The 112,812-nt window shown below is 70.3% G+C and carries 107 protein-coding genes, 1 tRNA gene and 1 pseudogene (1 of these 109 only partly in view); 68 read left to right on the forward strand and 41 right to left on the reverse strand.

Annotated elements, in window-relative coordinates; translation table 11 throughout:
* Positions 1-275: 275 nt before the first annotated feature.
* The 3 genes from ACTMTJ_RS39260 (at position 276) to ACTMTJ_RS39270 (ending at position 2,756) form a co-directional block, all read left to right on the forward strand.
* Positions 276-953 carry a dihydrofolate reductase family protein gene (locus ACTMTJ_RS39260; RefSeq protein WP_441223826.1) on the forward strand — a complete coding sequence of 226 codons (678 nt, stop codon included), beginning with the start codon at positions 276-278 and terminating at the stop codon, positions 951-953.
* Between the two features lie 315 nt (positions 954-1,268).
* Positions 1,269-2,063, forward strand: coding sequence for a maleylpyruvate isomerase N-terminal domain-containing protein (locus ACTMTJ_RS39265; RefSeq protein ID WP_441223827.1), 795 nt, complete (start codon positions 1,269-1,271; stop codon positions 2,061-2,063).
* A gap of 216 nt (positions 2,064-2,279) precedes the next feature.
* Complete coding sequence (locus tag ACTMTJ_RS39270) at positions 2,280-2,756, forward strand: hypothetical protein (RefSeq protein ID WP_441223828.1); 477 nt, start codon at positions 2,280-2,282, stop codon at positions 2,754-2,756.
* Positions 2,757-3,240: 484 nt separating this feature from the next.
* Here the strand turns inward: ACTMTJ_RS39270 and ACTMTJ_RS39275 are convergent, their stop codons facing one another.
* Positions 3,241-3,429 (reverse strand): hypothetical protein, encoded by a 189-nt coding sequence (locus ACTMTJ_RS39275; protein ID WP_441223829.1) that lies wholly within the window; start codon positions 3,427-3,429, stop codon positions 3,241-3,243.
* Between the two features lie 567 nt (positions 3,430-3,996).
* On the opposite strand from ACTMTJ_RS39275, the gene ACTMTJ_RS39280 reads away from it, so the two are divergent.
* From ACTMTJ_RS39280 to ACTMTJ_RS39290, 3 genes are all read left to right on the forward strand, one after another.
* Positions 3,997-5,097, forward strand: a complete 1,101-nt coding sequence (locus tag ACTMTJ_RS39280) for a recombinase zinc beta ribbon domain-containing protein (RefSeq protein ID WP_441223830.1) — start codon at positions 3,997-3,999, stop codon at positions 5,095-5,097.
* Between the two features lie 770 nt (positions 5,098-5,867).
* On the forward strand, positions 5,868-6,638 hold the full coding sequence (locus ACTMTJ_RS39285) for a hypothetical protein (RefSeq protein WP_441223831.1): 771 nt from the start codon (positions 5,868-5,870) through the stop codon (positions 6,636-6,638).
* Between the two features lie 1,291 nt (positions 6,639-7,929).
* Positions 7,930-9,123 (forward strand): DUF4062 domain-containing protein, encoded by a 1,194-nt coding sequence (locus ACTMTJ_RS39290; protein WP_441223832.1) that lies wholly within the window; start codon positions 7,930-7,932, stop codon positions 9,121-9,123.
* A 22-nt stretch (positions 9,124-9,145) separates the two neighbouring features.
* Here ACTMTJ_RS39290 and ACTMTJ_RS39295 read toward each other — a convergent pair whose 3' ends face one another.
* Together ACTMTJ_RS39295 and ACTMTJ_RS39300 are read right to left on the reverse strand one after the other, a co-directional pair.
* Positions 9,146-9,859 carry a creatininase family protein gene (locus tag ACTMTJ_RS39295; protein ID WP_441223941.1) on the reverse strand — a complete coding sequence of 238 codons (714 nt, stop codon included), beginning with the start codon at positions 9,857-9,859 and terminating at the stop codon, positions 9,146-9,148.
* Positions 9,860-9,882: 23 nt separating this feature from the next.
* Positions 9,883-10,983, reverse strand: a complete 1,101-nt coding sequence (locus ACTMTJ_RS39300) for a hypothetical protein (protein WP_441223833.1) — start codon at positions 10,981-10,983, stop codon at positions 9,883-9,885.
* 295 nt (positions 10,984-11,278) lie between these two features.
* On the opposite strand from ACTMTJ_RS39300, the gene ACTMTJ_RS39305 reads away from it, so the two are divergent.
* The 16 genes from ACTMTJ_RS39305 (at position 11,279) to ACTMTJ_RS39380 (ending at position 21,984) form a co-directional block, all read left to right on the forward strand.
* Entirely contained in the window at positions 11,279-11,596 is a 318-nt protein-coding gene (locus ACTMTJ_RS39305) for a hypothetical protein (protein WP_441223834.1), read from the forward strand.
* A gap of 295 nt (positions 11,597-11,891) precedes the next feature.
* Positions 11,892-12,788 carry a hypothetical protein gene (locus tag ACTMTJ_RS39310; RefSeq protein ID WP_441223835.1) on the forward strand — a complete coding sequence of 299 codons (897 nt, stop codon included), beginning with the start codon at positions 11,892-11,894 and terminating at the stop codon, positions 12,786-12,788.
* A gap of 113 nt (positions 12,789-12,901) precedes the next feature.
* Positions 12,902-13,771 carry an FtsK/SpoIIIE domain-containing protein gene (locus ACTMTJ_RS39315; protein WP_441223836.1) on the forward strand — a complete coding sequence of 290 codons (870 nt, stop codon included), beginning with the start codon at positions 12,902-12,904 and terminating at the stop codon, positions 13,769-13,771.
* A 101-nt stretch (positions 13,772-13,872) separates the two neighbouring features.
* The gene (locus ACTMTJ_RS39320; RefSeq protein WP_441223942.1) at positions 13,873-14,382 is read left to right on the forward strand and encodes a DUF6197 family protein; all 510 of its coding nucleotides are present in this window, start codon (positions 13,873-13,875) and stop codon (positions 14,380-14,382) included.
* Entirely contained in the window at positions 14,379-14,681 is a 303-nt protein-coding gene (locus ACTMTJ_RS39325) for a hypothetical protein (RefSeq protein WP_441223837.1), read from the forward strand. Before ACTMTJ_RS39320 ends, ACTMTJ_RS39325 begins: the two co-directional genes overlap by 4 nt.
* On the forward strand, positions 14,678-14,902 hold the full coding sequence (locus ACTMTJ_RS39330; RefSeq protein WP_441223838.1) for a hypothetical protein: 225 nt from the start codon (positions 14,678-14,680) through the stop codon (positions 14,900-14,902). The genes ACTMTJ_RS39325 and ACTMTJ_RS39330 overlap by 4 nt, the downstream gene beginning before the upstream one ends.
* Positions 14,903-14,922: 20 nt before the next feature.
* Positions 14,923-15,324, forward strand: a complete 402-nt coding sequence (locus ACTMTJ_RS39335) for an RRQRL motif-containing zinc-binding protein (RefSeq protein ID WP_441223943.1) — start codon at positions 14,923-14,925, stop codon at positions 15,322-15,324.
* Positions 15,324-15,557: a hypothetical protein gene (locus tag ACTMTJ_RS39340; RefSeq protein WP_441223839.1), complete on the forward strand. Its 234-nt coding sequence runs from the start codon at positions 15,324-15,326 to the stop codon at positions 15,555-15,557. Before ACTMTJ_RS39335 ends, ACTMTJ_RS39340 begins: the two co-directional genes overlap by 1 nt.
* Positions 15,544-15,861: a hypothetical protein gene (locus ACTMTJ_RS39345; RefSeq protein WP_441223840.1), complete on the forward strand. Its 318-nt coding sequence runs from the start codon at positions 15,544-15,546 to the stop codon at positions 15,859-15,861. Before ACTMTJ_RS39340 ends, ACTMTJ_RS39345 begins: the two co-directional genes overlap by 14 nt.
* Positions 15,842-16,609 carry a hypothetical protein gene (locus tag ACTMTJ_RS39350; RefSeq protein ID WP_441223841.1) on the forward strand — a complete coding sequence of 256 codons (768 nt, stop codon included), beginning with the start codon at positions 15,842-15,844 and terminating at the stop codon, positions 16,607-16,609. The genes ACTMTJ_RS39345 and ACTMTJ_RS39350 overlap by 20 nt, the downstream gene beginning before the upstream one ends.
* A gap of 79 nt (positions 16,610-16,688) precedes the next feature.
* On the forward strand, positions 16,689-17,375 hold the full coding sequence (locus tag ACTMTJ_RS39355) for an NUDIX domain-containing protein (RefSeq protein WP_441223842.1): 687 nt from the start codon (positions 16,689-16,691) through the stop codon (positions 17,373-17,375).
* Positions 17,375-18,475, forward strand: a complete 1,101-nt coding sequence (locus ACTMTJ_RS39360; protein WP_441223843.1) for a DUF5131 family protein — start codon at positions 17,375-17,377, stop codon at positions 18,473-18,475. Before ACTMTJ_RS39355 ends, ACTMTJ_RS39360 begins: the two co-directional genes overlap by 1 nt.
* Entirely contained in the window at positions 18,472-18,738 is a 267-nt protein-coding gene (locus ACTMTJ_RS39365; RefSeq protein ID WP_441223844.1) for a hypothetical protein, read from the forward strand. Before ACTMTJ_RS39360 ends, ACTMTJ_RS39365 begins: the two co-directional genes overlap by 4 nt.
* Entirely contained in the window at positions 18,735-20,528 is a 1,794-nt protein-coding gene (locus tag ACTMTJ_RS39370) for a replication initiator (RefSeq protein ID WP_441223845.1), read from the forward strand. The genes ACTMTJ_RS39365 and ACTMTJ_RS39370 overlap by 4 nt, the downstream gene beginning before the upstream one ends.
* 29 nt (positions 20,529-20,557) lie before the next feature.
* The gene (locus ACTMTJ_RS39375) at positions 20,558-20,764 is read left to right on the forward strand and encodes an excisionase family DNA-binding protein (protein ID WP_441223846.1); all 207 of its coding nucleotides are present in this window, start codon (positions 20,558-20,560) and stop codon (positions 20,762-20,764) included.
* Positions 20,764-21,984, forward strand: coding sequence for a site-specific integrase (locus ACTMTJ_RS39380; protein WP_441223847.1), 1,221 nt, complete (start codon positions 20,764-20,766; stop codon positions 21,982-21,984). Before ACTMTJ_RS39375 ends, ACTMTJ_RS39380 begins: the two co-directional genes overlap by 1 nt.
* Before the next feature lie 89 nt (positions 21,985-22,073).
* Here the strand turns inward: ACTMTJ_RS39380 and ACTMTJ_RS39385 are convergent.
* Positions 22,074-22,145, reverse strand: a tRNA-Val gene (locus ACTMTJ_RS39385).
* A gap of 72 nt (positions 22,146-22,217) precedes the next feature.
* Positions 22,218-22,631 carry a TIGR02611 family protein gene (locus tag ACTMTJ_RS39390; RefSeq protein ID WP_441223944.1) on the reverse strand — a complete coding sequence of 138 codons (414 nt, stop codon included), beginning with the start codon at positions 22,629-22,631 and terminating at the stop codon, positions 22,218-22,220.
* A gap of 409 nt (positions 22,632-23,040) precedes the next feature.
* Between ACTMTJ_RS39390 and ACTMTJ_RS39395 the strand changes: the two genes are divergently transcribed.
* From ACTMTJ_RS39395 to ACTMTJ_RS39410, 4 genes are all read left to right on the forward strand, one after another.
* Positions 23,041-23,472, forward strand: a complete 432-nt coding sequence (locus ACTMTJ_RS39395; protein ID WP_173054647.1) for an SsgA family sporulation/cell division regulator — start codon at positions 23,041-23,043, stop codon at positions 23,470-23,472.
* Positions 23,473-23,676: 204 nt separating this feature from the next.
* Positions 23,677-25,182, forward strand: a complete 1,506-nt coding sequence (locus tag ACTMTJ_RS39400) for a S15 peptidase family protein (protein WP_441223848.1) — start codon at positions 23,677-23,679, stop codon at positions 25,180-25,182.
* A gap of 62 nt (positions 25,183-25,244) precedes the next feature.
* Positions 25,245-26,105: a helix-turn-helix domain-containing protein gene (locus ACTMTJ_RS39405; RefSeq protein ID WP_441223849.1), complete on the forward strand. Its 861-nt coding sequence runs from the start codon at positions 25,245-25,247 to the stop codon at positions 26,103-26,105.
* A 7-nt stretch (positions 26,106-26,112) separates the two neighbouring features.
* Positions 26,113-26,568: an RrF2 family transcriptional regulator gene (locus tag ACTMTJ_RS39410; RefSeq protein ID WP_441223850.1), complete on the forward strand. Its 456-nt coding sequence runs from the start codon at positions 26,113-26,115 to the stop codon at positions 26,566-26,568.
* Positions 26,569-26,575: 7 nt separating this feature from the next.
* Here ACTMTJ_RS39410 and ACTMTJ_RS39415 read toward each other — a convergent pair whose 3' ends face one another.
* Positions 26,576-27,394 carry a DUF6082 family protein gene (locus ACTMTJ_RS39415; RefSeq protein ID WP_441223945.1) on the reverse strand — a complete coding sequence of 273 codons (819 nt, stop codon included), beginning with the start codon at positions 27,392-27,394 and terminating at the stop codon, positions 26,576-26,578.
* 156 nt (positions 27,395-27,550) lie between these two features.
* On the opposite strand from ACTMTJ_RS39415, the gene ACTMTJ_RS39420 reads away from it, so the two are divergent.
* A complete protein-coding gene (locus ACTMTJ_RS39420; RefSeq protein WP_441223851.1) occupies positions 27,551-27,775 on the forward strand; it encodes a DUF397 domain-containing protein in 225 nt (74 codons plus the stop codon).
* Here ACTMTJ_RS39420 and ACTMTJ_RS39425 read toward each other — a convergent pair.
* Both ACTMTJ_RS39425 and ACTMTJ_RS39430 read right to left on the reverse strand, forming a co-directional pair.
* Complete coding sequence (locus ACTMTJ_RS39425; RefSeq protein WP_441223852.1) at positions 27,772-28,641, reverse strand: hypothetical protein; 870 nt, start codon at positions 28,639-28,641, stop codon at positions 27,772-27,774. The genes ACTMTJ_RS39420 and ACTMTJ_RS39425 overlap by 4 nt on opposite strands.
* A gap of 9 nt (positions 28,642-28,650) precedes the next feature.
* Positions 28,651-29,172, reverse strand: coding sequence for a VOC family protein (locus ACTMTJ_RS39430; RefSeq protein ID WP_441223853.1), 522 nt, complete (start codon positions 29,170-29,172; stop codon positions 28,651-28,653).
* A gap of 56 nt (positions 29,173-29,228) precedes the next feature.
* Between ACTMTJ_RS39430 and ACTMTJ_RS39435 the strand changes: the two genes are divergently transcribed.
* Together ACTMTJ_RS39435 and ACTMTJ_RS39440 are read left to right on the forward strand one after the other, a co-directional pair.
* The gene (locus ACTMTJ_RS39435; protein ID WP_441223854.1) at positions 29,229-29,693 is read left to right on the forward strand and encodes a MarR family winged helix-turn-helix transcriptional regulator; all 465 of its coding nucleotides are present in this window, start codon (positions 29,229-29,231) and stop codon (positions 29,691-29,693) included.
* A 28-nt stretch (positions 29,694-29,721) separates the two neighbouring features.
* Complete coding sequence (locus ACTMTJ_RS39440) at positions 29,722-31,137, forward strand: tetratricopeptide repeat protein (RefSeq protein ID WP_441223855.1); 1,416 nt, start codon at positions 29,722-29,724, stop codon at positions 31,135-31,137.
* Positions 31,138-31,167: 30 nt separating this feature from the next.
* Here the strand turns inward: ACTMTJ_RS39440 and ACTMTJ_RS39445 are convergent, their stop codons facing one another.
* Entirely contained in the window at positions 31,168-32,175 is a 1,008-nt protein-coding gene (locus tag ACTMTJ_RS39445) for an ArsR/SmtB family transcription factor (protein WP_441223856.1), read from the reverse strand.
* A 179-nt stretch (positions 32,176-32,354) separates the two neighbouring features.
* Here ACTMTJ_RS39445 and ACTMTJ_RS39450 point away from each other — a divergent pair, with 179 nt between their 5' ends.
* From ACTMTJ_RS39450 to ACTMTJ_RS39460, 3 genes are read left to right on the forward strand one after another with little or no spacing between them, the layout of a single operon-like run.
* Positions 32,355-32,609 carry a hypothetical protein gene (locus tag ACTMTJ_RS39450; RefSeq protein WP_441223857.1) on the forward strand — a complete coding sequence of 85 codons (255 nt, stop codon included), beginning with the start codon at positions 32,355-32,357 and terminating at the stop codon, positions 32,607-32,609.
* Positions 32,610-32,633: 24 nt separating this feature from the next.
* Positions 32,634-33,113, forward strand: coding sequence for a peptidase inhibitor family I36 protein (locus ACTMTJ_RS39455; protein ID WP_441223858.1), 480 nt, complete (start codon positions 32,634-32,636; stop codon positions 33,111-33,113).
* Positions 33,113-34,618, forward strand: coding sequence for a S1 family peptidase (locus ACTMTJ_RS39460; RefSeq protein ID WP_441223859.1), 1,506 nt, complete (start codon positions 33,113-33,115; stop codon positions 34,616-34,618). The genes ACTMTJ_RS39455 and ACTMTJ_RS39460 overlap by 1 nt, the downstream gene beginning before the upstream one ends.
* Positions 34,619-34,715: 97 nt before the next feature.
* Here ACTMTJ_RS39460 and ACTMTJ_RS39465 read toward each other — a convergent pair whose 3' ends face one another.
* Together ACTMTJ_RS39465 and ACTMTJ_RS39470 are read right to left on the reverse strand one after the other, a co-directional pair.
* Positions 34,716-36,032, reverse strand: a complete 1,317-nt coding sequence (locus ACTMTJ_RS39465) for a sensor histidine kinase (protein WP_441223946.1) — start codon at positions 36,030-36,032, stop codon at positions 34,716-34,718.
* 41 nt (positions 36,033-36,073) lie between these two features.
* Entirely contained in the window at positions 36,074-36,730 is a 657-nt protein-coding gene (locus ACTMTJ_RS39470; RefSeq protein WP_441223860.1) for a response regulator transcription factor, read from the reverse strand.
* A gap of 97 nt (positions 36,731-36,827) precedes the next feature.
* Here ACTMTJ_RS39470 and ACTMTJ_RS39475 point away from each other — a divergent pair, with 97 nt between their 5' ends.
* Genes ACTMTJ_RS39475 through ACTMTJ_RS39485 form a run of 3 tightly spaced genes read left to right on the forward strand, consistent with a single transcriptional unit; the run spans position 36,828 to position 39,710 of the window.
* Positions 36,828-37,928, forward strand: a complete 1,101-nt coding sequence (locus ACTMTJ_RS39475) for a LolA family protein (protein WP_441223861.1) — start codon at positions 36,828-36,830, stop codon at positions 37,926-37,928.
* Entirely contained in the window at positions 37,925-38,857 is a 933-nt protein-coding gene (locus ACTMTJ_RS39480; RefSeq protein WP_441223862.1) for an ABC transporter ATP-binding protein, read from the forward strand. Before ACTMTJ_RS39475 ends, ACTMTJ_RS39480 begins: the two co-directional genes overlap by 4 nt.
* Positions 38,844-39,710, forward strand: coding sequence for an ABC transporter permease (locus ACTMTJ_RS39485; RefSeq protein ID WP_441223863.1), 867 nt, complete (start codon positions 38,844-38,846; stop codon positions 39,708-39,710). The genes ACTMTJ_RS39480 and ACTMTJ_RS39485 overlap by 14 nt, the downstream gene beginning before the upstream one ends.
* A 49-nt stretch (positions 39,711-39,759) precedes the next feature.
* Here ACTMTJ_RS39485 and ACTMTJ_RS39490 read toward each other — a convergent pair whose 3' ends face one another.
* Entirely contained in the window at positions 39,760-41,730 is a 1,971-nt protein-coding gene (locus tag ACTMTJ_RS39490; protein WP_441223864.1) for an endo-1,4-beta-xylanase, read from the reverse strand.
* 177 nt (positions 41,731-41,907) lie between these two features.
* Here ACTMTJ_RS39490 and ACTMTJ_RS39495 point away from each other — a divergent pair, with 177 nt between their 5' ends.
* Complete coding sequence (locus ACTMTJ_RS39495) at positions 41,908-42,822, forward strand: diacylglycerol/lipid kinase family protein (RefSeq protein WP_441223865.1); 915 nt, start codon at positions 41,908-41,910, stop codon at positions 42,820-42,822.
* Between the two features lie 163 nt (positions 42,823-42,985).
* Complete coding sequence (locus ACTMTJ_RS39500; protein WP_441223866.1) at positions 42,986-43,189, forward strand: hypothetical protein; 204 nt, start codon at positions 42,986-42,988, stop codon at positions 43,187-43,189.
* Positions 43,190-43,225: 36 nt separating this feature from the next.
* On the opposite strand, the gene ACTMTJ_RS39505 is transcribed toward ACTMTJ_RS39500, so the two are convergent.
* The gene (locus ACTMTJ_RS39505; RefSeq protein WP_441223867.1) at positions 43,226-44,182 is read right to left on the reverse strand and encodes a TIGR03557 family F420-dependent LLM class oxidoreductase; all 957 of its coding nucleotides are present in this window, start codon (positions 44,180-44,182) and stop codon (positions 43,226-43,228) included.
* A gap of 28 nt (positions 44,183-44,210) precedes the next feature.
* Positions 44,211-44,474: a hypothetical protein gene (locus ACTMTJ_RS39510; RefSeq protein WP_441223868.1), complete on the reverse strand. Its 264-nt coding sequence runs from the start codon at positions 44,472-44,474 to the stop codon at positions 44,211-44,213.
* A gap of 336 nt (positions 44,475-44,810) precedes the next feature.
* Here ACTMTJ_RS39510 and ACTMTJ_RS39515 point away from each other — a divergent pair, with 336 nt between their 5' ends.
* The 4 genes from ACTMTJ_RS39515 to ACTMTJ_RS39530 all read left to right on the forward strand — a co-directional run bounded on the left by ACTMTJ_RS39515 (position 44,811) and on the right by ACTMTJ_RS39530 (position 47,926).
* Entirely contained in the window at positions 44,811-45,794 is a 984-nt protein-coding gene (locus ACTMTJ_RS39515) for a glycoside hydrolase family 5 protein (protein WP_441223869.1), read from the forward strand.
* A 158-nt stretch (positions 45,795-45,952) separates the two neighbouring features.
* Positions 45,953-46,195, forward strand: coding sequence for a hypothetical protein (locus tag ACTMTJ_RS39520; RefSeq protein WP_441223870.1), 243 nt, complete (start codon positions 45,953-45,955; stop codon positions 46,193-46,195).
* A gap of 40 nt (positions 46,196-46,235) precedes the next feature.
* The gene (locus tag ACTMTJ_RS39525; protein WP_441223871.1) at positions 46,236-47,600 is read left to right on the forward strand and encodes a DUF4331 domain-containing protein; all 1,365 of its coding nucleotides are present in this window, start codon (positions 46,236-46,238) and stop codon (positions 47,598-47,600) included.
* Positions 47,597-47,926 carry a phospholipase gene (locus ACTMTJ_RS39530; protein ID WP_441223872.1) on the forward strand — a complete coding sequence of 110 codons (330 nt, stop codon included), beginning with the start codon at positions 47,597-47,599 and terminating at the stop codon, positions 47,924-47,926. Before ACTMTJ_RS39525 ends, ACTMTJ_RS39530 begins: the two co-directional genes overlap by 4 nt.
* Before the next feature lie 68 nt (positions 47,927-47,994).
* Here the strand turns inward: ACTMTJ_RS39530 and ACTMTJ_RS39535 are convergent, their stop codons facing one another.
* On the reverse strand, positions 47,995-48,213 hold the full coding sequence (locus ACTMTJ_RS39535; protein ID WP_441223873.1) for a DUF397 domain-containing protein: 219 nt from the start codon (positions 48,211-48,213) through the stop codon (positions 47,995-47,997).
* Positions 48,210-49,082 carry a helix-turn-helix domain-containing protein gene (locus ACTMTJ_RS39540; protein WP_441223874.1) on the reverse strand — a complete coding sequence of 291 codons (873 nt, stop codon included), beginning with the start codon at positions 49,080-49,082 and terminating at the stop codon, positions 48,210-48,212. The genes ACTMTJ_RS39535 and ACTMTJ_RS39540 overlap by 4 nt, the downstream gene beginning before the upstream one ends.
* Before the next feature lie 570 nt (positions 49,083-49,652).
* Between ACTMTJ_RS39540 and ACTMTJ_RS39545 the strand changes: the two genes are divergently transcribed.
* Both ACTMTJ_RS39545 and ACTMTJ_RS39550 read left to right on the forward strand, forming a co-directional pair.
* A complete protein-coding gene (locus ACTMTJ_RS39545; RefSeq protein WP_441223875.1) occupies positions 49,653-50,663 on the forward strand; it encodes an ABC transporter substrate-binding protein in 1,011 nt (336 codons plus the stop codon).
* Positions 50,660-51,403 carry a methyltransferase domain-containing protein gene (locus tag ACTMTJ_RS39550; protein WP_441223876.1) on the forward strand — a complete coding sequence of 248 codons (744 nt, stop codon included), beginning with the start codon at positions 50,660-50,662 and terminating at the stop codon, positions 51,401-51,403. The genes ACTMTJ_RS39545 and ACTMTJ_RS39550 overlap by 4 nt, the downstream gene beginning before the upstream one ends.
* Before the next feature lie 3 nt (positions 51,404-51,406).
* On the opposite strand, the gene ACTMTJ_RS39555 is transcribed toward ACTMTJ_RS39550, so the two are convergent.
* Positions 51,407-52,258 carry a nucleoside hydrolase gene (locus tag ACTMTJ_RS39555; protein ID WP_441223877.1) on the reverse strand — a complete coding sequence of 284 codons (852 nt, stop codon included), beginning with the start codon at positions 52,256-52,258 and terminating at the stop codon, positions 51,407-51,409.
* A 201-nt stretch (positions 52,259-52,459) separates the two neighbouring features.
* Between ACTMTJ_RS39555 and srmL the strand changes: the two genes are divergently transcribed.
* The 5 genes from srmL to ACTMTJ_RS39580 all read left to right on the forward strand — a co-directional run bounded on the left by srmL (position 52,460) and on the right by ACTMTJ_RS39580 (position 55,730).
* Positions 52,460-53,524 carry a PheS-related mystery ligase SrmL gene (srmL, locus tag ACTMTJ_RS39560; RefSeq protein WP_441223878.1) on the forward strand — a complete coding sequence of 355 codons (1,065 nt, stop codon included), beginning with the start codon at positions 52,460-52,462 and terminating at the stop codon, positions 53,522-53,524.
* A gap of 74 nt (positions 53,525-53,598) precedes the next feature.
* On the forward strand, positions 53,599-53,865 hold the full coding sequence (locus tag ACTMTJ_RS39565) for a type II toxin-antitoxin system Phd/YefM family antitoxin (RefSeq protein WP_441223879.1): 267 nt from the start codon (positions 53,599-53,601) through the stop codon (positions 53,863-53,865).
* A complete protein-coding gene (locus ACTMTJ_RS39570; protein ID WP_441223880.1) occupies positions 53,855-54,292 on the forward strand; it encodes a type II toxin-antitoxin system VapC family toxin in 438 nt (145 codons plus the stop codon). Before ACTMTJ_RS39565 ends, ACTMTJ_RS39570 begins: the two co-directional genes overlap by 11 nt.
* Before the next feature lie 71 nt (positions 54,293-54,363).
* Positions 54,364-55,134, forward strand: a complete 771-nt coding sequence (locus ACTMTJ_RS39575; RefSeq protein ID WP_441223881.1) for an MBL fold metallo-hydrolase — start codon at positions 54,364-54,366, stop codon at positions 55,132-55,134.
* A complete protein-coding gene (locus ACTMTJ_RS39580) occupies positions 55,131-55,730 on the forward strand; it encodes a DedA family protein (RefSeq protein ID WP_441223882.1) in 600 nt (199 codons plus the stop codon). The genes ACTMTJ_RS39575 and ACTMTJ_RS39580 overlap by 4 nt, the downstream gene beginning before the upstream one ends.
* Here the strand turns inward: ACTMTJ_RS39580 and ACTMTJ_RS39585 are convergent.
* Both ACTMTJ_RS39585 and ACTMTJ_RS39590 read right to left on the reverse strand, forming a co-directional pair.
* Positions 55,705-57,891, reverse strand: coding sequence for an alkaline phosphatase family protein (locus ACTMTJ_RS39585; RefSeq protein WP_441223883.1), 2,187 nt, complete (start codon positions 57,889-57,891; stop codon positions 55,705-55,707). The two genes, ACTMTJ_RS39580 and ACTMTJ_RS39585, sit on opposite strands and share 26 nt — an antisense overlap.
* A 77-nt stretch (positions 57,892-57,968) precedes the next feature.
* Positions 57,969-58,787, reverse strand: coding sequence for an AraC family ligand binding domain-containing protein (locus tag ACTMTJ_RS39590; RefSeq protein ID WP_441223884.1), 819 nt, complete (start codon positions 58,785-58,787; stop codon positions 57,969-57,971).
* Between the two features lie 66 nt (positions 58,788-58,853).
* On the opposite strand from ACTMTJ_RS39590, the gene ACTMTJ_RS39595 reads away from it, so the two are divergent.
* Genes ACTMTJ_RS39595 through ACTMTJ_RS39610 form a run of 4 tightly spaced genes read left to right on the forward strand, consistent with a single transcriptional unit; the run spans position 58,854 to position 61,270 of the window.
* Entirely contained in the window at positions 58,854-59,261 is a 408-nt protein-coding gene (locus tag ACTMTJ_RS39595; protein WP_441223885.1) for a DUF2000 family protein, read from the forward strand.
* Positions 59,262-59,284: 23 nt separating this feature from the next.
* Positions 59,285-60,052, forward strand: a complete 768-nt coding sequence (locus ACTMTJ_RS39600; protein WP_441223886.1) for an exodeoxyribonuclease III — start codon at positions 59,285-59,287, stop codon at positions 60,050-60,052.
* Between the two features lie 10 nt (positions 60,053-60,062).
* The gene (locus ACTMTJ_RS39605) at positions 60,063-60,998 is read left to right on the forward strand and encodes a hydroxymethylglutaryl-CoA lyase (RefSeq protein ID WP_441223887.1); all 936 of its coding nucleotides are present in this window, start codon (positions 60,063-60,065) and stop codon (positions 60,996-60,998) included.
* Positions 60,999-61,054: 56 nt separating this feature from the next.
* The gene (locus tag ACTMTJ_RS39610; RefSeq protein ID WP_441223888.1) at positions 61,055-61,270 is read left to right on the forward strand and encodes a hypothetical protein; all 216 of its coding nucleotides are present in this window, start codon (positions 61,055-61,057) and stop codon (positions 61,268-61,270) included.
* Here ACTMTJ_RS39610 and ACTMTJ_RS39615 read toward each other — a convergent pair.
* The 3 genes from ACTMTJ_RS39615 to ACTMTJ_RS39625 form a co-directional block, all read right to left on the reverse strand.
* Positions 61,267-64,065, reverse strand: a complete 2,799-nt coding sequence (locus ACTMTJ_RS39615) for an ATP-binding protein (protein ID WP_441223889.1) — start codon at positions 64,063-64,065, stop codon at positions 61,267-61,269. The two genes, ACTMTJ_RS39610 and ACTMTJ_RS39615, sit on opposite strands and share 4 nt — an antisense overlap.
* Before the next feature lie 157 nt (positions 64,066-64,222).
* Entirely contained in the window at positions 64,223-64,474 is a 252-nt protein-coding gene (locus tag ACTMTJ_RS39620) for a hypothetical protein (protein WP_441223890.1), read from the reverse strand.
* A 107-nt stretch (positions 64,475-64,581) separates the two neighbouring features.
* Positions 64,582-64,923: a winged helix-turn-helix transcriptional regulator gene (locus tag ACTMTJ_RS39625; RefSeq protein WP_441223891.1), complete on the reverse strand. Its 342-nt coding sequence runs from the start codon at positions 64,921-64,923 to the stop codon at positions 64,582-64,584.
* 63 nt (positions 64,924-64,986) lie between these two features.
* Here ACTMTJ_RS39625 and ACTMTJ_RS39630 point away from each other — a divergent pair, with 63 nt between their 5' ends.
* Positions 64,987-65,448 carry a group II truncated hemoglobin gene (locus ACTMTJ_RS39630; RefSeq protein WP_441223892.1) on the forward strand — a complete coding sequence of 154 codons (462 nt, stop codon included), beginning with the start codon at positions 64,987-64,989 and terminating at the stop codon, positions 65,446-65,448.
* A gap of 9 nt (positions 65,449-65,457) precedes the next feature.
* Here ACTMTJ_RS39630 and ACTMTJ_RS39635 read toward each other — a convergent pair whose 3' ends face one another.
* From ACTMTJ_RS39635 to ACTMTJ_RS39655, 5 genes are all read right to left on the reverse strand, one after another.
* The gene (locus ACTMTJ_RS39635; RefSeq protein WP_441223893.1) at positions 65,458-66,300 is read right to left on the reverse strand and encodes a carbohydrate ABC transporter permease; all 843 of its coding nucleotides are present in this window, start codon (positions 66,298-66,300) and stop codon (positions 65,458-65,460) included.
* Complete coding sequence (locus ACTMTJ_RS39640; RefSeq protein ID WP_441223894.1) at positions 66,300-67,280, reverse strand: carbohydrate ABC transporter permease; 981 nt, start codon at positions 67,278-67,280, stop codon at positions 66,300-66,302. The genes ACTMTJ_RS39635 and ACTMTJ_RS39640 overlap by 1 nt, the downstream gene beginning before the upstream one ends.
* Positions 67,281-67,402: 122 nt before the next feature.
* Positions 67,403-68,707 carry an extracellular solute-binding protein gene (locus ACTMTJ_RS39645; protein WP_441223895.1) on the reverse strand — a complete coding sequence of 435 codons (1,305 nt, stop codon included), beginning with the start codon at positions 68,705-68,707 and terminating at the stop codon, positions 67,403-67,405.
* A 29-nt stretch (positions 68,708-68,736) separates the two neighbouring features.
* Positions 68,737-69,660, reverse strand: coding sequence for a MurR/RpiR family transcriptional regulator (locus tag ACTMTJ_RS39650; RefSeq protein WP_441223896.1), 924 nt, complete (start codon positions 69,658-69,660; stop codon positions 68,737-68,739).
* A 357-nt stretch (positions 69,661-70,017) separates the two neighbouring features.
* The gene (locus ACTMTJ_RS39655) at positions 70,018-71,133 is read right to left on the reverse strand and encodes a geranylgeranyl reductase family protein (RefSeq protein WP_441223897.1); all 1,116 of its coding nucleotides are present in this window, start codon (positions 71,131-71,133) and stop codon (positions 70,018-70,020) included.
* A gap of 19 nt (positions 71,134-71,152) precedes the next feature.
* Between ACTMTJ_RS39655 and ACTMTJ_RS39660 the strand changes: the two genes are divergently transcribed.
* On the forward strand, positions 71,153-72,112 hold the full coding sequence (locus ACTMTJ_RS39660) for a nucleoside hydrolase (RefSeq protein WP_441223898.1): 960 nt from the start codon (positions 71,153-71,155) through the stop codon (positions 72,110-72,112).
* Here ACTMTJ_RS39660 and ACTMTJ_RS39665 read toward each other — a convergent pair.
* Entirely contained in the window at positions 72,069-74,369 is a 2,301-nt protein-coding gene (locus ACTMTJ_RS39665) for a HelD family protein (RefSeq protein WP_441223899.1), read from the reverse strand. The genes ACTMTJ_RS39660 and ACTMTJ_RS39665 overlap by 44 nt on opposite strands.
* Before the next feature lie 923 nt (positions 74,370-75,292).
* The gene (locus tag ACTMTJ_RS39670; RefSeq protein ID WP_441223900.1) at positions 75,293-77,569 is read right to left on the reverse strand and encodes a WD40/YVTN/BNR-like repeat-containing protein; all 2,277 of its coding nucleotides are present in this window, start codon (positions 77,567-77,569) and stop codon (positions 75,293-75,295) included.
* A 246-nt stretch (positions 77,570-77,815) separates the two neighbouring features.
* Between ACTMTJ_RS39670 and ACTMTJ_RS39675 the strand changes: the two genes are divergently transcribed.
* The 5 genes from ACTMTJ_RS39675 to ACTMTJ_RS39695 all read left to right on the forward strand — a co-directional run bounded on the left by ACTMTJ_RS39675 (position 77,816) and on the right by ACTMTJ_RS39695 (position 80,331).
* Positions 77,816-77,986 (forward strand): hypothetical protein, encoded by a 171-nt coding sequence (locus tag ACTMTJ_RS39675; RefSeq protein ID WP_441223901.1) that lies wholly within the window; start codon positions 77,816-77,818, stop codon positions 77,984-77,986.
* A gap of 106 nt (positions 77,987-78,092) precedes the next feature.
* Entirely contained in the window at positions 78,093-78,728 is a 636-nt protein-coding gene (locus ACTMTJ_RS39680; protein WP_441223902.1) for a hypothetical protein, read from the forward strand.
* A gap of 33 nt (positions 78,729-78,761) precedes the next feature.
* Entirely contained in the window at positions 78,762-79,817 is a 1,056-nt protein-coding gene (locus ACTMTJ_RS39685) for a LacI family DNA-binding transcriptional regulator (RefSeq protein WP_441223903.1), read from the forward strand.
* Positions 79,817-80,020, forward strand: coding sequence for a hypothetical protein (locus ACTMTJ_RS39690; protein WP_441223904.1), 204 nt, complete (start codon positions 79,817-79,819; stop codon positions 80,018-80,020). Before ACTMTJ_RS39685 ends, ACTMTJ_RS39690 begins: the two co-directional genes overlap by 1 nt.
* A 98-nt stretch (positions 80,021-80,118) precedes the next feature.
* Positions 80,119-80,331 (forward strand): hypothetical protein, encoded by a 213-nt coding sequence (locus ACTMTJ_RS39695; RefSeq protein WP_441223905.1) that lies wholly within the window; start codon positions 80,119-80,121, stop codon positions 80,329-80,331.
* A 179-nt stretch (positions 80,332-80,510) separates the two neighbouring features.
* Here the strand turns inward: ACTMTJ_RS39695 and ACTMTJ_RS39700 are convergent, their stop codons facing one another.
* The 4 genes and pseudogenes from ACTMTJ_RS39700 to ACTMTJ_RS39715 form a co-directional block, all read right to left on the reverse strand.
* Complete coding sequence (locus ACTMTJ_RS39700) at positions 80,511-83,333, reverse strand: ATP-binding protein (protein WP_441223906.1); 2,823 nt, start codon at positions 83,331-83,333, stop codon at positions 80,511-80,513.
* 343 nt (positions 83,334-83,676) lie between these two features.
* Positions 83,677-83,799: a hypothetical protein gene (locus ACTMTJ_RS39705; protein ID WP_441223907.1), complete on the reverse strand. Its 123-nt coding sequence runs from the start codon at positions 83,797-83,799 to the stop codon at positions 83,677-83,679.
* A gap of 414 nt (positions 83,800-84,213) precedes the next feature.
* Entirely contained in the window at positions 84,214-87,207 is a 2,994-nt protein-coding gene (locus ACTMTJ_RS39710) for a BTAD domain-containing putative transcriptional regulator (RefSeq protein ID WP_441223908.1), read from the reverse strand.
* A gap of 249 nt (positions 87,208-87,456) precedes the next feature.
* Positions 87,457-89,523, reverse strand: a pseudogene (locus tag ACTMTJ_RS39715) (glycoside hydrolase family 3 protein); the annotation flags it as partial.
* Positions 89,524-89,922: 399 nt separating this feature from the next.
* Here ACTMTJ_RS39715 and ACTMTJ_RS39720 point away from each other — a divergent pair.
* The 4 genes from ACTMTJ_RS39720 to ACTMTJ_RS39735 are packed head-to-tail and all read left to right on the forward strand — an operon-like array spanning position 89,923 to position 94,054.
* The gene (locus ACTMTJ_RS39720; protein WP_441223909.1) at positions 89,923-91,758 is read left to right on the forward strand and encodes a hypothetical protein; all 1,836 of its coding nucleotides are present in this window, start codon (positions 89,923-89,925) and stop codon (positions 91,756-91,758) included.
* A 46-nt stretch (positions 91,759-91,804) separates the two neighbouring features.
* Positions 91,805-92,593 carry a methyltransferase domain-containing protein gene (locus ACTMTJ_RS39725; RefSeq protein ID WP_441223910.1) on the forward strand — a complete coding sequence of 263 codons (789 nt, stop codon included), beginning with the start codon at positions 91,805-91,807 and terminating at the stop codon, positions 92,591-92,593.
* A complete protein-coding gene (locus ACTMTJ_RS39730; RefSeq protein ID WP_441223911.1) occupies positions 92,590-93,060 on the forward strand; it encodes an anthrone oxygenase family protein in 471 nt (156 codons plus the stop codon). The genes ACTMTJ_RS39725 and ACTMTJ_RS39730 overlap by 4 nt, the downstream gene beginning before the upstream one ends.
* 34 nt (positions 93,061-93,094) lie before the next feature.
* On the forward strand, positions 93,095-94,054 hold the full coding sequence (locus ACTMTJ_RS39735) for a zinc-binding dehydrogenase (protein WP_441223912.1): 960 nt from the start codon (positions 93,095-93,097) through the stop codon (positions 94,052-94,054).
* A 732-nt stretch (positions 94,055-94,786) separates the two neighbouring features.
* On the opposite strand, the gene dinB (ACTMTJ_RS39740) is transcribed toward ACTMTJ_RS39735, so the two are convergent.
* Genes dinB (ACTMTJ_RS39740) through leuS form a run of 3 tightly spaced genes read right to left on the reverse strand, consistent with a single transcriptional unit; the run spans position 94,787 to position 99,074 of the window.
* A complete protein-coding gene (dinB, locus tag ACTMTJ_RS39740) occupies positions 94,787-95,971 on the reverse strand; it encodes a DNA polymerase IV (RefSeq protein WP_441223913.1) in 1,185 nt (394 codons plus the stop codon).
* 44 nt (positions 95,972-96,015) lie between these two features.
* Positions 96,016-96,222: a heavy-metal-associated domain-containing protein gene (locus ACTMTJ_RS39745; protein ID WP_441223914.1), complete on the reverse strand. Its 207-nt coding sequence runs from the start codon at positions 96,220-96,222 to the stop codon at positions 96,016-96,018.
* Positions 96,223-96,260: 38 nt separating this feature from the next.
* Positions 96,261-99,074 carry a leucine--tRNA ligase gene (leuS, locus tag ACTMTJ_RS39750; RefSeq protein WP_441223915.1) on the reverse strand — a complete coding sequence of 938 codons (2,814 nt, stop codon included), beginning with the start codon at positions 99,072-99,074 and terminating at the stop codon, positions 96,261-96,263.
* A gap of 293 nt (positions 99,075-99,367) precedes the next feature.
* On the opposite strand from leuS, the gene ACTMTJ_RS39755 reads away from it, so the two are divergent.
* Genes ACTMTJ_RS39755 through ACTMTJ_RS39765 form a run of 3 tightly spaced genes read left to right on the forward strand, consistent with a single transcriptional unit; the run spans position 99,368 to position 104,285 of the window.
* Positions 99,368-100,423, forward strand: coding sequence for an AAA family ATPase (locus ACTMTJ_RS39755; protein ID WP_441223916.1), 1,056 nt, complete (start codon positions 99,368-99,370; stop codon positions 100,421-100,423).
* 48 nt (positions 100,424-100,471) lie between these two features.
* On the forward strand, positions 100,472-101,782 hold the full coding sequence (locus ACTMTJ_RS39760; protein WP_441223917.1) for a DUF58 domain-containing protein: 1,311 nt from the start codon (positions 100,472-100,474) through the stop codon (positions 101,780-101,782).
* Between the two features lie 43 nt (positions 101,783-101,825).
* A complete protein-coding gene (locus ACTMTJ_RS39765; RefSeq protein WP_441223918.1) occupies positions 101,826-104,285 on the forward strand; it encodes a transglutaminase TgpA family protein in 2,460 nt (819 codons plus the stop codon).
* 982 nt (positions 104,286-105,267) lie between these two features.
* On the opposite strand, the gene ACTMTJ_RS39770 is transcribed toward ACTMTJ_RS39765, so the two are convergent.
* The 5 genes from ACTMTJ_RS39770 to ACTMTJ_RS39790 form a co-directional block, all read right to left on the reverse strand.
* Complete coding sequence (locus ACTMTJ_RS39770; protein ID WP_441223919.1) at positions 105,268-105,651, reverse strand: DUF3040 domain-containing protein; 384 nt, start codon at positions 105,649-105,651, stop codon at positions 105,268-105,270.
* Between the two features lie 208 nt (positions 105,652-105,859).
* Entirely contained in the window at positions 105,860-107,146 is a 1,287-nt protein-coding gene (dinB, locus tag ACTMTJ_RS39775; protein WP_441223920.1) for a DNA polymerase IV, read from the reverse strand.
* A 9-nt stretch (positions 107,147-107,155) separates the two neighbouring features.
* Positions 107,156-108,304 (reverse strand): alkaline phosphatase family protein, encoded by a 1,149-nt coding sequence (locus ACTMTJ_RS39780; RefSeq protein WP_441223921.1) that lies wholly within the window; start codon positions 108,302-108,304, stop codon positions 107,156-107,158.
* Entirely contained in the window at positions 108,301-109,041 is a 741-nt protein-coding gene (locus ACTMTJ_RS39785; RefSeq protein WP_441223922.1) for a methyltransferase domain-containing protein, read from the reverse strand. The genes ACTMTJ_RS39780 and ACTMTJ_RS39785 overlap by 4 nt, the downstream gene beginning before the upstream one ends.
* Before the next feature lie 209 nt (positions 109,042-109,250).
* Positions 109,251-110,432, reverse strand: coding sequence for a hypothetical protein (locus ACTMTJ_RS39790; RefSeq protein WP_441223923.1), 1,182 nt, complete (start codon positions 110,430-110,432; stop codon positions 109,251-109,253).
* A 41-nt stretch (positions 110,433-110,473) separates the two neighbouring features.
* On the opposite strand from ACTMTJ_RS39790, the gene ACTMTJ_RS39795 reads away from it, so the two are divergent.
* Complete coding sequence (locus ACTMTJ_RS39795) at positions 110,474-110,896, forward strand: hypothetical protein (protein ID WP_441223924.1); 423 nt, start codon at positions 110,474-110,476, stop codon at positions 110,894-110,896.
* Between the two features lie 142 nt (positions 110,897-111,038).
* On the forward strand, positions 111,039-112,812 hold the 5' portion of the coding sequence (locus tag ACTMTJ_RS39800; RefSeq protein ID WP_441223925.1) for an MMPL family transporter. It continues 338 nt past the right edge of the window; 1,774 of the gene's 2,112 nt are visible here — the first part of the coding sequence; it begins with the start codon at positions 111,039-111,041; its stop codon lies off the right edge, out of view.

Raw genomic sequence — 112,812 nt, forward strand, 5'->3', positions numbered from 1 at the left:
CCTACTACGCTCAACACCAGCCTCGCGCGGTGGCTGGAGTCAACCACTGAAGTCTCCACAGAACCCGGGGCGGTTCATTACGGATGAGGTCCGCCGGGCTGGGCGCTTACTCAACTGCCGCAGACAAGGCGCGTCCCACCTTCAGGCGCGTCACCGTGCGTTACCGGTGCGCTAGCCTACGACGGTGCACCCCGGGCCCAGCGACGGGTGGTGCCCAAACTAGCGAACATCGAGCTCGGTGAGATCTCGCTGGTGCCGAAACTCAGCGACACCTGGTGCCGGAACTCACGAACAAAGCCACCGCCAACAAGCTTGACCCTGTTAGGACGGGCAAGACCACATCGCCCGAGGAGGAGGACGAGTTGTCGTCATCAGTGCTTGCCATGTCAATGTCGGTCGACGGATACATCGCCGCCCCCAACGACAACCCGAGCAACCCGGGCGGCGACGGTTTCAGCCGCCTGCACGAGTGGGGCTTCGACCCAGACAGGCAGACCTTCCGGACGTCCGGACCGGGCGGGGCGGTGATGGCCGAGATTCTCGCCACTGGCGCGGTCGTGTCCGGACGGCGTACCGCCGAGCAAGCCGACCATTGGGGCGGCGACCACCACGGCGACGGGAAGACCCCCGCCTTCGTGCTCAGCCACCGCCCACCGGACCCGTCGGTCGCGAACTACCCGCTGGTGAAGTACGTCACCGACGGCATCGAAAGCGCGATGGCCCAAGCCAAGGCGGCCGCCGGCGACCGCAACGTGCACGTGATCGGCGCGTACACCGCGCAGCGCGCGATCGAGGCCGGCGTGCTGGACGAAGTGCTGATCCACCAGATCCCGGTGCTACTCGGCGGCGGCCGGCGTCTGTTCGAGGTGCTGCCGTCGCGCGTCGAGCTGGAAATCATCCGGGTGATCGACACCCCGGAGGCCACCCACATCCGCTACCGCATCCTCCGCTGACTCAGCCGCCGGCTCCTGCGCGCGGTCAGGCAGCCTAGCGGGGCGCAGGGTCATCGTGCAGCTTGGGCATCCCCGCTAGTTCTGCCTCTGCTGGGAATCTGGAAGCTCCTGGGCTCCCGAGGCGAACCGGCGCACAGCAAACCTCGACACCCACCTCGCCGAATTTCGTGAACTGATCAGCCAACACGCAGCCTTTTTCATCGTGACGGTGCAGGTCACGGCAGGTGGAACCCTGGCGCGCCAGCGCCGCGGCGCCCGCCGCGTCGGCTGTGAAAATCGCTGTCCGGTTGTCGGAGCACAGTGATAGAAAGCCGGGTGCACAGATTTCTCACGTTCTCTGATCATCTGCGGCTGATTGACGAAGGGTCGACCGCCTTCCGCGCCGCGGTCGCTGCGGCGCCCAGCCTCGACATGCAGGTTCCGACCCATCCCGAGTGGACGCTGTTCGATCTCGTGCAACACGTGGGCATGGCCCGCCGCAAAGCAGCTGCCATCGTGGCCGCAGGGCCTGCAGACGCTCCCCCGGAGAAGTTTGCTTGGGAGGACGGCACGGGTGCGCTTCGGGAACGCGAGGCTCTGTTGGCCTGGTGGACCGAGTCCGTGGAGCGACTGACGAGCGCGCTGCGTGAGGCCGGCCCGGACCGCGGTTGTTGGACGTGGTGGGGTGACTCGCAGTCACCGCAAACCTCCGGTGCATGGGCACGGCGCCAGGTTCCTGAGATCGCGGTGCACACCTACGATGTCCAGCTCACCGTGGGTGCCCCGCAGCCGCTGCCGGAGGAGGTCGCCCTCGACGGTTTCGACGACTGCCAGTTCACCCTCTGCTCGACGGATGTCGCCTGGCCGCATGAACCCGCCGTCGTGGATTACTACGCCACCGAGGGCCGCTCTTGGCGCCTTCGGCTGTCCCGCGACGGCGCATGGGCCGCCCGCCTCGGCGCGCCGGCTGCCAGCGAGGACCCGGACACGGCCGACGCCTCCGCCCGGGGCATGGCCAGTGACCTGGTCCTGTTCTTTTACGGCCGCATACCGCCGGATTCGCTGAAGCTGGAGCTGGACGGCGACCGTCGCATCTTCGACCAGCTCATCGCCTGGGACCCGTCCGTGTAACAACGGCTGACCCGCACTACCCGAGACGAGAAGGCATTCGGACGGTTGGAATATCTGACGTCGCCAGCAAAGCAGTGCGCGGTGCGGGCGTGATACTCACCGTGCCGTGGGTGGTATGCGGCGTGGTTAGGATGCTGTCGTGCCTCGATTGGTGGTGATCTTTGGAGGGGTGGCATGGCGAGGCCGCGGTGGACGTCGATCGTAATCAGTGTCGCGGTGATCGCCGCGGTCAGCGTCTGTGGATGGTTCGTCGTTGTGCGAAACAACGTGCTGGCGCCTCTGGTGTGTTTCACCACCGGCGATCAGGGGGCGATGATCGAGATGTTTGAGGATGATCCGCTCTATTCAGCGACGCCCGAGGGCGGCCACCTCAGCGAGGCGAAGGCAACAACCTATGACTGTGACAACGGGCACGGCGGCTCTCCGACGAACCCGCAGTTCGCCCAGGTGACTCGGTTGTACACGGTGCCCACTGTGTACAACTTGGCGCAGCTACGGGAGCGGTTCACTCCACCTGCCACGGCCGCCGGTTGGCTGACCAACGGGGAAAAGGACGACGGCGACGACCCGGCCTCCTTTGCTCCGTGCGATACTGCAAGCTATTCGGTGAGCGAGTTGCCGATGCTTGGATTTCGTCTCACCACGGTCCGCTGGGGCCGGAGCTTGAGGTCACGTTGGACGCTCGTCGGGTAGAAGGCTCGCTCTGTAGCTAGCGTGATCTGAACCGCCGCTGATCTTGACCTTGCTGGTGCATCCCGACCACCACCGAATTTGCCGGTCAACGGATCTGCGACCGGCGCCGGTCAGCGGCGAACCCGTCCTGCTGGAACGGATGCTCGACAACCTGGTCGACAACGCAGTCCGCTACAACCGGTTGGAGCAACGCCTCGAGACAGCCGGCATCGTCCCCACAGACCCGCATCGTAGATCCGTGGTGGGCCAGCTGATTCTTGAACGATACGTGAGCCTTGATCACGTGTGCTCTTCTGTGCAGACAAGGCGCGTCCCACCTTCAGGCGCGTCACCGTGCGTTACCGGTGCGCTAGCCTACGACGGTGCACCCCGTGCCCAGCGACGGGTGGTGCCCAAACTAGCGAACATCGAGCTCGGTGAGATCTCGCTGGTGCCGAAACTCAGCGACACCTGGTGCCGGAACTCACGAACAAAGCCAATTGCCCTACCCTGAGCCGTCGACCGGCATCCAGTTAGCGGGAGGCGGGTCCAGGTCGTATTGCCGATACGGCTCGTCGCCGCATGGCACACCGGCGAACCGGCTGCGGTCCTTCGCGGCGCGGAAGGTGTTGCGGCGGGCGACGGTGAAACATGCATCTTGCAGCTCCCGAATCTCGGCCCACCGGTCGAGCATCTCGGCGGGTGTGCTGCACCACGTCGTCGGTCTCGAGCCGGCCGGACGGCACTCGGTAATACATCAGCTTCCCGGCGGCGTACGCCCGCAGCCGATCGGTGCGGGCGACCACGAATACGTCCGCAGCGGCGGCGGCCGGCCCATTTCGCTGTGGACGTGACGGCGGACGCCGGATCGGTCAGCGGGCATCGGACCCACCCCTGCCCCACCGGGTCCAGGGTGCGTACGTGCCAGCTCGCGCCATCCGCACCTGTGCCGCCGACCTCGCTGCCGGCAGGCAGTCCCGCGAGGACGTGGGCGGCGTTGGCGTAGTCACCGCCTCCGCCGACCGGACACCCGGCCGTAACGGGTCACGAAGCCGGGGAAAGCGATCCGGGCGAGGGCAACGCCCAACCCTGCAGCCGGTACTCAGAACTCGACGGCCATACGCGCGCCGACGGGCATGGCCATCCCGGCGACGTTCGTGAGCGCCTTGATGACCCGGCTCTGGTGCGGGTGCCCGATGATTCGCTTCCTCGGCAATCTCGCCGAGCGCCGCTCAGGCTTCCCGGCTCGGTGTCGCCGAACTTGGCCGAGCTGTGGCCGCAGCATGGGCCACGAGTTCGCGCAGCCGCCGGATCGTGGTCGACAGTCACATGCCTGCGTGTTGCGGTCTCGATACCGGATCCGCCGCTGATCGATCCGATGTGGTTGTTTTACGTCGTTGCCGCTGGACGTATCAAGGCGTGGTCCGCCCACACCGTCGAACTGATCGTCACCAACCGCACCTACCTGGGCGAGAAGAGCTTCCGTGACATCGTCGTCGCCGACGCCCACGAGGCCATCATCACCGAGAAGCAGTTCGACCTCGCCCAGCGCATCCTCGGCAAACGGTCGACCGAAGTCGGCAGCCGCGCCGCCAACCCTTCCGACTACGCCCTGACCGGCAAGATCCGCTGCCCGCAATGCGGACGCGGCTACATCGGCACCGCCGCCAAAGGCCGGTACAAGACCTACCGCTACTACACCTGCTGGAGCCGCGCCCGCTACGGCACCAAGGCCGGCTGCGACGTCCACCGCTTCAACGCCGACGAGATCGAAGAAGCCATCACCACGGCACTGCTCGACTTCTACACCACTCGCGACGACCTCATCAGCCAAGCCCTCACCACCTTCCAGGAGCGCCACACCGCCGCGACCGGCGACCTACGCGCCCAGCTCGCCAGCGTCGAGCGCGAACTACACGAGGCAGCCGCAGCCACCGACCGTTACCTGATCGCGTTCGAACGCGGCGCACTCGACGATGACGACACTCAGATCCGTCACCGGCTCGCCCGACTCGAGGACCAGGCCCGGCAGCTACGCGGCCGCAAGGCCGAACTCCAACTCCAACTCGACCAACCACCACAGGCACTCAGCCCAGCCGATCTAGCCGCGATCAGCAACGCAATCCGAGAAATCCTCACAAGCCAGGAACCCCCGAACCCGCAAAGCCCTCTTCGAGTCCCTCGTCCACGAGATCACCGTCATCGGCGACGACGCGGTCAGACCAGTCTTCCGAGTCCCCCTCGCCGGAACGACGAAAGGCCGACCCTCGACGGGCCAGCCCTCGACGGAAACCAGGTGGTTCGCGCACTTACAACTATGGTGGGCGATACTGGGATCGAACCAGTGACCTCTTCGGTGTGAACTGCTGGCGGCATGGTCGCCTGAGGTTGCTCACGAGATCAGACCGTCTGCACGGATCTCGTCCAGCCTCGTTCGGTTGCTGGCGTTGCTGTACTTCGCTGCTGTACTGGCCGTCTCGACGAATCTCGATGGCTGCGCCCTGCCCAAGTGGCGCACACTTCTCGATGGGGAGGAGTCCATGGCATCTGAACGACGTCAACGGCGCCGGGAGCGGCGAGCGCTGGGCCGTCCTGCCGCCGTGTCACAACCGGCCCTCCCAGCCGCGGGGGTCATCCCGGTGTCCGAGACCGCCGCAACACCCAAGCGCAAGCAGGAACCGTGCGAACGATGTGGAGCTGGCTGTAGGTCTGAGAAGTATCCATACGGCTGGGTGTGCAAGGTCTGCGCCGACGAGCTCGACCGGTACTACCTCATCATGTTGGGCATGGTCGGTGGGACTCATGAAAGCGCCTACCTTGCCGACAAGCGGAAGGGCACCGTGCCGGATCTCAGTGCGCCAGCGAGGCGGGATCGTCGAGCGCGATCGGCGTAGCCAAGGCAGTATCCGGCGTACAGGCCGACTCGTCCGTCGTGTCCCTGGTCGCGTTCGACGGCAGGCCGTTGACCTGCTGCTTCTCTTGGCATCGATGGTCGTTGCTGGTCAACGTTGGTCGGCGTCTGCCGGCCCGGCAACGGCCCATACGGCCCCACGACGGCCCAACAAGGCCGACCGTGGGCAGCGCAAAGTGGATGGACTCCGGCCGCGAAGCCTCCGTACCGTATGCGAGGCCATGAGCAGCGAGATACCGACAGTCAGCGCCGCCAGGGACGTGGGACCCGGCGGAACGATTCGTTTCGCCATCGGCACGCTGACGGGCCTGAGATCCAGCACCTGGCGCATCTGGACGCCGAAGCACACGACTGACGTGTATCTCGCGCCTCGAGGCATCGCGGGGGTTCAGAAGATCAGCCTCCACGCCAGCGGGAACTGGTCCTACTCCTTCGTCTCTGACACGAAGGCCGCGCCCTTCGTTCCCGAGGGAGCTAGCCGTCATATCGACCTTTGGGAGCAAGCACCACCGTTCGATGCGGGATGGCGCCGGGGCTATTCGATCATAGTGCCCTGGACTGACTTGCGTAGATGGCCGGAGGTCGAGCGAGGCGACGTTGTCTTTGCGCCACATCCAGGCGATGGCTACTGGGTGTACGTGGAGATCGTGTTCGTGGCCGCCGGCACCCAAACCCGGCTGGTGCTCGACGAGATGTATGCCTTGGGGAACATGCGGCTGGTCGACGGTGGAGAAGTAAAGATCATCGCTCGGCGCGTGCGACCTTCCTGGGAAGAAGCGGGCAGGCTGGCCGCTGCGCGAGAGCAAGCACTTCAGGACGCATGGGCGAAGGTAGGGCCGACATTGTATTCCGCGTCAATGCCGCGCATTACCATCCACGGCAACCAGAGCGACGGGACGAGGTTTAGCGCTGATCTTGCGGTTCGCCCGTTGCCTCCCGGACAGATGGTGATCTGTACCCGAGAGCTTGAGATCTCACGGATGGTTCCTTGACCCCCAGGCAACGATCATGGATCGCGAGACCTGCACCGGCCGTAGCCTGACCTGGGCCGATGAGTCCATCGACGTCCACGGGCGTCCGGTCATGCGCTCTCCCGTTGTCACCCAGTTAGTCACTCAAGACGACTCGATCGACCGACGCGTATTGGCGGAACCTTGCCATAATGCCAGAGTGGAATTCACGGAGACCTTCGCTGCTACTGCGGCACAGATTCTTCCTGTACTAGCGTTCGCCGCAGCCGTTGAACTCAATACTCACACGCGGGTTATTGGCCGGATTCGCACTCAATTGGCAAACAATAGGCTACATGAACGGGAACGAAAGCGACTTCCACGCAGGCTCTTCTTGGAGTTTGTGATGGGCTTTGTCTACTTCATTGTAATGGGCCTTGCCGTGTGGGCGGAACTCGCATGCCTGGATGTACTGACACATAATAACGATCCCTTGTTTGGTGTGAAGTTCGTAACTCTCGTTGTAGGACTTTCATTCGGGCTTCTCGCCTTCATACCTATTGTTACGTTAATCGTATATATGTACACGATCAATTGGCGCACCCCGAGCCTCTGGTCTCGCACAAAAACCGATCCAGACATCCCGTCTGCCGTCGACCCGCCCGAAGAGGGGAGCGGGCCGCCGCCCGGGGCGCCACGTCAAGCGGACCTTGACAGTCGGACGGCGGCTGGCGCCCCGGGCGGCGGTCTGCTCGGCTTGCCCGGGTCGATGGCAGACGGGACGGCCGAGCGCCCACCCACGGACCGCGACCCGCCCGCGGTCCTCCGGCATCCCGGAGCCGGAGCGCCCCCGCCGGAGGCGCAGTAAGCCCAACCACCCCACGGCGCGTAACCTCGCCGACGACGCCCGCGCGGCGACCACGCCGCGCGCCAGCTCGCCGGCCGGCTGCCGGCCCAGCAACATCACGAACCCTCGGCTCAGTCTGTCGATCTTCGGCTGTCCCGAGGGGCGTTCTCCTCGCGCCAGCCGACGGGCGTTAGGCGTGACCGTGGCGACCGGCCGAGGGAGCCGCGGGCACGCGCCCAGTCGGCGGCGCGGGCGGCCCGTTTCGGGCCGCCTTGAAGACGTACAGAAAGTTCTCACAGGGCACAGCCGGCAGTCGTGCCCGGCATCGCCTGCCCGGCATCGCCCGGCATCGCTGGCGACCGGCAGCTGGCTGGACATGCTGGCAGTCCGCGGCCGGACAGGCAGCCCCGTCGGGGTCATGGCTGATGGTTGACACTCGCATCGCCGGCATGACATTCCGACCGTTGGACGCCTACCCTTCCCGGCATGACCGTGGAGAGGCGCGAGCAGGTGTTCGTCAGCAGCACGTTCAAGGACCTGGTTGAGGAGCGTGCGGCGGTGATTCAGACCCTTCTCGAAGCTGACTGCATCCCGGCAGGCATGGAGATGTTCCCGGCTTCCGACAGCGACAAGTTTGACCTCATAAAGCGGGTCATCGACCTCTGCGACTATTACGTGGTGATCATTGGTGGCCGGTACGGCAGCGTTGACGCCGAAGCAAACCTGTCGTACACCGAGATGGAGTACGACTACGCCGTGGAGGCCGGGAAGCCGGTCATGGCGTTCCTACACGGTGATCCCGGCAAGCTGATCGGCGAGAAGCTGGACCTTGAGAGCGACCTGCGCAATAAACTGGACGCCTTCCGCCAGAAGACCGAGCGGCGGATGGTGAAGTTCTGGAACGAGTTGGGCGACCTGAAGGGACAGGTTGCGTTGGCGATGATTCAGATCCGCAAGTCGCACCCCGCCGAAGGATGGATCAGGGCGAGCGAAGCCATGACACCCGAGGTGAAGGCTGAGCTTGCCGAGCTGCGGGCCAAAGTCAGAGAACTGTCGGCGGACCTGAAGGACGAGCAGCGCCAGCATGCGTCAGCGATAAACACGTCGGATTTGGTGCAAGGCGAGGAGACCGCTCACATTGAGTGCATCCTGGAGTTTCATTGGCAGCGCGTGATCGACGCAGGCAAGGCCTATCGGAGTAGCCGTGCCCAGGGTCGATGGACCGTTACCCCAACGTGGAACCGGGTTTTCAGGCATCTCGGTCCCGAACTGATGGACGAGGCCTCCGAGGAACACTTAATGGAACGCTTGTCCGCACTGTGTCTCGAAATGTCACGCGATGAACTGCTGACGCAGAAGTCGAGCGATAGCGAGGCCGATGACTCCGACAATGGGGGTGACAAGAAGACCGACCAAGAAGGCGAAGACTCGGGCACGAACGATGACGGCGAGGTCGGCCAGGTCTATGAGGCCGAGGTGACCATAGAGAGTTTCAACGATGTGAAGGTGCAGCTTACGGCACTCGGGTTAATCGTCGGAGGGACCAAGCGTCGACCCCCCAGTGACACGCACACCTACTGGCGCTTGACCGAACGAGGGAACAATCAACTGCTGCGGCTGCGCGCGATCCGAAGGCCGACTCTTGTTGAAACCGAGGCTACCGACGACCCTCAGCGTTGAAGCGTCACGGGTGGATGTCGAACTACTGCGGACTGATCAACTCAAGGTGTGCAGCGAAGGATGTGGTCAAGCTATGGAGCGCTGCCTTACCCTTCTCGGCTGTTCCGAGTGACGGCCTGCCGATGACACCGCTCGTGGTGTACGCGCCCATCCCAAGCGTCAGCAGGTGCGGCCTGTCGTTGGCAATCCAGTCGGCAGCTTCGTTGCCAGGGCGAATTAGCTCAGGAGCTACGTGTAGCAGGAGCGAAGTCTCTAGCTCACCAGCGTGCATGTCTTCGTGGCTGTCGGTCACCATCTCCGATTCAGCCCGCGCTCGGTCCCAGTCCCGACCCATCGGGAACAACGTCATCGTAGGGCCGTGCGTGGCCGTGTATTCCTGCACGACGTTGGATAAGACGTAGTTGCCGCCATGGCCGTTGACGAGGACCACGCGTTCAACGCCTGAACGCCGCAGTGATCCTGCGATGTCTTCAATCATCAGGTGCAAGGTGCGGGCGCTGATGCTGACCGTGCCGGGCCAAGAGGCGTGTTCTTGAGAGCACGAAACGGTGAGAGGAGGTAGCAACAACAGGGGATAGGCCTCGGCGAGCTGACGAGCGATCGCACAGGCGACCACGGTGTCGGTCACCAGCGGTAGGAAGGCGCCGTGCTGCTCGAAGCTACCTACTGGCAGGACGGCTACGGCCGCGTCGCGCCGACGCTCATCTTCGGCCGTTGCGGTCGTGATGAGGTTGATCAACGGTCATGCACTTCCTTCAGCTACCCTTGCGCGAGCTTCTTGATCTCGTGGCTCAGGCTCGATACTTCCTCATCCCGACGCCATGGCACCAGTCGTTCCCGGAGCTCCCGCAGGTCTCGCAGCGCACGAGCTGAGGTAGCGGTGCGGACGGTCCTGACTGCATGGGCACCGATCCTGCACGCGCTCTCCTTGTCTCCCCGTGCAGCGTGAGCTGATGCCAGCCGTGTCAAGCAGATGCCCTGATCGCGTCGCTGGAAGGTCGGCCACGTCGTCAGTGCCTGCTCGAAGACGGGAATCGCTCGGTCGGGCACGTTCAACGCTGCCCAGCAGGTCGCCGACTGCATCTGCATGTACTCCGGTGTGCAGTACTTCGCGACGCTGTCTGCCTCAGCGTCTGGGCGAGTTACCTCCCGCATCGCAGCGTCCAGGGATCGCGCACACGCGTCAGCCTCGCCACGAAGAGCGAACGCGCGTGCCTGCTGTCCGAGGATCGCGGCCCGGATACGCGGCGCGATACGTCCGGCCTCGCGAAGACCGGCGGAGGCCAAGCCAAGTGCTCTGTCCGGACTGCCAAGGTCGCATGCGATGTTCGATTTTCGCATCAACAGGTAAGCCGTTTCAGTTGGATCGTTGATGGCCATGACGTAATCCATCGCGCGATCCGAGTACAGCATCGCATTCGCGGCATCGCCGGCATCCTGGTAGAGCCAGCCTGTCAATTCGTTGTACCGACAGGCGAGCAGAAGCAGATCGGCGCGAACCTCGTTCTTCGCTCTTGGCAGGACGTCATCAAGCAGCGTCGCTTGTGCGCGAACAACGTCGACTAAATGATGCGGGCCCATTAGGTTGTCAGCGCGAACATGCTGGTCGAAGACGCTCCGGAAGTAGTCAACGGTTTCACCGTCCAATGTGGGCGCCACTTGCGGAGACCCGCCGCGGTGCTCGTCGGCAAAACCCAGCTCTTCTTCGTCGCGTCCGTAGATGGTGCAGAAGAGGCGACGGTAGACGGCGTCCACTTGCCCGCCGTGATTCTCCCATCGTGACACCATCGTCTTCAGGCTGGCGGGCGTAGCGATGGTCATCTGATGCCGGCGTGCATGTGCCAGCAGTTCGGCGATCACGCGTGACTGTTTCCACCCCAGCTCCAAGCGTGCTCGCTGGAGCGGCGTCGCGGCGTCCGTAACAGTCTTGGGCGGCATGCTCTCCTCGCTCGAATCGGGTAACAGGCTCGCTCCAAGCAGTATGGCTGATACGGCCGACAAATCGAGGCCTGTTAACAGGTAACTCTCGGTTCCTGTTAACCGTCTGATCTGGCTGCACCCTGCCGTCAGGCGCTGTCATTGGATTCACGAGCGACGTAGCTCGACCCCGAGCAGTCGTCCAGAGGGGACGCGCTCAAGATCTGGGAGGTACATCGTGAAGTTGTACGTGGACGCCAAGGGCAAGCAGGTGACGGTGTCGAAGGACCCCGAGCCGAAGAACGACCAGAACGGCAATCAGCGGTCGGAGAAGGGTACGGGCCGGCTCATGTGGTCGACTCAGGTCTTCGTGCTGGACGAGACCGGTGGCGAGGTGCTCACCGTTACGACGGCTGGTGAGAAGCCGGGCGTGACGGTTGGGCAGCTTGTTCACCCGATCCAGTGGGAGGCGATTCCGTGGGCGACCAACGGGCGTTCGGGCATCGCGTACCGCGCGACGGAGCTGAAGCCGGCGGCTGGCGCTTCGGCGAAGTAGATCCTTTGTACGTCGTGCTGTGTTCGCCATCGGTGTCCGTGGCTGCACCGCACCGTTTAGCGGCCTGACGGTCCGCTAACCCATCAAACCCAGACAGGCCCGGGAACGGACTTCTTCCGACGTTTCCGGTCCGCCGATCACACCAGTGGTGATCGCGAAGTAATCCGTCAGACGTGGCGAGGGGCCGGCACTGGCTCGCAACCTGCCGACCCCCGCCCATCCATCCCGCGTAGAGGGAGGACAACTCGTGTCCAAGTCTAACCCTGGTCGCCTGTTCGGCGGCAGAGGCTCAACGGTGACGGTTATCGAAGACCGGGTGCACCGTTCCTCGATCCGCAAAGCCAAGCTGGCGTTCATCGTCACCGCCGTCGTTGTCGGCATTCTCGCCGCGACGGTCGCCTCGTCGTACCTGCACCCGATCCTCGGCATCCTGCTGGGCACGGTCATCGGCGCCACCGTCGCCGTGCTGGTGGGTGCGTTCGTGCTGATCTGGCCGGTGCTGCGGGTGCTGTGGTGGTGGGCCACCGAAATCATCGCCGCGACCGTGCTGGTCTACGGCTGGACCGCTCTGGCCACGCACACCAACCTGGTCGTGCACCTGATCGTGGTCACCGTCCTGGCCGGTGTGCCGGCGTGCGTCGGACCGGTCCGACGCCGACTGAAGGCGTTCGCCTGGTGCGTCATCGTCCGGCACCGGCTGCGGGTGTGCTTCAACCAGTTCATCATCGCCAACCGATCCGGCTCCCTCCCGCTGATCCTGTGGGCACGTCCCACCCCGGTCGGGGAACGCGTCTGGATCTACCTACGCCCCGGGCTGTCCCTTCGGGACCTGGAGACCCGGCTCGACAAGATCGCCGTCGCCTGCTGGGCGGCCTCGATCACGGTCGAGCGCGCATCCAACCGCAACGCCGCCTACCTGCGGGTTGACATCAAACGCCGCGAGGTGCTGACCGGCACGGTCCGCTCTGGACTGGTCGACGAGGTCCCGGACATGGACGACCTCGGCATCCCGAAGACCCGCACGCCCGCGGCTACCGCCAACCTCGGCGGTCTGGACCTGCCCGACGTGCCAGCCGACGAACCCGACACCGCTTCGCCGTCCCGGCCGTCACCTAGGCCGCAACCCCAACCGGCTCCGGCCGCCTCGACAGCCAACGGCGCCGACGGTGAGGACGTCTCCGACTGGATCTGAGACAGGTCCGTCTACCTCATCTGTCCACACTCGACCGGGCGCGGGAAACCCTGACACGGGTTGGGGTTTCTCGCACCCCCGGCTCGCCTCAACCGAGGGAGCAACCACACATCATGACCATCACCGATCCCCTTGGTAGGGACCGGGTACCGGTCGGGCCGTCGCTGTCCATGTTCGACCCCATGTTCGCGGGCATCGACGAATTCGGCGAACCGGTCTACCTCGACATCGTCTACCACAACCTGCTCGCCGGCGGAGAATCCGGCGGCGGCAAGTCCGGCCTGCTCAACAACGTGGCCTGCCACGCCACCCTGGCCGCTAACACCCGGCTGGTGCTGTTCGACGGCAAGCTCGTCGAGCTCGGCGCCTACCGCAACCTCGCCGACGCGTTCGTCGGCTACGACATCGACCAAGCGCTGTCAGTCCTACGGCGACTGCTGAAGGTCGCCATCAACCGCTACTACTGGCTGCTGGCCCAGCGGCGCCGCAAGGTGCTACCCACCGATGACCTGTCCGTCATCGTCACCATCATCGACGAACTCGCCGTCTATGTGACGCTACTGGGCACCAAGGCCCAGCAAGAGGAGTTCGCCACCCTGATCCGGGGTCTGGTCTTCCTCGGCCGTGCCTGCGGCATGCCCGTCGTGGCCGCCACCCAACGCCCGTCCTGGGACATGATCCCGGCCAGCCTGCGGGACCAGTTCGGCTACCGCGCCGCGTTCCGCTGCACTAGCCGCAACTCCTCCGACATCGTGCTCGGGCAGGACTGGGCCGACCGCGGCTATAACGCCGTCGACATCCCACCCACCAATCCCGGCGCCGTCCTGCTGCTGGCCGAGCGAGGCGTTCCTCGCCTGGTCAAGACGGCCTACCTGACCGACGAGCAGATTTACAACATCGTCGACTACGCCGAATGGATCCGCCGCCCCACCAATCCGGCCGGCCTCAACGGCCACCGCCGCGAGTGGGAAATGGCCGCCTAACTGGCGCCCCCAACGTTCTCGGCCGACAGCACCGGAACACGCCTCGCAAGCAAGCCGGCGCTGTCGACCTCCTGACCACCTTCCGAAAGGACGTGGCTGCCATGAAGCCTACGCAAAAACCGTCCACCAACGTCAACGGACCTCGACCGCCTCGTCTGGCCGGTCTGCTCGGCATCACCGACCTCGGCGAGGTGACGCCGGCCGAAATCCTGCGCGGCGCCGCCTGCTACCTCCAGCTGCACGGCTGGCACCAGGGCTCCCTCTACGCCGACGAAAACCCCACCAATTTGACCCCGGCCGCCTGCGCTCAGGGCGGCATGGGCATGGCCGCTTTCGGCAAGCGCATCCCGGACACCGGCCACAACGTCGAGATGCGCGACTTCCGCCGCGCGAGCGCCTTCTTCAACGACTACCTCAACCTGGTCGGCGCCAAGCCGGCACCCACCGAGGACCAAGAGGAATGGGAAGGCCCCTCGGTCGGCGACTGGAACGACGACCCCGACCGCACCTTTACCCAGGTTCACGCGGCGCTGTTGGCCGCCGCAGACGAATGGGAACGCACGCACGCGCCGCTGCCGGTGCTGAATCTGCCGGGCGGTGATAACGCATGAACACCGTCAAGCCGGTATTGACAGCTAAGGCCTCCCGGCCGCGTCGCCGGATGGTCGTGGAGAACGACGAGTTCGCCGCGTTCGCCCGCCGGATCCTTCGCGCCCACGGCAAGCGGGTCGCTACCGGCGATGTCGAGGCACTCATCGACCTGGTGGCCCTGTCCACTGTGCTCGACATCGTCATCGCTGAGGCCGTGAACGGCCTACGCCGGCACGGCTACTCCTGGGCCGAGATCGGCACCCGACTCGGTATCAGCCGCCAGGCCGCGCAACAGCGGTGGGGCGGTGACGAGTCATGACCCGTACCGGTCACGCCGCCGTGTACGACGCGGTGTTCGAGCAAGCGTGTCGCTACGCCGACCTCGTCGGCAGGATCCGGGGCTGGGTTGACGCCACCATGCCCGATCCCAACTTCCCCGACTTCGTACCCCTCACCGCCGAAGAGGCAATGACCGAAATCCGGCGTCTGTTCGACAAGTACGACGCCGAACAGGCCACACCCGGCGGTGATCGCCGATGACCACCGCTACGGCCGACATGATGCTGCGAAACCGGGACCTGGATTTCCTGGTCGACCATCGCGGCTTCTTCCTGGAGTTCTACGACCCGGACGGCAAACGGTTCGGGTTCCCCACCTTCCCCTACCACTGCGCCCCCGACGGCCTGGTAACCCGTCGCCAACTCCGCGCAGCTGGCCTACGCCCGGCCGGTCAACCCGTCGTCGCGCAAATTCTGTGGCGGCACCGCAAACACCGCCGGATCGCCTACCTCTACCGCCGCGACCTGGCCAAGCCCAAGCGCGAGCCGACTGACGCACAGCTCATCGCGGTGTCCAAGGCGCTGCTGGCCCGGCGGACCTGTCCGACCTGCGAGCAGGTCAAGGACTACTACATCCCCCGCCGTACCGGCGAATGCCTCGACTGCAACCCGGAGGTCAACTAATGACCACCATCCCGGACCCTCCGTCCACAACGGACGAGTTCTGCATGTGCAGCGCTGACGTCTATGTCGAGTGGCCTGACCTCGACCAACCCGGCATCACCGTCCATGCCGTCACCTGCTCCGGCTGTGGCCACCGCGACCTGTCCTACAACGAGGGCGGCTTCTACGAGCCTCCCACCGACGCCATCTACCACACCGACCCCGGATGGGAGGTCCCTGATGACCACGCCTGACCCCATCGATGTCACCCCGGACGTTCCCGGCTGCCACTGGTGCTTTGAGGGCAACACCCCCAACGGCATCCACCCGATGTTGGGGCCGGTGTTCATTCCCTGCCCGTACTGCTTCGCCCGCTGCGACGGCTGCCGTGGCTATGGCCTGTTCTCGGCCGACTTTCAGTGTTTGGGCTGCCTGGTCGAAGACCTCATCGGACAGGGCCTGGCCCCGGTCTTCTGCCCCACCTGCACCGGCGTGGTCGACCTCATCAAGATGCACACCCCACAGGAGGCGACATTCCATGTCCTCCACCACCACTAAACCCACTCCGACCCGCCCGGCTCGGGGGGTCCGGCTTGAGGGTGGCGTCCTGGTCCTCATCGTCCTGGTCGTCGGCGTCTTTGCCGGCGCGGCCTCGTTCACCCACGTCAAGGACTGGACCCTCGACAACTCCCCACCTGGCACCGGCACCTGGTTCGGCTGGGCCAACGCCGTCATCTCCGAACTCGTCCCGATCGCCAGCCTGCTAACCATCCGCCGCCGCAAACGACACGGCGGCCCGATCGGCTACCCGATGGCGCTGCTCATCGCCGCCGCCTGCCTATCACTGGCCGCACAGCTCGCGGTCGCCAAACCCGGCCTGTCCGGCTGGCTGCTGTCGGCCGTGCCAGCACTGGCATTCATGGCCCTAGTCAAACTCGTCCTGGCCCCGGTCAAAACCTCCACACAGGACAAGACCGTCGATGTGCCTGCCGAGTCCAACCAGGACAGTCGGCCTGACGCCACATCGGCCACTGAACCGGAAATGGTGACGGTACCGGCGGCTACCGCGCCGCCAACCTTTGTGCCGGACGTTCCGGTGCATCTGCTGCCGACCGCCCGCTACGCGGTGGTCAACCACCGGCAGACCACCGGCCAGCCCATCACCGCCGCCCAGCTCGCCGGCCGGCTGTCCATCAGCCCGGACATCGCCGGGCAGCTCCTGGCCGAACTGGGCGAACCCGCCAACCCGCACACGCCGGCACTACCGGCCCGGGTCAACGGCACCCACCTACCTGTCAACCACTGACCGCGCGGGTGGGAAGCCGCTCAGGTTTCCCACCCCCCGGGCAACCGCCCTGTCTCACTCCAAGAAGGAGCAACACCCCATGGCTGACATCACCTACACCCACCCCGACGTGCTGACCATCGGCGTGCGGGACGGCTGGGCCGACCCCGAAACCGACCCCACCCGGATCGACTGGCCAACCCGCCAAGCCACCGCCGCCATCCCCTTCCACGTCGTCGACGGCCGCCCGGTCAACCCCTGCGAGAAGACCGCTGTCCGCTACGGCCGCAACCGGCTCGGCCACTGGGGCGAACACCTCGCCGCCGACGCCCTCGTCTTCGCCAACGACACCGACGGCCACCGCTGGATCGTCATGGTCGAACGCGCCGACGGCAACGGCTGGGCCCTACCCGGCGGCAAAGTCGACCCCGGCGAAAACCCCACCACCGCCGCCATCCGCGAACTGGCCGAAGAAGCCGGCCTCAGCATCCCCGACGCCACCTGGCACACCACCCCACCGCGGTATGTGCCCGACCCCCGCGCCAGCGACGAATCCTGGATGGTCACCGTCCTATCCCGCACCCACCTCGGCAATGCGCCCCGCGACGGCTTTCCCGCGGTCATCGGCGCCGACGACGCCGCCCGAGCTGCCTGGGTCCGCGCCGACACCTACCGAACCCTGACGGACTACATCCACACCACCTACCAGGGGCGCGTCTTCGCCGCCCACCAGCGCATGTTGGCCACCGCGCTTGACGACATCACGTTTGTCCAAGGGGGACAGTGATGACCAACACCAGCACGCGTATCGAGTGGACCCAGACCAGTTGGAACCCGGTCACCGGCTGCACCCGTGTCTCGTCCGGTTGTGACCACTGCTACGCCGACGCCATCGCGACCCGGTTCGCCGGCACTCCCGCTTTCCCCAACGGCTTCACGCTCACCCTGCGCCCGGAACGGCTGACCGACCCGCTGCGGTGGCGCACACCTCGACGGGTGTTCGTCAACTCCATGTCGGACCTGTTCCACGACAACGTGCCAGACCGTCACATCGCCGACGTGTTCGCCGTCATGGCACTTACCCGGCAGCACACCTACCAACTGTTGACCAAACGGCACGCCCGCATCCGGTCTCTACTGTCCCGGCCCGACTTCCTGCGCCAGGTCGCGGAGGCCGCCTCCGAACTGATCGGCTCCGGTGTCCGCACCAAAGGCATGGGTACCGGCTGGACCGCCACACCCGGCCCGCACGGCCACATCTGGACGCCCCCATGGCCGCTACCCAACGTCTGGGTCGGCGTCTCCGTCGAAAACCAGCACTGGGCCGACATCCGCGTGCCCGCACTACTCGACACCCCGGCCGCGATCCGCTGGCTGTCCTGCGAACCACTCCTCGGCCCGATCGAACTTCGCACGGACTGGCTGCGGCCGATACCCGGCTGCGCCTTCGCCAACCCCGACGACGGCCTCTGCGCCCACCCGCAAGCGGCCACACCGGAATGCCACCGGCACAGCGACTGCCCACCAAACCCAGACACCTACCGGGGCATCAACTGGGTCGTCGTCGGCGGTGAATCCGGCCCGGCCGCCCGACCGATGCATCCCTTCTGGGCGTGGTCCCTGCGCGATCAATGCGAAAGCGTCAGCGTGCCGTTCTTCTTCAAGCAATGGGGCACCTGGGCACCACTCGCACCCAGCCGCGGTAACCCCGGCGCCACGCTTATCTTGCTCCTGCCGGACGGCACCCGCTACCTGAGGGCCAACGGTCAGCTTGAGCCGCCCACCGTCGCCTACCTGGCCCGCTACGGCAAAACCCGCGCTGGCCGCCTGCTCGACAGCCGCACCTGGGACCAGTACCCAACCGGCTGCGACGGTGACCTGCCATGACCATCCACGTCACCGCCGTCCACCACACCCTCCACACCTGCCCGGCCGACCCCGAGCCGCACGTCGTCGACACCCACCGGACCGTGCTGGCCGTCATCGACGGCGGGCCTTGCCGGGCACCGGTCACCATCCGCTGCGGTGACACCGTTACCGAGATCCCTTGTGGACGTCACGAACCGCGACAGCGGCAATGCGGCGCCTGCCGGATCATCGTCACCGAACACACCGTCACCAGCACCCACCCCACCGGGGTAGCTGCGTGACCGCTTCGACGCTGACCCCTACACCCGGAACCCACGCGGCTCCGGGTGTGGCGGCCTACGCCGAACCGGCACCCATCCACACCTACACCGCCACCGGCTCCGCCCTCCAACGGGCCGGCCGCGACGACTACCCCGCCTGGCTCCACCACGTCAAAGCCGCCGCCGGCTGCACCCGCCCCATCCGGCTGGTCGGCACCATCGACACCGTCGACCCGGCCACCGGCCAGCGGCTGTCCCGACGCCACACCAGCCAGATGCCCGACGCCGCGATCTACAAAGCCTGCGGGAACCGGCGTGGCAGCGTCTGCCCGGCCTGCGCCGGCATCTACCAAGGCGACGCCTACCAGATCGTGCGCACCTTCCTCATCGGCGGCAGGGGCGTCCCGCAGACCGTCTCCCGACACCCGGCCGTGTTTCCCACCCTCACCGCGCCGTCGTTCGGCGTCGTGCACAGCCGGAAGGTCAAACGGCACTCCTGCGCCAACCGCAAACGCTGCGACTGCCGACCCGAACCCTGCCACGCCCGCCGCGACCACGGCCTCTGCGCCCACGGCCGGCCGGCGGTCTGCTGGGCCCGCCACGAGCTCGGCGACGCCATCCTGGGTCAGCCGCTGTGTCTGGACTGCTACGACCACGACCACCAAGTTGTGTGGAACCTGTTCTCCGGAGAGCTGTGGCGGCGCACCAAGCAAGCCGCGGAACGCTACCTCGCCCGCCTGGCCCGGCAACGTGGCATCCCACCCGTCGAGGTGGTCACCGAGTCCGGCAAGGTCCGCCGCGTCCCACCGGTCCGGCTCGCGCACGGCAAAGCCGCGGAGTTCCAAGCCCGGGGAGCGGTCCACTTCCACGCCCTGCTGCGCCTGGACGGCATCGACGGACTCGACCCGGCCGCCGTCGTGCCGCCACCGCCCGGGTTCAGCACCGTCGACCTCGAAGACGCCATCCGGTACGCCGCCACCCACGAGGCCTTCCACACCCCCGACCACCCGGACATGCCCGAAGGGTGGCCGATCGCGTGGGGCGACCCCGACAGGGGCCTCGAGGTACGGCACATCACCCTCACCGGATCCGGCGAGGTCACCGACAGCATGGTCGCCGGCTACCTCGCCAAATACGCCACCAAATCCACTGAGGCCACCGGCCACACCTCCACCCGCCTACACGCCGACACCATCGACCAACACGCCGACCCCGACGGCGACCACACCGCCCGCCTCATCGACGCCTGCTGGCGACTAGGCCGACCACAACACACGCCCGAACCCCTCGCCAACAGGCCTCGACCCGAACGGCCCACACCCGGGTTCAAACCGCGCTGGACGTGCCCGGACTGCGGCACCCACACCCGATACGCCGCCTGCCCCGTCTGCGTCGCCGAACGTCAAGACGCCCTTGACACCGAAACGCCGAACAACGCAGGCCGTACCATCTGGATAGGCCTACGCCGATGGGCGCACATGCTCGGCTTCGGCGGCCACTTCCTCACCAAAACCCGACGCCACACCGTCACCTTCCGCCTCCTCCGCGAAGACCGGATCACCTTCCGCCGCAACCACGAGCGCGACGACCAGGACCACGGCGTCATCAAACTCGCCGACCACCTCGACGAGGAAACGACGCTCGTCGTCGGCAGCCTCACCTACGCCGGAAGCGGCTGGCACACCACCGGAGACGCACTCCTGGCCAACACCTCCGCCGCACTCGCCCGCGCACGACACCAAGCCGGCCGCGAAGAACTCGCCCACGAAATCGGCTCCACCATCGCCGGCACCACGCCGGCCGCCACCTGAACCCCTCAGATCTGAAGGAGGACAACCAAATGGGCAGCCAGCTCGGGCCGCTCATCCCGAAGTGGTACTCGCCGGCCGAGGTCGCCGTGCTTCTCGGGTACGGCCTGTCGAAGGTGAAGATGAAGATCGCAACCGGTGAACTGCGGTCCATTAAGGACGGTAAGTATCGGCGCATCCTCCCTGAGTGGGTCGACGAGTACATCCGCAACCTCGTCGACCAACAGGAGGCCGCCTGATGCCTAGCCGCAAACGCTCCAACGGGGAAGGCTCGATCTTCCCCTACCGCAACGGCTTTGCCGCCTACGTCTGGGTCATCAAGCCAGACGGCAAGCGCACCCGCAAGTACGTCTACGGCAAGACCCGCGAGATCGTCCACGACAAGTGGATCAAACTTCACCAACAGGCTAAGGCCGGACCGGTGGCGACCACCGTCCCGACACTGGGCCAGTTCGTGACACGCTGGCTTGTCGAGGTCGTGAAGCCGAACCTGGCTCCGCTCACTTACTCGACGTATGAGACGTTCAGCAGGCTCTACATCATCCCGGGCCTGGGTGCCAAGCGGCTGGACCGGCTCCAGCTGCGCGACGTGCAGGTGTGGTTGAACAACATTCGCGACACCTGCCAATGCTGCGCGCAAGGCAAGGACGCTGGCCGTCGACCCGCAAAGCGCCGCTGTTGTGCGGTCGGGCAATGCTGCAACGACTTCGTCTCCGGACGAACGATCAGCGATATTCGCGGCGCCCTTCGGTCAGCGCTCAGCCGCGCCATAACCGAAGAACTCATCGGGAAGAATCCGGCTGCGGACGTCAAACTGCCCGCGGCTCGCTCCCACAAGCGCAAGGCGTGGTCCAGCGACGAGGCACGGCGCTTCCTGGAGTCCGCCCGGGCCGATGACGACCCGTTCTACGCCGCCTACGTCCTGGTCCTCGTGCAGGGCCTACGTAAGGGCGAGGCACTCGGACTCACCTGGGATGACGTGGACCTAGACCAGGCTGAGGTCACCATCGCATGGCAGCTCCAGCGCGTTGGCGGGCAGCTGCTGCACCGCGAAACCAAGACCGAGGGTTCAGACGTCACCCTGCCTTTGCCGCCCATCTGCGTGGCGGCGCTCCAGCTGCGCCAGCGGCAGCAACAGGAGGCACGCTCGGCGGCCGGCAACGTCTGGCAGTCCTCCGGGCTGGTCTTCACCACCCGCTACGGCACACCGATCGAGCCGCGTAACTTCAGCCGGTCCTATGACAACCGCATCGACAAGGCCAGCGTGCGACGGATCACCGTGCACGACGCCCGGCGCACCTGTGGCACCCTGCTCGCCGACCTCGACGTGCATCCCCGTGTCGCGATGGCGATCCTGAGACATGCTCAGTTCTCGATCACGATGGAGATCTACACGCAGGTCTCCAGCAAGGCCACCCGTGACGCGCTCAAGCGGCTCGGCGAAAGCTTGGACGGCTGACTCATGGCCGACTCACACTGCTGTACTTCGCTGCTGTACGGCATGAAGAAGGGGCCGAATCATCGATGGATTCTGGCCCCTGACCTCGGTGGGCGATACTGGGATCGAACCAGTGACCTCTTCGGTGTGAACGAAGCGCTCTCCCGCTGAGCTAATCGCCCTCAGCGCGCACGACTGTACCCGATCCGCTCCCCGCCGCGCATCTCAGTACCCCCGCGCGTCGCGGGGATGGGTCACAGGCGGTCGAGGATCTCGGTCACCAGGTTGACGTCGAAGCTCAGCAGGACCGAGGCCCACACCACCGCGCTGACGAAGATCATCCCGACCAGGCCTATGGCGATGCGGACGGCCCAGGACTGGCGGGTCACCCATCTGGTCCACAGGCGCAGGTAGCGGCGGGTGAAGGTGAGCAGGCGCCGGGCCCAGGAGAACTCGATCGCCCAGATGCCCAGTCCACCCAGGACGATGAGCCAGCCTGGGCCGGGCAGCGGGATCAGCAGTGCGCCGACCGCCACCACCAGGAGGCCCGCCAGGCCTACCGCGATCTTCAGTGCCACGCGGCCGGTGGGGTTGGCGCGGACGACCTCGAGCGTGGTGCTCATGCGGTCGCGCCAGCGTGGCTTCTGAAGGAGGGCGCCCTCGTCCATGGCGCCTGGAGTTTCCTGTCCACGATCTTCTGTGGCGTCCACCACGTCCGTCCCCGTCATCGCCGTTCAACCCCCCGGAACCACGGCCGGGCGCCCGTATCGACACCCAGTATGGCCTCTTTTGGGGCCATTTCGCCTCCGCAGTCTCGTCCCGCCCGTCACTCATCTGGACCACTGGACGTTACCGGAGTGAGTCGACGTCTGAGCCACACCCGACGCCGGGCGGCAACCACCACGGAAAAAGAACCGGACATCCTATATGAAATCAGTTCAATCTCGTGGCAAATCGGGGCCGTCTTCCCACTACTGGGTGAGATCAGCGTATGGCGGAGCGTAATCAGGAGTATCCACTGAGTATGGGAGACGCGGGTCACGTGCGTCCCGCAGCGGTGCCGGGGGGAGAACGTCCATGAGTGTCATCCGACCGACGACCGTAGAGGTCGAGACGTCATTGCGGCTCGTCGCACCGGATGCGACGGCGCTGCCGGTACGGGCCAGCCTGCGCTACGACCCGGCCGATCCGTACGCGGTCCACGTGCTGTTCCACGCCGAGTCGGCGGGGGGCGAGGCGGTCAGTTGGTCGTTCGCCCGCGAGCTGCTCGTCACGGGACTGGACGAGCCGGCCGGGATCGGCGACGTGCGGGTGTGGCCCTGGGCCACGCCGCGCGGAGACTTCGTCGCGCTGGCACTGTCGTCGCCCGACGGCAACGCGCTCTTCGAGGTGCCGCGCAGCGTGCTGGTGCGGTTCCTGCGGCGGACGTACGTCGTGGTGCCGCGGGGTCGCGAGACCGATCACCTCGACGTCGACGCGGCGGTCAACCGCCTGCTGGCGGGCCGCTGACCCGGACACACCCGAGCGCCGCGCGGAGCTGCCGTCTCCGCGCGGCGTCTCTACTTTTCCGGTGAACAGACATCGACGTTCCCCTCTTGTGACCTGGTTAATACCTCAGCTACCGTTCAGTAACATCTTCGTGGTGGCGCCACCGCGGCTCGCTCGCCGGACCCGGCCGTCCTCCGGGTCCGGCCAGTCCCCCGCGAGGTCACCATGCCGCTCTTCCCCCGCCACACCGTCAGAGCGACGGCCGCCGTACTCGGAATCCTCACCCTGCTCACTGCGGCGCCGGCACCGGCGCACGCGGCGGCGACCACCGCGTTTCGCCTGGTCGACCTGCCCGCCCGCGACGGCGCGGTCCTCAAGGCCAACCTCATCTCCCCCACCACCCCCGGCCCGCACCCCGCGATCGTCTTCATCTCCAGCTGGGGCCTGAACGACGCGGAGTACCTCGCCCAGGCGCGATCGCTCGCCACGGCCGGGTACGTGGTGCTCTCGTACACGGCCCGCGGCTTCTGGGGCTCCGGCGGGCAGATCGACACGGCCGGGCCGAAGGACGTGGCCGACGTGTCCGCCGCGATCGACTGGTTGGACGCCAACACGACGGCCGACCCGGCCCGGATGGGGCTCGGCGGCGTCTCGTACGGCGCGGGCATCGGTCTGATCGCCGCCGGCCATGATCCCCGGGTACGCGCGGTGGCCGCCCTGTCCGGGTGGAGCGACCTGGTCGAGTCGCTGTACGCCGGCCAGACCCGCCACCCGCAGGCCGTGTGGCTGCTCCAGGCGACCGCCCGGTTGCTCGGGCGGCCGAGCGCCGAGTTCGAACAGATCGTTTCCGACTACTTCGCCAACCGGAACGTCGACGGCATCACCGCCTGGGGACGGATCCGTTCGGCGGAGACCTATCTGGACGGTCTGCGTGCCAACCGGCCCGCCGTCCTGCTCGCCAACGCCTACGGAGACTCCATCTTCGGTCCCAACCAACTTGTCGACTTCTTCGGCGACCTGACCGGCCCGAAGCGGCTGGAGTTCTCCCCCGGCGACCACGCCATCCCCGAGCTGACCGGGCTCGCCGGCCTGCCCAACGAGGTGTGGGCCAGCGCGCGGCAGTGGTTCGACCAGCACCTGCGCGGCGGGCCGGCGGGCGGCGCGCCGGTCGTGCTGCGGGTGCGCAACGGCGGCGTGGAGCCGTACGCGGACTGGGCGGACGTGACCGGCTCGACCACCCGCTACCCCCTCTCCGCGGCCTCCTTCCGGGCGAACGGCGACACCGTCGCCAACGCCGGCGTCGTGCTCCTCACGAACGGGCTGGAGGCGCTCACCGGGATACCCCCGCTGGCCTGGCTGCCGGCCGTCGACCGCTCGCGGGCGGCGGTGTGGCAGACCGGGCTGCTGTCCGGCGGCGCCGCGGTGCGCGGCATCCCCCGCGTCCACCTCACCGTCACCCCGGGAGCGAGCACCGGCACGGTCGTCGCCTACCTGTACGACGTGGACCTGGTGGGCACCGGACGGCTGGTGACGCACGCGCCGTACACGTGGCTCTCGGGCGGGCGGCAGGAGATCGACCTGGCGCTGCCGGCCACCGCGTGGAACGTGCCGGCCGGCCACCGGCTCGCGCTCGTCCTCGACACCGAGGACCCGTTGTACCTCGACGCCAACCCGGCCGGGGCGGCGATCGCGGTCACCGGGCCGAGCTGGGTGGACGTGCCGTTGCGCTGAGCAACCGGCAGCTTTGCCGCCACGACGTGCGAGGTCACGCCGCTGCGGCTACGGTCGGTGGGATGTTCGGTTTCGGTCAGGCCGCCGGTGGAGCGGGCGGCACCTGGATATCCACCGGCACGCTGCGTGACCTCACACCACACCGTGCGTCCATCTTGGACCACCACTGCCTCGTGCTGGTGACCAAAGGGCACGGCAGCCACGAGGTCGACTTCGAGGTGTTCCAGTGCCGGCCGGGCTCGCTCGTGTGGACCCGGCCCGGCCAGCTGGTCCGCCCCGGCGGCCAGCCGGGGCTCGACGCCACGCTGGTGTGCTGGACACCCGGCCCCGACCTGCCGGACGGCGGCCCGACCTACCGCCAGCTCGCCGGCGAAGACGAGGACGCCGTCATCAACGAGGTCAGCCAGCTCGTCGTCGACCGCGAGCGGGAGCTGTCGCCCGAGCTGCTGCGGCAGCAGCTCGCCACGTTGCTGCTCCGCATCCGCCTGCTCGGCCCGCGGCAAGCGGAGGACGAGACCTACGCCCGCTTCCGCCAAGACCTGGAGGACAGCTACGCGGACACCCGCCGCGTCGAGGACTATGCCGACCGGCTTGGCTACTGCGTGCGTACGCTCACCCGGGCCAGCCTCGCCGCCACCGGGCGCAGCGCCAAGCAGGTCATCGACGACCGGGTGGCCCTCCAGGCCAAGCGGCTACTGGCCGGCACCGACCTGCCGGTCGCCGAGGTGGGGCGGCGGCTCGGCTTCCCGGAGCCGACGAACTTCGGCCGCTTCTTCCAGCGCGAGGTGGGCCAGAGCCCTGGGGCGTTCCGGGCCGCCACGTCCGCGGAGGACCCCGCGGAGACCGGCGACGATCACGCGCAGGCCCACGTGCCCGCGCCACGACCACCCCTCGACCCCGTCCCGGGGTTCGTGCAGGCATGATGTAGGCGTGCAAATCTCCGCCCGCGGTGACTACGCGGTGCGAGCCGCGCTCAGTCTCGCCGCCGCCTACCCGTCACTCATGTCCGCGCAAGCGATAGCGCACGAGCAGGACATGCCGCGCAAGTTTCTGGAGGCGGTCCTGGCCGACCTCCGCCGCGCCGGCATCGTCCGCGCCCAGCGGGGTGCCGAGGGCGGATACACGCTGGCACAGACGCCGCGGGAGATCACGATCGGCTCGATCCTGCGGGCGGTCGACGGGCCCCTCGCCGGCGTGCGCGGCCTGCGGCCGGAGGAGACAAAGTACGAGGGAGCGGCGGAAAACCTCCCCCGCCTCTGGGTCGCCGTGCGGGCGGCCGTGCGCGAGGTGGTCGACGAGGTCAGCCTCGCCGAGATGGTCACCGGCAAGATGCCGGCACACGTCCGCAAGCTCACCACCCGCCCCGACGCCTGGGAGCCCCGCTAGCCGCGAGTCAACGGCGCGCTAGATACTGACGAGCGACGAGCCCACCCGCTACGGCGGCGGCCCCGAGGACCATCCCTACCGCGGTGAAAACAACACGGCCAGGTCTGTCGCCCGACCGCATATACGACCTTGGTTGATCAACCGCGGGCTCGTCAGTGGGCACAGGTGGGTCGAATCGGAACCCTGGACCAGCAGACACAGCACTCGCGTACTCTTCATCCAAGAGATCGACAAACTTCTTCCCGCGCCGTGTCCTGGCATACGATAATCTCGAGCCAGGCCACCACTCGCGTGCGACTTCGCTCTCGAAAAGGCGCGCAGCACCCCGGCGCAGGTTGACAGAGTCGACCCTCCGGAGGTCCCATGCCGTGGCCCAGAAAGCCACCATTAGATTAGCATAAACCTTGTACTTTACGTCCGGGTCGTTCATCACGTCGGCGCCCTCGACGTAGAGAAACTCCGTATTGTCTAGGGACAACTTCGCCAATTCCAGCTGCTGCATTCTGTTGGAATAAAGCAAAGCCACTCGGCTCTGTCGCCATTGCAGAAGCAACGAGACCGCCACCGCAACCAGTGCGACGCTGGAGAAAACCGGCGCCACGCCACCGTACGCCTCCCCAACTGCGGACAGGCGCTCCCATTCGTACGGCCGCTCGCTCAACCACGTGAGCAGGGCCGGCGACGCGAACACGACCAGGACGGCACCAGCGACGAGCCCGACGACCGCACCCAGCGGCACGAGGTCCCGGCCAGATCCGCGACGCACCGTAGCGCCTCCCCACAAACACCGAGACACTGGAAGCTGCCGTCGGCGAACCCCAATCATGACAACCCAGGTCAATGTGGATCACTTCGGGAAGCTTCCTCAACCAAAGATCAGACACATCCGAAAATACCAATCGCAATTTCGCGTGAAATTTGCACGCAGTGTCGCTATTACTATTCACCTAGACACTCAGGTCCCCGCTCAAGGAGGCAAGCGATGACCACAGTGGCTAATCGACCTCGTTTGCGCTGGCGTAAGAGCTCGCGCAGTGACCTCACTGACCAGTGCGTCGAGATCTGCATCTTCGCGCGGGCAGCCGTCCTGATGAGGGATTCGAAAGACCGCCAGCGAGGGCCCCTGGCCTTCGCCCCTTCTTCGTGGGACGACTTCCTCCATGGAGTCCGGCTCGGTGAGTTCGACCGGCAGCAGGGCTTGATCTAAGGGAGGGCGATCACCACGTCGCCGCCGAGGCGGCCGCGTTCTGGGGTTCGCTTCACCGTGCCGGCCGTCAGCAGTGCGTTGAGCACGCGCACCGTGTCCGAGGCGCGGTACACCGTCTGGGTCAGCGTGAACTGCCGCAGCTCCGTCACCGTGCGCGCGCCGGCCGAGCCCAGATGGGCCAGCAGCTCGCGGCGGAGCGGGCCGGGGTGCGGGCTGAGCGAGATGTCCAGCAGGTGACCCTCCGGGTCGCGCGGGTCGCGGTAGCGGACGCCGGCGTACTCGTCGACGGCCCAGAGCGCGTTTTTGAACGCCTCCAGCCCTTTGCCCGCCGTCGTGGCGAAGGTGACGAGCCGGGCGCCGGAGGTGTTCACCAACTCCACGTGGGCGGTCAGCGGCATCGGTGGGGTCGGCAGTTCACCTGTTCCAGAGACGAGAAGGACCTCCGCGGGCTTGCCGGTGCCGGCGGCGGCGAGTGACGCGGGCCCGGCGCCATCCAGGAAGGCCAGGAGCGGGGCGCCGGCCGCGCCCGCGGCCTTGAGCGCGGCGGGCAGGCGCTCGTCGAGCGGGCCCTCGACGGTGTGGACGCCGAGCTCGGGGGGTGTGCCAAGCTCGGCCTGCACCGCGTCGAGGCGGGCGGTGAGCCCGTCGGAAGGCGGCCCGACCAGCAACATCGCGAGCCGCCGGCCGCGCAGGCGGTCGGCGAACTCGGCGAACACGCGCAACGCGGCCTCGGCGGTCGCCGCGTCGGGGGCGTCGGCCCAGCCGTACGCGAACGTGGCGCCCCGCGCGCCGTGCACCGCGCCCGGGGTCCAGGCGTCGAGGTAGCGCACCAACAGCTCGCGGAGGGCCCCGGCGATCGCGCTCATAGGGTTAAGTTACGCGGAAACCGAGATCCCCACGCCGCCTCGGGTGGTGGCACCGTACCGCTCCTTCTCGCGCGCGATGTCGAGCGGGCGGATGCTCTTGCGCGCCTCGATGGCCGCCGAGTCGAGCCGGTCGGCCGGGATCAGCCAGACGACCTCGAACTCCAGGCCGTCTGGATCTTTGCCATAGAGGCTCTTCGTGGTGCCGTGGTCGGAGCTGCCGACCAGCGCGCCGGCCTCGGCCAGCTTGCCGGCGACGCGCTCGAGCTCGTCGAGCGTGTCGACCTCCCAGGCGAGATGGTAGAGGCCGACCGTGCCGCGGCCGGCGGGCGAGGGCCCGGCGCCGTCGCCGATCTCGAAGAGGCCGAGGTCGTGGTCGTTGGTGGAGTCGGGTGCCTGAAGGAAGGCGGCGCCCTTGAAGCCGTCCGGGGTCATCGCGATCGGGCGAAAACCGAGGACGTCACGGTAGAAGGCGACGCTACGGTTGACGTCGCGGACGAAGAGGACGGCATGGTTGAGCCGATGAACACCCATGGCCACCACGGTACCCCGATAGTTGAGCGTTCAACAGTATTGTTAGGCTTTCTCACATGACCCGGTGGCTGAACGAGGAGGAGCAGCGCACCTGGCGCGCGTTCCTGCACGCCTCCCGGGCGCTCTGGGACACGCTCGACCGCGAGCTCCAGCGCGACGCCGGGATGCCGCACGCGTACTACGAGATCCTGGTCCGCCTCTCCGAGGCGTCCGACCGCAGGCTGCGGATGAGCGACCTGGCCGAAGCCACGTCATCGTCGCGTAGCCGACTTTCGCACGCGGTGGCGCGGCTGGAGGAGTACGGCTGGGTGCGCCGCGAAGACTGCCCCACCGACCGCCGGGGTCAGCTCGCGGTGCTGACCGATGCCGGCTTCCGGGTGCTGGAAGCGGCCGCGCACGGGCACGTCGAGGGGGTGCGCACGCACCTGTTCGACCAGCTGACACCGGAGCAGGTGGCCCAGCTGCGGGAGATCAGCGAGGCCATGTTGGACCATCTCGATTCAGGCAGGCACTTGTACTGATCGTCGCCGGTCCAGCACGATGAGGCAGATGTCTACAGGGCTGGCCGAAGTGACCGCGCGGGCGTACGACCTCTTCGAGGCGGGTGACCTCTCCGCGGCGCAGTTGCTGCTGGGTGACGCGCTCGCCGCCGCGGACACCGATCCGGCCAACGCCTCCTCCGCGCTCGCCGAGGCCGCCAGCCTCCACTCCCGGGTGCTGATCGGGCTGGGCGAGCCGCACTCGGCGCGGGCCTGGGCGACGTTCGCGTACGAGGCGGAGAGCCGGCTCTACGGCCCGTCCCACGAGCGCACGATCCGGGCCGCCGCGGTGCTCGCCTCGGTGCTGCACCGCACCGGCAACCACGCCGACTCGGCCGCCCTCTACGGCGCGGTGATCGAGGGTCTCACCGCGCTGGAGGGTCCGGAGGCGCCCCAGGTGCTGGCCGCGCACGCCGATCTGGCCACAGTGGAGTACGCGCGGGGCGAGTGCGACATCGCCCGCGCCCGCCTGGCCGAGGCGTGGGACATGACCCGCGAGGCGTACGGCGACGCTCATCCCGCCGGCATCCGCATGCTCGCGCGGCTGGGCGCGATGGAGCGCGACTGCGGGCGCTTCACCGAGGCGCACCAGCACCTCGCCCACGCCCGCGAGCTGACCCGCGTCTACCTCGAGCCCGACCATCCGCTGGTCGCCCAGATCGCCGCGCTCTCCCGCGCGCCGGCCAACCCACACCACAACTGCGGCGGCCCCGCACTGCCGACCGCGCCGGCCGACGACGACGCCTACCCGGGCCTACAGGCCGTCGACGGCTCGCCGCTCGACCTGCCGCCCGCACCCGGCGAGCCGCCGCGCGAGCGGCCGCAGCCCTCCGTGCCACCCGACGTCGCCGCCGCCTGGCCCCCCGACGAGACCGCCGGCAACCTGCCTGTGCACGTGCCCCGCCAGCGCGGCCGCCGCAGCCGCAGAGGGCCAGCGCCGCTGGTCACCGGCGCGCTGGTCGCCGCCGTGATCGGCGCGGTCGCGGTCGTGGTCGGGCTCGCCGCGATCGACCAGGGCAACGACCCGGACGAGACCGCCCCGCCGGCCGCGAGCTGGCCGCCTCCCCCGGCCACCAGCGCGCCGCAGACCAGCGCACCGCCGACGACCAAGCCACCAGCCAGCCCCACGGCGCCGGCCCAGCCCCGCGTCGGCACCCCGCCCAGCCGCGTGACGATCAAGGACGACCGGGAGAGCATCACCCTGCGCTGGGCCTACCCGGTCGGGGCGAAGGGCAAGGTGCGGGTGTCCGGCGCGCCGAAGGGCCAGCCACAGCGCCCGTTCGGCCAGGATCTGCCCGCGGGCACCACCAGCTACGTCGTGCACGGCCTCGACCAGGAGAGCGACTTCTGCTTCGAGATCGCGGTCGTCTACACCAGCAACACGCTCGGCCGCGCCAAGCCCGTCTGCACCACCCGCTCGGGCTGACGCCCGTGACCGGATGCTGTCCGCGGTAGCTCAATCCTCCTTCGTGGATTGGTCACCGGTTTGGTTCAGGAGTGCGAGTCCCAGCTGGGTGGGGTGATGTCGCATGCGGTGGCCGTCGCGATAGCTGGTGATCAGCCCGGCTCGGCGCAGGACGCTGGCGTGCTCGCTGGCGGTGGCGGGCGAGATGCCGACCCGGCGAGCGAGTTCGTCGGTGGTCCGGGGGTTGGTGCTGATGACGTACAGGACCGCTGCCCGGGTGGTGCCGATCAGCGCGCTCAGCGCCGCGGGGTTCGACCGGCTCCTGATCGGAAGAGCGTCCGGTTGGCGTTCCACCGGGTAGACGAGCACCGGTGGAAGCATCGGGTCGAGCAGCGTCAGCGGCCCGCTGACGCAGAAGTACGACGGGATCAACAGCAGCCCTCGGCCGTCCAGGTGTAACTCCTGGTCTCGGTGCGACGGCACCCGCAGCTCGCCCAAGGACCAGGCCACCATCGGGCGGAGGCGGCTTAGCATGCCTTCCACGCCGCTGGCGGCCAGTGCGGCTGTCTTGGCGGCCCGGTCTCGCTCGATGGCCGACTCGATGCTGCGCCGGTACGGCGCCACAAGGATCTCGTAGCAGCTGCGCATGCTGTCGGTCAGCTCGGCCATCACCTCCGGATCTCCCTCGGCGATGTCGCGGGTCTCGGCCGGCAGCCGATGCGTGCTCGCCAGCCGGCCCACATCTCGGCGGAGGGTCTCCCTGCCCGTGCGGCGGATCGCTTCAAGGCCGTACTCCAGCCCGCGCATCGCGTCGATCGGGTTGAGGAAGTCCGGAAAGTAGCCGACGTTCGGGGTAAGCGCGAGCAGCAACCGTAACCGCGGGCCGAGGTTGGCGCGCCGGAGCAGGCCGGCGGCCTCGCTGCGCCAGCCCGCGAAGAGTAGGTCACCGCGCTGCGGCATCAGCATCTGGAGCGCGAGGACGAGCTCCCAGAGCGGGTCCGGACCGTCGGCGATGCGGGTCCGGGCGACATCGTCGCTGGTGAAGTAGATCTTGAGCACAGCCGTTCCCCCGTCTTGCGTGTGCCTCGTCTATTGGACGCCCTGGTACACGTCCCTGTCTCGTCGGGAACTGGACAGGACGTACGGCGGCGGTGTGGATCTTTGTCGGGCAACATTCGGCGGCAGCCGAATGTTCTGTCCCGCCGACTATCCGAACTCGACAATCCAATCTGGGCGCGGTGATTGCCACCAGAGAGCGCCGGAAACCGGGGGAATTACATGATGACTACAACGCCAGCTGCCGAACTGTCGCGGCGGGTGTTCGCGCCACGATCGGTGACCTGTCCACGGAGAACTGCTACGCAAAGATCCACCGCAACTCCGACGACGAGATTCTCTATGCCGGCGCCGACGCCGGCGTGTCGTCGTACGCATGGAGCCATTGCGCATTGAGCAACGGCGCCGTCTATCGAGGCGGCACGACTTCCTACTGACCGGATTACGGAGGAGAGGACCGGATGAGAACTGGATCGGGAACACCGCGCCGCACCGCACATCGCGCGTTGGGCGTGCTGCTGGCGATCGTACTTGTCGCCGTGACGGCGGTATCCGGGCTGAGACCCGCAACGGCCCTCGCCACCCGCATGATTATCGGCCCCGGCTTGGCCAGCTGCCCCGCCGGCTACGTGTGCCTGTGGACATTTTCCAACTTCACCGGCACCGGGTACGCCTTCTTCAACAGCGAGTACGACTACTACAGCCTGCCCGCGCCTTTCAACGGGATCGAAAACTTCTCGTGGTCGTTCTACAGCCACGGAAACACCCACGACATTCGCTTCTTCCGGGACACCCAATCGGGCGACTCGTTCATCCTCTGCAAAGGCACCTGGATCGCGGAACTGCCCTCCAACGCGGAGGTCACCCCACCGGCGGCGTACGAGCCGGGTCGGGGCTGGCGTGACACGATCTCGAGCCACAAGTTTGGAGCGTTCTGCTGATGAACCCGAAGATTGAGCGCCCCAGCCGCAGGTCGTCCGGTCGACTGGTCAGGATCGTCGGTGTGCTCGCCGTGGTGAGCGTCCTAGCCAGCGGCGGCATGGCTCCCGCACACGCGGAGCCCGTGTTGCCGCCGGAGACGTCGGCGCCGCCACCACCGGCTGACGCGGCGATCCGCGAGTCGCTGGAATACCTCATGACGGAGTACGGCGTGAGCAAGGCGGAGGCGAAGCGCCGGCTCGACCTACAGGACCGGGCCGCCGAGATCGCCGCCACGGTAAGAGCGACGCTCGGGAACGAACTGCTCGACGTCAGCCTGGATCAGGTCGGCGGCGGAAAGCTCACCTTCCTCACCAGCAGGCCGGAAGTCGCGAAGTCGGTCGCCGGCGCGGTCGCCGATCCAGGCGAGATCCGGATCGTGCGGAGCAAGTTCACGTACGCGCAGCTCGTCACGGCCGAGAAAGAGGCACGGACCCTCTTCGCCGCCGATCCCAAGGCAATGATCGGGATCGACAAGGAGCGGGAAAGGATCACCGTCTACCTTCCGGCGGATGCCGTCCGCGCCGCCCAGCTTCGCGCTCTGGTGGACAAGCGGGCAGCCTCCCGAAAGGCCGTCCAGGTGCCCATCTTCCTCGACACTTCCCCCGACGAGATCGGCGGCGAACCCAAAGCATGCGAGCTCCTCGCATGCGACACACCGATGCGCGGTGGCGTGCGGTTGCACGTACGGCGTGACAACGGCTCGTGGGGATCCTGCACCACCGGATTCAACCTGCGCGGCAACAACGGATGGGCATATGTGCTCACCGCGGGCCACTGTGTGGTAAGCCCCGGACCGAAACGGCAGTACATGTACCACAACGGCCTGCCCGCCGTCGTGGAGATGACGACCGGAAACTTCGCCGACCCAAACGCGCCGGCGGACACGCGGTTCTACAACACGTCGATCCAGCACGATTTCGCGATTCTCCCCTACCAGCACGTCGGCGGTCACAGCTGGAGTGGCTACTGGATCGACGGCCGGCCGAACCACAATCGCGTGAAGTCCTACTGCGTCGCGCCGAGCCTGAGCACCTGCTACGGCGGTTCGACCGAGTACAGCATCATCGGCATGTACACGCGCGACGAGATGCAGGTCGGCTGGGTCGTCTGCGCGACCGGCACCGGCACAGCGGGCGTCTACAGCGAAGCCGCCGGCCGTTCGGCCGGCACCCGCTGCGGCCGGATCCTCAGCAAGACCATGACCGACTACAACACCGATCTTCCTTGGGGCCGAGCCATCAAGGTCGACATCTGCGGCCGCCATGGCGACAGCGGCGGCCCGCTGTTCGGGCAGCAGAGCGGCAAGGCATACGGGATCCTGTCCGGCGGACCGACCCGTAGCGGCGCCTGTGACCACAGCAGCGACCAGGAGTACAGCGTCTACTCCCCGCTGTCGGAAATCCTCCCTAAGGCGCAGAGCCAGACGGGCATACAGATGAGCCTGATTACCAGCGCGGCCGGGTAACTCGCCCGCGGAGGCCTTGCCCACGGCGGGCGAGGCCTCCGTCTCTCCGTTTATCAGTCGACCGGCTCTCAACGCCCTTCCAGTCGATGTGCGGCAGCTAGGGGGCGGGCGCCGCGGGGAGGCGGATCTCGGCGTGGAGGCCGGTGCCGGAGGTGGCGTCGGCCAGGCGGACGGTGCCGCCGTGGCGGCGGACCAGCTCGCGCACGATCGCCAATCCCAGGCCGGCGCCGCCGGCGTCGCGGGCCCGCGCGTCGTCCAGGCGGGTGAAGCGGTCGAACACCCGCGCGCGGTCCGCTACCGGGATGCCGGGTCCGTCGTCGGCCACGGTCACCAGGTGGTACGGGCCGTCGGCTCGGACCTCCACCCGGACGGTGGTCCGGGTGTGGCGCACGGCGTTGTCGACGAGGTTGGCGACCGCCCGGGCGAGCGCCTCCGGCTCCCCGCTGATCCACAGTGGATCGTCCGGGACGGCGGCGGTGACCGGGGGCGACGGGTATCGCTCGGCCAGCGAGGTGACCAGCTCGCCCAGCTCCACCGGCACCGCGCGGAGCGTGCGCGTGCCGGCCTCGTCGGCGCGGGCGAGCAGCAGCAGGTCGTCGACGAGCCGGCTGAGCCGCTGCGTGTCGAGCAGCAGGTCGTCGGCGACGGCCGGCCAGTCGGTGCGCTCCCCCAGCCGCTGGGCCACCTCGATCTGGGTACGCATGTTGGTCAGCGGGCTGCGCAGCTCGTGGGCCGCGTCCGACACGAACGCCCGCTGCCGGGCCCGGGCGGCCTCCAGCCGGTCGAGCATGCCGTTGAGCGTGACGGCCAGCCGGTGGATCTCGTCGTGCGAGTCGGGCAGGGGCAGCTGGCCGGGGCGCGCGCCGCCGGTGATCTCCTCGGCACCGCTGCGCAGCGCCTCCACCGGGCGCAGCGTCAGCCCGATCACCCGCCAGGCCACCGCCGCGAGCGCGATGAGAAGCAGCGGGAACGCGATCAGCAGGATGGTGCGCAACAGCCGCACGCTCTGCGAGAGGTCGGCCAGCGACTTGGCGACGAGCACCGTGTCGGGGCCCGCCTGCGCCGCCACCACCGTCGCCGGCCCGCGGAGGCCCGGCCGGTCGCCCTCGATGTCGAAGCTGTCCCCCGCCCGCGCGCGCGCCATCTTGTCTTCCCCGAGCACCGGCGTCATGCGGTCGGCGTCGATCGAGGCGTAGATCACCCGATGGTGGTCGTCGACCACCTGCACCCATACGTCGCCGGCGACCGGCAGCGGGACGGGCACCGTGTCCGCCTCGACCAGTGCCGCCACGCCCTCGGCGTTCTGCCGCGCTTCGCCCTCCGCCGTCGCCTGGAGGCCGAGGCCGAGCGCGAAGACCATCATCACGCCGCCCACCGTGAGGCCCAGAGCGAGCCCGGCGACGCCGATGAACATCAGCCGGGCGCGCAGGCTGATGCGGCGCCACCACCTGGGTCTCACGAGCTCAGACGGTATCCCGCCCCGCGCACCGTCTCCAGGATGTCGCGGCCCAGCTTGCGGCGCAGGTAGCCGACGTACACCTCGACGGCGTTGGGGGCTGTCTCGATGCTGGCGTCCCACACGTGGTCGAGCAGCTCGGTCTTGGAGACCACCTCGCCGGCCCGGCGCATGAGGTACTCCAGCAGCGTGTACTCCCGGACGGTGAGCGCGATCTCGGCGCCGTCGAGCGTGACCCGCCGCTCGGCCGGGTCGAGACGGAGGGCGCCGACGGTCAGCACCGCCGGCCGCTGCGGCGCGCCCCGGCGCAGCAGCGCGCGGAGGCGGGCCAGCAGCACCACGTACGAGAAGGGCTTGGTCAGGTAGTCGTCGGCGCCGCAGTCGAGGCCGTCGGCCTGGTCGTACTCGCCGTCTTTGGCGGAGAGCATCAGCACCGGCAGCCAGTGCTCCTCGGCCCGCAGCTGGCGGACCACCCGGTAGCCAGACAAGCCGGGCAGCATCACATCGAGGATCATCGCGTCGTATCCGCCGTGACGGGCCATCTCCAGCCCGGTCGGGCCGTCTCCCGCCACGTCGACCGCGAAGCCCTCGCCCTGAAGCCCGCGCTGCAAGGCCGTCGCCAGCCGAGCCTCGTCCTCCACCACCAGCAACCGCACGCCACCTAGCGTGCCATCCTGGCTGAGTGAGGCCACAGGCACTCTCAGCACGCTCACAGGGCCGGTTACGCACGATGGGTGCCAGGAGGTGCGAAACATGTCAGTAATGAGTTCCCGACCCGCGCTCCGGTGGCTGGTGCCCGCGGCGGCGGTGGCGGTGGTGGTCGGCGGAGGGGCCGCCGTCGGCACGCTCGCCGCGACCGCGGAGCCGAGCCTTCCCCCGCGCACGGCCCAGCAGCTGCTGGTCGACCTACAGACGGCACGGCTCGACGGGGTGTCCGGCACGGTGGTGCAGTCGGCCGACCTCGGCCTGCCCAACCTGCCCAACCTCAGCGGCGGCGGCAGCGGCTCGGCCGACATCGCGTCGCTGCTCACCGACACCAACACGCTGCGCGTCTGGTACTCGGGGCCGGACAAGGCCCGGGTCGCGCTGATGGGCACGCTCGGCGAGACCGATCTCATCCGCAACGGCACGGACGCGTGGCTGTGGTCGAGCAAGACCAACACCGCCACCCACCGCAAGATCAGTGACGCGGACACCCGGTCGCACGACCTCAGCAGCCTGCCGCTGACGCCGCAGGAGGCGGCCGACCGGGCGCTCGCCGCGGTCGACCCCACCACCGAGGTCACGGTCGGCCGGTCCGCCACGATCGCCGGGCGCGACGCGTACGAGCTGGTGCTCGCCCCGCGCGACAAGGCCTCGCTGGTAGGCCAGGTGCGGATCGCGATCGACGCCACCGAGCACCTGCCGCTGCGGCTGGAGGTCTACCCGAAGGGCAGCGACGAGACGGCGTTCCAGATCGCCTTCACGCAGATCGACTTCGCCCGGCCGGACGACGCGCAGTTCCGGTTCAACCCGCCGCCGGGCGCGAAGATCGAGGAAGACACGAGCCCCGCGCCGGGCACGCGGGAAAAGGCGCAGAAGGCGCCGAAGTCGCCCGAGGACGTCGGCGTCACCACCGAGGGCACCGGATGGACGACGGTCGTGGTGGCCAAGGGCGACGGGAGCGGCAAGCCGTCCGACGAGGCCGAGGCGGCCCAGGTGCTCAGCATGCTGACCCCGGTCAGCGGCGACTGGGGCAGCGGACACCTGCTCAGCGGCCGGCTCTTCAGCGTCCTGCTCACCGACAAGGGCGACATCTACGCCGGCCTGGTGGCCCCGGAAAGGTTGTACGAGGTAGCCCTGGAGAACAAATGACCGCGTTCGCGGTCGAGAGTTGCGGATTGACAAAGCGGTTCGGACGCCAGGTCGCGGTCAACGCCGTCGACCTGGCGGTCCCCCGCGGGGCGGTCTACGGGTTCCTGGGCCCCAACGGCTCGGGCAAGACCACCACGATACGCATGCTCCTCGGCCTGATCCGGCCCACCTCCGGAGGTCACGCCCTGCTCGGTGAGCGCATGCCGGGCGGTGCCGCGACGGTGCTCCCCCGGGTGGGCGCGCTCGTCGAAGGGCCGGGCTTCCACCCGTACCTGTCCGGGATGGACAACCTGCGGCGGCTCGACGCGGCCGACCGCACCGCCCGCCCGGCCACCGCGGACACCCGCATCCGAGCCGCGCTCGACCGGGTCGGGCTCGGCGCGGCGGCGGGCAAGCGCTTCCGGGTGTACTCGCTGGGCATGCGGCAGCGGCTGGCGCTGGCCGCGGCCATGCTCGCCCCGCGCGACCTGCTGATCCTGGACGAGCCGACCAACGGGCTCGACCCGCAGGGCACCCGCGAGGTGCGTTCGCTGATCACGGCGCTCGCCGCGGAGGGCGCCACCGTGCTGCTCTCCACCCACCTACTGTCCGAAGTGGAGCAGGTTTGCAGCCACGTCGGCGTCATGCATCTGGGGCGCCTGGTGGCACAGTCCACACTGGAGGATCTGCGGGCGGAGGCGGTGCCCCGCGCGCGGGTGGAGACCGACCGGCCGGCCGACGCCGCCCGCGTGCTGCGGGAGCTCGGCCTCACCGAGGTGGCGCACGACGCCGCGAGCGCGACCGGCCTGCTGGGTCCGGTCGCTCCCGAGAAGGTGGTGGCCACGCTGGTGCACGACGGCATACCCGTGCGCGGCTTCGCCGTCGTCGCGGCCGACCTGGAGGAGCAGTTCGTGGCGTTGACCGGGGAGGGCTTCGATGTCAGCGGTTGACGTGACGGCGGTCCCGACCACCAGGGTGGCGGCGCCGTTCCGGTTCCTCCGCTCGGAGCTGGGGCTGGTCGCGCGGCGCCGGCGCAACCAGGCCGGGCTCGCCGTGCTGGCCGCCGTCCCGGTCATCGTCGCGATCGCGGTGAAGGTGGCCAACCCGACCTCCTCCGGCGGCGGCGAGGGCGGGCCGGAGTTCCTGTCGTCCATCACCGGCAACGGCATTTTCGTGGCGCTCGCGGCGCTCGCCCTCGAGATCCAGCTCTTCCTGCCGATCGCGGTGGCGGCCATCGCCGGCGACTCGGTCGCGGGTGAGGCCAACGTGGGCACGCTCCGCTACCTGCTGACCGTGCCGGTGCACCGCACCCGGCTGCTCGCGGTAAAGTTCGCGGGCATCGTGGCCGGCACGTTCGTGGCGGTCGTGACGGTCGCCGGCACCGGCGTGGTGGCCGGGCTGCTGCTCTTCGGCGGCGGCGAGGTCACACTGCTCTCCGGCACGACCATCGGGCTCGGCGAGGGCCTGCTGCGACTGCTGGCGATCTGCCTCTACCTGACGGCCTGCCTCGCCGCGCTCGGCGCCGTCGGGCTCTTCGTCTCGACGCTGACCGAGCAGCCGATGGGGGCGACGATCGCGATCGTCATGTTCAGCATGACCAGCTGGATCCTCGGCGTGATCCCGCAGGTCGACTGGCTCCACCCCTACCTGATCACGCACTGGTGGGACAGCTTCGGCGACCTGCTCCGCGACCCCGTGGCGTGGGATCCGCTGCGCAGCGGACTGCTCTCCGCCGCCGCGTACGCCGCCATCTTCCTGAGCGCGGCCTGGGCGCGCTTCGGCAGCCGCGACGTAACCTCCTGACGCCGCTGGGGCTCTCAGGTCGTTGCCGCGACCTGAGGGCCCCGCACATCTAGCAGGCCGCCCCGTTCACGGTGAACGACGCCGGTGCCGCGTTCGTGCCGGTCCAGCTGGCGACGAAGCCGAACGTGACCGAGCCGTTCGCGGGCACGCTGCCGTTCCAGGACGCGTTTGTCACCGTGACGGTGGCGCCGCTCTGGGTGTAGCCGCCGGACCAGAGCTGGCTGATCCGCTGACCGTTCGCGAACGACCAGCCGACCGTCCAGCTGGTCAGCGCCTGGCCCGGCGCGACCCGCACCTCACCCTGGAAACCGCCCGGCCACTGCCCCACGACCCGGTAGGTGACCTGGCAGGAACCGGCCGGCGGAGGGGTGGTCGTGGGCGGCGCGCTCGTCGTCGGCACTACCGAGGGCGAGGTCGGCACCGTGGCCGTCGGCGTGGCTTCGATCCTGGTGGGATCGACGATGCCCCAGTAGGCCGGCTTGGCTTGGAGCTGCTCGTCGAAGAGCAGCGGCGCGTCGTTGCGCACGACCGGGAAGGTGTCGAGCCACGTGTCGTCGTCCGCCAGGCCCCACACGGTCACCGAGGTCAGCTCCGACGAGTACCGCTTGTACAGGTCGAAGAGGTCGCGGTACTTGTACGCCTGCCGGATGAGCCGGTCACGCGGCGGGGTCGGGAAGGACTCGCCGGAGTTGGTGTAGATGCTCACGTCCATCTCGGTGACCTGCTGGTCCACGTCGAGCGGGACGAACTTCTGGATCATCGCCTCCGACTCGCTGACCGACGGCCAGTCCACGTTGACGTGCATCTGGTGCCCGACGCCGTCGATCGGCACGCCCTCGGCCTTGAGCTGGCTCACCAGGTTGTAGAGCTTGTCGCGCTTGGCCGGCACGTTGGTGTTGTAGTCGTTGATGTAGAGCTTCGCGCCCGGCGCCACCTCGCGGGTGACCCGGAACGCCGTGCGGATGTAGTCCAGCCCGGCGATCTCGTACCACTTGCTGCGGCGCAGCCCGTCCGCCTGGTTCTCGTCGATGACCTCGTTGACCACGTCCCAGGTCGCGATGTCGGCGCCGTGGTGCCCGACCACGCCGCGGATGTGCGCGTCGAGCCGGGAGAGCAGGAGCGCCTTGTTCGCCGCGGTGGGGGTCATCGGGGCGCCGCTCGCGTCGTTGAACACCCACGCCGGCGTCTGGTTGTGCCACACCAGCGTGTGCCCGCGCACCTCCATGCCGTTCGCCCGCGCGAAGTCGACCATCGCGTCGGCGTCGGCGAAGCGGAACGTGCCCTCGGTCGGCTCGGTGGCGTCCCACTTGAGCGCGTTGCCGGGCGTGACCGAGTTGAAGTGCTTGCTCAGCAGCCGGGCGTGCTCGCCGAGCGTCTGCGGCACGCTGATCGCCGCGCCGATCGGGAAGTGGCTCGCGAGCACGTCCTTGACCGACGGGATGTCGGTCTGGATCGGTGTCGCCGGCACGTACGACAGCACGAAGTCGTCGATGTGCAGCGACGCCGTCCCGCTGGCCGTCTCCACGTACACCGACAGGAACTCGACGTCGTGGGCGAGCGTGTACTGGCCCTGGAGGTTGACCCAGGCGCCGTCGGAGACGTTGGTGTTGCCGACCACCTGGTCGTAGCTGGGCGTGCCGGCCGTACGCCGCTCGACGCTCAGCCGGGCCTGGGTGGACCCGCCGCCGGCGGCGACGCGGACCCACACCGACAGCGTGTAGCGGACCCCTTTGTCCATTGTGTCCAGCACGCTGAGGGTCGGCCCTTCCCAGGTGCGGGTCCGTCCACTGACCAGCAGGCTGCCGGTACCAGAATGTGCCACGGCCGTGCTCACCGCGACGGTCTCGTCGGCGCGCGGCGCCCAACCATGGGTGTCGTTGTTTTCGAAGGTGTGGTTGGCGACGGTGACCGGCTCCGCGGCGCTCGCGGACGGCGCGGTGGCCAGCGGCACCGCGACCGCGACGGACACCGCGAGCCCGGCGAGGGCGAAGGGGAGCCGGCGGCGCGTATTTGCGCGCATGGTGATTCCTCTCGTGGGATGCGCGCGCCGCCAACCACGTCTGCCCAGTACGTGGGAGGCGGCACGAAGAACGGCCCACGACGCGCGCCGGCTCCCGGGACGCGCTTGGCCTAGATGATCGTCGATGTTAGGGCGGTGGGATACGCGCGTCAACGCGGATCATGCACACTCGACCCCGTGACAGTCGCCTCGGCCGTGGTCGTCAACCCCACGAAGGTCGTCGACCTCGACGAGCTGCGCCAGACCGTCACCGCTCTGCTCACCGAGGCCGGCTGGCCGGAGCCGGCCTGGTACGAGACGACCCGCGAGGACCCCGGCCGGGGCCAGGCGCGCAAGGCGGTCGAGGGCGGCGCGCGGGTGGTCTTCGCGTGCGGCGGCGACGGCACCGTGCGCTCCTGCGTCAGCGAGCTCGCCGGCACCGAGGTCGCGCTCGCCGTGCTGCCGAGCGGCACCGGCAACCTGCTCGCCGCCAACCTCGGCCTCACCCACGACCTGATCGGCGGCATCGAGGTCGCGCTGGCCGGCGGGATGCGCCGGATCGACGTGGGCGCGGTCGACGGCGAGTGCTTCGCGGTGATGGCCGGCATGGGCTTCGACGCGCAGATGCTCGCCGCCACCTCGGAGACGACGAAGGCGCGGATCGGCTGGCCGGCGTACGTGTTCGGCGCCGTCCGCCACCTCCGCGACCGCCCGATGCGGGTCACCATCCGGATCGATGACAAGCCGCCCATCCGCCGCCGCGCGCGCACGGTCCTGATCGCGAACGTGGGCCGCCTCAAGGGCGGCCTGCGGCTGCTGCTCGACGCCGAGCCGGACGACGGCGCGTTCGACGTGGCGGTGCTCACCCCGCGCACTCTCGGCCACTGGGCGTCGCTGGCCTGGGCGGTGGCGACGCGGCAGCGACGGGTGCCGCGGATGGAGGTGTTTCGCGGGCGGAGCGTGCAGGTGACCAGCAACCGCGCGCAGCCCCGCGAGCTCGACGGCGACCTGATCGAGCCGGGACGCACGCTCCGCGCCGAGATGCGGCCCGAAGCGCTGTGGCTCTGCGTCCCACGGCCGGCCGGTTCGGAAGACCTGGCCGAGGGCGCCTAAATCGGTGGCGGGCCGCGGCCGGCCGGGTTACCGTGGCCGCATGATCTCCTGACGTCCTTCTGAGACCCGCGTACATCAGCCTCTGTCTCGGGCGTCGTCCCCCTGTGCCTCGCGCCTCGCGTGCGTGCGCCCGGGACTCCGCTTACGGAAGGAGACACCCCTTATGCCTGGCGAATTCTCCGTACACGTCGACCCCGACGAGTTGGCCGCGCAGAGCGTCGCGGCGGCGTTCCAGCACAGCGACGGCAAAGGCGACCGCAAGGTCGACCGGTCCGGCAAGCCGGCGGCCGCGGCGTCGCGCGGCAAGGCGAGCCGTGGCGGCCAGGGCGCCGCACAGCCCAAGCGGTACGCGTTCCGCCGCAGCTGAGCTTCCCCGGTACGGGGGTCGGGCGCCCGGCCCCCGCTACCGCAGGCGCGGGATCAGCTCGCGCTCGGCCCAGTCGAGAAACTCGGGCTGGCTCTCGCCGCCCACCTGCACCAGCGCCACGTGGGTGAACCCCGCGTCGACGTACCGGTTGAACGCCTCGACATGCTTGTCCACGTCCGGCCCGCAGGGCACGGTCCGCACCAGGTCCTCCTCGCGGACGAACTGGGTCGCCGCCGCGAACGAGTCCGGCCCGGGCAGCTCCGCGTTGACCTTCCAGCCGAGTGGCGACCAGCGCCACTGGTCGACGACGCGCTTGCGGCACTCCGACTCGTCCGGCCCCCAGCAGACGGCCACCTGCCCGAAGCGCGGCTTGCCCTCGCCGCCCGCCTCGTCGAAGAGCTCGATCACGTGGGCGTCCGGCTCGACGGCGATCAGGCCGTCCGCGTACTCGCCGGCGAGCGCGGTCGAGGACGGGCCGGAGGCCGCGACCGCCAGCGGGACGCCGCCGTCCGGCCGATCCCACAGGTACGCCTCCGGCACGTCGTAGTACTCCCCCGAGTACGTGACCGTCTCGCCGTCGAGCAGCGACCGGATGACTTGCAGCGCCTCCTCGAACATGTCGTGCCGCTGCTGCACGTGCGGCCAGGCGCCGACCACGTGCTCGTTGAGGTTTTCCCCGGCGCCGACTCCGAGCGTGAACCGCCCGTCCGACATCAGCCCGACCGTGGCCGCCTTCTGCGCGACCACGGCCGGGTGGTACCGCCGGATCGGGCACGTCACGAACGACATCAGGTCGACCCGCGAGGTGGTGTGCGCGACCGCGCCCAGCACCGACCACGCGTACGGCGAGTGGCCCTGACTGTCGAGCCACGGGTAGTAGTGGTCGGAGATGACCTCGAAGTCGAACCCCGCCCCCTCCGCGCGCTGCGCGTAGTCGACGAGCTCCTTCGGACCGGTCTGCTCGCACATCAGGGTGTAGCCAACGGCAACCATGTCGGTGGCTTACCCACCGCTATGGGTGCTACACCCAGGGGTCGTCGACCGGATCCGGTCTTCTCTCCGGACCCGCCGCGGCGTCCCGCCCGCGGCTCTGCGCGGCGGCGAGCGCGCCGACCGCCAGCAGCATGACGATGCCGGCGCCGGCGATGAAGAGCATGTCGCCGTGTCCGCCCGAGGCGGGCGCCGCCGTGCCCGGTACGGCCGCGGTGGCGGCCGCCGGCGGACCGACGATCGCGAGGACGGCGATGGCCAGTACCGCCAGCCGCAAGATCAGCCTGGTGCCCATGGTGTTGCCCCCTCCCGTATGCCGTGCATGCCCGGCCTCCGTTGGCCGGAAACACGAAGGTAGCGCCACCTTCCCGGAAAATCCGGATTATCGGATTCGGCGAATCCGCTTCGTGTCGGATGGCGGGATGGCTTCCCAAGGGCAGTGATTTAGTTCTATTCTTGCCGGAGCGCTCCCATCTACGAATCTTCCGGCCGCCGTCGCAGCACCGTCGCGTCGGCGGTCGTCGCCTTTCTCACGACCGACGGTCTCCCGGGCGTAGCATTCGGGTTACTTAACCGGTTGAGTGAGCGAGCTCGCGAGCGAACCGTCAGACGGCTTAGTTGGGGGCAGTCCGTGACGCACTATGGGTTCAATCTCCAGTGGCTCTTCATGCGGCCGGCCGGCGCGACCGAGCCCGACCCGCGCGTGCTCGACACGATCGCCGGCTGGGGCTTCAACTTCGTCCGGCTGCCGTGCGACTACCGCTTCTTCACCGCCCCGCCGGGCTACCCGCCCGCGGCCGAGCACGCGCTGGCCCGCGTCGACCGGATCCTCGACGCCTGCCGGGCCCGCGGCCTGCACCTGTCGCTCAGCCTGCACCGGGCCCCCGGATACATCATCACGGGCTGGGAGAGCGAGCCGCACAACCTCTGGGCCGACCGGCCCGCGCAGGACGCGTTCGCGGCGCTGTGGCGCGGCTTCGCCACCCGCTACCGGGGCGTGCCCGGCTCGGCGCTCTCCTTCGACCTCGTCAACGAGCCGCCCGCGCTCGGCCTGCGCGGCTTCACCCGGGCCGCGCACGAGGCGGTCATCCGCCGCACGGTCGCCGAGATCCGCGCCGTCGACTCCGACCGCCCGATCGTGATCGACGGTCTGGACGGCGGCAACCTGGCAATGCCGGAGCTCACCGACCTCGGCGTCCTCCACAGTGGACGCGGGTACCAGCCGATGTCGGTCACCCACTACCGGGCGAGCTGGTGGCCGGGGCACGCGCACCTGCCCGAGCCGGCCTACCCTGGCGACTACGAGGGCCGGTGGTGGGACGCCGCCGCGCTGCGCGAGTTCTACAAGCCGTGGCGCGAGGTGGCCGCCGCCGGCACACCCGTCCACATTGGCGAGTTCGGCTGCTACGAGTACACGCCCGACGACGTGGCGCTGCGGTGGTTCACCGACGTGCTCGGCGTTTTCGCGGAGCAGCGGTGGGGCTACGCGCTGTGGGAGTTCGCCGGCGCGTTCGGCGTGGTCGGCCATCACCGCCCGGGTGGCCGCTTCGAGGCCCGCGACGGCTGGATGGTCGACGTCCGCCTGCTCGAACTCCTTCAAGCACATAGGGCGTGAGCTCGCGGGCCAGCCATCGGCCTCAGCGTTTGAACTCTTCCCAGCCAGCATCCGTATCCACCGTTGCCGGCAGGGCGGGCGTCCGGCGGAAGTTCTCTGTTCGTTGTGCTGTCGAAAGGACGACCGTGAGAAACGCCCACCGGGCAAAAGGAGCGCCGATGCTGAGCCGGCGGAATGTGCTGCTTGGCGCGGCCACCGTCGGAGTCGGCGGCGCCGTCGTCAGTGTGGCCAGCCTCAGCGAGGCGTTCGAGGAGGCCGGAGCGGCACCCGGCGAGACCATCGTGGTGCAGGTCAAAGACCTGAGAGCGGGACGCCTTGACGTATTCGCCGGAGAGCGGCGCATCGAGGTGACAGACCGCGATCTGGCATCACGCATGGCCAAGGCCGCACGCCGCAAGTAAGCGCTTCTCTCTTTTCCCTGCCTTGTGAGGTGGTTCCCGCATGTCTTCTCATCGTGAGGCCCCGGAGATCTCCAAGGATCCGGTGGCCGACAGCACCGACCTGTACGCGTTCGTCAGCCCGGATCGCCCGGACACGGTCACGCTGATCGCGAACTACGTGCCGCTGCAAACGCCGGCGTCGGGCCCCAACTTCTTCGAGTTCGGCGACGACGTGCTGTACGAGATCCACGTCGACAACAACGGCGACGGCCACGCGGACGTGACGTACCAGTTCCGCTTCGAGACGAAGGTGACCAACGAGAACACCTTCCTCTACAACACCGGCCCGATCGAGTCGCTGGACAGTGAAAACTGGAACCGGCGGCAGTTCTACAGCATCACCAAAGTGGACGGTCATGGCAACGCGCGAGTGCTGGCCCGCAACGTGCCCTGCCCGCCCGCGAACGTCGGCCCACTGTCCATTCCGGACTACAAAGGGCTGGCGGCGGACGCGACGTTCAAGCTGAAGACCGGCGAGAAGGTGTTCGCGGGGCAGCGTGCGGAGGGCTTCTTCGTCGACCTCGGCTCGATCTTCGACCTGGGCACCCTGCGGCCGTTCCAAAACCTGCACCTGCTCGGCCAGAAGGCTTTCCAGAAGGCGGGCGACGCGGTCAACGCCACCGACCGGGTCAACGTGCACAGCATCGCGCTCCAGGTGCCCATCAAGGACCTGCGCGGCAAGTCGAGCCCGGTCATCGGGGTGTGGACCAGTGCCAGCCGCCGGCAGGTACGGGTGCTGCACGGGCACAACAGCGACGACGTGTACGTGGGGCCGAACGTGCAGGTGTCCCGGCTCGGCAACCCGCTCTTCAACGAGGTCATCGTGCCGATGGCCAAGAAGGACCTGTGGAACAGCCTGCCGCCCACCGAGGACAAGAACTTCGTCCAGTTCGTGGAGCAGCCCGAGCTCGCCCAGCTCCTACCCGTGCTGTATCCGGGGGTCTTCGACAACCTCGCCGCGCTCAACAAGAAGAAGACGCCGCGCGCGGACCTCGTGGCGGTGCTGCTCACCGGCATCCCCGAGGGGCTGATCGACGGCTTCACCAACAGCACCGGCGAGATCCAGGCCGACATGCTGCGGCTCAACACGCACATCAAGCCGAGCAAGAAGGAGAACCCGCTCGGTGTGCTCGGCGGCGACCTGGCCGGCTTTCCGAACGGGCGGCGGGTGAAGGACGACGTGGTCTCGATCGCGCTGCGCGCGGTGGCCGGCGCGACGTTCGCGTTGGTGGACAAGAAGTTCAAGCCCGACGACGCCGTGGCGATCCTGGAGCAGGGGCTGAGCGCGGCCGACGTCACGTCGCCGTTCCTGGCCCGCTTCCCCTACCTCGGCATCCCCTACGACGGCTTCAACAACCCGTCATGAGTACCCACCACCACATGCTTGGACCGTCCGGTGTGGGCAGTGTCGTGCTCGACATCGGCGGCAACACCGGTGCGCTCGTCATCGTGACCGGGCCCGAGTGGCACGGTCGTGAGATCGAGATCAGCCCGAAGGACCAGGATCCGTCGGTGCGCACGCACGTGGCCGTGCGGGCGCGCCACGTCGCGAGCGGTGTCCGCTACACCGCGGTGTTTCCCGCACTGCCGGCCGGCGCCTACGTCATCTGGCGCTCGCCGACCGAGATGGCGGGCACGGTGGTGGTGGCGGGCGCCACGGTCACCGAAATCGAATGGTGGCAGCTGCCGTAAGTCGTCGACTGTCCAGGGTGGACCCTGATAGGGGGCAGGCACGCCTGCCCCCTATCAGTGCGGGACCGTCAGGCGGTGAAGTCGAACTCGCCGTCCTTCACGCCGCCGACGAACGCCTCCCACTCTCCGCGGGTGTAGACGATCGTGGCGCCGTCGGGTGACTTGCTGTGCCGCACCGCGACACGACCGCTGCCGTCGGCAAGCGGACCGGCCTCGACGCAGTTGCCTCCGAGGCTGTCGCTCCTTGTGCTGACGTGCCAGGCGACGCCCGGCAGTGACTCGCTCATGACAACTCCTCTGCGAGTGTTGCGATGAGCGCCATCGACTCAGCAGCGCTGAGTGCGACCTCCCGCAAAGCATCGTACGCCTTGGAGTAGCGGTGGGCGCGGGAGGCCTCCATGAAAAGTCGCCCGCCGAGCTGCTCCACATAGGCCACCTCGGGGTATGGCCGCTGCATCTTGAAAAGCGTGAAGCTGCCATCGAGCCCGCCGTGCAACCCCATCCGGGTGGGGATCACCCGCACCTCCACGTGGGGACGCTCCACCACGCGGGCGAGGTGCTCCAATTGGGCGCGGAGGACCAAACGGCCACCGACCGGTCGGTGCAGCACCGACTCCTCTACGAGGGCGGCCAACCGCTTCGGCGGCTTTTCGTCGAGGATGAGCTGCCGCTCCATCCGCAGCCGCACCCAGCGGTCGATCTTTTGCTGGTTGGATTGCGCGCCCTCGGTGTACCGGATCACCGCCTCGGCGTAGTCACGCGTCTGCACCAACCCGGGAAACACCATCGTGGAATAGGTGCAGATCTCCTCGGACCGCGACTCCAGCCACGGATAGTCGACGAAGGTCTGGTCGTAGACGGTCCCCTCGAAGTCGTCATCCCAGCGGTTGACCCGCCAGGCGTCCTGGGCCAGCTGCACGAGCTGGGCGCGCTCGCGCTCGTCGTAGACGCCGTAGACGTCGAGCAGCGAGATCACGTGGTCGCGCCGGAAGGGCCACTCGGCCCGCTCGTAGCGCGCGAGCGTGGAGAACTCCACCCCGAGATACGCCGCGATGTACTTGAGTGTCAGGCCCCGCTCTTCGCGTAGCTCGCGCATCCGCTGGCCGAGCCACTGCGCGCGAATGGTCTGCACGAACTGCTCTCGTTTGGTTGGCATTCCACCCTCTCAAATGGACCTGCTGGTGGCCGGGTAGCGGAAAGGCTTGTGAAATAACCGATGCGGACGGAGTGCGAGCCCGCCCGGATCCGGACAGAGTTTTACCACGACGTGGTCAGCAGATGCCAGGGGTGGCATGGAAACTGTTGTTTTGCCATTTACCAATGTCCGCGACACGCGGCCGTTTGGGCAAACTGCTTGGTCTTGGCCACCCACCCGCTTGGGCGCCATCGCCTTTCCCCGTCGCAGTCCTTGTTCCAACAATTCGCCTTTGGCAGCGTCCCTCCCAACGAGCGCGGCAACATGACCGGGCTCCGAGCATGACCAGGAAAAGGCTCGGCGGAAAGGCCCTGTGAAATCTTGCAAACGACGGCCGGGATGCATTCCTTGATCGCGGTCGCGGGGTGCGTGTGCGAGGCGCACCCCGGCCCCTTTCCCCATTAAAGACTCCCCGACGGCGTGCCGACACCGATTCCGCGCCGTCGGGTGAGGCCGGCGGGCGTGCCCGTGTGCCTCCCGCAGACGCGCCACATGCGCGGGCACGCCCGCCCTTCCCATCCCGGAGGAAACGTGAACCTCGTCAAGCGCGCATCCGCCGCCGCGATCGCGGTCGTACTGGCGGCGGGTGCCTGCGACAGCGGCGGCGGCGAGCCGAGAGCCGCGGAGGCGGACAGGGTGACCTACCTGACCGCGGTCGGCGCGTTCGGCCGCGAGTCGTACGCGTGGGTGGCGAAGGAGAAAGGCTTCTTCGCCGAGGCCGGCATCGACGTGGAGATCCGGCCCGGGGCCGGCACGACGGAAAACCTCGGGCTGCTCGCATCGGGACGGGCCCAGTTCTCCGCCAACGACCTCTCCGCCGTGATGATCGTGCTCGGCAACGGCAAGTACCGCGCCGACGTCCGTGCCGTCGCGGTCATCCAGCAGCGCACGCTCAACTCCGTCACGCTGCTCGCCGCCACCGGCGTCAAGACGCCGCGCGACCTGTCCGGCCGGACGATCGGCGGCGTGCGGGGCGGCGCGCCGTGGCTGCTCTTTCCCGCGTACGCAAAGCTCGCCGGCCTGGACGCGAGCACGGTGAGATGGATCGGCGCCGAGGCGGCACAGATGCCGAAACTGCTCGCCACCGGAAAGGTCGACGGCGTCGGCCAGTTCGTGGTCGCGCGGCCGGCGGTGGAAAAGGCGGCGGGCGGCCGCCCGGCGGTCGTGCTGCCGTACTCGGACGTGCTCACCGACCTGTACGGCAACGCGCTCCTCGCCTCCACCAAAGTTATCCGGGAGGATCCGGATCTGGTGCGGCGCTTCGCCGGCGCGCTCCTGGAGGGCCTCGTGTACGCCATCGGCCACCCGGAGGAAAGCGGCCAGATCCTCCGCAAGTACGTGCCGACGGCCGACCCCGCCACCGCGGCGGCAGAGGTGGAGCTGATGGAGCCCTACGTGCGCGCCAACGGTACGGCCGGTGTCTTCGAGGGCGCCCGCGTCGCCCGCGCCGTCGCCATCCTGCGCGGCACCGGCATCATCGCCGGCGAGCTGCCGACGGCGGACGTCGTCGCGTTCGACTTCGTCACCCAGCAGATCCGATGAGGACAGTCAGCGTGGCGGACCTGGAGGTGCGCCGGGAGGTGTACCTCGCCGCCGCCCTCGACACGTTCAGCATCGCGCGGCTCGCGGCGCTGCCACACCTGACCGGCACGCGCTGCCTCGACCTCGGGCCGGGCGGCAGCGCCGTTCCCGTGTGGTTGCGCGACCGGGTCGGCGCGGCGGGTGAGGTGGTGACGGCGGTGGGCGACCCGCTCCCGCCGGCCGTCCTGGCACCCGGCCGGTACGGGCTGATCCGGGCCCGGCTGTTGCTCATGCGCGTACCCCACCCGGAAGGGCTGCTGCGGCGCCTGGCGGCCGCGCTGGGACCGGGCGGCACCCTCGTCGTCGAAGACTGGCACCTGTGGCCCGACAACGCGGTGCTCGCGGCACCGAGCCCGCGCGACGCCGGCCTCGTCGAGCGCTGTCAACGCCTGCTGAGCGAGGAGATCCTGCCCGGGCTCGGCGTCGACCCGACCTGGGCCATCCGCGCGCACTCCGCGGCCCGCGCCGCCGGTCTGACCACAGTGGACACCCAGATCCACGTGCCGGTCTGGTCGGCCGGTGATCCGGGTGCCCTGCTGATGGCCGTGGACCTCGTCCGCCACCAGCGACGGCTCCTGACGGCCGGCCTGACCCCGGCCGAGCTCGACCGCGTGCGCCAGCTCGTCACCGATCCCGGCTCCGGCCTCGTGCTCCGCGGCCACCCGCTCTACTCGACCTCCGGCCCGGCCCCGCCCTGGTAGCGGTCAGAACACTCCGAAGTAGTCGGTGAAGAAGCGGTCCGGCGCCACCGCCGTCGCGACCTCGTGCGGCCCGTCCGCGCGCGGACGCCACGCGGTGGCGCCACTCCCGTCGACGGTCACCTCGCCGCGGGTGAACTCGCATACCTCGTCGTCGAAGACCGTGACCGCGGCGAGCGGGTCGTGGAAGTAGATGCCGTCGCGCTCGGCGAACCACACCGCGGCGAAGTCGCGCACCGGGCGCAGCAGCGGGACCGTGCAGCGGGCGCTGAAGGCATCGGCCTCCAGGTAGACCTGGCGGGTCACGTCGAGCCCGACCGCGCGGACGCGGGGCACCGGCGCGGCGAACACCCGGGCGGCCGCCTCGGGGTCGCATCGGACGTTCCACTCGGGCTTGCCGTCGGTGGTGTAGCGACCGCCCATCAGCACGAGCGCCTTCAGCAGCCCGGCGGTGTCGGAGTGGCGGTCGAAGAGCAGGGCGGCGTTGGTGAGCGGGCCGATCGTCAGCAGCGTCACCTCGCCCGGATGGGCGCGGATCGTCGCGGCCAGGAAGTCGACCGCCTCCCCCCGCGGAAACTCGCTCTCGTGCGGCCAGCCGGCCACCCGGTCGGCCTGGTGGGCGAGCGCCTGCGGCGACGGGGCGCCGGCGAGCGTGGCCTCCTCGCCCGGCCGGATCGGCACGTCCACTCCCGCCACCCGGCAGAGCGCCGAGGCGAGCATCGCGCGCTTGGTGGCCTCGCCGGTGACCGTGGTGACGCCGAGCAGCTCGCAGCGCGGCTGGGCCAGCAGGTACGCGAGGCAGACCGCGTCGTCGATGTCCGAACCGATGTCGGTATCCAGCAGGATTTTTTCCGGCACGCCGACATTCAACCCGCTTGCCGGGCGATGCGCCCACACGGCACACTCGACGGGTGACGTACGCCGCGACGCGATTTCTCCGCCCCCGGGTGACCGGTGGGCGACCGCGGCTGCGCTGACGGAGACGGCGCGAGACGAGCCCCCTGGCCACGCCGGGGGGCTCTCGCCATTTTCGACCCGTCTCTCTTTCGAGGATCCGCCATGACGCCCGAAGAACTCCGCGCTGCCCTCGACCTGCGCGACCTCACCGACCCCGAAGCCGGCGAACACGCGATGCAGCACGTCGTATCCGCCATCGAGTACGCGCTGGCCCGTGCCTGGGCGATCCCGGTGCGCCGCGACCCCGGCCCGCGGATCGTGTCCGTGACCGACAACTACGACCGGCTGCGGTACTCGCCCGAAGCGGTCACCCGCGACCGCCGCTACAGCCGCTACCTGGACGGCGGCCGCATGCTCCGCTCGCACACCACCGCCCGGATCCCCGCGCTCCTGGACGCCAACGGCTTGCCGGACGTGCTGCTCAGCGTGCCCGGCGTCTGCTACCGGCGGGACGTGATCGACCGCCACCACGTCGGTGAGCCACACCAGCTCGACCTGTGGCGGATCCGCCGGTCCGGTCCCCCACTAACCGAGGCCGACCTCGTGCACATGATCGGCCTGGTCGTCACGGCCGTGCTGCCCGACCGTCCGTGGCACACCGTGCCGAACACCCACCCGTACACGCTCGCCGGCCGCGAGATATACGTCGGCGACGTGGAGGTCGGTGAGTGCGGGCTCGCCCACCCGGAGGTCACCGGCGGCCCGAGCGGCCTCGCGATGGGGCTCGGCCTGGACCGGCTCGTGATGCTCGCGAAGGGCGTCGACGACATCCGGCTGCTGCGCTCGACCGACCCGCGGGTGGCGGCGCAGATGCGCGATCTCTCGCCGTACCGCCCGGTCTCGGCCATGCCGGCCGCGCACCGCGATCTCTCCCTCGCGGTGGCGGACGACCTCGACGCCGAACTGCTCGGCGACCGCGTACGCGACCTGCTCGGCCCGGACGCCGCCGCGGTCGAGGAGGTCTCGGTGCGCTCCGAGACCGGCTACGCGGACCTGCCCGAGTCCGCGCGCACGCGGATGGGCCTGCGGCCGGGCCAGAAGAACGTGCTGCTCCGCGTGGTCCTGCGCGACCTCACCCGCACGCTCACCTCGACCGAGGCCAACGCCCTACGCGACCGCGTCTACGCCGGCCTCCACGAAGGCGAGGTGCACGAGTGGGCGACCTGACCGACGGCGGTCCCAGGCAGCTTCACGGTTGGCGGCGTAGCACCAAGTAGCACATCAGACTTAGAATGGGCTACATGGCCGAGCACGCCCGCGAAATCACCCAGCGCGAGCTGCGCAACGAGTCAGGCGAGATCATGCGAAGCGTCGAGCGCGGTGAGTCGTTCACGATCACCCGCAACGGCACGCCGATCGCGCGTCTGATCCCGCTGCGCCGCCGCACCTTCGTGCCGCGGGAGGAGGTCATAGCCGCGTTCGCCACGGCTCCCAGGATCGACGCCGATCGGTTCCGCGCCGACCTCGACGCTGGCGTCGACGACGACCTGGACAGCCGTGAGTGGTGAGCCGTCGAGTCGAGGACTGATCGACACCAACATCGTCATCCATCTCTCCCGCCTCGACGCCGCCGATCTGCCGGAGGAGCTGGTCATAAGCGCGGTCACGCTTGCCGAGCTGTCCGCCGGCCCGCACCATGCTGACGACCCGGTGGAGCGCGCACGCCGGATCAGCATCCTCCAGCACGTGGAGGCCACATTCGATCCACTACCGTTCGACGCGGACGCGGCGCGGGCGTTTGGGCGAGTTACCGCCGCGGTGCTCGCTGCCGGCCGCAAGCCGCGCAGGCGGCTCGCCGATCTGATGATCGCCTCGATCGGGATCGTCAACGGCCTGCCGATCTACACCACCAATCCCGACGACTTCGCGGGCTTGGACAGGCTCGCTGAGATCATCCCGGTACAGCGCCCCGCTCCGACCGAGCCTCGTCCTTGACCTGCCGAGCGACGTTCTCGCGGCTCGACGGTTGAGTGGGTGGGCGCCGGGCGGTCCCGTACCGTAGCGGCGTGACGTACAAGGTCCAGGTCACCTGGTGGGGGCACAGCACCGTCTGGGTCGAAGACTCCGGCGTGCGCATCGTGACCGACCCCGTCCTCGGTGACCGGATCGCGCACCTGAAGCGGATGCGCGGTGTCGCGCCACGGCTGGCCGGGCCGCCCGACGCGGTGCTCGTGTCTCACCTGCACGCCGACCACCTCGACGTGGCGTCGCTGCGGCGGCTCGGGCCGGAGGCGACGCTCGTCGTGCCGGCCGGTGCGGGCGCGTTCGTGCGGCAGCGGCTCGGGCCGGCGTTCCATCGGCGGTGCGCGGAGCTGGCCGTCGGCGACGACGTGGCGGTCGGCGGGGTGCGGATCAAGGCTGTCCCCGCCGCCCACGACGGCGCTCGCGGTCCGTGGTCACGGCACCGGGCGGCGGCCCTCGGCTACACGGTGCACGGCGCGGCCAACACCTGGTTCGCCGGCGACACCGGGCTTTTCGACGGGATGGCCGACCTCGGCCCGCTCGACCTGGCGCTGGTGCCGGTGGGCGGCTGGGGGCCGACGCTGGGGCGCGGGCACCTGGACGCCTACACGGCGGCCGAGGCGATGCGGCGGGCGGCGCCGCGGGAGGCGGTGCCCGTGCACTTCGGCACGTTCTGGCCGGTGGGGATGGCGCGGGTGCGGCCGGACCGGTTTCACAACCCGGGGCCGGACTTCGCGCGGATCACCGAGACCGTCGCGCCGGGCACCCGCGTGACCGTCCTTTCCCCGGGCGACTCCATGACGGTGATCCCGTGAGTGCGCTCCTCAGCACGCTGGTTTCGCTCATCGTGGTGGTGACCTTCGGCGCGGTGGTGCCGATCGTGCCGACCGGAGCCGCGGTGAGCGGCGCGGCGGCCTACGCGGCGCACCAGAACCCGCTGTACGTGCTGCTCGTGATCGTGGCCGGGGCCGGCGGCGCGTACATCGGCGACCTCGCGATGTACGCGATCTGCCGGTGGGGCGGCGAGCAGCTGGCCCGGCGCCTGCACTGGCTGCGCGACAAGGAGCGCCTGGAGCGGATGAGCAAAAAGCTCCAGGAACGGCAGATCTCCGTGCTGCTCGTCTCCCGCCTGCTGCCCGGCGGGCGGGTGCCGGTGCTGCTGGCGGCGGCGCTGATGGGCCTGGACTGGCGGCGGTTCGCGGTCACCAACCTGCCGGCCTGCCTGCTCTGGTCGACCGTGTACGCGGGGATCGGCATCTTCGGGTACGCGATCTTCCCGGAACCCTGGCAGAGCGTGGTGGCCGCGGTGCTGCTGGTGCTGCTGATCTCACAGACCGCCTCGATCATCAGCCGGCGGCGGGAGGCGGCGGCCGAAGCCCGCGAGGTCAGGCCCCGGCAGACGGAAGCCTGACCGGCTCGGCCTCCCGGAGATCCGGCGCGTCGAGGCGCAGCCCCAGCTTGTCGAGCCAGCTCAGCAGCGTGCGGTACACCCCGTCCGGCCCGACCACGGGATCGGTCTCCAGCGTCCACCCCGACGGGTAGACCAGAAACGCCTCGGTCTGCCAGCCGCCCAGCCCGCCGTGGCTGCCCACGAGCTCCTCGAACGCGGCGACCTCCTCGATGCCCGGCTCGACGACGCTGACCAGCACCAGGTCGCCGACGTGGTCCATTTGCTGGTGGCGGAGGAGGTCTTCGCGGGCGCGCGGGCCGTACTGCACCAGCGGGTCTTCGCCCTCGACGTGCCCGTCGCGCAGGCGGTGCCATCCGCGCTTGCCGTGTGCCACCGGTCCGTGCTCGGCCTCGTCGACCACCACGATGCCGACGCCGGGGTGGGCGACGAGCCCGGCGACCAGCTCCGGGTGCTCGGCCTCGATCTTGTCGCGGGTGAGCTTTTCCGGGTGGCGGGTGAGGTAGACCATGCCGAGGTTGCCGGAGGCGATGACCACGGTCTCCGGGTCGCGTTCGGCGATCGCCTTCGCCTCTTCGTCGGCCGGGCCGAGCGTGACCTCGCCGTCGTGGGTGTGCTTGCGGATCGCTTTCCGGGTCGCGGCGGCGGTCGGCCCCTGGCGGCTGACCGCCTCGGTCAGCAGTGCGTTTACCCGGCCCCACTCCTCGACGGTGCGGGTGGCGGCGCCCGGCCGGTGGCCGTTGGTGCCACCCCGCGCCAGCCGCGCCACCACCTCTTCCAGCGACTCGTCGAACCGCTGGCGGAACGTGGCACCCTGGCTCTGCCCGTGGTCGGAGAGGACGACCAGGTGGTATCGCCGGGCCGCCTCGCGGGAGAGCCGCTCCAGCATGCCCAGCACCAGGTCGAGCGACTCCAGCACGTCGAGCGCCTCCGGGCGGGCCGGGCCGGCGTGGTGGGCCACCTCGTCGTAGTCGACGAAGTCGCAGAAGATCACCGGCGCGCCGCGGGCCATCTGCTCGGCGATCAGCGTGACGTTGAGGTCGCGCAGCAGCGTGGTGGCCGGGCGCAGCGCGAGGAACGCGCCACCGCGGCTGACCCGCGGGCGTACGTCGCGGCGGCGTTGCACCCGCGCCTGGTGCAGCTCGCGGATCAGCTCGCCGATGCCGAGCACGACCGCGCGGGTGAAGCCGTACGGGCTGGTCATGAACGAGGCGTACCCCCGCGCGTTGCGCCCGGGCAGCGCGGCGTGGCTGACCGTGAGCAGGCAGGTGGCGGCGTCGCCGGAGAACACGTTGCTGATGCTCACCCCGCCGTCGCGGAGCAGGCCCTGGTCGCCGGCCAGCCGCCGCTCGACCTCGGCCGCGTCGCGGGGACGGCTGGTGACGACGAGGCGGCGGCTGTCCTTCTCGTACCACCGGAAAGCCGGCACCCGGCGGACGTCGCCGTAAAGGATGCCCGCCTGGGCGGCGGGCGTGGTGGCCGGCATGCCGGTGTGCCAGGTGGCCAGGCGATGGCTGCGGGTGCCCAGCCAGCGGCCGACGTTGGGCAGGTTGCCGGCGCGCACGGCCCACCGCAGCAGCGGCGCGGGCACGCCGTCGAGCTGGATCACCAGCAGGCCGTCCGGGCAGGCCACGGCGCCGGTGCCTTGCTTGACCTTCTCTTCGAGGCGGCGCACCCGGGCCATCAGGCGCACGGTCTCGCTCACGAACGTGTCGTCGGTGCCCGCGTCGGCGAACCAGTTGACGAGTGCCGACAGCGCGACCGCGACCCACGACGCGCCGAAGACCACCGGGAGGTTGGCGACGTGGGTGTCGGGCGCGAACCACAGCGCCACGTACAGCACGATGGCCTGCACCATCGCGCCCAGCACCAGCGCGCCGAAGCCGCCGAGCACGGTGGCGAGCGCGAGCAGGAGCGGCCGCAGCAGCGCGCCGACGGCGGCGACCACCACCACGAGGCCGAGCAGCGCGACGAGGTTGCTCGCGGTCACGCCGGGCAGCAGCCAGAACGTGCCGGCGAGCACGATGAACGAGGTCACCGCGTTGCGCAGGATGCTGCGTACCCGGCGGATGGTGGGCCGCCAGCCGCGCAGCGCGCGCAGGCCCACCCTGGCCCGCCCGGGGCGGGTCACGACCGCGTCGCGCTCCGGGTTCACAGTGGCCACCAGCAAACGATGGCACAGACCGTCACGCCCGGTTGAGGTATACCCTGCCTGTCTTGCTGCCGTCGTATCACTTTGTCCTAGTTTGCTGGGTGGGTGGCGTCGCGGTACGCGCCCGGTGTTACCCCGTAGCAGCGCGTGAACCACCTGTTGAGATGACTTTGGTCGGCGAACCCGGCCGCGGCGGCCGCCTCCGCGATCCCGCAGCCGGCGCCGATGAGCCGGCGGGCCTGCCGCAGCCGCGCCTGGCGCTGGTAGTCGCTCGGCGACAGCCCGTAGACGTCGCGAAACGCGCGGTAGACCGCGAACCGGCTGGTGCCGGCGGCGGCCGCGAGATCGGCGGCGGTCAGGTCCTCGGTGTACTCCTCGTCAAGCCGGTCGCGGACCCGCCGCGCGATGCCGGCGGCGCCGGTGAGGCGGCGTGCCGGCGCGGTCCGGGCGTGGCGGGTGATCGCCGCTACCGCGGCGGCCAGGCGCTCGTCGCGGGCCAGCGCGGTCGCCGGCCCGACCAGCGCCGCGTGGAGGCCGGCCACCGCACCGGCCAGCGTCGCGTCGGCCACCACCGGCTCGGCGAACAAGGGCAGCCCGACCTCGCGCTCGGCACGGTCCGCGAGCACGTCACCCACCAGGGCGGGGCCGATGTGGACCATCCGGTACGTGAACCCGAGCGCGTCGGCGGCGTGACCGTCATGCGGCTCGTCGGGGTTGAACGCCATCACCATGCCGGCGCTGGAGGTGTGCGCGGCGCCCCGGCAGGTGAAGGACTGCGCTCCGGTCTCGGTCACGCCGAAGGAGTAGGTGTCGTGGCTGTGCCGGTGGTAGACGTGCTGCTCGAAGTGGGCGTGCATCGCCTCCAGCGGCCGGTCGGCGGCCCGCCAGTATCGCGCCCAGTCCCCCACCCGCCAAGTATCCCCCGCGCACGAGCGTCCAAGACCGCCGCGGACCGCCGGGGTGATCATGGCGGCATGGCCACTACCAAGATCGCTATCGTCGTCCGCGACGACCTGGCCGCCTGGCAGCGGCTGAACGTGACCGCCTTCCTCGCCTCGGGCGTGGCCGGCGCCTTCCCGTCCTCGGTCGGCGAGCCGTACGAGGACGCCTCCGGCACCTCCTACCTGCCGATGTTCGGGCAGCCGGTGCTCGTGTACGCGGCCGACCTCGACGCGCTCACCGAGGCACGGGCCAAGGCGGTCGAGCGGGGTCTGGCGGTCGGCGTCTACACCGAGGAGCTCTTCACGACCGGCAACGACGAGGACAACCGGGCCGCGGTGCGCGCGGTGCCGGCGGAGAAGCTGCGGCTGGTGGGCCTGTCGGTGCACGGCCCGCGGAACGCGGTGGACAAGGTGTTGAAGGGACTGTCGCTGCACCCGTGACCGGGGGCGCTTAGGCTCGGTGGATGCGTCTCGCCACGTGGAACGTCAACTCGCTGAAGATGCGCCTGCCCCGGGTCCTCCCGTGGCTGGCCGACAAGCAGCCCGACGTGCTGCTGCTCCAGGAGACCAAGCTCGCGGACGCGGCCATCCCCACCGCCGAGCTCAAGGAGGCCGGCTACGAGGTCGCCACCCACGGCAGCGGCCAGTGGAACGGCGTGGCGATCCTGTCCAAGGTCGGCATCGAAGACGTCGTGCGCGGCTTCGACTCCGAGCCCGGCTTCCCCGACCCCGAGGCGCGGGCCATCTCGGCCACCTGCGGCGGGCTGCGCGTCTGGTCGGTGTACGTGCCGAACGGCCGCGAGCCCGACTCGCCGCACTACCAGTACAAGCTGGGCTGGCTCGCCGCCCTCCGCGACGCGCTCGCGGCCGACCTCGCCACCGGCCGGCCCGTGGTCGTGGCCGGCGACTTCAACGTGGCGCCCACCGACGCGGACGTGTGGGACCCGAAGGCGTTCGTCGGCTCGACCCACGTCACCGCACCGGAGCGGGACGCGCTCGCGCGGATCCTGGCCGCCGGCTTCACCGACGTGGTGCCGACGCCGATGAAGGGCCCGCACCCCTTCACCTACTGGGACTACCGGGCCGGCATGTTCCACCAGAACATGGGCATGCGGATCGACCTCGTGTACGCGAGCGCCGGCGTGACCGTCGAGTCGGCGTACATCGACCGCGAAGCGCGCAAGGGCAAAGCGCCGTCGGATCACGCGCCGGTGGTCGTCGAGTTGGCATAGGTTTGCAGACATGCTGAGCCCGCAGCGGGTGCCCATGCCGGGGCTGCCGATGTCCGTGACCATCTGGGAGGTCGGCCCGCGCGACGGCCTCCAGAACGAGTCGACGATCGTCCCGGTCGACGTCAAGCTCGAGTTCCTCGACCGGCTCGCCGCCACCGGACTCGGCGTGATCGAGGCGACGAGCTTCGTCCACCCGCGGTGGGTGCCGCAGCTCGCCGACGCCGAGGAGCTGCTCACCCGCCTGGCGCCCGCCCCCGGTGTGCGCTACCCGGTGCTCGTCCCCAACGAGCGTGGCCTCGACCGCGCGCTGGCGCTCGGCGTGCGCGAGGTCGCCATCTTCGGCAGCGCCACCGAGACGTTCGCCAAGCGCAACCTCAACCGCACCGTCGACGAGTCGCTCGCCATGTTCGAGCCGGTCGTGCGGCGCGCCCACACGGAGGGCCTGCGCGTGCGCGGCTACCTGTCGATGTGCTTCGGCGACCCGTGGGAGGGCGAGGTCCCGATCGCCCAGGTCGTCTCGGTCGCCCGCCGCCTCGTTGGCCTCGGCTGCGACCAGCTCTCGCTGGGCGACACGATCGGCGTCGGCACCCCTGGCCACGTGAGCGCGCTGATCCGCGCCCTGGCCGACGCCGGCGTCGGGCCGGACCGGCTGGCCGTGCACTTCCACGACACGTACGGACAGGCACTCGCCAACACGCTGGCCGCTCTACAAGCCGGTGTGACCACAGTGGACTCCTCGGCCGGCGGCCTGGGCGGCTGCCCCTACGCCAAGAGCGCCACCGGCAACCTCGCGACCGAAGACCTCGTCTGGCAGCTGCACGGCCTGGGCATCGAGACGGGCGTCGACCTGCCCGCGCTGGTCCGCACGAGCCTGTGGATGGCCCAGCGCCTGGGCCGCCAGAGCCCTTCCGCGGTGGTCCGTGCGCTAGCCGCGGACGTCGCCTGATACGCATTCACGCATTACTCTTCCGGCGCGCCGCGGTCGCGGGTACAACCCTGCGTATGTCCTATGTACGCACGTCGCTCGCGTTTTCACTGGCGCTGGCCGCCGGCGCCGCCCTGCTGGTGGCCACCGCGCTCCAGGTGCTGATGCTCCAGGCAGTCGCCATCGACCCGATGCTCCTCGCCCACCCGGTCATCGTCCTCGACACCTACGCTTTCCGCTCCTTCGACCCGATGCTCCTCGCCAACCCGGTCATCGTCCTCGACACGTATTAGCGGAGCAGCGCGGCGGTGCGGGCAAGATCCCACTCCGCCCCGAGAGCCGCGTATATTTCGCGCGCCTCGTCGAGGTGGGCGCGGGCGCCGGCAACGTCTCCCCCGTCGGCGAGCGCGGTTGCCGCGGCCTCGAGCGCTTGCGCCTGCGGTAGGGGCCGTCCAGCCGCCGCGTACCGCCGCGCGGCCGCGCTCAGCTGTACCGGATCGCGCGCGGCAAGACCGATGGAGTGCGGCGCGAGCGTGTGGAACGCCAATCCGGCGGATCTGCGCGCGAGGTTCTCGACATGATGGTGCATGGTCCGGATCGCCGCTTGGTCATCCAGAGTCACCGCCAGGCGAGCGACATCAACGAGCAGGTCCGCCACCACGGTCGCCTCCTCCGACTCGGCGAGGCCCTGCGTCAGGAGCCGCAGCGCCTCTGCCGGCTGGCCCGCCCGCTCGTGCGCCAAGCCCCTTGCGAGGAGAACGTGCACCACCACCCGGCCGCCGTAGGGGCGCCAGTCGTGGTCGGGCAGGTCGCGACCGTCGAAATCGCTGTCACGGTGGGCACGGATCATCGCCACCAGGCCTAGGACCATCGCCTCGCTTTCCACGTCCGGCTGACTGTCGAGAACCAGATCCGCCTCTACCAGAGCGTCATCCCACCTACCGATGTTGAACAGGATCTCGACAAGAAGGCACCTGGCGTACCCCAGCCGCAGGACGTTGCTTGTGAGGTCTGCCGACTCACGAACCCGCTCTGCAACGTCGAGCGCTTCAGACCACTGGTCCATGTTGCAGAGCGCGGCCGCCTTGTTGGTCTGGAGTGTCAGCCGCAAGTCCGCGAGTGTGGCGTCGCCCTCCGCGATTGCCAGCGCGCGCTCGCACAGGCGCAGCGACTCTGCCTCGTCTCCTCGCATTCCGCAGATGGCCGCCAAGGCGCTCAGTGCACGGGCTGTCGTCGGGAGATCCTCTGCGGCCGTGGCGGCGTCCAGCGCCTTGCCCGCCAGCTCCCCAGCAATCTCCACCTGGCCAATCCCACTCCGTATGCGGGCAGCGATGACCATCAGCTGAGCACGGTGCCGCACCTCGACAGCCGATCCGGCGAGCGCCCGATCGAGCGCCACGAACGCCGCCTCCGGGTGCCCAGCGACCACCTGCGTCTCGGCGAATGTCCACAATAGATCAACGAGGAGATCCGGATCCGCCGTTCGCGCTGCGGCTTCGCGAGCCACCCGCGCGGCACCCGCCATGTCACCGGTCCGCCGGAGCGCGTCGGCGAGACGGCAACACAGTAGGTCGTGGTGCGGCCTGCCACTTGGCCCCCGGGCGACCGCCCGGCGCAGCAGCGGGATCGCCGCGTGCGGGGCGCGCCCGATCAGCTCGTGCGCCGACCCAGCCAGCCATTCCGCGGTCCAGTGGTCCGCGGCGTCGGACTCGCCCGCGGGAAGCAACTGTCGTGCCACCCGCTCGGGCGGGGCGCCGGCGCCTGCCAACGCCTTCGCGGCGTCACCGTGCCAAGCCGCCCGCACCGCATGTGGCGTCTCCTCGTACAGCGCCGTGCGGAGAAGGGGGTGCCGGAACGCCAGGTGCGGACCGTCTTCCCGCAACACACCTGCGTCGATGGCCTCATCGAGCATCGGTAGCAACTGGTTGATGCCCCGACCGAGCACCGTCATCAGGTCGGTCACGGAGAACTCGGCCCCCAGCAACGCGGTGGTACGCAAGACCTCCCGTGCTGGCTTGGACAGGAACTCCAGCCTATCGGCGATCGCGGCCGCCAGGGAGCGTGGCGCCCAATCCCCCGTGACCTCCATGTACCCGTCCACTGTGCTCAACGCGTCGCCGCGGGCGAGCGCGGCCATCAGCTCGGTGAGGTACAGCGGGTTTCCGGCGGCGGTCCGAGCCAGCGTGGTCAGGCGAGGGCCGGGACGAAGACCGGCCGTCCCGGCGACAAACTCCACCACCTCAGGATCTGACAGGCCATCCAGCCTGATTCGGCCGGAGGGCGGCAGCGCGTTGCGCAGGATACCGAGGTCGCGCCGGCGTGGAATCCGGCGTGCGGCCATGACCAGCAGGAGAGGCAGGCGTCGCGCCATGCGCACAAGCCGCCGCAACGCGACCATCGTCGTGGCGTCCGCCCATTGGACATCGTCGACCACCAGAGTCACCGGTGTCGAGGCGCACAACTCGTCGATGATGGCCAACATGCGCTCCGTCGCGGCCGCCACGAGGTCCATCCGGTCCGCCGGTGCGGGGTCGGACTGGAAGACGGTCGCGGCCGGCGGGCTGATACGTTCCTCGACCGGCACCGACCCGTCGACGGTGTCGAGGAGAGGCAGCAATGGAAAAGCCTGGCTCAGCTCGTCGCACGACGCCCAGAGGGTGCGGCACCCGAGCGTCTCGGCGTACGTCGACATGGCTCGCATGAGGAACGACTTGCCGATGCCCGGATCGCCTTCGATCAGCATCGCCCCGCCGCGTCCTCCGGCGACCTCGACTATCCGACCACGCAGCAGGTCGGTCTCCGGCACCCTGCCCACGAGGGGGGCCGTGGCAGCAACTGGCCGGTCGCATGCGGTGGGCGTCTGCTCTTCGGCGTCTCGAGCCTTAATCCACAAAGAGCGGAAACGCTCGACGTCGCCATCCAGTGCCGCCACGACATGCTGCAACGGTTCCCATCGGGGCACACGTTGGCTGCGGAGCACCGCATTGATCGTCGTGTGGCTGAGCACGCCACGACCGATCCGGCGCATCACGTCGCGCGAGCTCGGCTCTCCCGCCCGGCGGTGCAACTGGCGGATCGCGCTTACCAAAGATAAGACTGGCTCCCCGCTGTCAAGCGGAAGAGACTGCGACACAAGTTGATCCAAATCATCGGGGTCCGTGGCGTCGCAAGAACGCGACTGCGGCAATACGCTAGCCACGAAAAAGAGATCTTGAAACAGCCTTACCGTGCCATTCTTGAATGATTCACTCGTCCGTTTGATGATCCACCTCCCAGGTGACGGACTCAGCACCACAACAACACTGTCCGTAGCGACCGGATCCCCGCCGGGTAGGCAGCGCTCGGATCGACATCTCCCCGAGCAGCAGCAACACCATCCGGAGCGAGCGGTTACGACGGTCGGCGTTCGAGGACCACACATATGTCGCAGCCAGGGCGGCGACAAAGATCGCGCAAATCAATGCGAGCGACATAACGATCAAGGTGACAACCGTCAACGAGTTCTCCTGAGGGCTTGCGATCGGTGACGCTTCAGGATTACCCGTTCCGGACACGGCGCGTCGTCTACACAACAAGCCCTTACAAAGGCTGACAGTCCGAACGGTCAGGCCGGCGGATCGACAATTCTCGAGCCGGTGCGCTTGGCGCGCTCGGCGCCCCAGTCGTACATGGCCTGGAGCACCGGGGCCAGGCTGTGGCCCTCGTCAGTCAGGCGGTACTCGACCCAGGGCGGGCTCGACTCGCGCTCGTGGCGGCTCACCAGGCCGTCTGCCTCCAGCTCGCGCAGGCGTTGCACCAGCATCTTCTCGCTCACGTCGGGCATCCGGCGGCGTAGCTCGCCGTAGCGGTGGACGCCCTCCTTCAGGTGGGCCAGGATGACGGGGCGCCACTTGCCGCCGACCACGTCCATGGTCAGTTCGACCGGGCAGTGGTATCTGGTGGCCATCGCGGCCTCCTTACCGGATGGTGCGTACTTGATCACCGTAGCGGGGCGTGTTGGGGTGTACCCATGGGGGAAACACCGACACTGTACGAATGGGCCGGCGGCACCGAGGCGCTGACGCGGCTCACCGAGGCGTTCTACCGGCGCGTCGTCGAAGACGACCTGCTCCGGCCGCTCTTCGCCCACATGGACAAGGATCACCCGCGCTACGTGGCGCTCTGGCTCGGTGAGGTGTTCGGCGGGCCGGCCGCGTACACGGCCGAGCGGGGTGGCTACCCGCACATGCTGAGCCAGCACCTCGGCAAGGCGATCACCGAGCCGCAGCGGCGGCGCTGGGTCAGCCTGCTGATGGACGCGGCCGACGAGGTGGGGCTGCCGGACGACCCGGAGTTCCGGGCGGCGTTCGCGGGCTACGTCGAGTGGGGCACCCGGCTGGCGGTGCAGAACAGCCAGCCGGGCGCCCGTCCGCCCCAGCGGGCCCCGGTGCCGAAGTGGGGCTGGGGCGTCGCTCCCCCGTACCGGGGATAGCGGTCCTTCTCAGCCTTTGACCGCACCGGCGGTGAGGCCGACGGTGATGTTGCGCTGGACCAGCAGGAAGAACACGACGACCGGCAGCGACGTGATGAGGGCGCCCGCCATGAGCGGGCCCCAGGCGGTGCCGCGCTGGGTCTGGTTCTGGAGTAGCCAGGCCATCAGGTTCTGCGTCTCCGGGTTGTTGAGCGTGTTGATGATGATGAACTCGTTCCACGCCTGGATGAACCCGTAGATCGACGTCGCCACCAGGCCGGGCCCGGTCAGCGGCAGGATGATGCGGTAGAAGGTCTGCCACCGGCTGCACCCGTCGACGAGCGCGGCCTCGTCGAGCTCGCGCGGCACCGCGGCGATGAAGCCGCGCAGCATCCACACCGTGTACGGCAGGATCAGCACCAGGTAGGTCACGGTGACGCCGATCAGGCTGTTGGTGAGGTTGGCCCGGTTGAGCATCAGGTAGAGCGGGATCAGCAGCGAGAGAAACGGCACGAGCTGCACGCCGAGGATCACCATGATGAGCGCCCGCCGGCCGTAGAAGCGGAACCGGGCGATCGCCAGCGCCGCGAGAAAGCCGACCACGATCGCGCCGACTACCGCCGTGGACGTGATGATGAGGCCGTTGCGGAGGTCGACCAGGAAGAACGGCGCCTTGATGGCCGACTTGAAGTTGTCCAATGTGGGGTGTTGCGGGAGGAAGGAGGGCGTGAACGAGAGCACCTCGGACGCCGGCTTGAACGCGGTGTTCAGCACCCAGTAGACGGGAAACGCCATCACGACGATGAAGAGCACGCCGACGGTGTTCGCCGCCACCGTGCCGGCGCGGGTGCGCTGGGAGCGTGGAGTGGACATCAGTCGACGTCTCCGATCTGGAACATCTGCCGTACGTAGAACGCCATCACGCCCAGCATCAGCAGCACGGTGATGACCGAGATGGCGGAGCCGAGGCTGTACTCGTTGCGCCCGAACGCCTGCGTGAACGCGTACGTGGCGAGGGTCTGGTACTCCTGCTCGGGCTTGGCGTCGCGCAACGCCCAGACCTGGGTGAAGAGGCCGAAGTTCCAGATCACCGAGAGCGTGGTGACGATGACCAGCAGCGGCCGCAGGATGGGCAGGATGATGGTGCGCAGCGTCTGCCACGAGGTCGCACCGTCGACCAGCGCCGCCTCGCGCATGTCCTGCGGCACCTGGGTGAGCCCGGCGTGGAGGGTGATCGCGAGAAACGGGATGCCGGCCCAGACGACAAGGGTCGTGATGACGATCCAGCCCTGTTTCGGGTCGGCGAACCAGCTGTGGTTGGCGAAGTCGACGCCCGGTATCTGGTCGATCATGTAGTTGAGCACGCCGAAGTCGGCGTCGACCATCCACTTGAAGATCTGCGCGGATACCAGCTGCGGGATGGCCCAGACGAACATCATGACGATCACCATGGCGATCCGTATGCCGTTGCTGACCCGCTGCATCAGCAGTGCGACCGCCAGCCCGAGCACGACCGAGACGGCCACCGAGACCACCGTGAAGATGGCGGTACGGAGGACGACGCTCCAGAAGACGCCGTCGGTGAGGATCTGCGTGTAGTTGTCGAAGCCGACCCACGGCGGGGTGGTACCGGAGAAGAGGTGCCGCAGCGTCATGTCCTGAAAGGACAGCACGAGCATGCGACCCATCGGGTACGCCAGCAGCCCGGCCAGGACGACCAGCGTGGGCAGGGCGAGGAAGAGGGGTGTCCACTGGGGACGCCGCCGACGGCGTGCCCGGCGTCGGTCGGGTGTGGACGGCGCGGTGGGCGCCGGCACAGGTGGCGCGGTCGCCGGGCTGTCGACGGCGTGCATCGCTCTCCTTTCTGAGCTACCGGGCCACATCCGCGCCACCGTCGTCGGCGACCACCGCGGCGGCGGATGCGGCCTTGCAGGGAGGCCGCGCCGCCCGCCGGAGCGGGCGGCGCGGCACCGGGTCAGCCGTTGAGCGTCTTCTCGATCTCGCCGTCGGCCCACGTGGTCGCGTCGGCCACCGACTTCTTGCCGGTGACGATGTCGCGCAGCATCTGCTGGAGTACGGCCGCCTTCTCGACGTCCGCCCACTTCTCGGCCATCGGCACGAACCAGCTGCTCTTCGCGGCCAGCGCGGTCGCCTCGTTGCCCTTCACGGTGGCGGCCTTGTCGAGCAGGTTGGTCGCGTTCGGCAGCACCGCCTTGGCCAGCAGCGCCTCCTGCGCCTTGGTGTCGGTGAAGTACTTGATCCACTCAGCGGCGAGCGCCTGGTTCTGGCTCTTGGCGGTGACGCCGATGTCGGAGCCGCCGAGGAAGGACGGGATGCCCGGCATCGGCGCCGCGGCGACCTTGCCCTTCACCTTGGTGGCGACCAGCGCGGAGTTCGGGTCGTTCGGGTCCTTGCGCTGCTCCTGCGCGGCGCCGACCTCCCAGCCGTTGCCGTAGAACATCGCCGACTCGCCCTGCGAGAAGATCGCGGCCTGGTCGTTCTCGTCCTTCGTCACGTCGCCGCCCGAGTAGTTCTTCACCAGGTCGGCCCACTTCTGGAGGCCGGCCTGCGCCTGCGGGTCGGAGAGCGTGCCGTTCCACTTGTCGCCGTCCTTCTTGGCGATCTGCCCACCTTCGGCGTACACCCAGGACATCGCGGCGTACCAGTACGCGCCAGGCATGTAGAAGGTGGCGAACTTCTTGTTGCTGCCGTTCTTGGCCTTCAGCGCGTCGGCGGCGGCGGTCAGCTCGGCGTAGCTGGTCGGCGGCTTGATGCCGGCGGCGTCGAAGAGGTCGGTGCGGTAGATGAGCACCCGGGCACCGGCGTAGTACGGCACGCAGTACGTCTTGCCATCCAGCTCGCACGGGCCGGAGAGACCCTGGAGCCAGTTGGCCGAGTTTTCGAAGCGCGTCTTGTCGATGGCGGCGAAGGCCCCGCTGAAGACGTACTTGGGCATCTCGGTGTTGCCGAGCTCGACCACGTCGGGTACGTCGTTGCCGGCGAGGGTTGCGTCCAGCTTGGTGAGGTGGTTGGCCCACTGCTGGTACTCGACGGTCACGTTGGCGCCGGTCGCGGCGGTGAACCGGGCGTTCGCGTCCTCCACGACCTCCTTCCAGCTGGACTGCGCGTCCACCATGAGCCACACCTTGATGGTCTTGCCCTTGCCGTCCAGGGCCTGCGCCGAGGTGTCGTTGGCCCCGCTGTCGTCGGAGCCGCCGCACGCGGCCGCGCCCAGCAGCGTCGCGGCGAGTGCCGCGGCGATAGCGATCCTGTGTCTCACGGATCCTCCAATGTGGGTGATGAGTTGGTTCAGTCCAGGCCGCCGGTTTTGGCGGCCTTGTGGGGCCCCACGGCCTGGGCGGTGCGCTGGAAGGCCGCGTGGGAACGTTGATGGGTGCGCTGCGCGACCGCCACGTAGAGCAGGTCGAGCACGACGAGCTGCGGGTGGCGGGCGGAGAGCGCGTCGGGCCGAAACGTCGTCGCCTGCGTGGCGGTCAGGAGCACGACGTCGGCCAGCTCGGCGAGGGCCGAGCGGGGAAAGCTGGTGAGCGCGATGGTGGTGGCGCCGTGGCCGCCGGCCTCGGCGAGCATCTCGATGGTTTCCCGGGTCTGTCCACTGTGGGAGATCCCCAGCGCCACGTCGCCCGGCCGGGAGAGCGCCGCGCTGGCCAGTCCGTTGTGGACGTCGGTCCACGCCCACGCCGCCACACCTATCCGGTGGAGGCTGAACTGCATCTCCTCACCGACGAGCGCGCTGCCGCTGGCGCCGAAGATGCTGACCCGCGTCGCGCCGGCGATGGCCTGCGCGGCACGCTCCACTTCGGACAGGTCGAGCAGCGCCGCCGTGTCGTGCATGGCGCGCGTGTCGGCCGCCATGACCTGTTCGAGCACCTTCCCCAACGGGTCGCCGGGCCCGATCTCGCGACCGATGTCGACGCTCCAGCCGGCGGCACGTGCCCGGCCGGTCTCGGCGGCGATGCCCAGCCGCAGGTCGGCGTACCCCTCGAAGCCGAGCGCCCGGCAGAACCGGGTGACGGTCGCGGGCGAGGTGCCGCTCCGCTCGGCCAGCTCGACGATCGTGGACCGCGCCGCGCTCGCCGGATCGGCGAGCACGAGCTCGGCCACCCGCTGGAGCGCTCCGGTGAACTCCGGCAGCTTCGCCCGCACGGTGGGTATCACCGATGCGTCGACCACCGCCGTCGGCGCGTGCCCGTCCACCTCGCGCTCGACCATCAGGCCAGCCCTTCAGAAAAGAAAGTTAACTGTTAGTGGTAATATTTCTTACTGAAGCGCGGGTCAAAGCGCAAGAGCCTCCGCAGGGTTTTCAAACCGTTACGCGCGAACAGGGGGACAAAATTGCCACAGCCTCGGGCAAATGACGCCTACCCGCGGCTCACGAGCGCGCCGGCGCGAGCGGTCGATCCGGCGGCCGCCGCCGGGCACGCGCTCGGGCGCGGCGCAGGAAGACCCGGGCGCGCCGCCACGAGCGCGGCGACGCCGACCGCCGCCCCCGGCCGAACACGAACGACCACGGCACACCGCCCGGGCCGGTCCACGATGAGCCCGGTGAGCGCCGCCGGTGCCGGCGGGTCAGCGGGCCAACATCGAGAGCGCGCCACGGACCGGGCGGCGGGCGACCGCGTCCACGAACACCGGCTCGCCCCGGCAGAACCTCGCGAACAGCCGCCAGCCCACCGGCGTCGCCAGCAGCGCGTGGAACGCGCCCGGCCGGCGGGTGTAGGCGGCCAGCAACCGCCGGCCGGCCCGCATCTCCGGGCCCAGCTCGGCCTCCACTGTGGACTCGTAGCGGCTCGGATCGCCGGCCGCGGCGGCCTCCCCCGCGTACGCGCCGGAACGCAGTGCGAAGCTGATGCCCTCGCGGGTCCACGGCTCCAGCAGGCCGCCCGCGTCGCCGGCCACGAGCACCCGGCCCCGGCGCAGCGGCGAGTCCTCGGTCCGGCAGCGGGTGAGGTGGCCGGAGTCGTGCACCGGCTCGATGCCGGCCAGGCCTAGCCGCTCCACGAAGCGCCGCAGGTATGCCTTGGTGGCCCCACCCTGACCGCGTTCGGCGATCACACCAACGGTGAGGCGGTCACCCTTGGGGAATACCCACGCGTACGAGCCGGGGATCGGGCCCCAGTCGATGAGCACCCGGCCCCGCCACCGCTCGCGCAGGGGCGGCGGGATCGGCAGTTCGACCTCCAGGCCGAGATCCACCTGCGCGTAGGCGACGCCCACGTGGCGGGCCGTGACGCCCGACGACCCGTCGGCGCCGATCACGGCACGCGCGGCGATGGGTGTACCAGAGGATGGCCGGACCACCACGTGGCCGCCGGTGTCGTCGAGGCCGCGGACCGTGACCCGCTCGCGGACCTCGGCCCCCGCGTCGGCCGCGGCCTTGCGCAGCGCGTGGTCGAACGCCTCGCGGCGCACCATGGCCAGAAACGGTGCCGCGCCCGCCCGGTGCACCTCGCGGCGCCCGTCGAGCGTGAACGTGGCCCGGTGGACGCTGTCGTCGGCCGGCACGTCGATCCGCTCGCGCACCGCGGCGAGCGAGGTGCCGATCAGGCCGCCGCCGCACGTCTTGTACCGCGGGTGGGTTGCCTTCTCCAGCACGACGGTGCGCGCCCCGGCCCGCGCAGCGGCATACGCGGCGGACAGGCCGGCCGGCCCTCCACCGACGACCGCGACGTCCCACATCTCCACTCGGCGCAGAATAGCCACCGTGGCTATCCCGATGATCCTCGACTGCGATCCTGGGCACGACGACGCGCTGGCTATCATGCTCGCCGCCGCCGACCCTCACCTCGACCTGCTGGCGATCACCACGGTCGCCGGCAACACGACCCTGGACAAGGCCACGCTGAACGCGCGCCGCGTATGCACGATCGCCGGCGTCTCCGGGGTACCCGTGGCGGCCGGGTGCGACCGCCCGCTCGTGGACGAGCTGCGGATCGCCGACGACATCCACGGGGTGAGCGGGCTGGACGGGCCCGCGTTCGGCGAGCCGACCGTGCCGCTGGCCGGCGAACACGCCGTGGAGCTGACGCGGCGGCTGCTGCTCGACCACCCCGAGCCGGTCACGCTCGTGCCCACCGGCCCGCTCACCAACGTCGCCACCCTGCTCCGCGATCACCCTGAGGTGGCTCCCAAGATCCGCGAGATCGTGCTGATGGGCGGCTCGACCGGGCGGGGCAACATGACCCCGTACGGCGAGTTCAACATCGCGGTCGACCCGGAGGCGGCCGACCTCGTGTTCCGCTCCGGCCTGCCGGTCACCATGATCGGGCTCAACGTGACCCACCAGGCGCTGGTGACGCCCGAGGTGGTGGCCCGCTTCCGGGCGCTGGGCACGCCGCTGGCCGAGGCCTGCGTGGCGCTGATGACGTTCTTCGGCTCCGCGTACGAGCGGGTGTTCGGGCTGCCCGACCCGCCGCTGCACGACCCGATCGCGGTGGCGCGGGTGATCGACCCGTCGCTGGTGGCGTGCGTGGCGGCGCCGGTCGCGGTCGAGCTGACCGGCGCGCACACCCGCGGCGCCACGGTGGTCGACCTACACCACAAGACCGGTGAACCGGACAACGCCCAGGTGGCACTGCACCTGGACGTCGACCGGTTCTGGGACCTGGTGGTCGGCGCGGTCAGCTCGCTGTCAGGATCCCGAGCCGCTGGGTCGCCCTCGTGAGAGCCACGTAGAGGTCGTTTTGACCGCGCGGGGACTCGGCGACGATCGCGTCCGGGTCGACCACGACCACGGCGTCGAACTCCAGGCCCTTGGCCTGCCGCACGGTGAGCACGGCGACCCGCTTTTCCAGGTCGGGCTCGGCGCCGAGCACCACCTCGGGCACCGCCTCCGCGATCGGCGGGCCCAGCTCCGCCAGGCGGCCGGCCGGCACGATCACGCCGAGCCGGCCGTCGCCCACCTCGACGGCCTCGTCGAGCACGACCTTGGGCAGCTGGGCCGGCTCGAGCGGGCGGGACCACGGCTCGACGCCGGTCTGCCGCACCGAGCGGGGGGGCTCCAGGGCCGGGTCGATGCGGGCCAGCACCTCGGCCGCCACCGCCATGATCTCTGCGGGCGTCCGGTAGTTGACCTTGAGCTCGGCGAGCCGCCAGCGGTCCGCCACGTACGGCGCGAAGATCCCGTCCCACGAGGAGGTGCCGGACAGGTCACCGGTCTGCGCCACGTCGCCGACCACGGTCATCGAGCGGCTCGGGCAGCGCCGCATCAGCAGCCGCCACGCCATCGGCGACAGCTCTTGCGCCTCGTCGACGATCACGTGCCCGAACGCCCAGGTGCGGTCGACCGCCGCCCGCTGCGCCGCGGTCAGCCGTTCGCCGTCTTCGTGCCGCTCGGCCAGCTCGCTCGCGCCGATGATGTCGGTGGCCGAGAGGATCTCGTTTTCCACCTCGTCTTCCGCGTCGATCGACACGGAGCCGCGGGCGATCTCCAGGGCTCCCTCGGCGTACGCGATGCGGGCCAGCCGCAGCCGCTCGGCCAGCGCCGCCTTGCTCGCCTCGTCTTCGCCGAGCAGCTCGGCGGCCTCGTCCAGGAGGGGCACGTCAGCCGGCGTGAACCCGCCGCGCGGATCCCGTCGCAGCCTCGCCGCGTCCTCACCCAGGTGTTCGATAGCGACCGCGAGGCGCTTGTCGGACGCGAAGAGGCCGGCCACCAGCTGCTGGGGTGTCAGGATCGGCCACAGCCAGTCGAGCGTGCCCAGCACCTCCGGCTCCTTGCGCAGCTCGCGCCGGATCTCGGCGAGGTCGGCCTCGTCGAAAATGATCTCTTCGCCGGGCGCGTCGCCCTCGCCGAGCGGGTCGTGCGCGTACGGGTCGAAGCCGATCTTCTCGGCGAGCTGGGCCGCGAGCGCGTGCACGATCTCCGTCTCGAAGACCTGCCGGGCCAGGTTGTGCGGCTTTTCCGAGCGCCGCGCCCGCTCCCGCGCCGCGCGCACCGTCGCCGGCTGGAGGAACAGGGTCTCACCCTGCGCCGCCGTCTCGAGCGTGATCGGCAGCGGCTCGTCGGGCAACCGCTGCCGGTCACGCACCGCCGCGGCCAGCACGTCGGCCATCACCGGCCGCCCCTTGATCTCGGCCACCTCGTCCGGCTCGGACCGCCGCGCGACCACGCCCGGGAACAGGTCGCCCAGCGTGCCGAGCAGCACGCCGGTCTCGGCGAGCGACGGGAGCACCTGGCCGATGTACCGCAGGAAGGTCTTGTTGGGCCCCACGATCAGCACCGCGCGGGTGGAGAGCTCGCGGCGGTGGGTGTAGAGCAGGTACGCCGCCCGGTGCAGCGCAACCGCCGTCTTGCCGGTGCCCGGCCCGCCCTGCACCACGAGCACGCCGTCGAGCGGCGCCCGGATGATCCGGTCCTGCTCCGCCTGGATGGTCTCGACGATGTCGCGCATCCGGCCCGTGCGGCTCGCGGACAGCGCGGAGAGCAGCGCCGCCTCGCCGGTCAGTCCTTCGTGGACGGACTCGCGCGCCGCCTCCAGGTCGAGCACCTCGTCGTCGAGCCCCACCACGGTGCGCCGGCGGGTGCGGATGTGGCGGCGCCGCCGCACGCCGTCCGGCGAGGCCGCGGTGGCCAGGTAGAACGGCCGCGCCGCCGGCGCCCGCCAGTCGACCAGGAGCGCACCGTGGTCGTGCGCCTCGTCGAAGATCCCGATGCGCCCGACGTACCGCGGCACGGCCCGCTCGTCTTCGAAGTCGAGGCGGCCGAAGCAGAGCCCGGCCTCCACCGCGCCGTACTGCGCCACCTGATCCGTGTACAGGGCGACGCCGCTGTCCCGCTCGGTCTTCGCCTGCGGCGTGCCGCCGGTCTGGCGCAGCAACGTCGCGAGGCGGCGCGCCGACTGCTCGCGCATCTCGTCCAGCCGTCGATAGAGAGCCGAGACGTATCCCTGCTCGTGGGAAATCTCCGCGGAGTTGCTTGACAAAGCGGCTCCCTGGTGTTCTATACTTGCCGACGTGGAGGGCAGCTTGCGCTGCCCTTTTTTGGTGCTCAGCCGACTAAGATAGCGCACCAGTGGCCATCTGGCTCGCGGATCGGCGCCCCTATTCTCGCCCAAGACAAAGCCGCCTACCCGGGCCGCGTCACCTGCGGACCGTCGCTCCCGCCGGAGAGCGCGGAGGCCGGCGGCTCGCGGAGCGAGCCGAAATCCCCGGCCTCCGCTGCCATGTCCGCGGCGCAAGCCCCCGGGCGTCGCGAGGCGACGCCCCTACCAAGGGCGGATGGGTAACGCCGCAGGACCACCGATCCGACCCCAACGCCACTCAAGCTCAACCCCGATTCCCACGCTTGGGCGGGACGATCCGACGTAGGCCCAGCCCGCCGCACCCAATCCCAGCCCGCGCACCGCCCGGCAAGGGATCCGCCCGCCGCCCCGCGTGTCGGTAACACAGTGTCACCCGCGAGGAGGGGGCGGCATCGAGATCTAGCAGACTCGGGGTTGATATGGCGCCCAAACTCTCCAAGATCTGGAATTCGGGCCGCCCGCCCCCCTGCGACGGTGACTCAGAGCAAACAAACCCTGACGATCATCCCACCCGACAACCCGGCAGCAGACAATGTGGACAAACGCTGGGCGCCTGGCGGCGCGACGGCCCGGGGCACCCACCCCGGACGGCCGCCACAACCAGCACCCGACGCCGTCGCCCCCGGGCTTTGACCTGCTTGCGTCTTGCGGGTCGACGGGTGTCGGGATGGCACCCCCATCCTCATGGTCCGGAGCGCTCCCGCCGGAGGCCGCGGTAACCGCGACCAGCAGCGAACGGGCGAGGCCGCGGGAGCAACGGCCGGGACCACGACGAACATCGCGGTAGCTCAAATCCCTTTAGGTTTTTGCGGAGCGACGACGGCTCACGGCTGGCCGTAGATGATGCCTCGGCCGTTGGTGGCCAGGTAGACGCGGCCGAAGACGCGTGGGTCGCCGGTGATGGCGGCGCCGGTCCAGGCGTACTGGTGGCGGTCGTCGTTGACGCGGGTCCAGTGGCGGCCGGCGTCGTCCGAGCGGAAGATGCCGCGGACGCCGCGCACTTTGGCGGTGATGAAGACCGCTGGGTAGCCGCCCCTCGACTTCGCCTTGCCGAAGCCCACCGCGTCGGCCTCGTCCACCTTGGACACGCGGGTGAACGAGTCGCCGCCGTCGGTGGAGTGCCACAGGCCGTAGACGCCACCGGTGGTGTTGCCGCCGGCCAGCCAGATGTCGCGGGCCGCGCCGGGGCGGGCCTTGAAGCGCACGTTGCCCTCGGCCGGCAGGCCGGTCGCCGCCGTGGCGGCGAAGGTCGCGCCACCGTCCACACTGGAGTAGAAGGTGCCGGCCGCGTACGCGTAGAAGCGGGCCGGGTCGACCCGGTCCGACTCGACGGTCGCGCCGGAGGGGACGCCGGCCGAAGGCGTCCACGTCGCGCCGCCGTCCGCGGTCCAGCTGACCGTGCCGCCGGCCGGGGCCCACACCGCGCGGCCGCCGTCGGCGCTCACCGCGACCGTGCCGCCGCCGGTCACGCCGGTCGGTTCGGTGGCGGCCGCGGTCCAGGTCTCGCCGCCGTCGGTCGAGCGGCCGAAGCGCGGGGCGTTGCCGTTGCCGGCCCGCACGACCACGGCCGGCGCGAGCTCGGCAAAGTCGAGGCTCGTGGTGCTGCCGAGCGTGGGGTTGGCGTACATCAGGCCCGGGTTGGCGAAGTCGTGGTGCACGAAGCCACCCACGTCGCCGACCGCCGACAGCAGGTGCGCGCCGGTGGGCGGGCTGATCAGGTCGAGGACGGCGGTCTCTTCCAGCCCGCGGGCCCGCACCGAGATGTGCACGGTGCCGCCGGTGTCCCAGTCGGTGAGGTTGCGGGTGCCGTAGATGGTGGCGCCGGTGCCGTAGAGCAGGTGGTCGGAGTCGAACGGGTCGATCTCCACCGACTCGGTCATCCAGCCCAGCTTCGGCGCCTGCTCGGGGAGCGCGGGCGAGGCGTTCCAGGTCAGCCAGGGCGCGTCGGAGATGTCGATGTCGTACCGGTTGGTCCGGTCCGGCCAGCCGACGTGGTCCCACGCGCGGGTCCAGGTGGCGCCGAAGTCGGTGCTGCGGAAGAAGACCACGTCCGGCCACCAGGAGATCTGCGTCGCCACCATGAGCGTGCCGGGGCGCCCGCGGTCGACGGTGAGGCCGCTGTAGCCGAACGTGGCGTCCGTAGACGGCACCGGGCTTATCCGGACCCACTCGCCGGTCGCCGTGTCCAGCCGCCACACGTCGCCCTTGCCGCCGTCGTACGGGCCGGCGGTGTCGCTCGTCGCGAGGTACAGGTATCCGCTGGCGTGGTCGAGCACGCCCTTGTGCGGGATGTACCCGGTCGGCTGGCCCGGCACCCGCTCCCACGTCGCGCCCGCGTCGGTGGAGCGGTACAGGATGTTCTCCTTGTCGGCCACGCCCGCGTAGATAGTGCGGGTGGGGCGCCGCCGCCCGCCCGTGCGCGGGTCGAAGACCACCCACAGCACGCCCTGGTTGTCGCTGGAGTAGCCGCTCGCGTCGGCCGGGTTGTCGGCGTAATCGCCGGGGTTGGGAAACGACTCCACCCGCGCCCACGTCGCGCCGAAGTCAGTGCTCCGCCACAGCCCGTGGCCGCCGCGCACGCCCAGGTACAGCACGCTGTTGCGGTGCGGGTCGACGGCGAGCCGCTCGCCCATGCCGCGGCCGGGCATGTTGCCGCCGAGCTTGAACGGCAGCGGGCTCGCCTTCCACGTCGCGCCGCGGTCGCGGGAGCGCAGGATCGCGCCGTTGTTGGGGTCCCAGTCGTTCGTGTACGTGCCGACGGCCAGGTACAGCCGGTCGGGGTCGACCGCGTCGGTGGCGAGGCTCACCACCCCGGTCCAGCCCCACTGGTCCCAGCCCACCCAGTCGAGCAGCGGGATCCACCGCTCGCGGCGGCGGTCCCAGCGGTAGGCACCGCCGATGTCGGTGCGGGCGTAGGCGAGGCCGGGCTCGCTCTGGCTGAAGACGATGCCGGGGACGAAGCCGCCGCCGACGATCTCCACGTTGCGCCAGGTGTAGTGGGAGCCGCCGGCGCTGGCCGGGTCGGCGGGAAGGGTCTGAGCCGCGATGCCGGCGGCGCCCGCGGCGAGCAGGCTCCGGCGGGTCAGGTGCGCACCAGTCATGCGCCAGATTCGACAGCCTCGATGGAACAGCCGTCAATAGTTGGGACGTCAAACCAACTCTTCAGCCATACGGCGCCGGACGGGTGACCCCGCGGAGGTACGGAACTTGCCAGCCGGGTCGAATCATTGATCACATGGGGGGCGTGCTGCGGATGCACCTGTTGCCGCGATGCCGCAAGATGGACGGATGCCCAGCTCAGAGGCTGTGACTTGGAGGGGAATGCAGTGACGGACGGGACACCCTCAGTGACTCCGCCGGCGTCCGCCACACCGGCGGAGTCCACCTGCGCGCACTGCGGGCTGCCACTCGCGCTCGACGACATCTGGGGCTGGATCCACGCGAACGGCCGCTACCTCTGCTACGACCCGAACACGGGCGAGCCGATGTCGATGCCGGCGGAGCCGTCCTTCACCTGAGGTCCTCGACCGATCCAGAGCTTGGCTTCGCCGGCGCGAGGCGGGACGTGCTTGGCTTCCCCGGCGGGAGGCGGGACGATAAGGCGACGGGCCAAGGGAGGCCACGATGCCCCGTCTGTTGCCGCGCATCTCGTGGGAGCCACCGCCGGAGTACATCGAGTTCGTCGAGGACCACCTCGACGACCTCCGGCGGGACGCCGCCCGGGTCGTCGGTACGGAGCAGGACGCCGACTACCTGTACCCCGACGTGCTCACCGACGTCGCGGTCCGGTGGCGCTGGCTGCGGCTACAGCGGAGGCTGCGCCAGGCGGACGCCGTCGACGTGTACCTGCGGCGCGCCTTCACCCGGCGGGCCGACAGCTGGCGCGCGCCTGACCTGCTGCCGCTGGAGTCGCTCGAGGAGGCGTGGCCGGTCGAGGTGCAGGTCTGGTCGACCGGCTCGGTCGATCCGCCACCCCCGCCGCCTCCGCAACACCAGGTCGCGACGAGCATCGCGCTCAAGCTCGCGCCGCACCTCGACCCCACCCAGCGGCCGCAGGCCGGACCGCTGGCCGAGGCGGCGGTGGCCTGGTGGCATGCGTGCGACGCGCGCCGCCGGCGGCGCCGGATCGCCGTCGGGGTGGTCGCCCTCATCCTCGTCGCGCTGACCAACCGCCTGCCGCAGCACCCGTCGACGCGGAGCGCGGTGTGGCTCGACACAGGGGTTGCGGTTTCTTCGGTGAGGAGTACTGTATCGATTTAGAACGTCTGGATCGATACAGAAGGGCCGCCGGCCATGAAACCCACGTTGCAGACCGTCGCCGACCGGGTCGGCGTCTCCCGCAGCACGGTTTCCAACGCGTACAGCCGGCCCGACCAGCTCTCACCCGAGCTGCGCGAAAAGATCTTCGAGGCGGCCCGCGACCTGGGCTACTCGGGTCCCAACCCCACCGCCCGCTCCTTGCGCAGCGGCCGGGCCGGCGCGATCGGCGTGCTGTTCACGACCGCGCTGTCGATCGCGTTCACAGATCCCTATGCGGTGCAGTTCCTGCGCGGCCTGGCCGAGGTGGCCGAAGACAACCGCACCGGGCTGCTGCTCGTGCCGCTCCGCGACGACGACCAGGGCGCACTCGAGGCGGTGCGCAACGCGGCGGTCGACGGCTTCGTCGTCTACTGCGTCCCGGGGTGGTACCAGGCGATGGAGGCGGCCTGGGCCCGCGGCCTCCCGGTGGTCAACTCCGACCGCTTCGGCTCGCTCTTCGTCGGCATCGACGAGGTCGCCTCGACCCGCGCCGCCGGCGAGCACCTCATGCGCCTGGGCCACCGCCGGGTGGCGATCGTCGCCGACTACATCTCCCCCGACCGCCGCACCGGCGAGGTCACCGTGCCGTCGGTCGAGGAGCTGGGGTCGTATGTCAGCCGCGAGCGCCTGACCGGCTACCGGGACGCGTTCGCCGACGCGGGGCTGCCCTGGTCCGACGTGATCACGATCAGCGCCGCCGGCAACAGCCGGGAGCACGGCGCGGCCGCCGCGGCGCACGCGCTGGACCGCTCGCCCCGCCCGACCGCGGTGGTCGCCACGACCGACCTGCTCGCCCTCGGTGTCCTGGACGCGCTCGCCGCGCGCGACCTGCGGCCCGGCCGCGACGTCTCGGTGATCGGGTTCGACGACATCCCCGACGCGGCGCAGGCGCACATGACCACCGTCCGGCAGCCGGCCCATGAGCGGGGCCGCATCGCCGGGCGGCTGCTGCTCGACCCGCCGGACGACCCCGCGCGGCGGCGCGTCGTCCTGCCGACCGAACTCATCGTCCGGGCCTCCACCGGCCCCGCGTACACAGGGAGCATCTGATGTTCGACCCGACCGCGATGATCCTGGCGGACAAGGCCACCAAACACCACGTGCTGTCCGCCCGCCCGCACGCCCGCACGGCGCCCGAGCGGCCGCCGCGACAGCGAGGAGAGTCGATGCGCCTGCGGGCCGCCGCGACGCTCCGCCGGCTCGCCGACCGGGTCGAGCCACGCCCGGTAAACACGTGCGTACCCACCGTCTGACCTGCGCATACTTGATATCCGCCACCCCCGCGTCATCGCCTTCCGATGTCGTTGAGGTGGCGGATTTCTTGGGCCCACGATGCGACCAGGCTTGGTCAGTGAGCGTGATGCACCGTGGCGACGAGGATCTCCACTACAGCGACAACTCGCACCGCTGGGTGGCGCCGCCGGAGATCGAGCAGGCCACCTGGGAGGCCGGGCTTCGGGCGCACATGCAGCAACACCGCCTGACGATGGGCGGACCTTTCAACATCGACGAGCTGCTCGAGGTGCCGCGAGCCCGCGTCCCCCGGCAGCGCGACGCGAGCTGATCCCGGCTTTCCCCGCGCGAATGCGACGCGGGAATGCCGTATCGCAATTCATGCAAATTGCTCGGAGCACTTGCGAAGCGCAGTGTGTTTCCGCGCCGTTAACCCGCAGGATCGCGCAAAACGCTCGTTAAGACGGTTGCCATTCAGATGTCGTCGTCACGGAGCGTGAGCAGCAGCCGTCAAGATACCGGCTCGAGACTGGCGCCACGAAGGCTCGCCTCCCGCGCTATTTCGGTGCGCGAGTGGAGCTGGAGCTTGGCCAGGATGTGCGAAACGTGCGTCTGCACGGTGCGCCGGCTCAGGAAGAGCTGCGCCGCGATCTGCGGGTTGGACAGACCCTCGGCCACCAGCCCGGCGACCTTCATCTCGGTCGGGGTGAGGCTGTCCCACCCGGTGTCCGCCCGGCGGTGCCGCGCGTGCGGGCCGCGACGGATCCCGTACGCCCGGAACTTAGCCTGCGTGCGGGCCAGATCCCACTCGGCGCCCAGCTCGGTGTAGATCGCGTACGCGCTGGTGAAGTGGGTGCGCGCGCCGCCCAGGTCGCCCCGCTCGGCAAGAGCCGCACCGGCCGCCTCGAGGGCCTGCGCCCGTGGCAGCGGGCGGCTGGCGGCGGCGTAGTGCTCGGCGGCGGCGAGCAGGAGGTCGGGGTCGCGGTCGAGCAGGCCCCGGCAGTGCGGCGCCACGGCCAGCTGGTGTGGCACGTCGGAGGCCCCCGCCATGGACTCGGCGCGCTCGACCAGCATGCGCGCGGTGCGCTTGTCGCCGATCTCGATCGCCAGGCGCGTCGCCTCGGCGAGGAGGCCCGCCGACTCTTCGATCTCCTCGGTATCGAGCGGCCCGTCCATGAGCACGGCGAGCGCTTCCTTCACCGAGCCGGACTGCTCCCGCTCAAGACTCCTGGCCAGCGCCAACGCGCAGATCACCCAGCCGCCCAGTCGGGCCGCGTGCTGCTCGGCCTCGGCGAGGTGGCGAGCGGCCGCGGGGTCGGCCCGGTGCAGTCGGATCTTGGCGGCGATGCCCAGCTCAAGACACTCGACGGACGGGGCCTTGGACACCTTGGATAGGACGTCTACCTCGGCGAGGGCGTCATCCCACCGGCCGGTCTCGAAGAGCAGCTCGCCGAGCAGACTCTGGGCCTGGCCCAGCCGAACCAGGTTGCCGACCTCGTCGGCCATCTGCCGGGCCTGCATCGCGGCAGGAATGGCGGCGTCGTACCGGTTGACGTTGGCCAGGGCAGCGGCCTGGTTGAGCTGGAGGCTGAGCCGCAGGTCGGTGAGGCCCGGCTCGGTCTCGGCCACAGCGAGGGCCCGCTCAAACAGCGGCAGGGCCTGCGCCGGCTCGCCGCGCATGCCGTGCACCACGATCATCGTGCCCAGCGCCCAGCCGATGGCCCAGCGGTCACCCGCCTCTGTGGCCCCACGCAGTGCGGCATCCGCCACCTGGCCTGCCGTGTCGACCCGGCCGAGCATGCAGAGCGTCCGCGCCTTGAGCACCTCGAGCCGGTGTCGGGTGCCAGCGAGGGGCGCCTCCAGCGCTCGCTCCAGCGCGACAAGCGCCTCTTCGGTGCGCCCCTCCACCGCGCGGCACTGGGTCAGAGTCCAGTGCAGGTCGACGGTGTGGTCGGGGCGCGTGACGTACTCCAGGGCGCCGGTAGCCACCTCGGCTGCGCCGGCCGAGTCACCCGACTTGTAGAGCGCGTCGGCCAAACGGCAGGCCAGCAGGTCGTGCGGCGCGACGCCGGCGGGGATGGCGGCCACCGCCCGCCGCAGCAGCGGGATGGCGGCGCCCGGCGCGCGGGCCACGAGGCGCTGGCCGGTGTCGACCAACCACTGCACCATCCACTCGTCGGCGACACCTGCCGAGCCGTCGCCCTGGAACGCGGGCAGCAGCTGCCGGGCGACCCGCTCGGCGGGTGCGCCGCCCCGGGCGAGCGCGCGGGCGGCGTCGCGGTGCCAGGCGGCGCGGACGGCGGCGGGCATCTCCTCGTAGAGGGCGGCACGGATCAGCGGGTGGCGGAAGGCCAGCGCGAAGTCGTTTTCCCGGAGCACGCCGGCGAGGATCGCCTCGTCTAGGACCGGCATCAGCTCGCCCACGCTCTGGCCGGAGACCATGGCGAGCTCGGAGACGGAGAAGTCGACGCCCAGCAGGGCCGCGGCGCGGAGTAGGCCACGGCCGGGCGCGGAGAGGAACTCGACCCGGTCCGCGATAGCGGCCGCCAGCGAGCCAGGCGTGCGGGTGCCGGTCGCCTCGACAAGGCCGTCGCCGAGGGTCAGCGCACCGCCGCGGGCCAGCGCGTCGACGAGCTCCGTGACGTAGAGCGGGTTCCCCGCCGCGCCCGCCGCGAGCTGGAGCAGGCGCGGACCGGGGCGGCCGCCGGCCGCCTTTTCCACGAGCCGGGCGACCTCGGCGTCGGAGAGGCTGTGCAGGCGCAGGCGGTCGGCCGGCTTGATGGACCGGCTCAGCGCCTTGAGGTCTTCGCGGAACGGCACCGGCCGCATCACGCCGGCCACGAGCAGCGGCAGCTGGTGCACGGTGCGGACCAAGCGGCCCAGGGTCTGCACGGTCGCGGGGTCGGCCCACTGCATGTCGTCGACCACGAGCAGGACCGGGGAGTCGGCGCACAGCTCGTCGACGAGGCTAAGCAGGCGCTCGGTCGCGGCGGCGACCTGATCGACGCTGTTGCCCGGGGAGGACTCGGTGCGCAGCAGCTCGGCAATCTTGGCGGGACCGCGGTCGAGCGAGGCGGATCCGAGGGCGTCCACGAGGGGCAGGAGGGGGAAGGCCTGGCTGAGCTCGTCGCAGGCGGCCCAGAAGACCTGGCAGCCGGCCGTCTTGGCGTCGTCGGCCGCGGCCCGCATGAGAGACGATTTGCCGATTCCCGGCTCGCCTTCGACCAAAGCGGCGCGACCACGACCGGTGGCGAGAGTGGCGATCCACTCACGGGTGCGATCGAGATGGCGCTGTCGCCCGATCAGCGACGGTGCATAACGCGTCTCGATCATGTGAAACTCACCCTTCGTCCGCCGCCACGAACATGTCGTTCACGTGATGTATACCCGCGCCAATCGGTCCACCTCATTTGCAACTTGCAGCTATTGCAACGCTCACCTACGGTGAAGCCCGGGCTTCGGACCTTGCATACGTGCCGTTAACGACTTTCGGGTCTTGCCGAAGACAGGCATGAATTATCGACAGTAAAGCGCTGCCCTGCGTTGGGCGCGCGTTTCACTGTTGTTAACCTTCTGTTTGCCAAGCCACCTGACCCTAAGTACCTATTACCTGGCCGGGTGTAATTGGAGGCGATGAACCCTACAACGATTACGTGGCTGTAATCGTTGGCAGTGTTCACAAACGCTTGGCAGGAGCGTGTTCACCCATGAAAAGAATCAGGCGCACAGTCATCACCGCATCGGTGATGGCGTTTAGCGTGCTGGTAGCAGCCTCGGCAGCCGGTGCCACGGTCGCCATGGCAGCTAAGTACTACCCGTGAGCTAAAGAGCCATCACCGTCGCGGTCTGCAACCCCTCCCCTGAGAGATCGGCATCGAGTAAGTACCTCAACGAGTAGTAATGATGCCGGGTTCCACACCCGATGGGAAGGGTTTACGGCCACGAATCTGCAAGTTGCACCTAGCATCTGCATCGGCGACATTGCACCAGACCCCCCGACCCCAACGCGTGGTGTCACAAGAGGTTCACGCGCGGCCCTCTACGACAACCACCATCACCAGGATCGACGTCCAACGGAGATTCACTCTCCACGATCAACATCGGCGGGATTGGCCTCCCGGTTGGACAAGATCCTAGCCACGAACTTGGTACGCCCCTCGCTGCCACGCTTGGCGAGGGGCGTACCGACTTGTGGGACGGGTACCCAGTGAGATCAGGAGCCGGAGCCGAGCGTCGCGAGAATCTCCTGGGCCTCGCCGCGCACCCGGGCCGCCGCCGGCTCGTCGCCGCTGGCCTCGTACGCCTGGCCCAGCGTGTGCAGCGCGGCGGCGAGAAACGACAGCCAGCCGCGGGTGCGCCAGATCGCCACCGACTGCTCCAGGTAGGACACCGCCTGCTCCGGCCGCCCCGCGGCCAGCTCGATCTCGCCCAGCGCGCCCAGCGCGTCGGCCACGTGGTGGCTCATGTTGAACTCGCGGCCGAGGGCCAGCGACGACTCCGCCGCCTCCCGGGCCCGCGGGTCGCCCTGGCGCAGGTACAGCCGGGACAGCGCCACCATCGTCAGCACCTCGGTGTAGACGTCCCGGTAGCGGCGGGAGATGGCCAGCGACTCGTCGAACATCCGGGAGCTTGTCTCCAGCTCGCCGGCCTCCCGGTACGCGATGCCGAGAAACTGGAGCACCGCCGTCTCGTACCGCGGGTTGCCCAGCGCCCGCGCGGCGGCCAGCGCGGCGTCGAGGTGGCCGATCGCGCGGACCACGTCGCGGCTCTCGGCCAGGGCCACGGCGAGCGCGACGTGCGCCCGGGCCTGGCCGCCGAGGTGGTCGGTCTCCTCGGCCAGCGCCAGCGCCCGCTCGCCGTAGGCCAGCGCGTCGGCCTGCGCGCCGCGCGCGGTGAGCGCCCACGAGCACATCACCGCCGCGTCCGACATGCCGCGCCGCTCCCCCAACTCCGTGAACATCTCCAGCAGCCGGAACGCGTCCGCGTGGAAACGGCTCGTCGCGTCGCCCTGCTCGGGCGTGCTGTTCCAGGTCACGACGTCGATGAGGCCGCGCAGCATGACCGCCTCGCCGAGCAGGTTGCCGGAGCGCCGGCACGCGGCCAGCACCAGGCTGTTGGTTGCGTTCCAGTCGCCGTACATGCCCCGGATGTCGAAGTACTTCTCCAGGCAGCCGGCCAGGTCGAAGGCGAGCTCGTCGAGGTCGAGCGCGCACGCCTGCCGCACCACCGAGAGCAGCGCCGAACGCTCGGCGTCGAACCAGTCGAGCGGCTCGACGTCGTCCGGCGGAAACTCGACCGCCGGGCGGGGCGCCGTGCCGCTGATCGCCGCGTAGCAGGGGCCGGGTACCCGCGCGGCCATCCGCTCGGCGATCGCCAGCCAGCCGCCGAAGCCGGCGCCGAGCACTTCGAGCCGGTCGCCCGGTGGGTCTTCGACGTCGGCGCACTCGCGGGCGTACAGGCGGACCAGGTCGTGGAAGCGGTAGCGGATCTCGCCGGCGGCGTCCACGCTGGACACCCCGATCAGCTGGGCGTCCACGAGAGACTCCAGGAGCCCGGCCGCGTCGGCCGACTCCTCCAGCACCGCGCCGGCCAGCCAGGCCGGGAAGTCGGGTGTGTCGAAGCGGCCGAGCCGGCGGAAGAGGCGCTTCGCCTCTCCCTTCAACCCCTCGTAGCTGAGCGCCAGCGAGGCGCGCACCTCCAGGTCGCCGGTGGCGAGCCGGTCGAGGCGCCGCCGCTCGTCGCGGAGCATGCGGGACAGGTGCCCCAGCCGCCAGGTGGGCCGGGCGGTGAGCCGGGCGCCGGCCACCCGTACCGCCAGCGGGAGGCCGCCGCAGAGCCGCACGATGTCGGCCGCCTCGTCGGGCTCGGCGGCGACCCGCTCGTCGCCCGCGACCCGACCGAGCAGCCGCACGGCCTCCGTACGCGCGAAGACGTCTAAATCGATCCAGCGGGCGCCTTCGACCCCGGTCAGCCGGGCCCGGCTGGTGACCAGCACCGCGCAGCTGGCCGCGCCGGGCAGCAGCGGCCGCACCTGCTCCTCCGAGGCGGCGTTGTCGAGCACTACGAGCACCCGGCGGCCGGCCAGGCGGGTGCGAAACATCTCGCCGCGCTCGACCGGGTCGTTGGGGATCGCCCGCGCGTCGACGCCGAGCGCGCGCAGGAAGCGGGCCAGGACGTCGCCCGGGTCGAGGGCGACCGCCTCGGTGCCGCGCAGGTTGGCGTAGAGCTGCCCGTCCGGGTACGCGGGCGCGGCGAGGTGCGCCACGTGTACCGCGAGGGTGGTCTTGCCGACGCCGCCCATGCCCGCGACGCCGGCGACGGCGAGCGCGCTGGACGGGCGCCCGTCCGTCAGCAGGTGGCGCAGCTCCCCCACCGGACCCTCCCGGCCGGTGAAGTCCGGGATGTCGGGCGGCAGCAGCGCCGGCGCGGCCGGTGCCGGCTCCGGCGCCGGCTCCACGGCGGAGGGCGCGGCGGCCGGCACCGGATCGGCGCGCAGGATCATCCGCTCCAGCTCGGCGATCTCCCGGCCCGGGTCGAGACCCTCGTACTCGGCCAGCAGGTTGCGGTACACCCGGTAGCTCTGAAGCGCCTCGACCTGCCGCCCGGTGCGGTACAGCGCGGTCATCTGCCGCACCCGCAGCCGCTCCCGCATCGGGTGGGCGTCGACCAGCGGCGCGATCTCGTCGGCGACCATCTCCGCGCGCCCCAGCTCCAGCTCCAGGTCGGCGAGGTCTTCGACCGCCGTCAGCCGGCGCTCGACGAGCCGGGCCCGGGACGCGTCGACGAACGCGCCGGTCGCGTCCGCGAGCGGCTCGCCGGTCCACAGCCCGAGCGCGCCGCGCAGCAGGCGCACCGCCTCCTTCTGGTTGCCCCGCGCGGCCGCGTCGCGGGCCAGCCGCACGCCGTCGTCGAACCGGGCCGCGTCGACCTGCTCCGGCTCGACGAGCAGCTCGTATCCGGACGGGCCGCTGTCGAGCAGTTCGGGCGCGCCGAGGTCGGCGAGGTGGCCGCGGATGACGGTGACCGCGTTGTGCACCTGGGAACGGGCCGTGGAGGGCGCGGCGCCGCCCCACATCGCCTCGATCACGCCCTCGCGGGAGATCCGCCGGCCGAGGTTGAGCAGCATGAGTGCGAGGAGTCCGCGGGTCTGTGCGCGGGGTATCCGGTGGCGGCGCCCATGGATCACCACGGTGACCGGTCCAAGCACCGCGAACTGTGTGTGAGCTGTGTGTGCCACGTGTATGTGCGTTTGTATCACGGCCCCTGCCAGGCTAGAAAGCGCCCACGGGGTTCCCGCGCGCGTGCCCCTGCCCACCCCGGTTACGTACCTCGGGGGAGTGCGACCCGGCGGTGAGGCAGGCGTGCGAGCGCAGAGCTGGGGGATGCGGGAACCCCGTGCGGGCAGACAGGATCAGGGCGCCCCGAGCGGGGCGCCCTGATCGTTGTCAGGTGCGGGTCAGCGGGGTACGCGGCGCAGCAGCCAGTAGGCCCGGCCCGCGTCACCGCTCGCCAGCGCGTGGTCCGCGTCGGCGATGAGCCTCGCCCAGTCGGACCGTGCCCGCCCCGCGAGCACCGCCTTCTGGGCGGCGTCCCGGGCCTTGTCCAGCGTGGACCGGGGCTTGTCGGTGCGCAGGCCCCAGCCGTACGGGTAGAGCGGCCGGTAGTCGGCGTCGCCGACGTTGATCGGCACCTGGGCCTCGGTGGCCGGCCAGGTCATCGACAGGCGACCGGTGAACGGGCGCCGGCCGAAGAGCACGTCCGCGACGCCGGCGCCCTCGCTGCCCGGCAGCCACGACGCGACGAGCGCGTCGATCGTGTCGAGCTGGCCGGTGAGCACCTGCGGGCGGCCGGAGACCACAAGCACCACGCACTTCGCGATCGCCGAGCAGACCTTGTCGACCACGGCCTGGTCGCCGGGCTGGAGGCTGAGCGACTTCTCCTCCTGCTGCGGCACGGTGCAGAAGCCGCACTCGGGGCCGCCGACGTCGCCGTAGCCCTCGGCGTACGGGGTCTCGCCCACGACCACGACGCCCACGTCCGAGCCGGCCGTGGGGGCCGACGCGTCCGCGCTGAACGTGACCGTGGCCCGGGGCGCCACCTCGCGGATGCCTTCGAGGATCGTGGTGCCCGGGATGTTGTCGCCGCTGTTGCCTTGCCAGCTGATGGTCCAGCCGCCGGCCTGGTTGCCGATGTCGTCGGCGTTGCGGCCGGCGACGTACACCTTGGCGTTCTTGCTGAGCGGCAGCACCCCGTCGGTGTTCTTGAGCAGCACCTGCGACTCGGCTACGGCCTGCCGGGCGATCGCGCGGTGCTTGGCGCTCCCGACGGCGCCGGCGTTGTCGCCGGACGCGTACGGGTGCTCGAAGAGCCCGAGCTGGAACTTGACCCGCAGGATGCGACGTACGGCATCGTCGATCCGCGACTTCTTCACACCGCCGGAGGCGACCTCGGCCAGCAGCAGGTCTTCGAACTGCTTGGCGGTGTTGGGTTCCATGAACATGTCGATGCCGGAGTTGACGCCGAGCCGCACCTTGTACGCGGTGAGCCCGCCGTTCGCCGGGTCGGCCGGGTCGGTGATCTGGTGGATGCCTTCCCAGTCGGAGATGACGAAGCCCTCGAACCCGAGCCGGCCCTTGAGCGTGCCGGTGATGAGGTCGCGGTGGGCGTGCATCTTCGTCGGGTTGCCGACGCCGTCCTCGGTCCAGTCGACGCTGGAGAAGGAGGGCATGACGCTTGCCACGTCGTGCTTGCCGAGCGCGACCACGTACGGCGCGAGGTCCACCCGGTTGAAGTGGCCGCGGCTGGTGACGGTCACACCCTGGTCGATCGGGTACTTCTGCTCCCACCAGGGCTTGCCCTCGTTGGCGTCCGCGATGGCCTGGTCGTAGCGGGTGTCACCGTCGCCGGCGTAGTGCTTGACGGTGGCGAGCACGCCGCGACTCTGAAGCCCGTCGATAACGGTCTCCAGCGAGGCGACCAGCGCCGGGTCCTCGCCGAAGCTCTCGTACGCCCGGCCCCACCGCTCGTCCCGTGACACGCAGATGCACGGCGCGAAGTTCCACGGGATGCCGGTGGCCAGCACCTCGTCGGCGGTGGCCTTGCCGATCTTCTCCAGCAGCTCGGGGTTGCGGGTGGCGCCGAGGCCGATGTTGTGCGGGAACACGGTGGCCCCGTACACGTTGCCGTGTCCGTGCACCGCGTCGATCCCGTAGATCATCGGGATGCCGAGGCGGGTGCTGAGCGCCTGCTCCTGAAACTGGTTGACCATCTGGACCCATGCCTCGGGCGTGTTCGGCGTCGGCACCGAACCGCCGCCGGAGAGCACCGAGCCGAGCCGCCACTCGGCGACCAGGGACGGGTCGTCGGCGACCGCCGCCCGCTCCGCCTGGGTCATCTGGCCGATCTTCTCCTCGAGCGTCATCCGGCCGAGCAGGTCGGTGACGCGCCGCTCGACCGGCTGCCGAGCGTCGAGGTACAGCGGGTCGGTGGGCCGGCCCTGGGCGGTGGCGGGCTGCACCGGCAGCAGTGCCGCGGCGAGCGTCACCACTCCCAGCACGCGCGCCCATGAACGTGTTCGCATATCGTCTCCCCCGCGGCACTGCCCGGTGCCCGGCAGCCCCGGTGGCCCGGGCTGTCCGATGTGCCGCTACGGCGATCCTCGTGGCGCCGATTTGGCTACGTCAATGCCGGGTCCGAATAAAAGTTTCTAAACAAGTGTCGAAAGTTCGTCACGATCGGAAGAAAGGCGGCCGCGATGGAGCCGGCACCCGCAGCCGGGAGAACGCTCGCTGACCGGCTCAAACAGGCCCGGCGAGATCGCTTCGTAGGGCGGGCCGCAGAGTTGCATCTCTTTCGGAAAGCGCTCTCCAGTCAAGCCGTCATCTTCGTACACGGCCCCGGTGGTGTGGGAAAGACCGCATTGTTGAGCGTCTTTGCCGAACTGGCGACTGAGGCCGGCCGTCCGGTCGCCCGCGTGGACGGCCGGGCGATTCGCGCGGTGTCGCACGGCATTTCCGGCGCGGTCGGCGAGCCCGTCCCCGGCCTGGTCCTACTCCTCGACACCTACGAGCTGCTGGAGCCGGTCGACGAGTGGCTGCGCGAGACCTACCTGCCGTCCCTGCCCGCGGACACGCTCGTCGTGATCGCCGGCCGCAACCCGCCCGGCCCGAGCTGGCTGACCGACCCGGGCTGGCGGTCGCTGCTGGCGGTCGTGCCGTTGCGCAACCTGGCGCCCGCGGAGAGCCGGGAGTTCCTCGCGGCGCGCGGCGTGCCGGACGACCGGCAGGAGGCCGCGGTCGCGTTCACCCACGGGCACCCGTTCGCGCTGGCGCTGGTGGCCGGCGCGAACCTCCCGCTCCGGCCCGAGCAGGAGCCCGACCTGGTCCGCGCGCTGCTGTCCCGCTTCGTCGACCAGGTGCCCGGCCCGCGCCACCGGGCCGCGCTGGAGACCGCCGCCCACCTGCGCGTGACGACCGAGGAGCTGCTGGCGGACACGCTCGGCGGCGACGACGTGCCCCAGCTCTTCGACTGGCTACGCGGGCTGCCCTTCGTCGAGCGCGGGCGGCACGGCCTGTACCCGCACGACCTCGCCCGCGAGGTGCTCGACGCGGACCTGCGCTGGCGCAACCCCGACGGATACCGCCGGCTGCACCGCGCCAGCCGCGAGGCGCTCATCGACCGCGCGCGGCGCACCCAGGGCGCGGCGCAGCGCGAGGCCTTCTACGACGTGCTCTACCTGCACCGGACCAGCCCGGTGCTCGGGGCGCACTACCGCTGGGAGACGCTGGGGCAGGCCACCGCCGGGCCGCTCACCGCCCGCGACTGGGGCCCGATCCGCGCGATGGTCGAGCGGCACGAGGGCGCGGACTCCGCACGCATCGCCACACACTGGTACGAGCGCCAGCCGGCCGCCTTCTCCGCGTACCACGACGCGGACGGCGTGCTGTTCGGGTTCGACGCGACGCTCGACCTGCACGAGGCCGGCGAGGCCGACATCGCGGCCGATCCGGCGACGCGGGCGGCCGTCGAGGTGGCCCGCCGCTACGGTCCGACCCGCGCCGGCGAGGAGATGATCTACCACCGCTACTTCCTCGGGCGGGACACCTACCAGGACGTCTCGTCGGCCACCAACCTCTTCGCGACCGGCTGCTGCCGCCACTGGCTCACCCGGACCCGGCTGGCGTGGAGCTTCGTCGCGGTGGCCGACCCGGAGGCGTACGACGACCTCCTCACGCACATGAACCTGCGCGCCCAGCCCGAGGCGGCGTTCACCGTTGGTGGCCGGCGCTATGGCGTGTACACGCACGACTGGCGGGCCGAGCCGCTCCTGACCTGGTACGAGCTGATGGCCGGCCGGGAGCTCGGCGACGGGGCGCCCGCGGCGTCCACCGCGGACACTCCGGCGCTGGTCGTGCTGTCGCAGCCGGAGTTCCGCACGGCGGTGCGGCGGGCTCTGCGCGACTACACGCGCGACGACGCGCTGGCCGCCAACCCGCTGAGCCGGTCGCGCGTGGCCGTCGAGGCGTCCGGCGGTCTCCGCGCGGTGCTACGGGACGCGGCCGACGCGCTCCGTGCCAACCCCAGGGACGAGAAGCTCTTCCGCGCGGTACACCGCACCTACCTCGAACCGGCGGCCACGCAGGAGCTCGCCGCCGCGCGGCTCGAGCTGCCGTTCAGCACCTACCGGGCACACCTGACCAGCGGCATCGAGCGGATCGCCGAGTGGCTGTGGCGGCGGGAGATTTCCGGGATCGAGTAGTTTTCGGCCTGGTAACCGAGCAGTTCACGCTCCTACCTTGCGGGACATGCGCTCGTACCCGGAAATGGAGCTGGACCGGCTGTTGAGCCGGGGTCGCTTCGTGGGCGATCTGACCGAGCAGGTGCTGGGTCTCGCCGGGCTCCAGCCCGGCATGCGGGTGCTCGACGTGGGGTGCGGCAGCGGCGACGTCGCGTTCGTCGCGGCGCGGCTCGTCGGCCCGGACGGCACGGTGATCGGCGTCGACCGCGACCCGGCGGCGATCGCCCGCGCGCGGCAGCGTGCGTCGCTCGACAACGTGCGCTTCCTGGCCGCCGACGCCGCCGGCCTCGACCTGGACGTGCCGATCGACGCGGTGGTCGGCCGCCAGTTCCTCATGCACCTGGCGGATCCGGAGGCCGTGCTGCGCCACCTGCGCGGGCTGCTCGCGCCGGGCGGGCTGATGGCCTTCCACGAGCCCGACTGGACCGGCGCCGGCGCCCACCCGCAATGCCCGCTCGTGGAGCTGACGCTCGACCGGATCCGCGAGACCCTGCGCCGCACCGGCGCCGACCCGCGGGCCGGGCTGCGGCTGCGCCGCACGCTCGGCGACGCCGGGCTCGCGCACCCACGGGCGATCCTCGGCGCGCGGGTCGAGGGCGGGCCGGACTCGCTCGTCTACGCGGAGCTCGTCGCTACCACCCGCGACCTGCTCGGCGACATGGAACGCACCGGCGTGGCGGCACCCGGCGAGGTCGCCGTCGAAACTCTCGCGGCCCGGCTGCGTGCGGAAGTCGTATCCACCGGGGCGACGGTGACGTCGGCCCATTTCATCGGCGCTTGGGGTAACTCGACATGAGAACCGTCTCGCTCGTCCTCAGCCTCCTGACCACCGGCCTCGCGGCAGGCCTGTTCTTCGCGTTCTCGATGTCGGTGATGCCGGGCCTCGCGCAGGTCGGCGACCGCACCTTCGTCGAGGCGATGAGCGGCATCAACAAGGCGATCCTCAACGGCTGGTTCGCGATCGCCTTCGGCGGCGCGCTCGTCTTCACGGCCGCTGCCGCGCTCCTGCACCTGGGCGGCTCGCACCGCGCGGCGCTGGCGTGGATCGTCGCGGCGCTCGTGCTGTACGTGGCCCAGCTCGCCGTCACGTTCACCGTCAACGTGCCGCTCAACAACGAGCTGGTGGCGGTCAACCTGGACACCGACGACCTGGCCGCCGCCCGCGAACGCTTCGAGGCCACGTGGGTGCGCTGGAACGTGGTGCGCACGCTGCTCGTGACCGGCGCGTTCGGCAGCCTGATCGGCGCACTGGTCAAGTCTTGACCTCAGGCCCACTCGAGGTTGCAGACTTGCCGGCATGCGAGCGGTGTGGCTGACAGGTTTTGGTGACCCTTCGGTGCTGGTGGCGGGCGACGCCCCCGACCCGGTGCCCGGCGCCGGGCAGGTGCTGATCGACGTGGCGTACGCGAACATCACGTTCGTCGAGACCCAGTTCCGCGCCACCGGCGCCGGCCCGATAAAGGCCCGTCCCCCGCTCATCCCCGGCAACGGCGTCGGCGGCGTGATCGCGGCGGTCGGCCCCGGCACCGGCGCCGACCTGTCGGGCCTGGTGGGTCGCCGGGTGGTCACGAGCCTCAACGGCACGGGTGGGTACGCCTCCCGCGTGGTGGTCGACGCGGCGGCCCCGTTCGAGGTGCCACCGGAGCTGCCGCTCGACGAGGCGGTCGCACTCCTCGCCGACGGCCGCACCGCCACGATGCTCATCGGTGCCGCCGCCCCGAAACCCGGCGAGCGCGTGCTCGTCGAGGCCGCCGCGGGCGGCGTGGGCAGCCTGGCGATCCAGCTGGCGAAGACGGCCGGCGCCGTCGTCGTCGCCGCGGCGGGCGGCGAACACAAACTGGCCGTGGCCCGCAAGCTCGGCGCGGACACCACTGTGGACTATCGCCAACCGGACTGGGCCGACCGCGCCGGCCCGCTCGACGTGGTGCTCGACGGCGTGGGCGGTGCGGTCGCGAGAGCGGCGTTCGAGCGGCTGGTGCCGGGTGGCCGCATGCTGAGCTACGGCCTGGCCAGCGGCGAATGGGCCGCGATCCCGCCCGAGGACGCGGCCGCGCGCGGCGTCACCCTGATCCGCCCGACCCCGACCCCGGCCGAGCTGCGCTCCTATGTGGAGAGTGCGCTCGCGGAGGCCGCCGCCGGCCGCCTGCGCCCGCTGATCGGGCAGCGCTTTCCCTTGGACCGCGCGTCAGAAGCCCACGCCGCGATCGAATCCCGCGCCACGGTCGGCAAAACCCTCCTGGAAGTCACCCTCCTCTAAGGACCTTGCGGAGTCGTGGGGGGCACCGCGGCCGCAAAACCTCGATTCCAACGGAGATTTGAGCTACCGCGACGCCCGTCGTGGTCCAAGCCGTTGCTCCCGCGGCCTCACCCATCCGCCGCTGGTCCCACTCACCCCGCCGCCCCCTGCCCTCAAGACGGCAGCCCTGTCACTGTCTGGGCGGGTATACGGGACCCCTGCTGGGAATTCACGCACAAGAGGGCTGCCCTTTTGGGGCCAGGGTGGGGCTGGGGGCGCGGACCTGGCAGCGGGGGTCGGGGGTTTCGGCGAGCGCTGCGAGCCGCCGACCGCCGCGGTCCCCGCAGGAGCATACGGCCCGCCGCTGACGCGGACCCGGGCAAAATCCGAAGCCGGAGGTTCTAGAGAGCTTTCGGAGTTGGGGTTACGCGCGTGGCGGCGCTCCGGCAGATTTCCCCCGTCCGCGTCAGCTGGAGACCGTATGCTCCCGCGGGCACCGCTCCCGGCCGGCGGCTCGCGGGGCGAGCCGAAATCCCCAGCCGTCACCCCTGTCGCTTTCCCAGAGCGCCGATCCGGGAGCAGACATTGTGGACAAACAGCGACCGTCGCGGCGGCCCGACGGGGTGAGCACGACCAGCGGCGGACGGGTGAGGCCGCGGGAGCAGCGGTCTGGACCACGACGGACATCGCGGTAGCTCAAATCTTTGTCCTAAAAGGAACTTAGCGCCCGGCCACCGCGACTCCGAAAAGGCTCTAGTCGGGGAGCATGGGCATCGCGAGGCCGGGGTCGCGGCCGAGCAGCACCGCGCGGGTGACCGCCGACGAGCCGAACCTGTCGCGCACCGCGTCGAGGGCGCCATCCAGCTCGACGCCGCTGTCTCGCTCGAAGGGGAGCATCAGCTGGACGGCCTTGCCGTCGTCGAGGTTGCCCACCGCGACGCCGACCAGGGTCACGCCGCGTTCGTCGATCATCGGCATGGCGGCGGCGAGCAGGCCGCGCAGGGCTTCGAGGATCGTGCGGGTGTTGGACGTCGCGCGCGGGAGGGTGTGTGAGCGGGCGGCGCGGGAGAAGTCGTCGAAGCGGAGCCGCAGCATCACCGTGCGGCCCACGCGGTCGGCGGCGCGCATCCGCCGGGAGACCCGGTCGACCAGGCCGCACAGCACCGCGTCGAGGTCGCGCGGTGTGCGTGGCCGGCGGCCCAGCGCGCGTTGGGCGCCGATCGACCCCCTGCGCCGGCCGGTCTGGATGGTGCGGGGGTCGTGGTTGTGCGCGAGGGCGTGCAGGTGGCGGCCGGCCGCGACGCCGAGCATCGAGACGAGGGCGGCCTCGCCGATCCTGGCGACCGCGCCGACCGTACGCAGGCCGCGCTCGCGCAGCTTGCCGGCGGTCACCGGGCCGACGCCCCACAGGCGCTCGACCGGCAGCGGGTGGAGGAAGGCGAGCTCGCCGCCGATCGGCACGACCTTGAGGCCGTCGGGCTTACCCACACCACTGGCCACCTTGGCCAGAAACTTGGTCTTCGCCACGCCCACGGTGATCGGCAGGCCGACCTGGCGGCGCACCTCGGCCCGGAGCCGGACGGCGATGTCGGTGGGTGTGCCCGAAATCTTGCGGAGGCCGCCCACGTCGAGGAACGCCTCGTCGATGGAGATGCCCTCGACGAGTGGGGTCGTGTCACGGAAGATCCGGAAGACGGCCTTGCTCGCCGCGCTGTAGGCGGCCATCCGGGGCTGGACCACGATGGCGTCCGGGCACAGCCGGCGGGCCTGCTGGCCACCCATGGCCGTGCGCACACCGCGGGCCTTCGCCTCGTAGCTGCAAGCCAGCACCACGCCGCCGCCCACGAGCACCGGGCGGCCGCGAAGGCGCGGATCGTCCCGCTGCTCGACGGACGCGTAGAAGGCGTCGAGGTCGGCGTGCAGGATGCTGGCACCCACGCGGGTTATGTTCGCACATATGTACGAGAAGAGGAACCCGCGTGTCAGCTGACCAGCTCGTAGCCCGCCTCGTCGACGGCGGCGCGCACCGCGTCCTCGTCGAGCGACCGCTCGCTGGTCACGGTCACCGCGCCGCCGGCGAGGTCGACCGACACGGCGGTGACGCCGGGGATCTGGCCGACCTCGCTGCTTACCGAGCTGACGCAGTGGGCACAGGTCATTCCGCTGACGGAGTAGGTCTTGGTCTCCATGCCCAAGACCATACCCCTTACCCCCAGGGGGTATCAAGCTAGACGACGATACTCACCATCCGGCCCGGCACGACGATCACCTTCCGCGGGTCGCGCCCCGCCAGGTGGTCGCCGACCGCGGCCAGTGCCGCCTCGCGTACCGACGCCTCCTCCGCGGTCGCGGCCACCTCGACCCGGCCGCGGACCTTGCCGTTGACCTGCACCGGGTACGTGACCGACTCGGCCACCAGCAGCGCCGGGTCGGCGACCGGGAAGTCTACGTACGCCAGCGAGCCCGAGTGGCCCAGCTTCTGCCACAGCTCTTCGGCGATGTGCGGGGCGAACGGCGACAGCATCAGCACCAGCGGCTCGACCACCTCGCGGGGCGCCGACGGCAGCGGCGTGACCGCGTTGGTCAGCTCGATCAGCTTGGCGATCGCGGTGTTGAAGCGCAGGTCGTCCATGTCGCCGCGCACGCCGTCGATCACCTTGTGCAGCACCCTGCGGGTCTCCGGAGTGGCCGGCTCGTCGACCACCCGCGTCGCGCCGGTCTCCTCGTCGACCACCAGCCGCCACACGCGTTGCAGGAAGCGCTGCGAGCCGATCACCGCCCGGGTCTCCCACGGCCGGGACACGTCCAGCGGGCCCATCGCCATCTCGTACACCCGGAACGTGTCGGCTCCGTACGCCTCGCACATCTCGTCCGGAGTCACCACGTTCTTCAGCGACTTGCCCATCTTGCCGTACTCGCGGACGACCTCTACGCCCTCGTAGAAGTACTTGCCGTCGCGCTCCTCGACCTCCTCGGCCGGCACCACGACACCGCGCGCGTCGCGGTACGCGTACGCCTGGATGTAGCCCTGGTTGAACAGCCGCCGGAACGGCTCGAACGACGAGATGTGGCCCAGGTCGAACAGCACCTTGTGCCAGAAGCGGGCGTACAGCAGGTGCAGCACCGCGTGCTCCATCCCGCCGATGTACAGGTCGACGCCGCCGCAGTCGCCGGGGAACTGCGGGCCCAGCCAGTACCGCTCGATCTCCGGGTCGACCAGCGCCTTGTCGTTGCGCGGGTCCAGGTAGCGCAGCTCGTACCAGCAGGAGCCGGCCCACTGCGGCATCGTGTTGGTCTCGCGCGTGTAGCGGCGCGGGCCGTCGCCCAGGTCCAGCTCGACCTCGACCCACTCCTTGGCCCGGGACAGCGGGGTCTCGGGGTTGGAGGCGGCGTCGTCCGGGTCGAAGGTGCGCGGCGAGAAGTTGTCCACCTCGGGCAGCTCGACCGGCAGCATCTCGTCGGGCAGGGCGATGGGCAGGCCGGTCTCGTCGTACACGATCGGGAACGGCTCGCCCCAGTAACGCTGGCGGCTGAACAGCCAGTCGCGCAGCCGGTAGGTCACCGCGCCGGAACCGACCTCGTGCGTCTCCAGCCACTCGATGATGCGGGCCTTGGCGTCCGCGATGCCCAGCCCGTCCAGGAAGGCACTGTTGATCGCCGGGCCTTCCCCGGTGTACGCCTTGCCCTCGAAGTCGGCCGGCGGCCGCACCGTGCGGATGATCGGCAGCTCGAAGACCTCGGCGAACTCCCAGTCGCGCTCGTCCTGCCCGGGCACCGCCATGATGGCGCCGGTGCCGTAGCCGGCCAGCACGTAGTCGGCGATGAAGACCGGGATGGGCTCCTCGTTGACCGGGTTTGTCGCGTACGCCCCGATGAAGACACCTGTCTTCTTGCGGCTCTCCGCGGTGCGCTCCGCTTCGGTCTCCCCCGCGATGGAGGCCCGGTAGGCCGCCACGGCCTCGGCCGGCGTCGCGTGCCCGCCGGTCCATGCCTCCCGCGTGCCGGCGGGCCACTCGCCGGGCACCAGCTGGTCGACCAGCTCGTGCTCGGGGGCCAGCACCATATAGGTCGCGCCGAACACGGTGTCCGGACGCGTCGTGAAGACCCGGATGGGCGCCGAGGAGGTGGGGAACTCGATGTGCGCGCCCGTCGAACGGCCGATCCAGTTGCGCTGCATCAGCTTGACCGGCTCCGGCCAGTCCAGTGTGTCCAGGTCGTCGACCAGGCGATCACCGTACGCGGTGATCCGCATCATCCACTGCTTCAGGCTGCGCTGGAAAACCGGGTAGTTGCCGCGCTCGCTGCGCCCGTCTGGCGTGACCTCCTCGTTGGCCAGCACCGTGCCCAGGCCGGGACACCAGTTGACCGGCGCCTCCGAGACATACGCCAGGCGGTGGTCGTCTACCACGCGGCGCCGCTCGACCGGCGACAGCTCGCTCCACGGCCGGCCGTCCGGGGTGGCCCGCTCGCCGGCCTCGAACGCGGCGACCAGCTCGGCGATCGGGCGCGCCTTTCGCTGCGCGGTGTCGTACCAGGAGTTGAAGATTTGCAGGAAGATCCACTGGGTCCACCGGTAGTACTCGGTGTCGGTCGTCGCCACCCACCGCCGGCTGTCGTAGCCCAGCCCCAGCCGGCGCAGCTGCGCGCGGTAGCGCTCGACGTTGGCCTCGGTGGTGATCCGCGGGTGGGTGCCGGTCTGCACCGCGTACTGCTCGGCGGGCAGGCCGAACGCGTCGAAACCCATCGGGTGCAGCACGTTGTAGCCGGCCATCCGCTTGTACCGCGTGTAGGAGTCGGTGCCGATGTAGCCCAGCGGGTGGCCGACGTGCAGGCCGGCGCCGGACGGATAGGGGAACATGTCCTGCACGTGCAGCTTGGGAGCGCCGGCCCGGGGGTGGCCGGGGTCGGCCAGGTCGCCGGTCGGGTTGGGCGCGTCGAAGGTGCCGTGCGCCGCCCAGAAGTCCTGCCAGCGGACCTCGATCTCGCCTGCCAGCGCGGCGGTGTATCGGAAGGGCGGAATGTCCGCGACCTCTTCGCTCATTTTTCTACCTCCAGGGCCATTCTCGTGTGGGCATGAAAAAGCCCCTCACGCAGGAGGGGCTGCCGCGCTGTCGACGGGGGCGTCGATGGCGCGGCTACGTAAGGAGCAGGAAGGCCCTGGCCATGACGGCAGTGTACTACGCGGCGGTCATGACCGACTCGGCGAATTTCACCGACGGGGCTAGCCTGTGCACATGCGGGTGGTCCGTCACATCCCGGCCTGCACTCCCGCGAACCATCCGGCCACCCTTGCGTATCTATACAGGGAAGCCGTGGTAAACGAGGAGGAGGCCCGTGACACAACCATCCTGGGACCAGGTTGGCAGCCCTCTGTCCGGCGCGGAGTTCCGCGCGGCCAGCGACGCCATCGTGGCCAATATCGAGCAGGTCATCGAGGGCAAGACCGCCACGGTGCGGCTCGCGCTGGCCGTCCTGCTGGCCGAGGGTCACCTCCTGATCGAGGATGTCCCTGGTGTAGGTAAGACGAAACTCGCCAAGGCCCTCGCCCGGTCCATCGACTGCTCGGTGCGGCGGATCCAGTTCACCCCCGACCTGCTGCCCAGCGACGTGACCGGCGTGAGCGTCTACAACCAGGAAACCCACGACTTCGAGTTCAAGCCGGGCGCCGTGTTCGCCAACCTCGTGGTCGGCGACGAGATCAACAGGGCCTCGCCGAAGACGCAGTCCGCCCTCCTGGAGAGCATGGAGGAGCGGCAGGTCACCGTCGACGGCACCACCTACGAGCTTCAGACGCCGTTCATGGTGATCGCGACGCAAAACCCGATCGAGATGGAGGGCACCTACCCCCTCCCGGAGGCGCAGCGCGACCGGTTCACCGCCCGGATCGCGATGGGCTACCCGGACCCGGGCGCCGAGCTCGCGATGCTCGACGTGCACGGCACCCGCGACCCGATCGTGGCGCTCAAGCCGGTCTCGGACGCGGCCACCGTCCGTCGCCTGATCGCGACGGTGCGCGAGGTACATGTCGCCGACGCGGTCAAGCAGTACGCGGTCAACCTGGTCACCGCCACCCGTGAGGCGCCCGACCTCCGGCTCGGCGCGTCTCCCCGGTCGACCCTCCAGCTGCTGCGCACCGCCCGCGCGGTCGCCGCGCTCGAAGGGCGCGACTACGTGCTGCCGGACGACCTCCAGACGCTCGCCGTGCCGGTGATGGCGCACCGCATCATCCCCACCGCGGACGCCCAGCTGGCCCGGCGCACCACCGACGCGATCATCGCGGACATCGTGCACCGGCTCCCGCTCCCTCACGAGCGGCAGCGGTCGCCGTACGACACGCGGCCGGGGGCCACCGGCGACGGGCGCGCCCAGTACGACCCGCGGAGGGGCTGATGGCTCGGTTCGGCTTCGCCGGGCGGCGGTTCCGCGGAGGCGGCTCCCGTGCGTGAGGCGCTGCGCGGGCTGACGACGCGTGGCCGGTCGTTCCTGGCCGCGGCCGCGGCCGCCGCCGTGTCCGCGGTCATCCTCGGCGAAAAGGACCTGCTGCGGGTGGCGATCCTGCTCGCGATCCTGCCGCTGCTGGCCGCCGCATACGTGGGGCGCAGCCGCTACCGGCTCGCGTGCAGCCGCTCGCTCGAGCCGCACCGCGCGCCGGTCGGTGCCAGCGCCCGCGTGGTGCTGCGCCTGCAAAACATGTCCCGGCTGCCCACCGGCACCCTGCTGCTGGAAGACCGGCTGCCGTACGCGCTGGGCAGCCGCCCGCGGGTCGTCCTCGAACGGCTCGGCGCCCGCCAGGCCAGCTCCGTGGCGTACACGGTGCGGGCCGACGTGCGCGGCAAGTACGAGGTCGGCCCCCTGGTGGTGCGCCTGACCGACCCGTTCGGGCTGTGCGAGCTGACCCGCTCGTTCCCGAGCGTCGACCGCCTCACCGTTATCCCCCAGGTACACCCGCTGCCCACCGTCCGCCTCGCCGGCGAGTACGCGGGCGCGGGCGACAGCCGGGCCCGCTCGGTGGCCGTGCACGGCGAGGACGACGCGGCGACCCGGGAGTACCGGCGCGGCGACGACCTGCGGCGCGTGCACTGGAAGTCGACCGCGCGCACCGGCGAGCTGATGGTGCGGCGCGAGGAGCAGCCGTGGGAGAGCCGGGCCACGGTCGTGCTCGACACCCGGCAGTACGCCCACCGCGGCGAGGGCCCGACGGCCAGCTTCGAGTGGGCGGTCTCGGCGGCGGCCAGCGTCGCGGTGCACCTGCGCCAGGCCGGATACAAGCTGCGGCTGGTCAGCGACACCGGCATCGACACCGAGGCGGCCGAGGGCGGCGAGGGCCTCCTGCTCGACCACCTGGCCGACGTGCGGCTGGACAAGCGCGGCGATGTGGCCCAGCTCGTCGAGGCGGTGCGCAGGCGCAACGACGGCGGCCTGGTGATCGCGCTGCTCGGCACGCTGACCACCGCCGAGGCCGAGCTGCTGTCCGGCCTGCGGAGCAACAACGCGACCTGCGTCGGATTCCTGATCGACTCGTCGACGTGGCTCAACCTCCCGCCGGAGAGCCGGGCCGAGGCGGGCCGGGCGCACGGCGCGGCGGCGTTGAGCCTGATGCGCAGCGGCTGGCGGGTTGTGGGCGTGTCCCACGGCGCGAAGCTGCCCGCGCTCTGGCCGCAGGCCGCGCGGGGTTCGCAGGGCTTCGCGTGGCGAGCGGCGATGGCCGAGACGGTAGGCACCGGCTTCGGCTCGGGCAGGGCTAGGTAGCTAGGCGATATCGGGCCTTCGTGCCCGGGAGGGTTGGGTAGCTGTGCGAGATCGGCACCTGGGTTTCGTCGCCGCGGCGGCGACACTGCTCGCGGCGGCTCCACTGTCGACGATCTTCGAGCGGTGGACCTGGCTGATCCAGAGCGCGGTGGCGGTGGCACTCGTCGCCGGCGCGGCCACGCTTGCCCGCTCGCTGCGCGCGCCGGTGTGGGCCCAGCTGCTGGGCATGATGGTCACGCTGACCATGGTGCTGACGCTGATGTTCTCCAGCGGCGAGGAGCTGCTGGCGATCATCCCCACGCCCGGCACGTTCGCCCACTTCGGACAGTTGACGAACTTCGCCGTCGACGACATGCGCTCGTACGGCGTGCCCGTGCCCGACCGGGTCGGCCTTCAGTTCCTCACCGTGCTCGGGATCGGCTCGGTGGCCATCCTCGTCGACCTGCTCACCGTCGGCATGCGCCGGCCCGCGCTGGCCGGCCTGCCGATGCTGGCGATCTACTCGGTACCGGTGGCCGTGTACACCGACAGCGTCCACCCGCTGCCGTTCGTCATCGGCGCGGTCGGCTTCCTGTGGCTGCTGGTCGCCGACAACGTCGACCGGGTGCGGCGCTTCGGCCGCCGCTTCACCGGCGACGGCCGCGACGTCGACGTCTGGGAGCCCTCACCGCTGGCCGCCGCCGGGCGCCGGCTCGCCGTCGTGGGCGTCGCCCTCGCCGTGCTGCTGCCCCTCGCCGTGCCCGGCATGACCACCGGCCTGCTGGCCAACTTCGGCGCGGGCGGCTCCGGCCCGGGCGGCAACGGTCGGGGCAACGGCGGGCGCGTCGACCTCTTCGCCAACCTGAGCGGCGAGCTCCAGCAGGGCAAGGACCGCGAGATGGTCAAGGTGACGACCAACGACCCCACGCCGCAGTACATCCGGTTCGGCGTCGCCGACGAGCTCAACGAGCAGGGCTTCCGCAACGGCCGGCGCATCTCCAACACCGCCCTCGACAAGGGGTTGCCGGCTCCCCAGAACCCGGGCGCGGGCGTGCGCACCGACAGGTACCGCGCCACCGTCGAGGTCACGCAGGAGTTCGACATGGGCCTGCTGCCCATCTACGCCACGCCGGTGGCCATCGACGACCTCAAGGGCCGCTGGTCTTACGACGCCAACCAGCAGGTCGTTTACTCGAACGGGTCCTCGGCCCGAAAGCAGAAGTTCGAACTGGAGTACATCCGCGCGTCGTTCAGTGCGGCCGCGCTGCGGCAGGCGAGCACGCTGCCGGAGGCCGACCCGCTGGTCAAGCAGTTCACGCTCATGCCGGACAACAAGGCCGTACAGGAGCGGGTCGACGAGCTGGTCAAGGGCAAGACCTCCCCGTACGAGAAGGTGCGGGCGATCTACGACTTCTTCTCGGAGGCGAACGGCTTCTCGTACAGCCTCCAGACCCAGAGCGGCACCGGCGGCACCGCGATAGTCGACTTCCTCACCAACAAGCAGGGCTTCTGCCAGCAGTACGCGGCGGCGATGGCCTGGATGGTGCGGGCGGCCGGCATCCCGGCGCGGGTGGCGTTCGGCTTCAGCAGCGGCAACAACAAGCGCGACGGCAACTCGTTCACGCTGACGAACAAGAACCTCCACGCGTGGACCGAGGTGTACTTCGGCCCGGGGTACGGCTGGGTGCCCTTCGACGCCACCCCCGCGGCGGCCGTGGCCGGCTCGATCCGCACCGACTACGCCCCGGACGTCGACGCCACCGAGGAGGCCACGCCGAGCGCCCCGGTCACCGGCGGCGCGGTGCCGGAGGCCAGCGGAGGCACCGCCGGCCCGGTCGACGACGGCAACGACGAAGCCGACCTCGGCGCCGGTCCGGGCGAGACCACGCCGACCGCGCCCCGGTGGCCGTGGTTCACGATCAGCACGGTGATCCTGCTGCTTGCCCTGCTGTCCGTACCGGCCGTGCGGCGCGGGCTGCTCCGCCGCCAGCGGCAGGCCGCCGGTGGCAGCGGCTCCCCGGCGGTGGCCACGGCCGGCGCGGACGGCGGCGACGGCCTCCGCATCGTGGTCACCGACGTGGCGGCGGCCGGCCGCGCCCGCGAAGACGCGCACGCCGCCTGGGCCGAGCTGCTCGACACGATGATCGACTACCGCGTCCCGATCGACCAGACCGAGACGCCGCGCTCGACCGCCGACCGCCTGGTCCGGGAGGGCCTTGTCGACGGCCCGTCCGCCGAGGCCGCGCGGGTACTCGGCCGGGCCGAGGAACGCGCCCGCTACGCCCGCGACCCGCTCCAGCCCGGCCGGCTCGGCGACGGCCTGCGCGCGGTGCGCAAGGCCCTGGCCGGCCGCGCCAACCGCCGCACCCGCCTGGCCGCGCGGCTGCTGCCGCCGTCGGTACTGCTGCGGTGGCGGCAGGCGATCGTGGAGAGCTCGATCCGCACGGTGCTGACGTCCGGCCGCATGCGCGACGGCCTGATGCGCTGGAGCCCCCGCCGCCTCCTGAGCCGCCCGTCACGCTGAGCGCGCCGCTACTCGCCGGTCACTTCCGAGACAGAAGTTTTCCCACGTCCGTGTCAGCGGCAGACCGTATGCTCCCGCGGGCACCGCTCCCGGCCGGCGGCTCGCGGGCGAGCCGAAATCCCCGGCCGTCCGCTGCCGGGTCCGCGGGACAAGCCCCCGGGCCCGTTCGCGGACGACCACAGGCCCCTACCCCGCGACATTCTGACGCAGCGTTACCAGCGTCGGGGCCGGGCTTTCAGATCTAGGAGACTTAGGGTTGATATGGCGCCCTAACTCTCCAAGATCTGGCATCGGAACCTGTTCACGCCGTCGCGGCGGTTACTCGTGGTGACAGCGCGTCTGGCCGGTCTGGTGCCCGTCGCCTCGGCAATGGGCATTGTGGACAAACGACCCGTGCGCGGCACGTCCCGGGGCGGGCGTGACCAGCGGCGGACGGGGAGGCCGCGGGAGCGGCGGCGAGGACCGCGACGGAAATCGAGCTTCCGAGACCGCAGTGACCAGGCGCCGTTCCCGCGGTGGTCGCGTTACTCGCGACGGCGACACCCCGGATGCGGAGGCGGTGACCCTGACTCAGAAGGGTCTCCAGTGCGGGGCCACCAACGTTGGCCGGCTTCGCCGGCCCGGGTGAAGGTTTGTGGTCACCGCACTGATCTCGAAGCCCTCACCCGAGCTTGTAACGCGGGGTCGCGCTGGTCGATGCGGGTCTCCCAGCAGGGGCTTGCCGCGCGGACCGGGCAGCGGAGGTCGGGGATCTCGGCTCGCTCTGCGAGCCGCCGACCTGCGCGGTCTCCGGCGGGAGCGGCGGTCCGCGACTGACGCGGACCCGGGAAACCTGTCTTGGCGGACGACCGCCGCCGCCGGGCCCATAGGGCAACCCCGCCGGACAAAATGGCGCCCCGCCAGCCCGGAGGCGTGGCGGGGTGATGGTGTAGATCGGCTGCGCGGGGCAGCATCCAGCGGCGGACCGCCGAGGGGGGTCGGGTCAGCGGTGGCCTTCTGGCCGCTGACGCCACCTCTCCTCGAGTCGGTCGATGAAGGACATCCGGCGGCCGCGGGTGCGGCGGGAGGTGGTGCCTCCCACGACGCGCAGGTCGGGTGACTGTCCCTTGCGGTGCGAACGCATCGCGAACGCCGCGGCGCTGAGCATGACCACGAACCCCGCTACGCCGAGCAGGGTCAGCTCTGTAACCGTGCCGTAGACAACCAACGCGAGACCGACCGCGATAACGCCGACAGCGAGCAGCAGACGACGACGCGCATGGAAGCGCGGGTCACTGGCGCGCACGGCCGAGGCGAACTTCGGGTCCTCGGCCAGCGACTGCTCGATCTGCTCGAACAGCCGCTGCTCATGCTCAGAGAGCGGCACGGCACTCCTCCCCGGTCACGTAGGCCGGCCCGGGCGGACCGACAGACCGTGGCAGCCAAACCGACTGCTTACCCGCCAGTCTACGAGGGGGTTCGCGGCTCGGAAAGCGGGACGACCCACGGCCTGAGTGATTTTCGGTCCGTCGCAGGTCACCGCGCCTCAGAAAGCACTTCGGAAGCGTGCCAGAAAGCGGACACATCCGCCCGCTTCAGTCTTCGCCGGCCTTGCGGAGCAGGCTTGCCGGGCGGATCACCGCTCGGCCGAACTTTGCCGCCGCCGCGTCGGCCGCCGCCTCGGCCTCGCGCCAGCCGTGCTCGGGCTCGCCCAGTGTGGGCTGCCGCGGGGTGGCGCCGGCCTGGGTCAGGCCCTCGACCCGCACCCCGACCAAGCGGATCGGTGCACCCGGGCTGGGCTGGCCACCGGTGGCGCCGCGAGCCGGCCGCCGGTCGCCGCCGGCGGACCACAGCCCCTCCCACAGTGCCCACGCGATGTCGAACACCTCGCGCGCCACGTCGGTCGGGCCGGGCAGCGTGCGGGAACGGCTGAGGGTGCGGAAGTCGGCCAGCCGCACCTTGATGGAGACCGTGCGACCCACCTGGCCGGAACGGCGCAGCCGGGCGCCGGTCTTTTCGGAGAGGGAGAGCAGCGCGCGGCGGATCACCGCTGGGTCGGCCACGTCTGTGTCGAACGTCACCTCCGCGCCGATCGACTTGTCCACCTGCTCCGGCGTCACGTGGCGCGGGTCGCGCCCCCACGACAGCTCGTGCAGGTGGGCCGAGGCCGCCTCGCCGAGCGCGCCGCGCAGCATGCCGACCGGCGCCTGGGCCACGTCGCCGACCGTGCGCAGGCCGAGGCGGGCCAGCGTCTCGGCGGCCCGCTCGCCCACGCCCCACAGCGCGGCCACCGGCAGCGGGTGGAGAAACTCCAGCACCTGGTCGACGGGGACCACGATGAGCCCGTCGGGCTTGGCCCGGGTCGAGCCGAGCTTGGCCACGAACTTGGTCGGCGCCACCCCGACCGAGCAGGTCAGCCCCAGCTCGCCGCGCACCCGCGAGCGGATCAGACGGGCGATGCCGGCGGGCGGGCCGAGCAGCCGCCGCGCGCCGCCCACGTCGAGGAACGCCTCGTCGAGCGACAGCGGCTCGACCAGCGGCGTGACGTCGCGGAAGATGCCCATCACCGCGCGCGAGGCGGCCGTGTAGGCGGTGAAGTCGGGCGGGATGAACACCGCACGGGGGCACAGGGCCCGCGCGCGGGCGGTGGGCATCGCGCTGCGCACCCCGAACTCCCGGGCCTCGTAGCTGGCCGAGCTGACTACGCCACGCGGGCCGACCCCGCCGACCACGACGGGCCGGCCCTTCAGCGAGGGGTCGCGGTGCACCTCGACCGACGCGTAGAACGCGTCCATGTCGACGTGGAGGATGTGGCTGCCGCTGTCGTCGCCCTCCGGCCCGAAGCGCGACTGCCCGCGCGGTATCGCCTGGCTACGACCCATGTCCGCAGGCTAGACGCCCCGTACGACAATCAGCGGCACCATCATCTCCGCCGCCGTGTACGAGCCGTGGTAGGCGACCAGCTTGGCCACCGTCTCCGGCTCGCGGGCGGTGGCGAGCACCGCGGTGAGGCCGTGGCTGACCACCACCACGTCACCGATGCGGTCGAGGTGGGCCGCGGGCACCGGCCCGAACCAACCGGCCTCGACCACCTCCTCGCGCGGCGCCACCCAGGCGTCCTCGCCGAGCACCTCGCGCCACGCGGCCACCACGTCGTCGCGGGCGCCGGGGAGCGTGTGGAGGTAGCGCACCCGCGGCTCGCCGGCGACCAGGCGGAGGCCGGTGCCGAGGCGAGGGTCGGCGTCGAGGTCGTACCGCCCCTCGTCGGGCACGTCGAGCTGCCCGTGGTCGGCCGTGACGAGCAGCGCCGCGTCGGCGGGCAGGCCCTCGACCAGGCGCGCGAGCAGGACGTCGAGCTCGGAAACCGCCGCCCGCCACTCCGGCGAGTCGAGGCCGAAGCGGTGTCCGGACGTGTCGACCGACGGGTGGTAGCCCACCACCAGCGCCCGCCCGTCGGCCGCGAGCCCGTCGAGCATGCCGGTGACCAGCGCCTCGACGTCGGGCGCCGCGCGATAGTCGGCCCCGCGCCAGGCCGCCACGGTGAGGCCGCTGCCGGCGTACTCGGGGCGGCTCACCATGCTCACCGCCACGCCGGCCGCCCGCGCCACCGCCAGCCGGCTCGGCACCGGCTGCCAGGCCACCGGGTCCGGGTCGTCCCACCACTGGGTGTGGTTGAGCACGCGGTCGGTGCCCGGGACGTTGACCGTGAAGGCCAGCAGACCATGGGCGCCGGGCACGGCTCCCGTGCCGATCGACGCGAGACCCGCCGGCGTCGTGGACGGGAAGACAGAGGTCAGGCTCGTGGCGGCGCGCGCCACGTCGGCCAGCGTCGGCGCGTGGGGGGTCGCCAGCGGGATCTGGTACGAGCCGAGCCCGTCCACCACGAGCACCGCGATCCGCCGCACGCCGTCGAGCCGGGCGGTGAGGCCGAGCGGATCGGGCGCCTCCGGGACACCGAGCACGGCGAGCACGCTGGGCAGCAGCTCAGCCAGGCTGGCCCGCCCGTAGGCCGGCCGCACCACGTCGAGCGCACCGCTCATGACGACGGGCGGCGGGCGAAGAGGTGCAGCTGGGCGGCGATGTCCCGGTAGGGCGGGTGGGCGGCCGCCGCCATCTCCAGGTCGACCACCGCCTGCGGGTCGCCGTCGGCGACGGCCGCCGGCAGCAGGTCGGCGAGTACCCGTACCCCATGGATCTCGGCGACCTCGAGGCCGGCGGCGCGCAGCAGCGCGGCGGCGGTCTCCGCGTCGTAGCGCCGCCGCAACGTGTCCTTGGGCCCGGTGCGACCGTGCGGGTCGGCGAGGAGCGCGGCCGCGTCGGCGAGGTGGCCGTTGACCGCGCGGCTGAGCACGGCGGCGGCCCTGCCGGCCACGAGCACGCTGGCCGCCCCGCCCGGCCGCAGCGCCGCGGTCACCGCGCCCACCACACCGGCCGGGTCGTCGACGACCTCGAGCACGGCGTGGCACAGCACCAGGTCGGCGGCGCCCGGCTCGACGAGGCCGGCGAGCGCGTCACCGTCGCCCTGCACGGCGCGCACCCGGTCGGCGACCCCGGCTTCCGCGGCCCGCCGGGTCAGCGCGGCGAGCGCGTCGGGGCTGGCGTCGACCACCGTCACGCGGTGGCCGTCTTCGGCGAGGGGGACGGCGAAGCCACCGGTGCCGCCGCCGACGTCGAGCACGGTGAGCGGGCGGCCACCCTGGCGCTCGATCTCGCGACGCAGGGCGGCCCAGACGACTGCGGTGCGCGGCCCGCTGCGCTGTGCGCGAGTTAGCTCCACTGCCGCAGCCTATGCCAGGGTCTCGGCGCACCGCATCACAGGTGGCGGAGCCCCACGGCCTCCGCCACCAGGCTGTCCACTGTAACCGCGGCGCGAAGTTTTACGGCACGGTGAAACGGCCGCACGACGGAGCGCGGGCAGGCGCTCGGTGTCGAGAAGCGGGTCTGGCGCCGTCGGTCCTCCGCCGCCGGCGGCGTCGCGGGTGCCGGTCAGCCGCGGGCGAGGATCTGGCCGACCGCGGTGGCCTTGTCGCCGAGCATCGCGCGCAGGCGCAGCGCGATGTCTTCGGGCTCGTCGGCCGGCCCGAACGCCTGCACGACCTCCTCTGGCACCGCGTCGATCCCGGCCTGAAGGCTGGTCAGATCCTGCTGGAGCTGCGCCTTGGTGGCCTCGTCGACATTGCCGACCGCGGATGCGAGCGCCTTGACCGCGCCGGTCATCCAGCCGGCCCACACGTGGAGCGGCACACGCCCCTCACCCGTCGGGTTGGGGATCGCGACCGAGGTGGTGTAATGCGCGTCGCGAAGCTGCTGTGCCTGCTGGGGGGTCATCTCGTTGTACTCCGATCTGCCCTGCCAGGCCGCGAGGGACTCCCCACGCAGCACGGACAGGACACCGTCGAGTGCGGACCAGTCTTCACAGAACTGCCTGATGATCGACAGGTGGATGTGCCACAGGTGGGTGGTATCGCGACCCGGGTCGGGCCCCGCGTCGGCGCCCACGCCGAGTGGCCGGCCGCCGACCAGCACGTAGCAGTAGACCGTGCGGTTGTCCTTCGTGCCGATGAACTCCCGCAGCACCGGGCCGCGCGGGCTGTACAGCCGCGGGTCGCGGGACCGGGCGGCGGCGTCCAGCCGCGCCGTGTACTTGCGCATCGCCGCGTCGGACAGGCTCAGGTCGATCGCCGACGCCTTGATGCCGGAGCCGCGGCGGTCGGCTACGACGTCGCGGACCGAGTAGTCGGACGACGGCAGCGCGCCGCGGTAGTTGTGGTAGCCGGGCTTGGCGGCGTAGACGCCGCCGAGCAGCGCGCTCGCCTCGAAGCGGTCGAAGTCGCTCCACAGTCGCCAGATGGCGGTCGAGATGCGGGTCGGGTTCGGATTGCTGGCCAGGGTCTCGACGCCTTCATCGTCCACATCGGGCGGGGACTCCGCGCCCTCGACCGTCTCGGGCAGAGCGAGCACGTCGTACTCCTCGCCCTCGGCGATGCTCACCATCAGGTCGTCGGTGAGCGGCAGGGGCTCCGGGTCGCGGACGTAGAAGGCGTCGTCGCGCCAGTCGTAGAACCACGCCCGCCCGGTGGGCTTGTCACCCAGAAGGAACCCGCTCGGATAGCGACTGATCCGCACCTGACCGTCCAGTGGGCCGCCGTGGCAGCGTCCCTCTCGCACGGTGCTGCTCCCTTCCTAACGGGGGGACGTAGGGTCGGGCCATGCGCACCGACGACGAGGCAGAGTGGCACAGGCGTCGGCGCCACGCGGTCACCGTACACGCCGAAGCTCAAGAACGCCGCAAAGCGGTAGAGAACTCACAGGCACGCGCGCTGGTGGCCGACTTCGTCCGTCAGGCCCGGGAGCGAGCCCTGCCGACGGAGCCGCTGGTGGCGCGCTCGTACACGGGCCGCGGGCGCTACCGGACGGGTCTGCGGGGCTGGTATCTGAAAGCCGACCGATCGATGGCCGTCGGTGAAGACGGCGCCTTCTACCTGCTCGCGGTGCCGGCGAGCCTGCGGGCCCGGTTTACCGGCGTCACCCTGCGGGCGGACGACCCGCCGCTCGTGGTGGGCCGCGGCGGGCGGGACGGCGAGTCGATTTCCCTCGCCACGCTCCTCGAACGGGTGCTGAACAAGATTTAGGGCGTTGGTAAAACCGGACAGGTGCGTCCGGCGTCCCCTAGGGGTATCAGGCCGGCAAGCCGGTGCGTACCGACGATGTGCGGCCGGCACATATCAGCGCAACATGTAGCCGAATCGTATTCGTGTGTCCACGGGGGGATTCATGACCAGAAACGTGGCTGGGCTGCTCACCGGTCGCCGGACAAAGTACCTGATCATCGTGTTCTGGCTGATCGTGGTCGCGATCGCCGCTCCGCTGGCGGGCAAGCTCACCAGCGTCGAGGACAACGAGGCCAAGTCGTGGCTGCCGGGCAGCGCCGAGTCGACGCAGGTGCTCGACAAGCAGACCGCCTTCTCCTCGCCCGACGCGCTCCCGGCCGTCGTCGTCTACGAGCGCCCGTCCGGGCTGACCGACGCCGACAAGGCGAAGGTGGCCGCCGACGTGCAGAAGTTCGGGCAGCTCGGCGACCTCGACGGCCAGGTGCAGGGTCCGGCGTTCTCCACCGACGGGCAGGCGGCCCAGATCTACGTGCCGCTCAACCTCGGCCCCGAGGGCTGGGATCGCGCCGGCGACATCGTCGACTCGATGCTGGCGACCGGGGAGGCCGGCGCCAACGGGCTCAGCGTGCACATCACCGGGCCCGCCGGCAGCGCCGCCGACTCCGCCGCCGCGTTCGAGGGGATCGACAGCACACTGCTGTTCGCCACGATCGGCGTGGTCGTGGTGATCCTGCTGTTCACCTACCGCAGCCCGGTGCTCTGGCTGCTCCCGGTCATCTCGGCCGGTGTCGCGCTGACCTGCGCGCAGGCCGTGATCTACCTGCTGGCCAAGCACGCCGACCTCACCGTCAACGCGCAGAGTTCGGGCATCTTGACGGTACTCGTGTTCGGCGCCGGCACCGACTACGCGCTGCTGCTCGTCGCCCGATATAGGGAAGAGCTGCGCCGCCATCACGACCGGCACGAGGCGATGGCGGTCGCCCTGCACCGCGCCGGCCCGGCGATCATCGCGAGCGCGGCCACCGTGGCGGTCGGCATGATCTGCCTGCTCTTCGCCGAGACCAACTCCACCCGCGGCCTCGGCCCGGTCGCCGCGATCGGCATCGTGGTCGGCCTCGCGGTCATGTTGACGCTGCTCCCGGCGATGCTGGTGACCGTGGGCCGGTGGATCTTCTGGCCGGTGCGCCCGAAGGAGGGCACCGCCGAGCCCACCACGACCGGCCTCTGGGCCAAGGTCGGTGGCCGCATCGCCCGCCGCCCCCGCACCACCTGGATCACCACCAGCGTGGTGCTCGCGCTCCTGGCCATCGGCATCGTGCAGCTCGACGCCACCGGTCTGACCAACAAGGAGTCGTTCCGCGGCAACCCGGACTCGATTGTGGGCGAGGAGGTGCTCGCCCGGCACTTCGCGGCCGGTGTCGGCACTCCGGTCGCCGTGGTCAGCAACGCCGGCCAGGCCGCCGACGTGCGCACCGCGTTCGCCGGCACGCCCGGCATCGAGCCCTCGTCGGTCACCGAGCCGAGGGTCAGCAACGGCGTGGCGTACATGGAGGGCACGCTCACCGCGCCGCCGGACAGCGACGCGGCGTACGACACGATCGACAGTGCCCGCGACCGCGTGCACGCGGTGCCCGGGGCGGACGCCCAGGTCGGTGGCCAGACGGCGATCAACCTGGACCTCCAGCGAGCGGCCCGCCACGACCGCAACCTGATCATCCCGATCGTGCTGCTCGTCGTGCTGCTGATCCTCGGCGTGCTGCTGCGGGCGATCGTCGCGCCGCTGGTGCTGGTGGCGACCGTCGTGCTCTCCTTCGCCGCGGCGCTGGGCGTGAGCGCGCTGGTCTTCCGGCATATCTTCGGCTTCGGCGGTGCCGACAGCTCGCTGCCGCTGTTCGTCTTCGTGTTCCTCGTCGCGCTCGGCATCGACTACAACATCT

Origin of the sequence: Phytohabitans sp. LJ34, from assembly GCF_052068095.1 — a bacterium.
In the GTDB taxonomy this organism is placed as follows: Bacteria; Actinomycetota; Actinomycetes; order Mycobacteriales; family Micromonosporaceae; genus Phytohabitans.

Coding starts and splice junctions, on each gene's coding strand:
- ACTMTJ_RS39275 (WP_441223829.1), bottom strand. CDS start 3,429: ATGCTCGACCGGTGGGCCGAGATTCGGGAGCTGCAAGATGCATGTTTC.
- ACTMTJ_RS39285 (WP_441223831.1), top strand. CDS start 5,868: ATGAGCAGCGAGATACCGACAGTCAGCGCCGCCAGGGACGTGGGACCC.
- ACTMTJ_RS39290 (WP_441223832.1), top strand. CDS start 7,930: ATGACCGTGGAGAGGCGCGAGCAGGTGTTCGTCAGCAGCACGTTCAAG.
- ACTMTJ_RS39315 (WP_441223836.1), top strand. CDS start 12,902: ATGACCATCACCGATCCCCTTGGTAGGGACCGGGTACCGGTCGGGCCG.
- ACTMTJ_RS39320 (WP_441223942.1), top strand. CDS start 13,873: ATGAAGCCTACGCAAAAACCGTCCACCAACGTCAACGGACCTCGACCG.
- ACTMTJ_RS39325 (WP_441223837.1), top strand. CDS start 14,379: ATGAACACCGTCAAGCCGGTATTGACAGCTAAGGCCTCCCGGCCGCGT.
- ACTMTJ_RS39330 (WP_441223838.1), top strand. CDS start 14,678: ATGACCCGTACCGGTCACGCCGCCGTGTACGACGCGGTGTTCGAGCAA.
- ACTMTJ_RS39335 (WP_441223943.1), top strand. CDS start 14,923: ATGCTGCGAAACCGGGACCTGGATTTCCTGGTCGACCATCGCGGCTTC.
- ACTMTJ_RS39340 (WP_441223839.1), top strand. CDS start 15,324: ATGACCACCATCCCGGACCCTCCGTCCACAACGGACGAGTTCTGCATG.
- ACTMTJ_RS39345 (WP_441223840.1), top strand. CDS start 15,544: ATGACCACGCCTGACCCCATCGATGTCACCCCGGACGTTCCCGGCTGC.
- ACTMTJ_RS39350 (WP_441223841.1), top strand. CDS start 15,842: ATGTCCTCCACCACCACTAAACCCACTCCGACCCGCCCGGCTCGGGGG.
- ACTMTJ_RS39355 (WP_441223842.1), top strand. CDS start 16,689: ATGGCTGACATCACCTACACCCACCCCGACGTGCTGACCATCGGCGTG.
- ACTMTJ_RS39360 (WP_441223843.1), top strand. CDS start 17,375: ATGACCAACACCAGCACGCGTATCGAGTGGACCCAGACCAGTTGGAAC.
- ACTMTJ_RS39365 (WP_441223844.1), top strand. CDS start 18,472: ATGACCATCCACGTCACCGCCGTCCACCACACCCTCCACACCTGCCCG.
- ACTMTJ_RS39375 (WP_441223846.1), top strand. CDS start 20,558: ATGGGCAGCCAGCTCGGGCCGCTCATCCCGAAGTGGTACTCGCCGGCC.
- ACTMTJ_RS39380 (WP_441223847.1), top strand. CDS start 20,764: ATGCCTAGCCGCAAACGCTCCAACGGGGAAGGCTCGATCTTCCCCTAC.
- ACTMTJ_RS39390 (WP_441223944.1), bottom strand. CDS start 22,631: ATGGACGAGGGCGCCCTCCTTCAGAAGCCACGCTGGCGCGACCGCATG.
- ACTMTJ_RS39395 (WP_173054647.1), top strand. CDS start 23,041: ATGAGTGTCATCCGACCGACGACCGTAGAGGTCGAGACGTCATTGCGG.
- ACTMTJ_RS39400 (WP_441223848.1), top strand. CDS start 23,677: ATGCCGCTCTTCCCCCGCCACACCGTCAGAGCGACGGCCGCCGTACTC.
- ACTMTJ_RS39405 (WP_441223849.1), top strand. CDS start 25,245: ATGTTCGGTTTCGGTCAGGCCGCCGGTGGAGCGGGCGGCACCTGGATA.
- ACTMTJ_RS39415 (WP_441223945.1), bottom strand. CDS start 27,394: ATGATTGGGGTTCGCCGACGGCAGCTTCCAGTGTCTCGGTGTTTGTGG.
- ACTMTJ_RS39420 (WP_441223851.1), top strand. CDS start 27,551: ATGACCACAGTGGCTAATCGACCTCGTTTGCGCTGGCGTAAGAGCTCG.
- ACTMTJ_RS39425 (WP_441223852.1), bottom strand. CDS start 28,641: ATGAGCGCGATCGCCGGGGCCCTCCGCGAGCTGTTGGTGCGCTACCTC.
- ACTMTJ_RS39430 (WP_441223853.1), bottom strand. CDS start 29,172: ATGGGTGTTCATCGGCTCAACCATGCCGTCCTCTTCGTCCGCGACGTC.
- ACTMTJ_RS39435 (WP_441223854.1), top strand. CDS start 29,229: ATGACCCGGTGGCTGAACGAGGAGGAGCAGCGCACCTGGCGCGCGTTC.
- ACTMTJ_RS39440 (WP_441223855.1), top strand. CDS start 29,722: ATGTCTACAGGGCTGGCCGAAGTGACCGCGCGGGCGTACGACCTCTTC.
- ACTMTJ_RS39455 (WP_441223858.1), top strand. CDS start 32,634: ATGAGAACTGGATCGGGAACACCGCGCCGCACCGCACATCGCGCGTTG.
- ACTMTJ_RS39460 (WP_441223859.1), top strand. CDS start 33,113: ATGAACCCGAAGATTGAGCGCCCCAGCCGCAGGTCGTCCGGTCGACTG.
- ACTMTJ_RS39465 (WP_441223946.1), bottom strand. CDS start 36,032: ATGTTCATCGGCGTCGCCGGGCTCGCTCTGGGCCTCACGGTGGGCGGC.
- ACTMTJ_RS39475 (WP_441223861.1), top strand. CDS start 36,828: ATGTCAGTAATGAGTTCCCGACCCGCGCTCCGGTGGCTGGTGCCCGCG.
- ACTMTJ_RS39480 (WP_441223862.1), top strand. CDS start 37,925: ATGACCGCGTTCGCGGTCGAGAGTTGCGGATTGACAAAGCGGTTCGGA.
- ACTMTJ_RS39485 (WP_441223863.1), top strand. CDS start 38,844: ATGTCAGCGGTTGACGTGACGGCGGTCCCGACCACCAGGGTGGCGGCG.
- ACTMTJ_RS39490 (WP_441223864.1), bottom strand. CDS start 41,730: ATGCGCGCAAATACGCGCCGCCGGCTCCCCTTCGCCCTCGCCGGGCTC.
- ACTMTJ_RS39500 (WP_441223866.1), top strand. CDS start 42,986: ATGCCTGGCGAATTCTCCGTACACGTCGACCCCGACGAGTTGGCCGCG.
- ACTMTJ_RS39505 (WP_441223867.1), bottom strand. CDS start 44,182: ATGGTTGCCGTTGGCTACACCCTGATGTGCGAGCAGACCGGTCCGAAG.
- ACTMTJ_RS39510 (WP_441223868.1), bottom strand. CDS start 44,474: ATGGGCACCAGGCTGATCTTGCGGCTGGCGGTACTGGCCATCGCCGTC.
- ACTMTJ_RS39520 (WP_441223870.1), top strand. CDS start 45,953: ATGCTGAGCCGGCGGAATGTGCTGCTTGGCGCGGCCACCGTCGGAGTC.
- ACTMTJ_RS39525 (WP_441223871.1), top strand. CDS start 46,236: ATGTCTTCTCATCGTGAGGCCCCGGAGATCTCCAAGGATCCGGTGGCC.
- ACTMTJ_RS39530 (WP_441223872.1), top strand. CDS start 47,597: ATGAGTACCCACCACCACATGCTTGGACCGTCCGGTGTGGGCAGTGTC.
- ACTMTJ_RS39535 (WP_441223873.1), bottom strand. CDS start 48,213: ATGAGCGAGTCACTGCCGGGCGTCGCCTGGCACGTCAGCACAAGGAGC.
- ACTMTJ_RS39540 (WP_441223874.1), bottom strand. CDS start 49,082: ATGCCAACCAAACGAGAGCAGTTCGTGCAGACCATTCGCGCGCAGTGG.
- ACTMTJ_RS39550 (WP_441223876.1), top strand. CDS start 50,660: ATGAGGACAGTCAGCGTGGCGGACCTGGAGGTGCGCCGGGAGGTGTAC.
- srmL (WP_441223878.1), top strand. CDS start 52,460: ATGACGCCCGAAGAACTCCGCGCTGCCCTCGACCTGCGCGACCTCACC.
- ACTMTJ_RS39565 (WP_441223879.1), top strand. CDS start 53,599: ATGGCCGAGCACGCCCGCGAAATCACCCAGCGCGAGCTGCGCAACGAG.
- ACTMTJ_RS39595 (WP_441223885.1), top strand. CDS start 58,854: ATGGCCACTACCAAGATCGCTATCGTCGTCCGCGACGACCTGGCCGCC.
- ACTMTJ_RS39600 (WP_441223886.1), top strand. CDS start 59,285: ATGCGTCTCGCCACGTGGAACGTCAACTCGCTGAAGATGCGCCTGCCC.
- ACTMTJ_RS39605 (WP_441223887.1), top strand. CDS start 60,063: ATGCTGAGCCCGCAGCGGGTGCCCATGCCGGGGCTGCCGATGTCCGTG.
- ACTMTJ_RS39610 (WP_441223888.1), top strand. CDS start 61,055: ATGTCCTATGTACGCACGTCGCTCGCGTTTTCACTGGCGCTGGCCGCC.
- ACTMTJ_RS39625 (WP_441223891.1), bottom strand. CDS start 64,923: ATGGCCACCAGATACCACTGCCCGGTCGAACTGACCATGGACGTGGTC.
- ACTMTJ_RS39630 (WP_441223892.1), top strand. CDS start 64,987: ATGGGGGAAACACCGACACTGTACGAATGGGCCGGCGGCACCGAGGCG.
- ACTMTJ_RS39635 (WP_441223893.1), bottom strand. CDS start 66,300: ATGTCCACTCCACGCTCCCAGCGCACCCGCGCCGGCACGGTGGCGGCG.
- ACTMTJ_RS39640 (WP_441223894.1), bottom strand. CDS start 67,280: ATGCACGCCGTCGACAGCCCGGCGACCGCGCCACCTGTGCCGGCGCCC.
- ACTMTJ_RS39650 (WP_441223896.1), bottom strand. CDS start 69,660: ATGGTCGAGCGCGAGGTGGACGGGCACGCGCCGACGGCGGTGGTCGAC.
- ACTMTJ_RS39670 (WP_441223900.1), bottom strand. CDS start 77,569: ATGACTGGTGCGCACCTGACCCGCCGGAGCCTGCTCGCCGCGGGCGCC.
- ACTMTJ_RS39680 (WP_441223902.1), top strand. CDS start 78,093: ATGCCCCGTCTGTTGCCGCGCATCTCGTGGGAGCCACCGCCGGAGTAC.
- ACTMTJ_RS39685 (WP_441223903.1), top strand. CDS start 78,762: ATGAAACCCACGTTGCAGACCGTCGCCGACCGGGTCGGCGTCTCCCGC.
- ACTMTJ_RS39690 (WP_441223904.1), top strand. CDS start 79,817: ATGTTCGACCCGACCGCGATGATCCTGGCGGACAAGGCCACCAAACAC.
- ACTMTJ_RS39700 (WP_441223906.1), bottom strand. CDS start 83,333: ATGATCGAGACGCGTTATGCACCGTCGCTGATCGGGCGACAGCGCCAT.
- ACTMTJ_RS39705 (WP_441223907.1), bottom strand. CDS start 83,799: ATGGCGACCGTGGCACCGGCTGCCGAGGCTGCTACCAGCACGCTAAAC.
- ACTMTJ_RS39725 (WP_441223910.1), top strand. CDS start 91,805: ATGCGCTCGTACCCGGAAATGGAGCTGGACCGGCTGTTGAGCCGGGGT.
- ACTMTJ_RS39730 (WP_441223911.1), top strand. CDS start 92,590: ATGAGAACCGTCTCGCTCGTCCTCAGCCTCCTGACCACCGGCCTCGCG.
- ACTMTJ_RS39735 (WP_441223912.1), top strand. CDS start 93,095: ATGCGAGCGGTGTGGCTGACAGGTTTTGGTGACCCTTCGGTGCTGGTG.
- ACTMTJ_RS39745 (WP_441223914.1), bottom strand. CDS start 96,222: ATGGAGACCAAGACCTACTCCGTCAGCGGAATGACCTGTGCCCACTGC.
- leuS (WP_441223915.1), bottom strand. CDS start 99,074: ATGAGCGAAGAGGTCGCGGACATTCCGCCCTTCCGATACACCGCCGCG.
- dinB (WP_441223920.1), bottom strand. CDS start 107,146: ATGGGTCGTAGCCAGGCGATACCGCGCGGGCAGTCGCGCTTCGGGCCG.
- ACTMTJ_RS39780 (WP_441223921.1), bottom strand. CDS start 108,304: ATGAGCGGTGCGCTCGACGTGGTGCGGCCGGCCTACGGGCGGGCCAGC.
- ACTMTJ_RS39795 (WP_441223924.1), top strand. CDS start 110,474: ATGCGCACCGACGACGAGGCAGAGTGGCACAGGCGTCGGCGCCACGCG.